The organism is Falsiroseomonas stagni DSM 19981, from assembly GCF_900114315.1.
Taxonomy (GTDB): Bacteria; Pseudomonadota; Alphaproteobacteria; order Acetobacterales; family Acetobacteraceae; genus Falsiroseomonas; species Falsiroseomonas stagni.
In genome coordinates this window covers 111839-225554 of record NZ_FOSQ01000009.1, presented here as the reverse complement: position 1 = coordinate 225554, position 113716 = coordinate 111839, and the positions used below count along the sequence as shown (strand labels likewise).

At 70.9% G+C, this 113716-nt stretch carries 99 protein-coding genes (1 of these 99 only partly in view); 47 read left to right on the top strand and 52 right to left on the bottom strand.

Annotation, left to right across the window (positions count from 1 at the left end):
* The first annotated feature begins 148 nt into the window (after positions 1-148).
* Genes BM041_RS21150 through BM041_RS21140 form a run of 3 tightly spaced genes read left to right on the top strand, consistent with a single transcriptional unit; the run spans position 149 to position 3246 of the window.
* Positions 149-1504 carry a glycosyltransferase family protein gene (locus tag BM041_RS21150; RefSeq protein ID WP_139226127.1) on the top strand — a complete coding sequence of 452 codons (1356 nt, stop codon included), beginning with the start codon at positions 149-151 and terminating at the stop codon, positions 1502-1504.
* A complete protein-coding gene (locus BM041_RS21145) occupies positions 1497-2600 on the top strand; it encodes a GDP-mannose 4,6-dehydratase (RefSeq protein ID WP_092961879.1) in 1104 nt (367 codons plus the stop codon). Before BM041_RS21150 ends, BM041_RS21145 begins: the two co-directional genes overlap by 8 nt.
* 7 nt (positions 2601-2607) lie before the next feature.
* Positions 2608-3246 (top strand): class I SAM-dependent methyltransferase, encoded by a 639-nt coding sequence (locus tag BM041_RS21140; protein WP_092961878.1) that lies wholly within the window; start codon positions 2608-2610, stop codon positions 3244-3246.
* 9 nt (positions 3247-3255) lie between these two features.
* Here BM041_RS21140 and BM041_RS21135 read toward each other — a convergent pair whose 3' ends face one another.
* From BM041_RS21135 to BM041_RS21090, 11 genes are all read right to left on the bottom strand, one after another.
* The gene (locus BM041_RS21135) at positions 3256-3936 is read right to left on the bottom strand and encodes an ABC transporter ATP-binding protein (RefSeq protein ID WP_092961877.1); all 681 of its coding nucleotides are present in this window, start codon (positions 3934-3936) and stop codon (positions 3256-3258) included.
* Positions 3933-5879 carry a tetratricopeptide repeat protein gene (locus tag BM041_RS21130; RefSeq protein WP_175534068.1) on the bottom strand — a complete coding sequence of 649 codons (1947 nt, stop codon included), beginning with the start codon at positions 5877-5879 and terminating at the stop codon, positions 3933-3935. Before BM041_RS21130 ends, BM041_RS21135 begins: the two co-directional genes overlap by 4 nt.
* Positions 5869-7110: a hypothetical protein gene (locus BM041_RS30725; protein WP_175534067.1), complete on the bottom strand. Its 1242-nt coding sequence runs from the start codon at positions 7108-7110 to the stop codon at positions 5869-5871. Before BM041_RS30725 ends, BM041_RS21130 begins: the two co-directional genes overlap by 11 nt.
* A gap of 90 nt (positions 7111-7200) precedes the next feature.
* Positions 7201-8187, bottom strand: coding sequence for a tripartite tricarboxylate transporter substrate-binding protein (locus tag BM041_RS21125; RefSeq protein WP_092961875.1), 987 nt, complete (start codon positions 8185-8187; stop codon positions 7201-7203).
* Between the two features lie 70 nt (positions 8188-8257).
* Positions 8258-8854 (bottom strand): protocatechuate 3,4-dioxygenase subunit alpha, encoded by a 597-nt coding sequence (pcaG, locus tag BM041_RS21120; protein WP_092961874.1) that lies wholly within the window; start codon positions 8852-8854, stop codon positions 8258-8260.
* Positions 8855-8865: 11 nt separating this feature from the next.
* Positions 8866-9582, bottom strand: coding sequence for a dioxygenase family protein (locus tag BM041_RS21115; protein ID WP_092961873.1), 717 nt, complete (start codon positions 9580-9582; stop codon positions 8866-8868).
* Positions 9583-9670: 88 nt separating this feature from the next.
* Positions 9671-10459 carry an aspartate/glutamate racemase family protein gene (locus BM041_RS21110; protein WP_092961872.1) on the bottom strand — a complete coding sequence of 263 codons (789 nt, stop codon included), beginning with the start codon at positions 10457-10459 and terminating at the stop codon, positions 9671-9673.
* Between the two features lie 12 nt (positions 10460-10471).
* Positions 10472-11440, bottom strand: a complete 969-nt coding sequence (locus BM041_RS21105) for a Bug family tripartite tricarboxylate transporter substrate binding protein (protein ID WP_092961871.1) — start codon at positions 11438-11440, stop codon at positions 10472-10474.
* A gap of 11 nt (positions 11441-11451) precedes the next feature.
* The gene (locus BM041_RS21100) at positions 11452-12264 is read right to left on the bottom strand and encodes an aspartate/glutamate racemase family protein (protein ID WP_092961870.1); all 813 of its coding nucleotides are present in this window, start codon (positions 12262-12264) and stop codon (positions 11452-11454) included.
* Positions 12265-12412: 148 nt separating this feature from the next.
* Positions 12413-13825, bottom strand: a complete 1413-nt coding sequence (locus BM041_RS21095; RefSeq protein WP_245762204.1) for an FAD-binding oxidoreductase — start codon at positions 13823-13825, stop codon at positions 12413-12415.
* Positions 13822-14607, bottom strand: a complete 786-nt coding sequence (locus tag BM041_RS21090; RefSeq protein WP_092961907.1) for a creatininase family protein — start codon at positions 14605-14607, stop codon at positions 13822-13824. The genes BM041_RS21095 and BM041_RS21090 overlap by 4 nt, the downstream gene beginning before the upstream one ends.
* Before the next feature lie 100 nt (positions 14608-14707).
* On the opposite strand from BM041_RS21090, the gene BM041_RS21085 reads away from it, so the two are divergent.
* Positions 14708-15706, top strand: coding sequence for a Bug family tripartite tricarboxylate transporter substrate binding protein (locus BM041_RS21085; protein WP_175534066.1), 999 nt, complete (start codon positions 14708-14710; stop codon positions 15704-15706).
* A gap of 3 nt (positions 15707-15709) precedes the next feature.
* On the opposite strand, the gene BM041_RS21080 is transcribed toward BM041_RS21085, so the two are convergent.
* The 4 genes from BM041_RS21080 to BM041_RS21065 are packed head-to-tail and all read right to left on the bottom strand — an operon-like array spanning position 15710 to position 20872.
* Positions 15710-16684, bottom strand: coding sequence for a tripartite tricarboxylate transporter substrate binding protein (locus BM041_RS21080; protein WP_092961868.1), 975 nt, complete (start codon positions 16682-16684; stop codon positions 15710-15712).
* Complete coding sequence (locus BM041_RS21075; RefSeq protein WP_092961867.1) at positions 16681-18261, bottom strand: hydantoinase B/oxoprolinase family protein; 1581 nt, start codon at positions 18259-18261, stop codon at positions 16681-16683. Before BM041_RS21075 ends, BM041_RS21080 begins: the two co-directional genes overlap by 4 nt.
* A complete protein-coding gene (locus BM041_RS21070) occupies positions 18258-19628 on the bottom strand; it encodes a hydantoinase/oxoprolinase family protein (RefSeq protein ID WP_092961866.1) in 1371 nt (456 codons plus the stop codon). The genes BM041_RS21075 and BM041_RS21070 overlap by 4 nt, the downstream gene beginning before the upstream one ends.
* Positions 19625-20872 (bottom strand): NAD(P)/FAD-dependent oxidoreductase, encoded by a 1248-nt coding sequence (locus BM041_RS21065; RefSeq protein WP_092961865.1) that lies wholly within the window; start codon positions 20870-20872, stop codon positions 19625-19627. The genes BM041_RS21070 and BM041_RS21065 overlap by 4 nt, the downstream gene beginning before the upstream one ends.
* Before the next feature lie 100 nt (positions 20873-20972).
* Here BM041_RS21065 and BM041_RS21060 point away from each other — a divergent pair, with 100 nt between their 5' ends.
* The 7 genes from BM041_RS21060 to BM041_RS21030 all read left to right on the top strand — a co-directional run bounded on the left by BM041_RS21060 (position 20973) and on the right by BM041_RS21030 (position 29508).
* Complete coding sequence (locus BM041_RS21060; RefSeq protein WP_092961864.1) at positions 20973-21947, top strand: Bug family tripartite tricarboxylate transporter substrate binding protein; 975 nt, start codon at positions 20973-20975, stop codon at positions 21945-21947.
* A gap of 61 nt (positions 21948-22008) precedes the next feature.
* Positions 22009-22977, top strand: coding sequence for a Bug family tripartite tricarboxylate transporter substrate binding protein (locus BM041_RS21055; RefSeq protein WP_217648791.1), 969 nt, complete (start codon positions 22009-22011; stop codon positions 22975-22977).
* 172 nt (positions 22978-23149) lie between these two features.
* Positions 23150-24181, top strand: coding sequence for an ABC transporter substrate-binding protein (locus BM041_RS21050; RefSeq protein WP_092961863.1), 1032 nt, complete (start codon positions 23150-23152; stop codon positions 24179-24181).
* Between the two features lie 32 nt (positions 24182-24213).
* A complete protein-coding gene (locus BM041_RS21045; protein WP_092961862.1) occupies positions 24214-25233 on the top strand; it encodes an ABC transporter substrate-binding protein in 1020 nt (339 codons plus the stop codon).
* Positions 25230-26249, top strand: a complete 1020-nt coding sequence (locus BM041_RS21040) for an ABC transporter substrate-binding protein (RefSeq protein WP_092961861.1) — start codon at positions 25230-25232, stop codon at positions 26247-26249. Before BM041_RS21045 ends, BM041_RS21040 begins: the two co-directional genes overlap by 4 nt.
* Entirely contained in the window at positions 26246-28447 is a 2202-nt protein-coding gene (locus BM041_RS21035; protein WP_092961860.1) for an ABC transporter permease, read from the top strand. Before BM041_RS21040 ends, BM041_RS21035 begins: the two co-directional genes overlap by 4 nt.
* A complete protein-coding gene (locus BM041_RS21030) occupies positions 28444-29508 on the top strand; it encodes an ABC transporter ATP-binding protein (protein ID WP_092961859.1) in 1065 nt (354 codons plus the stop codon). The genes BM041_RS21035 and BM041_RS21030 overlap by 4 nt, the downstream gene beginning before the upstream one ends.
* Here the strand turns inward: BM041_RS21030 and BM041_RS21025 are convergent.
* The 4 genes from BM041_RS21025 to BM041_RS21010 are packed head-to-tail and all read right to left on the bottom strand — an operon-like array spanning position 29499 to position 34375.
* Entirely contained in the window at positions 29499-31076 is a 1578-nt protein-coding gene (locus BM041_RS21025; RefSeq protein WP_092961858.1) for an ABC transporter ATP-binding protein, read from the bottom strand. The two genes, BM041_RS21030 and BM041_RS21025, sit on opposite strands and share 10 nt — an antisense overlap.
* Complete coding sequence (locus BM041_RS21020; protein ID WP_342713811.1) at positions 31073-31885, bottom strand: ABC transporter permease; 813 nt, start codon at positions 31883-31885, stop codon at positions 31073-31075. The genes BM041_RS21025 and BM041_RS21020 overlap by 4 nt, the downstream gene beginning before the upstream one ends.
* Positions 31882-32826 (bottom strand): ABC transporter permease, encoded by a 945-nt coding sequence (locus BM041_RS21015; protein ID WP_217648790.1) that lies wholly within the window; start codon positions 32824-32826, stop codon positions 31882-31884. Before BM041_RS21015 ends, BM041_RS21020 begins: the two co-directional genes overlap by 4 nt.
* 1 nt (position 32827) lies before the next feature.
* On the bottom strand, positions 32828-34375 hold the full coding sequence (locus tag BM041_RS21010; RefSeq protein WP_092961856.1) for an ABC transporter substrate-binding protein: 1548 nt from the start codon (positions 34373-34375) through the stop codon (positions 32828-32830).
* A 77-nt stretch (positions 34376-34452) separates the two neighbouring features.
* Here BM041_RS21010 and BM041_RS21005 point away from each other — a divergent pair, with 77 nt between their 5' ends.
* The 3 genes from BM041_RS21005 to BM041_RS20995 are packed head-to-tail and all read left to right on the top strand — an operon-like array spanning position 34453 to position 37891.
* Complete coding sequence (locus BM041_RS21005) at positions 34453-35307, top strand: GntR family transcriptional regulator (RefSeq protein ID WP_092961855.1); 855 nt, start codon at positions 34453-34455, stop codon at positions 35305-35307.
* On the top strand, positions 35304-36575 hold the full coding sequence (locus BM041_RS21000; protein WP_092961854.1) for an NAD(P)/FAD-dependent oxidoreductase: 1272 nt from the start codon (positions 35304-35306) through the stop codon (positions 36573-36575). The genes BM041_RS21005 and BM041_RS21000 overlap by 4 nt, the downstream gene beginning before the upstream one ends.
* The gene (locus BM041_RS20995) at positions 36572-37891 is read left to right on the top strand and encodes an aminotransferase class III-fold pyridoxal phosphate-dependent enzyme (RefSeq protein WP_092961853.1); all 1320 of its coding nucleotides are present in this window, start codon (positions 36572-36574) and stop codon (positions 37889-37891) included. The genes BM041_RS21000 and BM041_RS20995 overlap by 4 nt, the downstream gene beginning before the upstream one ends.
* A gap of 6 nt (positions 37892-37897) precedes the next feature.
* Here the strand turns inward: BM041_RS20995 and BM041_RS20990 are convergent, their stop codons facing one another.
* Positions 37898-39022 carry a C45 family autoproteolytic acyltransferase/hydolase gene (locus tag BM041_RS20990; protein WP_092961852.1) on the bottom strand — a complete coding sequence of 375 codons (1125 nt, stop codon included), beginning with the start codon at positions 39020-39022 and terminating at the stop codon, positions 37898-37900.
* A gap of 228 nt (positions 39023-39250) precedes the next feature.
* Here BM041_RS20990 and BM041_RS20985 point away from each other — a divergent pair, with 228 nt between their 5' ends.
* The 5 genes from BM041_RS20985 (at position 39251) to BM041_RS20965 (ending at position 44458) form a co-directional block, all read left to right on the top strand.
* Positions 39251-40246: a Bug family tripartite tricarboxylate transporter substrate binding protein gene (locus tag BM041_RS20985; RefSeq protein ID WP_092961851.1), complete on the top strand. Its 996-nt coding sequence runs from the start codon at positions 39251-39253 to the stop codon at positions 40244-40246.
* Between the two features lie 17 nt (positions 40247-40263).
* The gene (locus BM041_RS20980; protein WP_092961850.1) at positions 40264-41226 is read left to right on the top strand and encodes a tripartite tricarboxylate transporter substrate binding protein; all 963 of its coding nucleotides are present in this window, start codon (positions 40264-40266) and stop codon (positions 41224-41226) included.
* A 53-nt stretch (positions 41227-41279) separates the two neighbouring features.
* The gene (locus BM041_RS20975; RefSeq protein WP_092961849.1) at positions 41280-42437 is read left to right on the top strand and encodes a 2-methylaconitate cis-trans isomerase PrpF family protein; all 1158 of its coding nucleotides are present in this window, start codon (positions 41280-41282) and stop codon (positions 42435-42437) included.
* Between the two features lie 169 nt (positions 42438-42606).
* A complete protein-coding gene (locus tag BM041_RS20970; RefSeq protein ID WP_092961848.1) occupies positions 42607-43806 on the top strand; it encodes an MFS transporter in 1200 nt (399 codons plus the stop codon).
* Positions 43807-43906: 100 nt separating this feature from the next.
* The gene (locus tag BM041_RS20965) at positions 43907-44458 is read left to right on the top strand and encodes a biotin transporter BioY (protein ID WP_092961847.1); all 552 of its coding nucleotides are present in this window, start codon (positions 43907-43909) and stop codon (positions 44456-44458) included.
* Between the two features lie 22 nt (positions 44459-44480).
* Here the strand turns inward: BM041_RS20965 and hisC are convergent, their stop codons facing one another.
* Together hisC and BM041_RS20955 are read right to left on the bottom strand one after the other, a co-directional pair.
* On the bottom strand, positions 44481-45593 hold the full coding sequence (hisC, locus tag BM041_RS20960) for a histidinol-phosphate transaminase (protein ID WP_092961846.1): 1113 nt from the start codon (positions 45591-45593) through the stop codon (positions 44481-44483).
* A complete protein-coding gene (locus tag BM041_RS20955; RefSeq protein WP_092961845.1) occupies positions 45590-46846 on the bottom strand; it encodes a hypothetical protein in 1257 nt (418 codons plus the stop codon). The genes hisC and BM041_RS20955 overlap by 4 nt, the downstream gene beginning before the upstream one ends.
* A 232-nt stretch (positions 46847-47078) precedes the next feature.
* On the opposite strand from BM041_RS20955, the gene BM041_RS20950 reads away from it, so the two are divergent.
* Positions 47079-47321: a hypothetical protein gene (locus BM041_RS20950; RefSeq protein WP_092961844.1), complete on the top strand. Its 243-nt coding sequence runs from the start codon at positions 47079-47081 to the stop codon at positions 47319-47321.
* Positions 47322-47401: 80 nt separating this feature from the next.
* On the top strand, positions 47402-49222 hold the full coding sequence (locus BM041_RS20945) for a hydantoinase B/oxoprolinase family protein (RefSeq protein ID WP_092961843.1): 1821 nt from the start codon (positions 47402-47404) through the stop codon (positions 49220-49222).
* A 2-nt stretch (positions 49223-49224) separates the two neighbouring features.
* On the opposite strand, the gene BM041_RS20940 is transcribed toward BM041_RS20945, so the two are convergent.
* Positions 49225-51291 (bottom strand): hydantoinase/oxoprolinase family protein, encoded by a 2067-nt coding sequence (locus tag BM041_RS20940; RefSeq protein ID WP_217648788.1) that lies wholly within the window; start codon positions 51289-51291, stop codon positions 49225-49227.
* A gap of 103 nt (positions 51292-51394) precedes the next feature.
* Between BM041_RS20940 and BM041_RS20935 the strand changes: the two genes are divergently transcribed.
* Positions 51395-52849: an N-acyl-D-amino-acid deacylase family protein gene (locus tag BM041_RS20935; RefSeq protein WP_092961842.1), complete on the top strand. Its 1455-nt coding sequence runs from the start codon at positions 51395-51397 to the stop codon at positions 52847-52849.
* Here BM041_RS20935 and BM041_RS20930 read toward each other — a convergent pair.
* Positions 52843-53226, bottom strand: coding sequence for a RidA family protein (locus BM041_RS20930; protein WP_092961841.1), 384 nt, complete (start codon positions 53224-53226; stop codon positions 52843-52845). The genes BM041_RS20935 and BM041_RS20930 overlap by 7 nt on opposite strands.
* Before the next feature lie 80 nt (positions 53227-53306).
* Here BM041_RS20930 and BM041_RS20925 point away from each other — a divergent pair, with 80 nt between their 5' ends.
* The 3 genes from BM041_RS20925 to BM041_RS20915 are packed head-to-tail and all read left to right on the top strand — an operon-like array spanning position 53307 to position 55988.
* Positions 53307-54506 carry a Zn-dependent hydrolase gene (locus tag BM041_RS20925; RefSeq protein ID WP_092961840.1) on the top strand — a complete coding sequence of 400 codons (1200 nt, stop codon included), beginning with the start codon at positions 53307-53309 and terminating at the stop codon, positions 54504-54506.
* A 37-nt stretch (positions 54507-54543) separates the two neighbouring features.
* Positions 54544-54879, top strand: coding sequence for a hypothetical protein (locus BM041_RS20920; RefSeq protein ID WP_092961839.1), 336 nt, complete (start codon positions 54544-54546; stop codon positions 54877-54879).
* Between the two features lie 47 nt (positions 54880-54926).
* The gene (locus BM041_RS20915; protein WP_092961838.1) at positions 54927-55988 is read left to right on the top strand and encodes an alpha/beta fold hydrolase; all 1062 of its coding nucleotides are present in this window, start codon (positions 54927-54929) and stop codon (positions 55986-55988) included.
* A gap of 4 nt (positions 55989-55992) precedes the next feature.
* On the opposite strand, the gene BM041_RS20910 is transcribed toward BM041_RS20915, so the two are convergent.
* The 6 genes from BM041_RS20910 to BM041_RS20885 form a co-directional block, all read right to left on the bottom strand.
* Positions 55993-56823 carry an alpha/beta hydrolase gene (locus tag BM041_RS20910; protein ID WP_092961837.1) on the bottom strand — a complete coding sequence of 277 codons (831 nt, stop codon included), beginning with the start codon at positions 56821-56823 and terminating at the stop codon, positions 55993-55995.
* On the bottom strand, positions 56820-57782 hold the full coding sequence (locus tag BM041_RS20905; RefSeq protein ID WP_092961836.1) for a D-2-hydroxyacid dehydrogenase family protein: 963 nt from the start codon (positions 57780-57782) through the stop codon (positions 56820-56822). The genes BM041_RS20910 and BM041_RS20905 overlap by 4 nt, the downstream gene beginning before the upstream one ends.
* Entirely contained in the window at positions 57779-59605 is a 1827-nt protein-coding gene (locus BM041_RS20900) for a heavy metal translocating P-type ATPase (protein ID WP_092961835.1), read from the bottom strand. Before BM041_RS20900 ends, BM041_RS20905 begins: the two co-directional genes overlap by 4 nt.
* 54 nt (positions 59606-59659) lie before the next feature.
* A complete protein-coding gene (locus tag BM041_RS20895; RefSeq protein WP_092961834.1) occupies positions 59660-60475 on the bottom strand; it encodes a hypothetical protein in 816 nt (271 codons plus the stop codon).
* A 72-nt stretch (positions 60476-60547) separates the two neighbouring features.
* Positions 60548-61006, bottom strand: a complete 459-nt coding sequence (locus BM041_RS20890; RefSeq protein WP_245762203.1) for an acyl-CoA thioesterase — start codon at positions 61004-61006, stop codon at positions 60548-60550.
* Positions 61003-61905 (bottom strand): ABC transporter substrate-binding protein, encoded by a 903-nt coding sequence (locus tag BM041_RS20885; RefSeq protein WP_092961833.1) that lies wholly within the window; start codon positions 61903-61905, stop codon positions 61003-61005. Before BM041_RS20885 ends, BM041_RS20890 begins: the two co-directional genes overlap by 4 nt.
* Before the next feature lie 75 nt (positions 61906-61980).
* On the opposite strand from BM041_RS20885, the gene BM041_RS20880 reads away from it, so the two are divergent.
* The 4 genes from BM041_RS20880 (at position 61981) to minE (ending at position 65066) form a co-directional block, all read left to right on the top strand.
* Entirely contained in the window at positions 61981-62946 is a 966-nt protein-coding gene (locus BM041_RS20880; RefSeq protein ID WP_092961832.1) for a Bug family tripartite tricarboxylate transporter substrate binding protein, read from the top strand.
* 172 nt (positions 62947-63118) lie between these two features.
* Positions 63119-63892, top strand: a complete 774-nt coding sequence (gene minC, locus BM041_RS20875) for a septum site-determining protein MinC (protein WP_092961831.1) — start codon at positions 63119-63121, stop codon at positions 63890-63892.
* Between the two features lie 68 nt (positions 63893-63960).
* On the top strand, positions 63961-64779 hold the full coding sequence (minD, locus tag BM041_RS20870) for a septum site-determining protein MinD (protein WP_092961830.1): 819 nt from the start codon (positions 63961-63963) through the stop codon (positions 64777-64779).
* The gene (gene minE, locus BM041_RS20865; protein WP_092961829.1) at positions 64776-65066 is read left to right on the top strand and encodes a cell division topological specificity factor MinE; all 291 of its coding nucleotides are present in this window, start codon (positions 64776-64778) and stop codon (positions 65064-65066) included. The genes minD and minE overlap by 4 nt, the downstream gene beginning before the upstream one ends.
* A 67-nt stretch (positions 65067-65133) precedes the next feature.
* Here the strand turns inward: minE and BM041_RS20860 are convergent, their stop codons facing one another.
* From BM041_RS20860 to BM041_RS20845, 4 genes are all read right to left on the bottom strand, one after another.
* Complete coding sequence (locus BM041_RS20860) at positions 65134-67839, bottom strand: calcium-binding protein (protein WP_092961828.1); 2706 nt, start codon at positions 67837-67839, stop codon at positions 65134-65136.
* Positions 67840-67928: 89 nt separating this feature from the next.
* On the bottom strand, positions 67929-68303 hold the full coding sequence (locus BM041_RS20855) for a hypothetical protein (protein ID WP_092961827.1): 375 nt from the start codon (positions 68301-68303) through the stop codon (positions 67929-67931).
* Between the two features lie 65 nt (positions 68304-68368).
* On the bottom strand, positions 68369-68836 hold the full coding sequence (locus BM041_RS31480) for a TNT domain-containing protein (RefSeq protein ID WP_245762202.1): 468 nt from the start codon (positions 68834-68836) through the stop codon (positions 68369-68371).
* Entirely contained in the window at positions 68824-69573 is a 750-nt protein-coding gene (locus BM041_RS20845; protein ID WP_092961901.1) for an SDR family NAD(P)-dependent oxidoreductase, read from the bottom strand. The genes BM041_RS31480 and BM041_RS20845 overlap by 13 nt, the downstream gene beginning before the upstream one ends.
* A 141-nt stretch (positions 69574-69714) precedes the next feature.
* Between BM041_RS20845 and BM041_RS20840 the strand changes: the two genes are divergently transcribed.
* Positions 69715-70893, top strand: coding sequence for a 4-hydroxybenzoate 3-monooxygenase (locus tag BM041_RS20840; protein ID WP_092961826.1), 1179 nt, complete (start codon positions 69715-69717; stop codon positions 70891-70893).
* A gap of 7 nt (positions 70894-70900) precedes the next feature.
* On the opposite strand, the gene BM041_RS20835 is transcribed toward BM041_RS20840, so the two are convergent.
* From BM041_RS20835 to BM041_RS20820, 4 genes are read right to left on the bottom strand one after another with little or no spacing between them, the layout of a single operon-like run.
* A complete protein-coding gene (locus tag BM041_RS20835; RefSeq protein ID WP_092961825.1) occupies positions 70901-71539 on the bottom strand; it encodes a histidine phosphatase family protein in 639 nt (212 codons plus the stop codon).
* Entirely contained in the window at positions 71529-72488 is a 960-nt protein-coding gene (locus tag BM041_RS20830) for a Gfo/Idh/MocA family protein (RefSeq protein WP_092961824.1), read from the bottom strand. Before BM041_RS20830 ends, BM041_RS20835 begins: the two co-directional genes overlap by 11 nt.
* Positions 72489-72519: 31 nt before the next feature.
* The gene (locus tag BM041_RS20825) at positions 72520-73728 is read right to left on the bottom strand and encodes an MFS transporter (protein ID WP_092961823.1); all 1209 of its coding nucleotides are present in this window, start codon (positions 73726-73728) and stop codon (positions 72520-72522) included.
* Between the two features lie 13 nt (positions 73729-73741).
* A complete protein-coding gene (locus BM041_RS20820; RefSeq protein WP_092961822.1) occupies positions 73742-74461 on the bottom strand; it encodes a DUF1028 domain-containing protein in 720 nt (239 codons plus the stop codon).
* A gap of 112 nt (positions 74462-74573) precedes the next feature.
* Here BM041_RS20820 and BM041_RS20815 point away from each other — a divergent pair, with 112 nt between their 5' ends.
* The 3 genes from BM041_RS20815 to BM041_RS20805 all read left to right on the top strand — a co-directional run bounded on the left by BM041_RS20815 (position 74574) and on the right by BM041_RS20805 (position 76991).
* A complete protein-coding gene (locus BM041_RS20815; RefSeq protein WP_092961821.1) occupies positions 74574-75569 on the top strand; it encodes a Bug family tripartite tricarboxylate transporter substrate binding protein in 996 nt (331 codons plus the stop codon).
* On the top strand, positions 75566-75940 hold the full coding sequence (locus BM041_RS20810) for a glyoxalase superfamily protein (RefSeq protein ID WP_092961820.1): 375 nt from the start codon (positions 75566-75568) through the stop codon (positions 75938-75940). Before BM041_RS20815 ends, BM041_RS20810 begins: the two co-directional genes overlap by 4 nt.
* A 298-nt stretch (positions 75941-76238) precedes the next feature.
* Positions 76239-76991: a GIDE domain-containing protein gene (locus tag BM041_RS20805; protein ID WP_092961819.1), complete on the top strand. Its 753-nt coding sequence runs from the start codon at positions 76239-76241 to the stop codon at positions 76989-76991.
* Between the two features lie 19 nt (positions 76992-77010).
* Here BM041_RS20805 and BM041_RS20800 read toward each other — a convergent pair whose 3' ends face one another.
* From BM041_RS20800 to BM041_RS20780, 5 genes are all read right to left on the bottom strand, one after another.
* A complete protein-coding gene (locus BM041_RS20800; RefSeq protein ID WP_175534064.1) occupies positions 77011-78192 on the bottom strand; it encodes a class I SAM-dependent methyltransferase in 1182 nt (393 codons plus the stop codon).
* Positions 78193-78468: 276 nt separating this feature from the next.
* Positions 78469-79758, bottom strand: a complete 1290-nt coding sequence (locus BM041_RS30080; RefSeq protein WP_139226122.1) for a hypothetical protein — start codon at positions 79756-79758, stop codon at positions 78469-78471.
* A 131-nt stretch (positions 79759-79889) separates the two neighbouring features.
* Entirely contained in the window at positions 79890-80603 is a 714-nt protein-coding gene (locus BM041_RS20790) for a haloacid dehalogenase type II (RefSeq protein ID WP_245762201.1), read from the bottom strand.
* Positions 80604-80611: 8 nt separating this feature from the next.
* A complete protein-coding gene (locus BM041_RS20785) occupies positions 80612-81511 on the bottom strand; it encodes an isocitrate lyase/PEP mutase family protein (RefSeq protein ID WP_092961815.1) in 900 nt (299 codons plus the stop codon).
* Between the two features lie 14 nt (positions 81512-81525).
* Complete coding sequence (locus BM041_RS20780) at positions 81526-82614, bottom strand: Ldh family oxidoreductase (RefSeq protein WP_092961814.1); 1089 nt, start codon at positions 82612-82614, stop codon at positions 81526-81528.
* A 172-nt stretch (positions 82615-82786) separates the two neighbouring features.
* Here BM041_RS20780 and BM041_RS20775 point away from each other — a divergent pair, with 172 nt between their 5' ends.
* The 4 genes from BM041_RS20775 (at position 82787) to BM041_RS20760 (ending at position 85514) form a co-directional block, all read left to right on the top strand.
* The gene (locus BM041_RS20775; protein ID WP_092961813.1) at positions 82787-83026 is read left to right on the top strand and encodes a hypothetical protein; all 240 of its coding nucleotides are present in this window, start codon (positions 82787-82789) and stop codon (positions 83024-83026) included.
* Positions 83027-83124: 98 nt separating this feature from the next.
* Entirely contained in the window at positions 83125-83376 is a 252-nt protein-coding gene (locus BM041_RS20770) for a hypothetical protein (RefSeq protein WP_092961812.1), read from the top strand.
* Between the two features lie 54 nt (positions 83377-83430).
* Positions 83431-84942: a L,D-transpeptidase family protein gene (locus BM041_RS20765; protein WP_092961900.1), complete on the top strand. Its 1512-nt coding sequence runs from the start codon at positions 83431-83433 to the stop codon at positions 84940-84942.
* A 50-nt stretch (positions 84943-84992) separates the two neighbouring features.
* Positions 84993-85514 (top strand): DUF882 domain-containing protein, encoded by a 522-nt coding sequence (locus BM041_RS20760; protein ID WP_245762200.1) that lies wholly within the window; start codon positions 84993-84995, stop codon positions 85512-85514.
* A gap of 17 nt (positions 85515-85531) precedes the next feature.
* Here the strand turns inward: BM041_RS20760 and BM041_RS20755 are convergent, their stop codons facing one another.
* The 7 genes from BM041_RS20755 to BM041_RS31475 all read right to left on the bottom strand — a co-directional run bounded on the left by BM041_RS20755 (position 85532) and on the right by BM041_RS31475 (position 94283).
* Positions 85532-86671, bottom strand: coding sequence for an MFS transporter (locus BM041_RS20755; RefSeq protein ID WP_175534063.1), 1140 nt, complete (start codon positions 86669-86671; stop codon positions 85532-85534).
* A gap of 8 nt (positions 86672-86679) precedes the next feature.
* On the bottom strand, positions 86680-87090 hold the full coding sequence (locus tag BM041_RS30720) for a MarR family winged helix-turn-helix transcriptional regulator (RefSeq protein ID WP_175534062.1): 411 nt from the start codon (positions 87088-87090) through the stop codon (positions 86680-86682).
* A 379-nt stretch (positions 87091-87469) separates the two neighbouring features.
* The gene (locus BM041_RS20750) at positions 87470-87931 is read right to left on the bottom strand and encodes a hypothetical protein (RefSeq protein WP_092961809.1); all 462 of its coding nucleotides are present in this window, start codon (positions 87929-87931) and stop codon (positions 87470-87472) included.
* Positions 87932-88013: 82 nt separating this feature from the next.
* Entirely contained in the window at positions 88014-88442 is a 429-nt protein-coding gene (locus BM041_RS20745; RefSeq protein WP_092961808.1) for a DUF1810 domain-containing protein, read from the bottom strand.
* 87 nt (positions 88443-88529) lie between these two features.
* Positions 88530-89435 carry a manganese catalase family protein gene (locus BM041_RS20740; RefSeq protein WP_092961807.1) on the bottom strand — a complete coding sequence of 302 codons (906 nt, stop codon included), beginning with the start codon at positions 89433-89435 and terminating at the stop codon, positions 88530-88532.
* Positions 89436-89549: 114 nt separating this feature from the next.
* Positions 89550-92753 (bottom strand): error-prone DNA polymerase, encoded by a 3204-nt coding sequence (locus BM041_RS20735; protein ID WP_245762199.1) that lies wholly within the window; start codon positions 92751-92753, stop codon positions 89550-89552.
* A gap of 3 nt (positions 92754-92756) precedes the next feature.
* Positions 92757-94283, bottom strand: a complete 1527-nt coding sequence (locus tag BM041_RS31475) for a Y-family DNA polymerase (protein ID WP_245762198.1) — start codon at positions 94281-94283, stop codon at positions 92757-92759.
* Positions 94284-94498: 215 nt separating this feature from the next.
* Between BM041_RS31475 and BM041_RS20730 the strand changes: the two genes are divergently transcribed.
* From BM041_RS20730 to BM041_RS31470, 3 genes are all read left to right on the top strand, one after another.
* A complete protein-coding gene (locus BM041_RS20730; protein WP_092961806.1) occupies positions 94499-95863 on the top strand; it encodes a nucleotide sugar dehydrogenase in 1365 nt (454 codons plus the stop codon).
* Positions 95860-96936, top strand: coding sequence for a UDP-N-acetyl glucosamine 2-epimerase (locus tag BM041_RS20725; protein WP_245762197.1), 1077 nt, complete (start codon positions 95860-95862; stop codon positions 96934-96936). Before BM041_RS20730 ends, BM041_RS20725 begins: the two co-directional genes overlap by 4 nt.
* A gap of 74 nt (positions 96937-97010) precedes the next feature.
* On the top strand, positions 97011-97796 hold the full coding sequence (locus tag BM041_RS31470) for an acyltransferase (RefSeq protein ID WP_175534061.1): 786 nt from the start codon (positions 97011-97013) through the stop codon (positions 97794-97796).
* A 3-nt stretch (positions 97797-97799) separates the two neighbouring features.
* Here BM041_RS31470 and BM041_RS20715 read toward each other — a convergent pair whose 3' ends face one another.
* Together BM041_RS20715 and BM041_RS20710 are read right to left on the bottom strand one after the other, a co-directional pair.
* Complete coding sequence (locus BM041_RS20715; protein ID WP_092961804.1) at positions 97800-99152, bottom strand: UDP-glucose dehydrogenase family protein; 1353 nt, start codon at positions 99150-99152, stop codon at positions 97800-97802.
* A 116-nt stretch (positions 99153-99268) separates the two neighbouring features.
* Positions 99269-105058, bottom strand: a complete 5790-nt coding sequence (locus BM041_RS20710; protein ID WP_092961803.1) for a glycosyltransferase — start codon at positions 105056-105058, stop codon at positions 99269-99271.
* A gap of 667 nt (positions 105059-105725) precedes the next feature.
* On the opposite strand from BM041_RS20710, the gene BM041_RS20705 reads away from it, so the two are divergent.
* From BM041_RS20705 to BM041_RS20675, 7 genes are all read left to right on the top strand, one after another.
* The gene (locus tag BM041_RS20705; RefSeq protein WP_092961802.1) at positions 105726-106706 is read left to right on the top strand and encodes an NAD-dependent epimerase/dehydratase family protein; all 981 of its coding nucleotides are present in this window, start codon (positions 105726-105728) and stop codon (positions 106704-106706) included.
* Between the two features lie 31 nt (positions 106707-106737).
* Positions 106738-107847, top strand: a complete 1110-nt coding sequence (locus BM041_RS20700) for a hypothetical protein (protein WP_139226121.1) — start codon at positions 106738-106740, stop codon at positions 107845-107847.
* Between the two features lie 45 nt (positions 107848-107892).
* Positions 107893-109650, top strand: a complete 1758-nt coding sequence (locus BM041_RS20695) for a glycosyltransferase family 2 protein (RefSeq protein WP_092961800.1) — start codon at positions 107893-107895, stop codon at positions 109648-109650.
* Positions 109651-110006: 356 nt separating this feature from the next.
* Complete coding sequence (locus tag BM041_RS20690) at positions 110007-111092, top strand: class I SAM-dependent methyltransferase (protein ID WP_092961799.1); 1086 nt, start codon at positions 110007-110009, stop codon at positions 111090-111092.
* Positions 111093-111119: 27 nt separating this feature from the next.
* Positions 111120-111788 carry a hypothetical protein gene (locus BM041_RS20685; RefSeq protein ID WP_092961798.1) on the top strand — a complete coding sequence of 223 codons (669 nt, stop codon included), beginning with the start codon at positions 111120-111122 and terminating at the stop codon, positions 111786-111788.
* Positions 111785-112861 (top strand): hypothetical protein, encoded by a 1077-nt coding sequence (locus tag BM041_RS20680; RefSeq protein ID WP_092961797.1) that lies wholly within the window; start codon positions 111785-111787, stop codon positions 112859-112861. The genes BM041_RS20685 and BM041_RS20680 overlap by 4 nt, the downstream gene beginning before the upstream one ends.
* Positions 112858-113716: the 5' portion of a glycosyltransferase family 4 protein gene (locus BM041_RS20675; RefSeq protein WP_092961796.1), read on the top strand. 233 nt of this gene lie beyond the right edge of the window; only the first 859 of its 1092 coding nucleotides appear in the window; its start codon is at positions 112858-112860; its stop codon lies beyond the right edge, outside the window. Before BM041_RS20680 ends, BM041_RS20675 begins: the two co-directional genes overlap by 4 nt.

Below are 113716 nucleotides of genomic sequence, written 5' to 3'. Positions count from 1 at the left end.
GGATGGTTCTACCCCTGGTGCGATGTTGCGCCGTTCTGGTAGCGTGGGTTGAAGACCTTTGCGGGCCCCTGGTGCCGCATCGGCCCGAACCGGCTGGCGGTTTACCGGCCCGGGGCCGCGATTGGCCCGAGACGGGGGACTGATCCTGATGGGAAAAAGACTGGCGATCGTTTCAAGCTATAACGAGGAGTGCGGGGCAGCCTTCTACAGTTCCCGCCTGAAAGTCCATCTCGAAGCCGCGGGCCACCAGGTGGAGGTGAAGCGGCTGCCGGTCTCGCTGCTCCGGGTGCAGACGCCGCGCGTCATCCGCAACAAGGGTGACCAGGCGGTGGCTCAGATCGCCAGTGAACTCCGCGGCTATGATGCGGTGCTGCTGCAATTCGAACCCGGGCTGTATGGCAGCAGCCGGCGCACCTCCTATCGCCGCGTCGCGCAGCTCCTCAAGGCATCGCGCAACGTCGTCATGACCGTGCACGGCTTCGATCGTGCCTCCTCCGGCGCCGGCGTGCTCTCCGCGCTGGATGCGCTGATCGACCGCGACCTGCGGCGCGCCTACGCGCACCTGACCGTCGGCGGCCTGGTCGATGACATCGGCCGCTTCTGGAAGATGGTTGCCAATGCGCGGCATGTGAAGGTGATGACCTTCTGCCGTGGCGACGAGACGCTGCTGAAGCGCTTCTACGGGCTGGAACGGATCACCAACTACCCCATCACCTACTTCTCCCGCGAACAGGCGGAAGCCGTCCGTGCCTCCGTGGATCGCGACGCCTTCCTGGCCAGGGTGGGGCTCGATCCCCGGCACAAGCATTTCGCGGTGTACGGATTCCTGAATGCCTACAAGGGCCACATGACGGCCATGAAGGCGCTGGAATACCTGCCGGATGACTGGCACCTGTCCATCATCGGGGGGGAGCACCCGCAAGGCCTGTCGCCGGATCGCGACATCGGCCCCTATTTGCGCCAGCTGCTGGCCTTCGGGCTGACGCAGAACGGACCGGGCGCGGCCGACCAGGCGGTGATGGCGATGCCGGGGGAGGGGCAGGCCATGAAGCCTGTGTCCTATGAGAAGCAGCAGATCCGGACGGAGCTGTTCCGCTACTCCGAATTCCGCAACTTCCTGCCCAGCCGGGACCTGCGCGACCGCATCCATTTCCTCGGCCAGGTGAGCGACGAGGAGATGCCGCGCTTCTACCACGCGATGGACTACGCCGTTCATCCCTACATCAAGACCATGTCGGGGCAATCCGGATCCGGCCCCGCGACCATGGCGGTGGAATTCGGATCCGACGCGCTGTTCAGCAACGCGCCGGTGTTCCGGGAGATGGGGCAGTATTTCCCGGGTGCCATGAACTTCTTCAACATCGGCAATTTCGTCGAGCTGGCGGAGGCGCTGCAACGCTTCCCCAACTTCCGGGACGAACTGGCCGGGAATCGCGAAAAGGCCCTGCAGACCTACAATCCCCGCGGCATGGTTCAAACCTACATGGATCTGATCGATGCCTGACCGCGCGCAGTGGAACGTGCTGATCACCGGTGCCTGCGGCATGGTGGGTTCGCACATGTACGAGCGGCTGCAGGCCGAATGCGCATCGGTGACGGGCACCTACACCAAGCCCACCACGGACCTGCGGGAATTGCCGTCCGCGGAACGGCTGGTGGAGATGGATGTCCGCTACGGCCAGCATGTGGCGGAGGTGATCGAGCGGCTTCGCCCGAACGTCATCTTCCACCTGGCGGCGCAGAGCTATCCGACCGTGTCCTGGGAACGCCCGCAGGAGACGCTGGAGACCAATGTCGTCGGCACCGCCAATGTGTTCGAGGCGGTGCGCGCGCTGCGCCGCCGCAGCCCGGGCTACGATCCCGTCGTGGTGGTGGCGTCCTCCTCCGCCTCCTATGGCGCGAGCCTGCTGAACTCCAACGGGCCGATCACGGAGGATGCGGCGCTGCTGCCGCTGCATCCCTACGGCGTCAGCAAGGCGGCGACGGACCTGCTGGCCTTCCAGTACTGGAAATCCGACGGCATCCGCAGCATCCGCGCGCGCATCTTCAATTGCAGCGGCCCGCGCAAGAAGGGCGATGTGGTGTCCGACTTCGCGCGGCGCATCGCGGCGCTGCCGCCGGAAGGGGGCACGCTGCGCGTCGGCAACCTGCGCACGCGCCGCGCCTTCCTGCATGTGGCCGACCTGATCGAGGCGTTGATCGGCCTTGCCCAGAAGGGCGCGCCGGGGGAGGCCTACAACATCAGCGGGGAGGAGGTGGTCGAGGTCGGCGCGCTGCTGCCGATGTTCGAGGCCATCTCCGGCAAGCGCGCCACGCCCGACGTCGACACAAGCCTGCTGCGCCCGACGGATGAGCCGGTGATCGCCGGCGACAATACGCGGCTGCGCAACCGTACCGGCTGGACGCCGCTGCGGCGGGTGCGGGACATCGTGGACGATGTCTATGCCGATGCCGCCTGGCGCGTGGCCAGCGCCACCGCCGCCGCCGCCACACCCCTGCCGCCCGCCATCCGTCGTGCGGCCACACTGGGAGAACCCCGCCTTGGACTCGCAATCCGTTCCCTCGCCGGCCAGCACGCCGACAGACCTTCGGCCGGCTAGCACCGCCATGGACCCGTCATCCGACGCGCCGCCGCCCGCCACGCTGAAGAGCCTGCTGCCTGCGAGCATCTACAATCTCCGCACGGAAGCGAATCTCGGCGTGATCGAGCCCTGGTTCTTCAAGTCGCTCTCCGTCCCCGGCGACATCGTCGAGTTCGGCTGCTTTCGCGGTACCATGTCGCTGAAATTCGCCTGGGCGCTGCGGGAACTCGGCCTGGCGGACCGCAAGACGGTCCATGCCTTCGATACCTTCGAGGGCTTCCAGATCAACGATCCCGGTGGCGGAGCGCTGGGCATCGGCGCCTATTCGGACAACGAGAACGCCTTCGAACACCTGACGGCGTGGTCCCATGTGCTGCCGATCCGGCCCATCAAGGGCGATGCCACGCAGACCTGGCGGCAGCTCACGAAGCCGCTGTCCTTCGTGTGGCTCGACCTCGACATGGAGGTGCTGATGGCGCCGGTGTTCGAGGGGATCATGCCGCTGATCCAGCCCGACACGATCGTCGGCATCGACGATGTCGGCCGGCCGGAGACGCCGACGGTGAAGCCCTGGGTGGAGCCGCTGATCGAACAGGGGCGGCTGGTTCAGTTGGCGGAAGACCCCGGCGCCTTCATCCGCTTCTTCCGCGTCAACAAGGGATAGGGGCGCGGCCTACGGGTCCGGATGCGGGCCCGCTTCCAACAGCAGCGTCGCCTCGTAATGGTCGAAGGCATCGTCCAGCCGGTCGAAGACATCGAGGCGACCGCCATGCATCACCGCCGCGCAATCGCAATGCCGGCGGATGGTGTCCATGTTCTGCGACACCAGGATGAGCGAGGCGTCGTGCAGCCGCGCATCGAAGGCGGCGGCGCATTTGGCGCGGAAGGCGGCGTCGCCGACCTCGAAGGCCTCATCCACCAAATAGATGTCGAATTCGAAGGCGAAGCTGGACGCCATCGCCATGCGGGCGAACATGCCGGAGGAATAGGTGGCGACCGGCATGTCGAAATAGGGGCCGAGCTCGGTGAAATCCTCCACCCAGCCCGCGGTCTCGGCATGGTCCATGCCGTAGACGGTGCAGAGGAAATGCAGGTTCTGCCGGGCCGACAGCAGGGGATGGAAGGTGCCGGTGAAGCCGATGGGGAAGGAGACGGCGCCATCCATCACGATGCGGCCTGAATCCACCGGCTCGCTGCCCGCCAGCAGCTTCAGCATCGTGCTCTTGCCGGCGCCGTTGCGGCCGAGGATGCCAAGCCGCATGCGGCCTGGCAGGTCGAGCGAGACATCATCCAGGATCACCTGCCGCCCGCCGCGGCGGCGATAGGATTTGGTGACGCGGTCGAAGCGCATCATGGCCGCACATGGCGACGCAGCGCCACTTCCAGCATCAGGCCCAGCACGATGAGGCAGACCGCCCATTGCAGGACATAGAGGGGGGAGAGCCAGGGCGGTTCGTATTGCGGGAAGACACCGTGGCGGAACCATTCGATGAGGTGGAGGACGGGGTTGAGCGTCATCCAGTCCCGCACGCCTTCGGGCATATGCATCGGCAAATAGAAGACGCCGGAGATCATGTAGAGCAGGCGCTGGGCGCTGACCCAGAATTTCTGCACGCCGCGATTGATGCTGTTCAGCGCGGCGCCGAGCAGCGCCAGCCCCGTGCCGAGCGCGATGCCGCCGAGGAAGGCGGCCGCGACCGTCCACCAGTCATCCACCATCGCGTGGTCGCGCAGCAGCACCATGCCGCCCAGCACCACGAAGCAGGCCATGCCATCCACCAGGAGATGTGCCACCGCCACGCTGAGCACCAGGTCCACGCGGCGGATCTGCGGCACCTGCAACAGGCTCGCTTCCTCCCGGTAGGCGGTGAAGGCGTGCTGCGTGACATGGGCGAAGGCGAGGAAGACCAGCACGCCGGTGGCGTAGAAGAAGAACAGGTCCTTCCCGAGCGGCGGGCGCCCGTGATTGAAGTAGTACATGCCCGCCGCCAGCACGGCCATGTGCAGCATCGGCTCCAGCACGGCGGAAAGCAGGCCGAAGCGCGAGAACTGCGTCATGTGGTGGATGCGGTAGCCCACCAGCGCCTGCAAGGCCCGCATCTGGCCCGCCAGGCCGCGGCGCAGGATTTCGGCCTCCGACCGCGGCGGGCCCGCGCGGCCGGGGCGGCGCGGCAGGGGGCGGTCCGGCAGCGCGGCGCGCCGGGTGGTGACCTCGGGCTCCGCCTGCAGCAGCAGGGTGGCCCGGCGCTGGCGCAGCCTTTCGTCGCCCGGCAGGGTTTCGCGCGCCCGGTCGGCGAGGTCGAGCGCCAGTTGCCGCTGCCCGGAAGCGGCTTCCAGTTCCACCCGCAGCAGCCAGGCCTCGGCATGGGTGGGTGCGGCCTCCAGCAGGCGGTCGAGCAAAGCGCGCGCCTCCGCCACATCATGCAGGCGCATGGCGATGCCGGCGGCGTGGTAGAGATGGGCGGGATCGCCGCCGCTGAGGTCGATGGCCTTCTGCGCCGTTGCCAGGGCTTCGCGCAGGCGGCCGAGATGCAGCAGCACGGCGCTGCGGAGGTAGTGGAAATCCGCATCGTCCACGCCCGCCGCCGCGGCACGGTCGAGGACGGGGAGGGCCGCGGCCCAATCCTGCTCCGCTGCCAGGCCCCGGGCCAGGATCACGAGCAGCAAACTGTCGCCCGGCGCATGGGCCAGGCCTTCCAGCGCGGCTTCCGCCATCTCCCGCGCCTGGCCGAGGGACGAGGCAATCTGGGCGCGCAGGCGGCAGGCATCCGCATAGGCGGCGGGATCGTCCCGCGGCACGGCTTCGAGCACCGCCCGGGCCTCGAGCGGCTTGCGCAAATGCAGGAGGATGCGGGCGCGGGCCAGGCCGAGGGCGGCATCCCGGTGGCCGGCGGCCGGCAACTGGGCCAGCGCCGCCAGCGCGCCGGCGGGATCGCCGCGGCGGGCCAGCATTTCCGCCAGGCGCGTCCAGCCCTGCCAGTCCTGCGGCATGCGGCGCAGATGGCTGTGCATGGCCTCCGTCGCCGCTGCGTCGTCGCCGGCGTGGAGAAGGACGCCGACGAGCCGCCAGCGCTGCGCCGGCGTATCGCGATCGGGGAAGCCGTCGATCAGGGCCTGGAGCCAGGTGGCGGCAAGGGCATAGGCCTCGGCGCCGTGGGCGACCTCGATCGCGACCTCCAGGGCATGGGCGTCGAAATCGTCGCGGTGGTCGAGCCAGCGCCGGGCGATCGCGTCGAGCGGCGTGTCGAGCGTCGGCGGCCAGTCGGGCGCCGCCGCCGGGGGCGGGCTAGCTGGCATGCTCGCGGATGGAGCGCAGCGCGAAGGCCACCAGCAGCCACAGCACCACGCCGCCCGCGGCCACCTGCAGCAGGATGACCCAGCGGCGCGGCCATTCCGACGTCTCGGCCAGGCCGGGGGCCACGAAGGTGGTGAGGTAGACGAGCTGCCGGGCCGCTTCCGCCTGGGTGATGGAAAGCTGGGTCTGGGCGCGTTCCACGCGCTGGATCGCCAGGCGTTCCTCGACCTCCAGCGCGGTATAGCCGCTGAGGCGCGTGGCGATGGAGCGGTCCTGCGCGCCGCCATCCTCCCCGGGTCCCGTCAGCTCCCCGCGCACGCGGCGGACTTCCTGCTCCAGCCCCGCGACGCGGCGGCGCAGATTGTCCACATGGACGGCATTAGGATTGCCGCCGCTGGCGAGCTGCACCGCGAGCTGGCTGCGCAGATCGGCCAGCGATTCCCGCAGCCGGGTCTCCACCTGGCTGACCATCTGGGCGTTCAGGTTGGGGAACAGCATCTCATTCGCATTGCGGAATTCGGCCATCTGCAACCGCACGCGATTCAGGTCGGCCTCGGCCTCCGACACGTCGCGCTGGGCCTGGCGCAGCCAATCCTCCTGCGACCGCCGGCCGAGGCTGTTGACCAGCGCTTCCGCCTGGTCCCGCAGCGCGGTGGCGAGGCGCGCCGCATCCTCCGGCGTGAAGGCCCAGACGCGGACGGTGGTGACGCCCGTGGTGTTGTCGAGATAGGGCTGCACCATGCCGCGCCAGTAGCGCAGCCGCTGCTCGATCGGCAGGGCGGGATCGAGGCGGAACAGCCAGTCCTGCGCCGGCCGGCTCCACATCCCGACCACGTCCACGTCACCGCGGAGGTCGTCCAGCGCCTGCCGGCTGCGGAGATACTGGTTGATGATCTCGCTGTCCTGGAGCAGGGCGGCGAGCGGGTTCACGCCGGAGAGCGCCCCCATGACGGAGGGCTGTTCGGCGCGCGTCACCGCCTGGCGGCGCACCGTGAAGCGGAATTCGGAGACATACTGGTCGGCCGCGAGGACGTGCAGATAGCCCGCCGTCAGGCCCAGCGGCAGCAGGACGAACAGAATGAGGCCGATGATGAAGCCCTTGCGGGAACGCTGCCGCGGCGTCCAGCTGGGACGAAGGGCGGCGACGTCCTCGCGCAGCGCCAGCCCACCCTCGCCCCTGGTCGCCAGTGACCCATCGCCCGGTCGGCGCTCGTCACTGGCCGGTCGGATCAAGGGCGCCGATGACGATGTCATGCGCCCTAATTCTACCGGGGCGCGAGGCCCCGGGCAACAAGGAAGCGGCCCGGCGGGCGCCCTTCGCGGTCAGTCCGCGAACTGGCCGGCCGCCACGATCAGCGGACGAAGGCGCGCGATCTCGCTGGCCAGGAAGCGGGTGTGGTGGGCGGGGGTGGCTTCCTCATCCGTCGCGACGGTGGTCAGCGTCTCCGCGAAGCGCTGCCGCAGGCGTTCGTCGCGCAGGGCGGCGCGGGCGGCCTGGGCCAGGCGCTGCTGGATCTCCGGCGGCGTGCCCGCAACGGCGTAGAGGCCGTGCCAGGCGGACATGATGAGGTCCACGCCCTGTTCGCGCGCGGTCGGCACATCGAAGCCCGGGATGCGTTCGGGCAGCGTCACGGCATAGGCCTTGATCCGGCCGTCCCGCGCGAAGGGCGCCACGACGGTGGCCTGTTCGCAGGAGATGTCGAGCCGCCCGGCCATCATCTCCGTCATCGCCGGCGCGCTGCCGCGGAAGACGATGGTGGTCGCGCTGCGCCCCGCCGCGTGCTGCAGCAGCATGCCGCAGAGCTGGTTCGACCCGCCGAGGCCGGCATGGCCGAGGTTCAGCCTGTCCCCCTGTTCGCGCAGGACGGCCATGTAGCCGGGCAGGTCGCGCGCCGGGAAATCCGGGCGGGCGACGATGGCCATGCCGGTGTGGGACACCACGCCGAGGGGGGCGAAGCCGCGCTCGATGTTGAAGGGGAGTTGCCGGTACAGCGTCGCCGCGGCGGCCAGGCCGATATGGTGGATCATCAGCGTGTGGCCGTCCGGGCGGGACTGCGCCACGCGGGCGGCGGCGATGGTGCCGCCGGCGCCGGTCAGGTTCTCCGCCGCCACGGGCTGGCCGAGTTCGCGGGACATGCCCTCCGCCAGCAGGCGGCCGATCATGTCGGTCGGCCCGCCGGCGGCGAAGGGGATGGCAATGGTCAGCGGACGGTTCGGGAAGGATTGCCCCGTGGATTGGGCCAAGGCCTGGCTGCCGATGACGGGCACGGCGAGCACGCCGCCCAGCAGCGTGCGACGATTGATGCGCATGGTTTCCTCCCCGAGGCCGTGGCGCGGCCTTCTGTGATGGGGGAGTGTCTCCTGCGGGGCGGCGGCGGCGTCAATCCTCGAAAAACGGCGTTTCCTCATCCGGGCCGCCGCGCAGGCGGATGTCGAAGCGGAAGACGCGGATGCCGTCCTGCGTGCCGCCGGGCACCGCGACCAGCCTGGGGCGGAGCGGGGGCGGGACGAGGGCCATGACGGGATCGACGGCGTGCGCGGATTCGTGATCGGGGAAGAAGACCGTGGTCTGGGCGCGGCGCATCAGGCCGGCGCCCATGACGGCGATGTTGATGTGGGGCGCGCGGGGGCCGGCGGGGTCGGCATAGCCGCCGGGCATGACGGTGCGGAATTCGTAGCGGCCTTCCCCATCCGTCCAGGCGCGGCCCCAGCCGAGGAAATCCGGATCCGCCCTGTCCCGCCCCGGGTCCAGCGGATGGTCGAAATGGCCGGCGGCATCGGCCTGCCAGGCTTCCAGGATCATGTTCAGGCACGGCACCGCATCCTCCCGCCGCACCTGGCCGCGCAGGATGATGACCTCCCCCTTCGTGGTGGGCGCGGCGCCTTCCGCGGCGATGGTCAGGTCATTGTCGCCATCCCGGAACAGGGTGCGGGGGAAGAAGGGGCCGATGGTGTGTTCGGAGGAGGGGAGGGACATGGCGGGGTCGCTCACGGTGCGCTCGGCGTGGCGTGGCGGCCGCGCAGCACGATGTCGAAGGTGAAGCCGAGCCACTGGTCCCCGACCTCCGCCGGCGGCAGGTCCCTGGCGATGAGGCGCTGGCGCGCGGCCTCATCCGGCACGGATTGCAGGATGCGGTCCAGCGCGTTCAGCGGGTCGCCCGCGAAATACATCTGGGTGACGAGGCGGGAGAGGGAGGAGGGGCCGATGACGGAGAAATGCACATGCGGCGGCCGCCACCAGGTCTCCTTCACCGGCACCGGGTAGGCGCCCGGCTTGATGGTGAAGAAGGCGTAGCGGCCTTCTTCATCGGTGCGGACGCGGCCATTCCCGACGAAATTGGGATCGAGCGGCGCGGCGCGCTGGTCGATCGGGTTGAAGTAGCGGCCGGAGGCATTGGCCTGCCAGAGTTCGACCACGGCGCCACGGACGGGGCGCCCATCCTCATCCAGCACCCGGCCGGCGAGGTGCATGAGCTGGCCGATGGCGGGGCGGCCGGGGATGGGTTCCGCCAGGTTCGCCTCCCCGCAGGGCAGCTTGCGGTGCAGGCGCAGCGGGAAGGTCGCTTCCGTCCGCGTCGCGGGGCGCCGGATCAGGGGCTGGGACGGCGTGTGCGTCCAGGTGTTCGGGTAGCCCGCGATGGGGACATCGGGCTGGATGCCGGGGGGCCAGGGATCGAAGCGATCCGGGACGGTCTCGTGGTTCATGCTCTCGTTTCCCCGCGCCCCGGTCAGGGGGCGCGGGGACAGCGTGGCCCGGCGCGGGGCTACCCGTCAACGTTATGTTTCATAATAATCAGGGCGTTCGGAACATCGGCAGCCCCCGGACATCGGCCACGCGGTTCATCATGGCGGTCGGCGGGCCCTGGTAGTAGTTGCGGCGGCTGACGGCATGGCCGGTGATGCGGTGCATGGCGATGGCGGATTCCGCCGCCTTCACCAGCAGCCCGTAGCTGTGCAGCAGCGGCACGCCGGCGATGGTGTAGACGCCGCGCGCGGCCAGCAGCGCGGCGGTGGAGCCCGTCAGGAACAGCACCTCCGCCCCCGCTTCCACCGCGCGTTCGCCGGCCGCTTCCACGGCGGCGACATAGGCCAGCGCCTCATCCTCCTTCGTGAACATCGCGTTGTTGCCGGGGGAATGGCCGGTGTTCTCGATGGAGGCGAGGCGGCTGGCCAGGCCGTAGCCCGTCACGATCTCCCGGTACCGCGACACCATCTTGGGATGCTGCACCAGCATCCCGAAGCGCTCCCCCATGGTGCAGGCGGTGAAGCACAGCACTTCCATGAAGGAGATGACGGGGATGTCGAGAAGCTCCCGCAACTCCACCAGGCCGGTGTCCAGCGAATTGGCGATGACGAAGGCGTCGTAGCCGCCCTCCCGTCGCAGCTTGAGGGCCGTCTCCACGAATTCGCGCACGTCATAGTGCCAGATGGAGCGGTACTGGTCGCCGAGCGCGCCATGCGGCGTGCCATGCACCTCCACCGTCGTGCCCGGCGCCGCCACGGCATCGCAGAGCGTTTTCGTCGTCGAGAGAAAATTCGACATCGCCGTCTCGGAGGAGATCAGCTGGTACCAGATCTTCATGCTGCAGGCGCCTCAGTTGAAGGAAAGGCCGGTGGCTTCGACGAGCTTCGTGACATCGGCGATGCGTTCGCCGATGAAGCCGCGGAAGGCATCGGGGGTGGTGGGGGTGGGCGTGGCGCCGAGGCCACGAAGGCGGGCGGCGAGGTCGGCATCCTGGACCACGGCGGCACAGGCCTCCGCCAGGCGGCGCACGATCTCCGGCGGTGTGCGGGCGGGGGCCAGCAGGCCCATGTAGCTGGAGGAGACGTAGCCGGGGACGCCGGCCTCCGCGATGGTCGGCAGCTGCGGCAGCAGGTCGGATCGCTGTGGCGTGCCGACGGCGATCGCCTTCACATGGCCGAGCGCGATCGCCTCCATCACCGGGGGCAAATTCTCGAACAGCAACTGGATGCGGCCGGCGCGGAGGTCGAGCAGGGATTGCGAGGTGCCGCGATAGGGGACATGGGTGATCTGCACGCCGGCCAGGGCGCAGAACATCTCACCCGACAGATGCGCGACGGAGCCGGGGCCGGCGGAGCCGAAATTGATGACACCCGGCTGCGCCTTCGCCAGGGCGATCAGCGCGGCCACGCTGTCCACCGGGAAATCCTTGTTGGCGACAAGGACGATGGGGCTGTCCGTCAGCTGCGCCACCGGCGCCAGGTCCCGCAGCGGGTGGTAGCGGATGCCCGCCTGCATCACGGGGTTCACGGCGATGGAGCCCGGCGTGCCGCAGAGCAGCGTATGGCCATCGGGCTGCGCGTTCACCACCTGCATGGCGCCGATGGTGCCGCCGGCGCCCGCGACATTGTCCACCACCACCTGCTGGCCGAAGCGGTTCGACAGGCCCTGCGCCACCAGGCGCATCATCACATCCGTGCCGCCGCCGGGCGTGAAGGGGACGATCACGCGGATGGGGCGCGTCGGCCAGGCATCCTGCGCCAGGGCAGGGCTGGCGAGGGTGGCGAGCAGGGTGGCGAGGGCGGTGCGGCGGGTGGCCATGGGGCGGGTTCTCACGTCAGGCCGGGCACGGTCGGGTAGACCGGGCCGTAATGCTTGCGGATCTCGGCGATCTGGTCCTCGCCGGGGGGCGCATAGGCCAGGCGCTTGGCGGTGAAGCGCCCGCCCATCAGGCGGTTCATGCGCACCGCCATCTCCCCCATCTTGATGAGGCTGGTGATGCCGTTGAGGATCGGCGCGCCGCGCCCCGCATCATGGATGCCCGCATCGGCGAGCAGCGCCATGGCGACGCCGCCGGCGGGGATCACGACCTCCGCGCCCCGATCCACCGTCTCCGCCGCCGCGGCCTGGAATTGGGCCAGGATGCGGGTGCGGGCATCGGGATCCGTGAATCCTTCCTTCAGGTCGAGGATGCGGTCCATCTGCATCCGCGCCGTGCCGGACAGGCGGCCGCGCAGGCCGGCGCGATCGACGTTTTCCAGGATGCGGGCGGTGAACTTCTCGTTCAGCGTGACGAGGGAGAAGCTGGCACCCATGATGCTGGCGAGGTGCAGCGCCGTCTCGCAGAGGCCGAGGACGGGGATATTCGCGATCTCCCGGCATTCGCGCAGGCCGGGGTCGGCGATGTTGCCGATCAGGAAGGCGTCGTAGCCCTGGTCCATGGCGGTGACGACATTCCGCATGACCTCCCCGCTCTCGAGGTATTCGAGGTAGCGGTACTGGTCGGCGACGCCGCCGATCTGGGTGATGCCATGCACCACCACCTCGGTCCCCGCGTCCTTCACGCCATCGATGATCCGGCGCAGTACCGGATGGTAGTGCCCCCAGGCCGCGCTGCGCGACATGGATTGGTACCAGAGCTTCATGGGCGCGAAGCCCCGCGCGTGACCTGGCCCATCGGCCGCTTCCTTCCCCTGCCGGGGCTCAGGCGGCCACGGCTTCGGGACATTCAACAGGAAGCGGCGGGCGGGCGGTAGTCCATAGGTTCCGGAATGCGGGATTTCGTGATCGGAATCAGTCCAGCAGTTCCGGCGGCGCTTCCCGGTCAGTCTCGTAGAGTTCGAGGGGCGGCACTGCGCCCGGCTTCCAGTCCGGATCGTCCCAGGCGGCCATCTTGCCGGGGTTGAGCAGGCCCTTGGGGTCCGACCGCCGCTTGAAGTCGAGCTGCGCCTGGTCCACCAGCTTCATGCCGCCTTCCTCCAGCAGGAAGGTGTGCGGGTTGAAGATGGGGCTGCCGGCTTCCTCATGGATGCGCATGATCTCATCAAGGCGCTCCTCCGTCGTGAAGCGCACGATCTGCAGGCCGATGGCGCAGATTTGGCCGGCGAAGCGCACGGCTTCCACATGGAACAGGACCTCATCCCCGAAGCGCCTTTCGAGTTTCTCGATGAGCGAGAGGTGGTCGGGCGCGGGAAACAGGGATTGCAGGTAGGTGATCGTCTTGTCGGTCTTGAGGACCTGCAAGGTCGTGTGGTTCCAGGAATGCTCGTAGCAGGGCACGGCGGCGTCCTCCGTGCGTTCGCGGTGGATCTCCTGCCCGGTGTGGTCGGACACCAGCGCATCCAGCCGCGCGAGGTCCGGCGCCGCGACCATGAGGCAGGCGACGGCCATCCCGGCCGGCACCTTCGCGCCCCAGTGCCGAAAATGGTTCTGCGGCAGGGGCGCGGGGACGACGCAGGCGAGCTTCTTGGTGATGTCGTCGCGCCGCGCCAGCGCATCGGCGAAGCGGCAGGCGGCGGAGAGCGTCGCGAAGGCCACGACGACATCGATCCATTCATGCGCGGGGGCGAGCGGCATCTCCAGCGCCGTGATGATGCCGTTGGTGCCATAGGCGTGGTTCGCCTGCTGGATGTCGGCGCCACGCAGTTCCAGCACGCGCGGCTCGGCCTCCATCGTCATCACCCGCAGGCCGAGGATATTGCCCGGCGCGCGCAGCCCGCCCCAGGTGATGCTGCCGACGCCGCCCGATCCGCCAGCGATGAAGCCGCCCAAGGTCGCGGTGCGCAAGGTGGAGGGATGGATGCGAAGTTCGCCGCCGACATCCCGCCGGCATTGCGCATCCAGGTCGATCATGCGGATGCCGGCCTCCGCGCGCACCAGGGCGGCTTCGGCGTGCAGGATGCGGTTCATGCGCAGCATGTCGAGCACGATGCCGCCGCGCAGCGGCATCGCCTGGCCGTAATTGCCGGTGCCGCCGCCGCGGGGCGTGACGGGCACGTCATGGGCATGGGCGGCGGCGAGGATCGCGCGCAGCTCATCCTCGTCCCGCGGGGCGACCACCGCCTCCCCGGTCACGCGGTTGAGCTGGCGCTTGAGAACGGGCGAGTACCAGAAGAAGTCGCGCGACTTCTGGCGGACCAGAGCGGGGTCGGTGGTCCAGTCGAGGGACGGCAGCGCCTCCATCACCGCCGCGACGCCGGTGGTCATGCTTCGTCTTCCCTCAGCCAGGCCGCGACATCGAAGGCGGCGAGTTGCGTGAACAGTTCAGCGAGCCGCGTAGCCGCGTGATCCAGCAGCGCCTGGCCCATCGCGGGCGTGGCGGCGGCGGCGTTGCCGACGGCGCCGGCGGGATGCAGGTCCTGCGCCTGCCACCCCGGCGGCATGGCGCGGAGCGCGGGCGGCAGGGCCATGAGCCGGCTGGTGAAGTCGCGGGCGCTTTCCATCCGCACGCTGGCAGGGGAGAGGGCGAGCATGAGCGCCGTCTCGTCCCTGCCGGCATGGATGCCGAAGGCTGCCTCCACCGGATCATGCAGCGCGGCGGGGCGGCCATGGCGGGGCCAGGCGGTGTTGAGCACCAGGATGCGGTGCGCCAGGCGGATGCGGAAGGCCGCCGTCTCCAGCACCGGGATGTTGCCGCCATGGCTGTTGATGATGACCAGGCGATCGATCCCCGCACGGGCCACGCTGGCGCCGATGTCGTTGACCAGCGCCAGCAGCGTTTCGGCCGACAGGGTCAGCGATCCCGGGTAGCGGAGATGCTCGGCGGCCAGCGCGACCTTCACCGTGGGCAGCACCAGCAGTGGAAGATCGGCGGGCAGGCGCGTCAGCGTGGCCTGCACCACGCCCTCCCCGATGACGGTATCCACCGACTGCGGCAGATGCGGCCCGTGCTGCTCGGTGCTGGCCACGGGCAGCAGCGCGATCGTGTTGCGCGGCAACGCACGGAAGGCCGGCCAGGGCAGATCCTGCCAGAGGCGGGAGGAGATCATGCGGCCGGGTTATCGAAGGCGGCAGGGCGGCGCAAGCGTGTTGGACAATCCGCGCCGGCTTGTGGGACCGTGCCGGCGCCGCCCCGATTCAGGATGCCCGATGCCGCACGAGACCGCTCCGCTTCACGCCACCCGCCGCGCGCTGCTGGGCGCTGGCATCGGCCTGGTGGCCGCCGGCCGCGCCATCGCGCAACCCGCCTGGCCGAGCCGCCCGATCCGCTTCGTGGTGATGACACCGCCGGGGCCGGGCAGCGACCAGATGGCCCGCGCGCTGGCGGGGCACTACCAGACCATCCTCGGCCAGCCCGTGGTGGTGGAGAACCGGCCGGGCGCGGGGGGCGCCATCACGGCGCAGGCGGTCGCGACCGCCACGGATGGGCACACGATCGGGCTGGTCTTCGGCGGGCCGACCACGACGGCGCGGCTGCTGAACCCCGGGCTGCCCTATGACCCCGCCACGGCCTTCTCCTCCGTCACCCTGCTGACGCGGTCGCCCTTCGTGCTGGCGGTGCATCCGGGCTTCCCGGCGAAGACATGGGCGGAGTTCCTCGCCGTGATCCGCGCCAATCCGGGGAAGTACCGCTACGCCTCGATCGGGCCGGGCACGACGACGCATCTGGCGATGGAGGAGACGAAGCAGCGCCTCGGCCTCGATATCGAGCATGTGCCCTATCGCGGCTTCGCGCCCGCGACGCTGGATTTGCTGGCGGGGCGGGTGGAGGTGATGTTCCATTCCCCCTTCAGCGCGTTGCAGCACATCCGCGCCGGCGCGCTGGTGGCGCTGGTGCAGACCGGTGACCGCCGCGTGGCCCAGATGCCGGATGTGCCCACGCTGGCGGAGGCCGGGCTGCCGGACAGCGCCTTCTTCGGCTGGACCGGCATCATCGCCCCCGCCAGCTTCCCGCCCGCCATCGCCGAACGGCTGGCGGTGCTGACGCGGGAGGCGATGGCCAGGGATCCCGCGGCGCGGGGCGGGATGGAGGAGACGGGAGCCGAGATCGTCGGATCCTCCCCCGCCGAACTGGCGGCGCTGCAGGCGCGGGAGACGGCGCGCTGGGGCGCCGTCATCACCCGGCTGGGGCTGACGGTGACGGACTGACCCTCAGTTCAGCGTCACATTGCCGGCGCGCACCACCTCCCGCCACTTCGCCACTTCCTCCCGCACCAGGGTCGCGAATTCGGCGGGGGTGGAGGCGGCGACGATGAAGCCCTGGGCGGCGAAGGGGTCGCGGATCTCGGGCAGGGCCAGGGCCGCCGCGACCTCGGCATGCAGGCGGGCCATGACCGGGGCGGGGGTATTGGCGGGGGCGAAGAGGCCCTGCCAGGACGTCGCCTCGAAGCCCGGCAGCCCGGCCTCCGCCATGGTCGGCACGCTGGGCAGCAGCGGGTGGCGCGCGGCGGAGGTGACGGCCAGCGCGCGCACGGCGCCGGACTGGATATGCGGCAGCGTCACCAGCACATCGGCGAAGGAGGAATACACCAGCCCGGCGATCAGGTCCGTCGTCGCCTGGGCGGAGCCGCGATAGGGCACATGCGTCAGCGGTACGCCGGCACGCTGGGAGAACATCTCCCCGGTCAGGTGCATCGAGGTGCCATTGCCTGGCGTGGCGTAGGTCAGCGGCGCGGCCGCCGCGCCGCGGGCGGCGGCGATGTAGCCCGCGACATCGCGGGCGGGGCTGGCGGGGTTCACGACGAGCACGAGCGGCGCGGACACCAGGCGGGAGACCGGCGCGAAATCGCGCACGGGGTCATAGGGCAGGTTGGGAAACAGGCTGGCGGCGATGGCGTTGCTGCCGGTGACGCCCATCAGCAGCGTGTGGCCATCCGGCGCCGATTTCGCGACCATGTCGGCGCCCGTGGTGCCGCCGGCGCCGGGGCGGTTCTCCACCAGCACCGTCTGGCCGAGGCTCGCCGTCATCCGCTCCGCCAGGCGCCGGGCGAGGAGATCCGTGCTGCCGCCGGGCGGGAAGGGGACGACGATGCGGATGGGGCGCGTCGGCCAGGCTTGCCCGAGTGCGGGGGCGCAGATCATCGCCAGGGTGAAGCCGCCCAGCGCGCGGCGCGTCAGCATCGTCATGTCGCGGAATCCCCTTGTGATGGCGGGCCCCAGCCCCCGCCGCCGGCTGTCTCGATGATGAGCAATTCGCCTGCCATCCAACCGAACCGCGCCTTGGAGGGGAAGGGGCGTTCGGTGCCATCGGTGGCGATGATCCGCAGCCGCGCCACGCCGCCGGCACCGCCGCCCAGCGCGCCCGGCGCGCCGGCCAGGTGGCGTTCGCCGCGGTAGGAGATCTCTGCCGTCCCCGACAGCAACCGATAGGCACGACGCACGCCATCGCCCCCGGGCTGCGCGCCCGCGCCGCCGGAGCCTGCGTGGCGGGCGAAGGCCTCGACCCGGATGGGCGCGATCTCCTCCAGCACCTCGGCCGGCAGGTTGCGGGCGTTGGAGACATCGGCGGACAGCGCGTGCAGGCCGGGGCGGTCGGGGCCGCCACCCTCGCCGCCGGCCAGGATCTCGGTGAACATCCAGCGGCGCCCGTCGCCATCGGTGCCGGCGGCGGAGAGCACCACGGCGACCCCGGCATTGGAGGCGCGGGCGCGGCGGGGCGCGAGCTGCGCATGGGCGGCGAGGAGCGCGTTGGTGGCGAGTTTCACCGTGGCGGTGCGGGCATTCACCGCGGCGGGGAAGCGCGGGTTCACCACGCTGCCTTCGGGCAGTTCGAGGTCCAGCAACTCCAGCAGGCCGTGATTGGCGGCGGCATCGGGGGCGATGCGGCGCAGCAGGGCGAAGCAGGCGGCGAGCAGGCCGGAGGGCGCGGCATTCACCGGCCCCGCGGTCTGCGGCGCCGATCCCGCGAAATCCACCGCGAGCCGCGGGCCGGGCAGGCGCCGGATCGTGGCGCAGATGGGCACGGGGTCGGGCGTGATGCCATCGCCTTCCAGCGCGACCTCGGCGCTGGCCTCGGCTTCGGGGATCGCGGCCAGGGCGGTGGCCAGGGCATCGCGCGCCTCGGCCAGCAGGGATTCCGCGCGGCGGGTGAAGGCATCGGCGCCGATGCGCGTCGTCAGCGCCGAAACCTCCGTCGCCGCCTGCGTCACCGCCGCCCATTGGGCATCGAGGTCGGCGCGCAGCATGGCGGGGGTGCGGGTGTTGGCGAGCAGGATGGTGGCGACGCCCGCATCCTCCGCGCCGCCGCGGCGCCACTGCAAGGGCGGCAGGCGAAGCCCTTCCTGGAAGATGTCGCGGGCATCGGGCGGGATGGAGCCGGGGGCCAGGCCGCCGACATCCTGGTGGTGCAGGATGGTGCCGGCCAGCGCGACCGTGCGGCCCTCCGCGATGATGGGGCGGATCAGGATGATGTCGGGCAGGTGGGTGCCGCCGGACCAGGGATCATTGGTCAGGAAGCCATCGCCTTCCGCCATCGCCGCGGCAGGAAAACGGGCGAGGATGCCGGAAACGGCGGGGATCATGCCGCCCAGCAGCAGGGGCAGGGACCGCGCCTGCGCCAGCACGCGGCCATCCGGCAGGAAGAGCGCGGCGGCGCAATCCATGCCTTCCCGCGCCACGGGCGACTTCGCCGCGGCCAGCAGCATGTCCTGCATCCGGTCGGCCAGGCCTTCGAGGGCTATGCGCAGGATCGCGTTGTCGCTCATGCCGCCGCGTCCAGCAGCAGCGCGCCATCATCGCGCGGGGTGACGCGCCAGCCCGGCGGCACGCGGGCGGTGGCGGTGCCGTCATCCAGCAACAGCGCGCCATCCGCGCCCTGGCGGTGGTTCCAGGTGGTGGGTAAGCGGGGCGGCGTGTCGAGCAACCCGCTGGCGGCCATCAGGCCGGGCGCGGGCGGGATCAGCACGCGGGGGCAGCCGATGATGCCCGCGATGCCGGCGGCCAGCAGCGGACCGAAGCCGCCGCCCGCCACCAGCAATGCGAGGTCCGGGTGGATGTTGCGGCGAAGCGCGATGCGGCGGAGGGATTCCGCCAGCATCGCCTCCGCGACCGCCAGGCTTTCGGCATCGGCGGTCCCGGCGCCGGGCAGCCAACCGGCGGCGCGGGCCGCCTGCGTCAGCGCATCGCCGCCGATCGCGATGCTTTCCACATCCAGCGCACGGCAGCGGAATTCCATGGGGCCGAGGCGGATCGTGCGCGTCTCCAGTGGCGCGCCGTCGCGCACCAGGCTGACCTCCGCCGTGGTGCCGCCCATGTCGAGGCCGATGGCGAAGGGCACAGCGCCGGCCCAGCGCGCCACGGCGCGGGCGCCGGCGGCGGGGCCGGAGAGCACCAGGGGCAGCGGCGCGGCCAGCGCTTCCCCTGGCGTCGCGGCGCGCCCATCCGCCAGGGCGAAGCGCGGTTCGGGGAGGCCCGCCGCGACCAACGCCTGCGCCACGGGCGCCAGCGTCGTCGCCACCAGCGGCTTCAGTGACGCATCGAGCATCGTCGCCAGCATGCGCTCGAACTCCCGCGTTTCCGGATCGACGCGGTGGGAGAGGGAGAGCGGCGTGCCGGGCGGCAGCCGCGCGGCGATGCGGTTCTCATGGACGGGGTTGCGATGGGCGAAGAGCAGGCAGAGCGCGACGGGAAGCCCTGCCGGCAGGCTGGGCAGGGTGCTCAGGTCGAGCGGCACCACTTCCTCCCCCCGCGCATCGATGCGGCCCGGAATGCCGAAGCGAAGCGCGGGCGGGGAGAGCCAGGCGGGGGTGGGCGGCGGCGGGTCCAGCGCATCGGGGTCGCGGCGGGACTGGCGGCCGAGATCGGGCAAATCCTCGAACCCCGCCGTCGTCAGCAGCGCGACGGGCGATGCGGTGCCGGTCAGCAGGGCGTTGGCGGGCAGCGTCGTCGCGATGGTGATGCTGGCGGGAATGATGCCCTCCGCCTGGCAGAAATCGATGATGGCGGCGGCGATGTCGGTGGCCTCGGCACGCGGTCGCTTGGCGATGCGCGCGGGGCCGCCATCCGGCGGTGCGGCGATGACATCGAGAAAACTGCCGCCCTGGTCCAGCACCAGGGCGTGGCGCATCGTCATGCCGCGCGCCGGAAGCGGGTGGGGGAGAAGGGCGCCAGGTCCACTTCCGTGTCGCGCCCGGCGACGAGATGCGCGACTTCCCGCCCCGTGGTCGCGGCGCCGCACATGCCGACATGGCCATGGCCGAAGGCGAACCAGGCATTGTCCACGCGCGGCGCCGGGCCGATCGCCGGCATGGAATCCGGCAGGCAGGGGCGGTGGCCCATCCATTCGCTGGTGCGCGACGTGTCGAGATGCGGAAACATCTGCCGCCCCCTCTCCAGCAGCGCGGCCGCGCGGCGCATGTCGGGCGGTGCCTTGAGCCCGGCGAATTCGACGGAGCCGGCCAGGCGCAGGCCCATGCGCATCGGGTTCACCATCATGTTGTGCTCCACGGCCATGACGGTGTGGCGCAGCGCGAGGTTGTTGCTCTCCACCGTGACGTGATAGCCGCGCTGCGTCTCCAGCGGGATGGCGGGGCCGAGCTGCGCGGCGAGCTTCGCGGACCAGGCGCCGCCGGCCAGCACCACCCCCTCGGTCTCGATCGTCTCGCCATTGTCGAGCGTGATGCCGGTGACGGAGCCGCCCTTGATGCGAAGATCCGTGACGCGGGCGCGCATAACCTTCGCGCCATCGGCGACGCATTGGTCGAACAGCGCGCGCGTCATCGCGGCGGGGTCGAGGGTCGATCCATTCTCCGGTGCCAGGATGCCGAAGCGGAAGCGGCCCTTCAGGTCGGGCTCCAGCGTGACCAGTTCATCTTCCTGCACGTCGCGCATCTCGACGCCCAGGCTGCGGCGCAACCGCATGCCCCAGGCCCATTGCCGCGCGACGGCCTCCCCCGAATAGACGTAGAGGCAGCCGGAGCGGCGCATCAGGCCGGTGGCATTGGCGCGTTGCAGGAGCGGTTCGTAACAATCGAAGATCGGCGCCAGCAGGCCGCGCATGGCGGTGGCGATGCGCGTCACCTCCGCCGGTGTGGACGCCTGGAGGAAGCGCGCGATCCAGGGTGCCACGATGGGCGCATACCACCAGCGCACCGTCAGCGGGCCGAGCGGGTCCAGCAGCCAGCGCGGCACCTTCTTCCACATCCCCGGCATGCCGACGGGCAGGCAGGCGGAGGGAGACAGGGAGCCCGCATTGCCGAAGGATGTCGCCTCCGCCGGGCCGAGCGGATCGATGAACGTCACCTGGTGCCCATCGCGCTGCAGCCAGGCGGCGCAGCAGGTGCCGACGATGCCGTTGCCGATCACCGCGATGTGCATGGGGCATCCTTCCGGAGTGACAGCGCGGGAGCGTAACCGCCGGCTTTGCAGGCGTGAACCCCGCTGCCATGCTGCGCCCAACGACCACGGAGGAAACACCATGACCAGCCGCCGCACCCTGCTGGCCGCCGCCGCCGCGACGCTGGCCGCGAGGCCCGCCTTCGCCGCCTTCCCGGACCGGCCCATCCGCGTGATCGTGCCCTTCGCGCCGGGCGGCAATGCCGATGTGGTGGCGCGCCTGCTGCAACCGCGCCTGCAGGAACGGCTCGGCCAGCCCGTGGTGGTGGAGAACCGGCCGGGTGCCGGCGGCAGTGTCGGCGCGCAGGCCGTGGCGCGGGCGACACCCGATGGCTACACGCTGCTGATCGGATCGAACGGGCCGCTCAGCGTGAACCCGGTGGTGCAGGCGCGGCTGCCCTATGACGCGGTGCGCGATTTCGCGCCGATCGGCATGGCGATGCAGGTGCCGCATTGCCTGGTGGTGCAGGCCAGCGCGCGGCAGCGCCGGCTGGCGGAGCTGGTGGCGGCATCCCGCGCACAGGCCGATGGGCTCGGCATCGGCACGGCCGGTGTCGCGAGCGCCACGCATCTGTCGATGGAAGCCTTCGCCGCGGCGAGTGGCGCGCGGCTTCTGCACGTGCCCTATCGCGGCGGCGGCGCTGCGGTGCCGGACTTCATCGCAGGCAACATTCCCTTGCTGTTCACGGAATTCTCGACCGCGCTGCCGCTGCACCGCGCGGGGCAGGGGCGCATCCTGGCCATCGCCTCCGCCACGCGGCTGCCCGCGCTGCCCGATGTGCCGACCATGATCGAGGAGGGGACGGCGGGCTTCCTCGCGGGGTCCTATGTCGGGCTGCTGGCGCCGGCAGGAATCCCGGCGGAGGCAATGGCGGCGCTTGGCGCGGCGATGGCGGCGATCGTACGGGAGGAGGATTTCCGGGGCCGCATGGTGGCGATGGGCGGGGAGGTCGCCTCCGCCACGCTCGCCACCCCCGCCGGCTTCGCGGCGCTGATCGCGGAGGATCTGGAACGGTCCCGGGTGGCGGCGCAGAAGGCGGGCATCCGGCCGGAATAGCAGCGCCTGGACAGGTGCGCGGCACGGCGCGACAACCGGGCCAATAAACAGGAGGAAACCGATGAGCCGACGCACATGGCTGGCCGCGATGCTGGGCGCCGCCCTGGCCCTGCCGGCCGCCGCCCAGGAAAGTTACCCCACCCGCGCCATCCGCTACATCGTGCCCTTCGCGGCTGGCGGGCCTTCCGACATCGTCGCGCGCATCATGGCGCCGCGCATGGCGGCGACGCTCGGCCAGCCCGTGGTGGTGGAGAACCGCGTGGGCGCGGGCGGCGTCACGGGCGTGGATGTGGCGGCCAAGGCGGCGCCGGATGGCTACACCTTCGCCATCGGCAGCGCCGGCGCGCTTGCGATCTCCCCCAATCTCGGGCGGGGCACGCCCTATGACCCGATGCGGGACCTGGTGCCGATCACGCTTGGCGTGCTGGTGCCGGAACCCGTGGTGGTGCCGGCGGTCTCGCCGTTCCGGACCATCCAGGAACTGGTGGCGGGTGCGAAGGCCAGGCCGGGGTCGCTGAACTTCGGCTCCACCGGCAATGGCAGCATGCCGCACCTGGCGGCGGAACAGCTGCGCGCGGCGGCGGGGATCGAGATCGTCCACATCAGCTACAACAGCGGCGGCCAGCTGGCGACGGCGATCCTGCGGAACGAGGTGCAGCTGGGCTTCGCGGACCTGCCCGTGCTGCTGGCGCAGATCCAGGCGGGCGCGCTGCGGGCGCTGGCCGTCGGCACGCCGCAGCGCCTGTCCTGGCTGCCCGATGTACCGACGATGACGGAGGTCGGGCTGCCGGCGGTGGATGCCAGCAACTGGCACGGCCTGGTCGCTTCCGCCCGCACCCCCGCGGGGCCGTTGGCCGCGCTGCGCCGGGCCGCCATCGGCGCATTGCAGGACCCGGAGGTGATCCGCCTGCTGGACGCCCAGGGCGCGATCCCCGGCGGCAACAGCCCGAATGAGTTCGGCGCCTTCATCCGGCGCGAGAACGAGAAATGGGGCGAGGTGATCCGCCGGAACAACATCCAGGCGGATTGACGCGTTAGGCAGTTACACAACCCGCCGTCCCGCAAGGGGCGGCGGGTTTTTCATGCGCGCAGCAAACTTGCGCGTATGACAGTTTTGTTGCAATGGGATGGCAGGAGCGCGGGGCGACGGGGGGCAGGTTTGCCACGCCCGCGGTATCACACGGGGACAAGGAACAAGAACCATGCAACGCCGCCTGCTGATCCCGGCCCTGGCGATCGCCTCGCCGCTGGCCTTCGCCGCGCCCGCCGCCGCGCAGGGCACGCTGAACCTCTACTGCTCCGTCCAGATCGAGTGGTGCCAGGCCATCGCGACCAACTTCACCCGCGACACCGGCATCCGCGTGAACATGACGCAGCGCGGGTCGGGCGAGAGCCTGGCCGCGATCCGCGCGGAATCGCAGAACCCCCGCGGCGATGTCTGGTTCGGCGGCACGGGCGACCCGCATCTGGCGGCGGCGGAGGAGAATCTCAGCCAGGCCTATGAGAGCGCGAACAATGCCGCGCTGCATCCCTGGGCGCTGACGCAGTGGAACCAGTCCGGCCGCCGCGCCATCGGCGTCTATGCCGGCGCGGTGGGATTCGGCTACAACAGCGAACTCCTCGCGCGCAAGAACATCGCGCCGCCGACCTGCTGGGCGGACCTCGTCGATCCGCGCTTCCGCGGCGAGATCCAGGTGGCGAACCCCAACTCCTCCGGCACCGCCTACGTCATCATCGCGACGCTGGTGCAGTTGATGGGGGAGGAGCAGGCCTTCGACTACATGCGCCGCCTGCATCCCAACGTGAACAGCTACGCCCGCAGCGGCACCGGCCCGATCAAGGCCGTGGCGCGCGGCGAGACGGGCGTGTCGCTGTCCTTCGTGCATGATGCGGTGACGGAGCGGAATGCGGGCTTCCCCGTGGCCTACAGCACCCCCTGCGAGGGTACGGGCTACGAGATCGGCTCGATGTCCATCATCCGCGGCGCGCGCAACCTGGCGCAGGCGCGGCGCTTCTACGACTGGGCGCTGACGGAACCCGCGCAGCGCCTGGGCTTCGAGGCCGGCGGCCAGTTGCAGCAGCCCTCCAACCGCGCGGCGCCCCTGCCGCCCAATGCGCCGGACCTCGGCCAGATCCGCCTCATCGAATATGATTTCGCGAAGTATGGCCGCGCCGCGGAGCGCCGGCGCCTGATCGAGCGCTGGGACCGCGAGGTCGGCTCCCTGCCGCGCTGAAGCCTGAACTCCTGCCCCACGGAACCCTGCCCATGACCTTCCGCCTGCTTGCCGTCACCGGCGCGGTGTTCGCGCTGTCCTCGCCCGCCATGGCGCAGGGCAGCCTGAACATGCTCTGCGCCCCCGCCGCCGATTGGTGCGAGGCGATCGCGGCGGGGTTCCAGCGGGATACCGGCATCCGCGTCGCGATGGCGCGGAAATCGGCCGGGGAGATCCTGGCGCAGATCCGGGCGGAGGCCGCGAACCCGCGCACCGACATCTGGTTCGGCGCCTCGGCGGAGACGCATATCTCCGCCGCCGAGGGCAACCTGTTGCAGCCCTACACCTCGCCCAACATGGCGGGGCTGCATCCCTGGGCGCAGCGCGTCCATGCGATGTCCGGCGAGCGCTGCGTCGGCGTTTCCTCCGGCGCGATCGGTATCGCGTGGAACCGGGAGCTGATGGCGCGGAAGAACCTGCCGCTGCCCGCGAGCTGGGCGGATCTGCTGAACCCCGCCTATCGCGGTGAGGTCCAGCTGCCCAACCCCAACTCCTCCGGCACCGCCTACACCATCATCGCGGGGCTGGTGCAGCTGTGGGATGAGGACCGCGCCTTCGACTACCTGCGGCGCCTCCATGCCAATGTGAACGCCTACACCCGCTCCGGCGCCGCGCCGATGCAGGCGGTGTCGCGGGGCGAGACGGCGCTCGCCGTCAGCTTCAACATGGAAGTCACCTCCATGCAGCAGGCGGGCTTCCCGATCGAGCTGGTCTTCCCGACGGAGGGCACGAGCTACGAGGTGGCCTGCATGTCCATCATCCGGGGCAGCCGCAACCTGGCGCAGGCGCGGCGCTTCTACGATTGGTACCTGACGCCGGCCGCGCAGAACATCGCGACGACGGTGAACCAGTTCCACACGCCGGCGCACCGCGATGCGGCGCCGGATGCCCGCATCGCCGACCTCTCCCGCGTCAACCTCATCAACTATGATTTCGCCGCCTTCGGCCAGGGTGACATGCGCCGCCGCATCCTGGCGCGCTGGGACCGCGAGATCGGGTCCCTGCCGCGATGAGGCGCGTTCTGGGCCTTTCCGCCATCGCGCTGCTGCCCGCATTGCCTGCGGCCGCGCAGGGGCAGCTCAACCTCTACTGCGCGGCCACCATCGAATGGTGCACGCCCATCGCACGCGGGTTCGAGCGTGAGACGGGCATCCGCGTCACGCTCAACCAGAAATCGACCGGGGAGATGCTGGCGCAGCTGCGCGCGGAAGCGCGCAACCCCCGCGGCGATGTCTGGTGGGGCGGCACGGGCGATCCGCATGTGGCGGCGGGCGAGGAAGGCCTGACGCTGCCCTATGAAAGCCCGCGCATCGCGGAACTGCATGACTGGGCGCAGGCGCAGTGGCGGCAGACGGAAGGCCGCACCGTCGGCGTCTATGCCAGCGTGCTCGGCTTCGGCTTCAACACGGAACTCATCGCGCGCCGCAACCTGCCGGCGCCGCGCTGCTGGGCGGACCTCGTCAACCCGATCTACCGGGGCGAGATCCAGATGGCGAACCCCAATTCCTCCGGCACCGCCTACATCGTCATCGCGACGCTGGTGCAGATGATGGGGGAGGAGCCGGCCTTCGATTACCTCAAGCGCCTGCATGGCAGCATCAACGCCTATCCCCGCAGCGGCACCGCGCCGATCACGGCGGTGGCGCGGGGGGAGACGGCGCTGTCCATCTCCTTCGTCCACAATGCGGCGGAGGAAGCGGCGGCGGGGTTCCCGGTGGGCCATGCCGTACCCTGCGAGGGCACGGGCTATGAGATCGGGTCCATGTCCATCATCCGCGGCGCCCGCAACCTGGCGAATGCGCAGCGCTTCTACCACTGGGCGCTGAGCGCCGAGGCGCAGATCACGGCGAGCAGCGAGGCGAAGAAGCTGCAGACCATGGCCAACCGTCGCGTGCCGCTGACCGATGGCGCGCCCAACATGGCGACGGCGCGTATCATCGACTACGACAATGCCCGCTTCGGGGCGAGCGCGGAGCGCCGCCGCCTGCTGGCGCGCTGGGACCGTGAAGTGGGCGCGCTGCCGCGATGAGGTTCACGGGATCGTCGCTGTTCTTCTGGCTGGTCGCCGCGATCGGCACGGCCATCGTGCCCTGGCACATGCAGCAGGACGGGCTGACCATCCCGGGGCTGATGGGCTTCGGGCAGGGGGATGCGGAAGCGTCCTCCGCCCTCTGGCAGGCCATGGCGCATGGGCGCTGGTGGTTCTGGCCGGTGGTGGCGCTGCTGGCGGTGGCGCTGCCGGGCGCGCTGCCGGCGGGCAGCAACCGCGCGCGATCCACCTTCCTGCTGTGGGGTGGCGGGCTCGGGCTCGCGGCGATCGTCGCGCAGGGGCTCGCGGTCGGTGTGCAGGGATGGTCCTTCCCCTGGCTTGAGGCGAGTTTCGGCGAACTCGGGGACCGGCAGTTCGGCTTCGGCCTCGGCGCCTCCATGGCCTTCGTGGGCTGCCTGGTGATGCTGACGGACGGGCTCGCGCTGCGCGGACTGTTCAAGGGGGATCGCTTCGTCGCGGGCTCCGTCGGCGTGCTGGTGTCCTCCATCATCATCTTCACCGCCTGGCCGGTGCTCACGATGATGAGCGAGATGTTCGCGCCCCGGCCCGACATGACGCTCGGTGCCTCGATGGCGGAGCGCCTGTTCGACAACAAGATCTGGGGCCTCGGCTGCGTTACCGGTCGCGTCAATTGCGGCGTCTTCTGGAACACACTGGTGCTGGCGACCAGCACGGCGACGGCGGCGACGATCCTCGGCCTTTGCTTCGCGCTGATCGTCACGCGCACGGCCTTCCCGGCCAAGCGGGCGATGCGGCTGCTGACGGTGCTGCCCATCATCACGCCGCCCTTCGTCATCGGCCTCGGCCTGATCCTGATCTTCGGGCGGTCGGGCGTGGTGAACCAGATCGTGCTGGCGGTCTTCGGCGTCGAACTCGGCCGCTGGATCTACGGCTTCGACGGCGTCTTCCTGGCGCAGGTCTTCTCCTTCACCCCCACCGCCTTCCTGGTGCTGATCGGCGTGGTGGAGGGCATCTCCCCCACCATGGAGGAAGCGTCGCAGACTTTGCGCGCTTCGAAGATGCGCACCTTCCGCGCGGTGACGCTGCCGCTGATGGTGCCGGGCCTCGCCAATGCCTGGCTGGTCGTCTTCGTCGAAAGCCTGGCGGATTTCGGCAATCCCATCGTGCTGGGCGGTTCCTATGGCGTGCTGTCCACGGAGATCTTCTTCGCCGTCGTCGGCGCGCAGCAGGATTTCGGCCGCGCGGCGGTGCTGGCGGCGATCATGCTGGTGGTGGGGCTGCTGGCCTTCATGCTGCAGCGCGCGGTGGTGGGGAAGCGGTCCTATGTCTCCGTGACCGGCAAGGGCGATGGCGGCTTGCAGCAGGTGCTGCCGCGGCCCGTGAAGATCGTGGCCTTCGCCATCGCCATTCCCTGGGCGCTGCTGACCATCACGGTCTACACCATGGCGATGGCCGGTGCCTTCGTCCGCGTCTGGGGGCGGGACTGGACCTTCACGCTCAGCCACTTCCAGCGTGCCTTCGCCATCGAATGGGCCGCCGATGGGCGGATGCTGTTCAGCGGCGGCGCCTGGCATTCGCTGGTGACGACGATCCAGCTGGCGGCCGTCGCGGCGCCCATCACGGCGGCCATCGGGTTGCTGGCGGCCTGGGTGCTGACGCGCCAGCGCTTCGCGGGCCGCACGGCGCTGGAATTCGCGCTGATGCTGACCTTCGCCGTGCCCGGCACGGTGATCGGCGTCGCCTATATCCTGACCTACAACATCCCGCCGCTGGAGATCACGGGCACCGCCTTCATCCTGGTGGCCTGCTTCGTGTTCCGGAACCTGCCCGTTGGCGTCCGGTCCGGCGTCGCGGCGATGAGCCAGTTGGACAAGTCGCTGGATGAGGCCGCGATCACCTTGCGCGCCTCCACCTTCCGGGCGCTCACCACCGTGGTGCTGCCGCTGCTGAAGCCGGCCATCGTCACCGCGCTGGTCTATTCCTTCGTCCGCGCGATGACGACCGTCTCCGCCGTCATCTTCCTCGTCTCCGCGGAATACGAGATGGCGACGGTCTTCATCATCAACCGCGTCATCAATGGCGATTACGGCCTGGCCATCGCGTACTGCGCCGTGCTGATCGTCCTGATGATGACGGTGATCGGCCTCATCAACCTCGTCGTCGGCCGCCGTCGCCTCGGCCGCCGTAGCGCCCAGCCTGCCGGAGCCGCCGCATGACCCTGCCCCTGAAGCTCAGCGGCGCGGAGGTGCGCCTCAACGGCATCGGCAAGCGCTACGGGCAGGTGACGGCGGTGAAGCCGCTCGACCTGGTGATCGAGGGGGGCACGCTGGTCACGCTGCTCGGCCCCTCGGGCTGCGGGAAGACCACGCTGCTGCGGATGATCGCGGGGCTGGAACAGGCGACCGACGGGCGGCTGTTCATCGGGGGCAAGGACGTGACCCTGCTGCCGGCGGGCGAACGCAACGTCTCCATGGTCTTCCAGTCCTATGCGCTGTTCCCGCACATGTCGGTGCTGGACAATGTCGCCTACGGCCTCGTCTCCTCCGGCTTCAAGAAGCGGGATGCGCATGCGAAGGCGGAATCGGCGCTGGAGACGGTGGGGCTGAAGGGCTTCGGCACCCGCCTGCCGTCGGAGATGTCGGGCGGCCAGCAGCAGCGCGTCGCGGTGGCGCGCGCCCTGGTGCTGGAGCCGGAGGTGCTGCTGTTCGACGAGCCCCTGTCCAACCTCGATGCCCGTCTTCGGCGTTCGATGCGGGAGGAGATCCGCGCGCTGCAGCAGCGCCTCGGCCTCACGGTCGTCTATGTGACGCATGACCAGGCGGAGGCGCTGGCCGTCTCCGACAAGATCGTCGTGATGCGGAACGCCGAGATCGCGCAGGCCGGCACGCCGGAGGAACTCTACACCCAGCCCGCCAGCGTCTTCGTCGCGACCTTCATGGGGGAGGCGAACCATGTGCGCGCGGCGGTGGAGAGCATCGATGGCCCGACCGCGACCGTGGTGCTGGGCGGCGAAAGGTTGGCGCTGCCGCATCGCGGGACGAAGCCCGGGCCGGTGGATCTGGTGATCCGGCCGGAAGCGATCCGCATCAGCGATTCAGGCCAGCTTTCGGCCAGGGTGTCGCGCGCGACCTATATGGGTTCGCACACCGAATACTACTTCTCCATCGCGGCCGGTGAGTTGTTCGCGGTGGGCGCGGATCGCCTCAAGCGCCGAGCGCCGGGCGAGCAGGTCATGCTGGCGCTGGACCCCGAGGGGGTGGTGCTGGTTCAGCCCTGAAGGCGGACTGACGCCGCCAGCAGCGCCCGCGTGTAGTCATGCGCGGGCGCGTCCAGCACCTGGTCGCGGGGGCCTTCCTCCACGATGCGGCCATGCTGCATGACCACGACGCGATCCGCGATCTCCTCCACCACGCCCAGATCATGCGTGACGAAGAGGCAGGCGAAGCCGCGCTTGCGCTGCTGGTCGCGCAGCAGCGCGATCACCTGCTGGCGGACGGTGGCGTCCAGCGCGCTCACGGCCTCATCCGCCACGACGAAGGCGGGGTTGCGGACCAGGGCGCGGGCGATGGCGACGCGCTGGCGCTGGCCGCCGGACAGCGCGTGCGGGAAGCGGTCGCCGAGGCCGGCCAGGCCCACTTCCGCCAGCATGGCCTCGGCGCGCGCCAGGCGGTCCGCGGGGGCCATGCCGGCGGGCAGGCGCAGCGGTTCGGCCACGATGTCCCGCACCCGCATCCGGGGGTCCAGCGATGAATAGGGGTCCTGGAAGACGATCTGGCAGGCCAGGCGGAAATCCAGCAGCGCCGGGCCTGACCGTGCTGTCACGTCCTGGCCGCCGAACAGCAGCGACCCGCCGCTGGCGGGCAGCAGGCGCAGCATGGCACGACCCAGCGTGGTCTTGCCGGAACCCGAACCGCCGACCAGGGCCACGACCTCTCCGGGATGGATCGAGAGCGACACGCTTTGCACGGCCGGCATCGGCGCCGCGCGGCGGAACCAGCCGCCGCGTCCGGGATAGGCCACCGACAGGCTGCGCGCCTCGATCAACGGCGGTGCCGGTGGGATGACGCGGGCGGGGCCGCGGCGGGGCAGGGCGGCGACCAGCGCCCGGGTGTAGGCGTGGCGGGGCGCGGCGAGCAGCGGCGCGGCGGGGCCTTCCTCCACCGCCTGGCCGGACTGCATGACCAGCGCGCGGTCCGCATGGCGCGAAACAAGGCCGAGGTCATGGGTGATGAGCAGGATCGAGCTGCCCTGTTCGCGCGCCAGTTCCTTCATTAGCGCCAGCACCTCCGCCTGGGTCAGCGTATCCAGGGCGGTGGTGGGTTCATCGGCGATCAGCAGCCGCGGCCGCAGCAGCATGACGGAGGCCAGCATGATGCGCTGGCGCATGCCGCCGGAGAATTCATGGGGATAGGCCAGCAGGCGGCGTTCCGGATCGGTGATGCCGACACGCTCCAGCATCGCGATGCAGGCGCGCTTGCGCGCGGCGGCGTCGAGCGTGGTGTGGAGTGCCAGGCCCTCAGCCATCTGCGCGCCGATGCGCTGGGCGGGGTTCAGCGACGTCATGGGTTCCTGGAACACCATGCCCATGCCGGGGCCGCGCAGCGCGCGCAGCGTCGCGGGCGGCAGCGCGGACAGGTCCTGGCCCGCCAAGGCGATGCGGCCGCCGGCATGGCGCAGGCCGGGTGGCAGCAGCCCGATCACGGCGCGGGCCGTGGCGCTCTTGCCCGATCCGCTTTCGCCGACCAGGGCCAGCGTCTCCCCTTCCGCGACGCTGAAGGACAGATCGCGCACGATGTCGCGCGCACCGGCGGCGATGCGAAGGCCCGCGACCTCCAGCAGGCTCATGCGCCGTCCCTCGGGTCCAGAAGGTCCCGCAGCGCATCGCCCAGCAGGTTCACGCCCAGCAGGCACATGGCGATCAGCGCGCCGGGGGCGATGGAGAGCAGCGGCGCCTCCGCCATGAAGGGGCGGGCGGAGGCCAGCATGTTGCCCCAGGTGGCGGCGGGTGGCGGCACGCCGAGGCCGAGGAAGGACAGCGCGCTTTCCGACAGGATCACCCAGCCGAACAACGATGTCGCCAGCACGATGACCGGTGCGGCGGTATGCGGCAGCACGTGGCGCAGCAGCGTGTAGCCCTCGGAATTGCCGAGCGCGCGCGATGCCTCCACGAATTCGCGTTCGCGGATCGACAGCACGCTGCCGCGCACGACGCGCGCGACGGTGGGGGCGTAGGCGAGGCCGAGGGCCAGCACGATGCCGCTTCGCGACGGGCCGATCACCGCCAGCAGGCCGAGCGCCAGCAGGATGCCAGGAAAGGCCAGCAGCGTGTCGTTCACCGCGCCCAGCACGCGGTCCACCCAGCCCCGCAGGAACCCGCTGGCGAGCCCGATGGCGATGCCGATGGCGAGTGCCACCAGCACCGTCGCCGCCGCGACGCCAAGGCTGGTGACGGCGCCCGCCATCAGCCGCGATGCGACGTCGCGCCCGAATTCATCGGTACCGAGCCAGTACTCGGCTGAGGGCGGGCGCAGGCGGCGGCGGAGATTGGTGCGGACGGGGTCATAGGGCGTCCAGGCCAGCGCCAGGACGGCGAGCGCCAGCACCGCCCCCATCAGCGTGCCGCCGATCACCAGGTTCAGCCGCAGCCGCTTCACGAAGCGGCCACTCGCGGATCGAAGACGGGGTAGAGCAGGTCCACCACCAAATTCACGCCGACATAGACCAGCGCGATGAACAGCATGACGCCCTGGATGACGGGATAGTCCCGCGCGAAGATCGCCTCCACCAGCAGGCGACCGAGGCCGGGCAGGGTGAACACCGTCTCGATCACCGCGATGCCGCCGAGCAGGTTGCCGAGCACCAGGCCCAGCAGCGTCAGCGTCGGCGCGAAGGCGTTGGGGAAGGCGTGGCGCAGCAGCACGCGGTGTTCCGGCACGCCCTTGGCGCGGGCATGGGCGATGTAGTCGAGGCGCAGGACCTCGATCGTCGAGGCGCGGGCCATGCGGATCAGCACGCCGATCTCGACCAGCGCCAGCGTCGCCACCGGCAGCGCGATGTAGCCCAGCGCGGCCCAGGCATCCTCCGCGAAGGTGACGTAGCCGACGACCGGCACCCAGCCGAGCTTGAGGCCGAAGACCAGCAGCAGGATGAGGCCGAGCCAGAAGGAGGGGATGGAGAGCAGCAGCGTGGCCAGCGATACCGCCGCGATGTCCCCCCAGCTTCCCTGCCGCCACGCCGCCAGCATGCCCGCCGGCACCGCGACCAGCGCCGCGATGGCGACGGCGGCCAGCACGATGGCGGCGGTGACACCGAAGCGGTCCAGGATCAGCGGCCCCACGGCCTCCCCGGATGTGATGGACAGGCCGAGATCACCGGCGGCGACCTGGGAGAGCCAGAGGCCGAACTGCACGGGCAGGCTGCGATCGAGGCCCATGGCGGCGCGGAGGTCCGCGACCGATTCCGGCGTGGCCGCATCGCCCAGGATGAGCAGCGCGGGGTCGCCGGGGATCAGGCGCATCAGGAAGAAGACGCTGGCGGCCACCAGCAGCAGCGTGGGGATGGCCGCCAGCAGGCGCTTCAGGACATACAGCGCCACGTCAGCGGGAAATCCGCACGCCCCAGGCACGCGGTGCGTCCACGGCCCATGAACGATAGCCCTGGACATGGCGCGGCGTAACGCCGTTGGTGGTGGAGGAATAGAGCGCGATGATCGGCACCTCCTCCAGCAGCCGCGCATGCATCGCCTCAAACGTCGCGCGGCGGCGGTTGGCGTCGGTCTCCGCCATGGTCTGGTCCAGCAGCGCCTGCACGGCGGGATTGTCCCAGGCCTTGCGGGGCTGCGTCGCCTTGGGGCCGGTGAACATCTCATAGGACAGGGACGGATCGAGCCGCGCGGAGAAGCCGAAGGCCATCATCTGGTAGTCGCCGCGGCTGTAGCGATCGAGTTGGGTTGCCCATTCCAGCACTTCCAGCTCGCTCTCGATGCCCGCCTCCTTCAGCATGTCCTGCACCACGACGGCGATCTCGTAGAAAGCCTCCCACCGGCGGGTGGTGATGATGCGGAGCTTCTGGCCGCGATAGCCGGCTTCCTGCGCCAGCCGCCGCGCCTGCGCCAGATCCCGCGCCGGCACGTCCAGCATCGCCGGCGTGTTGAAGCCGGAAGCCGGCGGGATGGGAGATCGGCTGGGGCGTGACCCGCCCTCGCTGACCGCGCGCACCAGTTCGGGCACGTCCAGCGCCAGCGCGATGGCGCGGCGCATCCGCACATCCTGCAGCAGCGGATCGCGCGTCTGCATCAGCACGGCCTGCAGATCCATCGACGGCGAGGAATGCACGGTGAAGCCGGGGCGCGCGCGCAGCTCCGGCAGGTCCCGCGACCGGGCGTCGGGCAGGATGTCGATATTGCCGGCCAGCAGCGCGGCGCGGGCGGCGGCCTCATCCGGGATGATGGTGAAGCGCACGCGCTCCACCAGCGGCGCCTTGTTGCCGACGAGGCCCGTGGGCTCCCCGGGCAGGGCCGCATAATCGGCGAAGCGCGTCAGCTCCACGAACTGCCCGCGGCGCCATTCGCCCAGGCGGAAGGGCCCGGTGCCGATGGGCGCGCGCCAGCTGCCATCGGCATTCAGACTGTCCCGGTGCCAGATGCCGGCCTGGCCGCAATCCGGGCGCGCGAGGATGGTCAGGAACAGCGCCGAGGGTTTCTCCAGCCGCATCGCCACGGTGCGGTCATCCGGCGTCTCCACCGCGACCAGTCGCGTCACCGCCGAATCGAGGTCCGCCCGGCAGCGCCAGTTCACCTCCCGCCGCATGTAGCGCTGCATGGCGAAGGCGACGTCGCCGGCGGTCAGGGGCTGGCCGTTGTGGAAGCGGATGCCGGCGCGCAGCGGGAAGGTGTAGGTAAGGCCGTCAGGCGAGACATCGACCCGCTCCGCCAGCATGGGCGCGACCGTGGCATCGTCCCTGAGTGCGACCAGGCCTTCCACGATGTGCCAGTGGATGCCGTCCGTATTGCCATCGCGGTTCACGCCGGGGTCGGTGGAGCGGATGTCGGCGTTCAGCCGGATGCGCAGCAGGTCCTGCGCGGCAACCGGGGAAGCCAGGGCGCAGGCAGTGGCCAGCGCTGCCAGGGCGGTGCGAAACTTCATCGATCAACCCTCTCCCAGCCGGTTTCGGTTCTTCATTTGCACGAAATACCAAAACGGCGTTAGGTTCAAGCGTGACGATGACAGCCCCGATCTCTCCCCTCCATCACGACCTGGCCCGCGCGGCCCGGCAGCTCTGGCTGGCGGAAGGCACACCGCCCGGCAGCCCGGTGGCGGAGGCGGTGCTCGCCAGCCGCCTGGCCGTATCCCGCACCCCGGTCCGGGCCGCGCTGCGGCTGCTGGAACAGGCCGGCATCACGCAGCGGCGCGGCCGGCTGATGGTGCTGGCCGATCCCGCGCGCGACCTGCCGGCGATGGAGGCGCGCGATCCGATCGATGCGCTGGTCAGCGCCATTGCCCGGGCGCGGGCGGAGGGCAGGCTGGCGGAGGTGGTGCGGGAAGCGGATTTGATGCGGGAATTCGCGCAGCCCCGCGGCCTTGTCTCCCGCGCTTTGGCGCGGCTGGCGACGCTGGGCGTGGTGGCGCGCAATCCGGCGCAGGGCTGGCATTTCGCGGCGACGCTGGCGGGGGAGGAGGAGCGCCGGCAGGCCATGCGCTTCCGCCTGGTGGTGGAGCCGGCGGCGCTGCGCCAGCCCGGCTATGCGCTGGACCCGGCCTTCGCCCGGGCGATGCGGGAGGCGCATGAGGCGGTGCTGGCGCGTCCCTGGCGGGATGTGGAGGCGGTGCGGCTGTTCGAGATGAATGCCGCCTTCCACCTCGGCCTGGCGCAGGGCAGCGGCAACCGCTTCTTCATCGATGCGGTGGAAGCGCAGAACCGGCTGCGCGCGCTGGTGAATGCGGATTGGCGCTTTGGCGACAACCGCGCGCATGACAGCTGCCGTGAGCACCTTGCGGTACTGGATGCGCTGGAAGCTGGCGACTACGAGCGCGCCGCGCTTCTGCTGGAAGACCATCTGCGCTGCGCGGGGCCATGAGGCAACGCTCCCTCTGGCAGGAGACCGCGACGCCGGCCGTGTCCCTGCGGCCGCTGGAGGGCGCGGCTGAGGCGGAGGTCGCGATCATCGGCGCCGGCTATACGGGGCTGTCCACCGCGCTGGCCCTGGCCGAGCGTGGCGTGGCGGTGACGGTGCTGGAGGCGGAGGCACCCGGCGCCGGCGCATCGGGCGCCAATGGCGGCCAGGTGATCCCGGGCCTGAAGCACTTCGTGCCGGACCTCGTGAAGGATTTCGGTGATGCGCTCGGCCGGCGGCTGCATCAGGCGGGCGCCCTGGACACGGATGCCTTGTTCGCGCTGATCGACCGGCTCGGCATCGACTGCGACGCGACGCGCGCGGGCTGGCTGCAGGTGGCGGACAACCCCGTGGCGCTGGAGGAATGCCGGCAGCGATGCCGCGCCTGGGCCGAATGGGGCGCGCCGGTGCGGATGCTGGGGCCAGCGGAGGTGCGCGCCATCACCGGCGCGGCCGGCTACCTCGGCGGCTGGATCGACGAACGGGGCGGCAGCGTGCAGCCGCTGTCCCTGGCGCGGGGCCTGGCGCGGGCGGCGATGGCGGCGGGGGCGCGGGTGCATGCGCCATCGCGCGTCACCGCCATCCGCCCCGATGGCGCGGGGTGGCGGCTGGAGACGGCGACGGGCGCGCTGCGGGCGCGGCGCGTGCTGCTGGCGACGAATGCGGCGCCGGGCAGGCTGTGGCCGGGGCTTTCGCATACCATCATGGCCGTCTGGTCCTTCCAGACCGCGACGCAGCCCGGCGCCGGCGTGCTGCCGGGCGGGCAGGTGGTCTCCGATACGCGCCGCGTGCTGCGCTACTGGCGGCGGGATGCGGCGGGGCGGCTGGTGGTCGGCGGCAAGGGCAGGCTGCGCGCGCCGCGCGGCCCCGGCGACTTCACCGTGCCGGAACGCATGCGGGCGCGCCTCTATCCCGCGCTGCCCGACCAGCCGCCGGCCTTCTGGTGGGGCGGGCGCGTGGGCATCACGCCGGATCGCCTGCCGCGGCTGTTCCGCCTGGCGGAGGGCGTCTTCGCCGTCATGCAGGACAACGGCAAGGGGGTCGCCTGGTGCACCGCCGCCGGCCCCGCCCTGGCCGATCTGATGGCGGGTGCGGCCCCCGAAGACCTGGCGCTGCCGCCCGTCACGCCGCTCCGCCCCATTCCGCTGCATCCCTTCCGCAGCGTCTATGCCGCCGCCGGATCGCTGTATTTCCGGGCGCGGGATGCGCTGGATCGCGCGAGGCCCGCATGAACCACCTGCCGAACACGCCACCCCTGGAGGACGGCGTCTGGCTGCCCTTCACCGCCATGCGCGGGTTTCTCGAAGCGCCGATGATCTTCGAGCGCGCGGAGGGCATGCACTACATCACCCCCGATGGCCGACGCGTGCTGGACATGATGGCGGGGCTCTGGTGCGTGAATGCGGGGCACGCCCATCCTCGCATCACGGCGGCGATCCGGGAGGCCGCGGGGAGGCTCGACTTCGTCTCCTCCTTCCGCATGTCGCATCCCGGCGCCTTCGCCTTCGCGCGGCGCCTGCTGGATGCGGTGCCCGGCATGGCGCGGGCTTTCTTCAGCAATTCGGGGTCGGAGGCCGTGGACACCGCGCTGAAGATCGCGCGCGGCTACCACCGCGCCCGCGGCGATGCGGCGCGGACGAAATTCATCGGGCGGGCGAAATCCTATCACGGCGTCGGCTTCGGCGGCCTCAGCGTCGGCGGCATCGCGCGGCACAAGCGGGATTTCGGTCCGCTGCTGGCGGATGTCTTCCACATGCCGCTCCCGCATGACCCCGCGCAGCGATTCCTGCGGGACCGCCCTGCGGCGGGCGACCACTGGCTGGCGGGGCTGGACGACATCCTGGCCGTCCAGGATCCCTCGACGGTCGCCGCCATCATCGTGGAGCCGGTGACGGGATCGGGCGGCGTCTACCCGCCGCCGATTGGCTATCTGGAGGCGCTGCGCGCGCGCTGCGACAAGCACGGCATCCTGCTGATCTTCGATGAGGTCATCACGGGGTTCGGGCGGCTCGGCGCCTGCACGGCGGCGGAGGCGCTGGGCGTCTGGCCGGATATCATGACCCTGGCGAAGGGGCTGACCAATGGCGCGGTGCCGATGGGTGCCACGCTGGTGAACAGCCGGGTCTTCGACGCCTATATGCAAGGCCCAGCCGGCGCGCCGGAACTCATGCATGGCTACACCTATTCCGCCCATCCGCTCGCCTGCGCGGCGGGGATGGCGGCGCTGGATGCCTACCAGCTTGAGGGGATGTTCGAGGCCTCCGCCGCCATCGCGAAGCCCTTCGCGGCGGCGCTGCTGGGCTTGCAGGGCGCCCCGCATGTGATCGATGTGCGCCATTGCGGCCTGCTGGCGGCGGTGGAGCTGGAACCGCGCCCCGCTGCGCCTGGCGTGCGGGGGGCGGCGGTGGCGGATGCCTGCTTCGCCGATGGCGTGCTGGTCCGCGCAGCCGGCGACACGATGGTGCTGTCCCCGCCGCTGGTGGTGACGGCGGCGCAGGTGGCGCAGACCGTGGACGCGATGGCGCGGGCGCTGCGCGCCATCGCGTAGCGCGGGCTACTCCGCCGCCTTCGCCAGCCCCTGCGGCTTCAGCGTGTAGGTCGTGAAGCGGCGGTTCAGCGCGGGCAGCGGCGCGATCTCCATATGCCCCTCCGCCGGCTTCATCAGGATCATCGCGACGGTGGCGGAGAGGTTGCCGCCGAGGCTCATCCGCGGCGGGCGGCAGACGGCCCAGGGCGATTGCCAATCGTCGAAGAAGGCGGCGCGCAGATCCTCCAGCGTGATCGCGCCTACCTTCGCGCGCAGCGCCGCCAGCACGCGCTGGTCGCGATAGACGCTGTCCGGCGTGGTCTGGATGCCGGTGTCCTTCAGCTTGGACAGCGCGATGGGCGACTGCCAGTGATTCGCATGCACCAGCATTCCGTCGACGGGGTGCAGCAGGAAACTCTCATCCGGCGCGCATTCGATATCCAGCGCCCAGCCGGAGGCGTGGGAGAGCATCACGTTGTTGGAGGCCGATTTCGGCGTGGCGTAGATCGCGCGCACCGCCAGCGCCACCTGCTCCTGCTCCAGCACCTTCCGCCGCAGCAGGGAAAGCGGGACGCCTTCCGTCCGGTAGTCGCGATCGGATTCCAGGTAGTTGGCGGTGATGGCAATGCCGGCGGCATTCAGCCCGGCGCGGGACAGGCCGCCCGCTTCCACGAAGGTCAGGATGTCCGGCCCGTCATCCCGCCGGATGCGCAGCACCACGCCGGTTTCCGCGCATTCGCTCTTCCAGTCCCAGTTCTGGCCATGCAGCAGCGTGCCATCGGCCGTCGCCTGCGGCGTCACGATCGCGCCGGTGCAGCCATCCGGCTCCGCCTCCGGCAGTCCGCGCTTCGCGAGTTGCAGGATCTCCGTCCGGCAGTTCAGCAGCATCACATCCTCGAACGCCACATCGGCGCCGCGGGCGATGCCGCGCATCTCCGCGACATAGGCGGGGTCGAAGGCCTCCACCCGGCTGACGAAGGCGCGGGCCAGGCGGTGGATGCGCGCGGCATCCAGCCCGCCGCCGCTGAGCTGCGCATGATAATGGCCGATGCTGCGCCGGATGCGGACAGCCGCCTGGCGGCCATAGGAATCGCCCCGCGCCTCCGGCCCGCCAGATAACTCGTAGAGGGGAAAGGGGGCGGTCGCGTCCATGGGTTCTTCCTGCGCACGAAGTACCGGGCATCTTGCGCGTCCTGGTCCCCACGGCAAGCGGGGAAGGCCCTGGCTGTCGGAAGGCGCTGGCTGAGCATCGCGCCATCGCGGCGATGGGCAAGCGTGGAATCTCCTTTTTTCCTACGTGTTCGATATTGATTCATCGTGTTGAATAGTGAATTTCCTCATGCGGCGGCATGGCCGCGTGGTTCATGAGGGAGATTTCCGATGCATCGACAGGCCCTGACCCGACGCGCCGCGATGCTCGCCTGCTGCGCGCCGCTGCTGGCGCGGCCAGCGCTGGCCACGCCTGGCTGGCGGCCGACGCAGGCGGTGAAGCTCATCGTCTCCGCCGCGCCCGGCGGCACGCAGGACATCCACGCCCGCGCCGCGGCGCCGGTGCTGTCGGAACGCATCGGCCAGGCGGTGGTGGTGGAGAACAACGGCACGGCCAGTGGCCGCGGCGCCGGCGCCATCGTCGCCCGGGCGGCACCGGATGGGCACACGCTGCTGGTGGCCTCCGGCGACGGCCTCGTGCTGAGTGACATCCTGTTCGGGCGCCAGCAGGGGCTGCTGCGACCACGCCTCGCGCCCGTCACGCTCACCATTGGCGCGTCGCAGCTGCTGGTGACGCATCCCGGCAGCGGTATCCGCGGCGTGGCGGACTACGTCGCGGAGGCGCGGCGCCGGCGCGGCGCGCTGACGCTCGGCGTGCCCGGCCATGGCGGCATCGCCCATGTGATCAGCGAGATGCTGAACCGCCAGCTTGGCGGGGTGGAGGTGGTGCACGTGCCCTATCGCGGCGGCGGCCCGGCCACGCTGGACCTGATGGCCGGGCAGCTCGATGCGATGATCATCACCCTGCCGGCGGTGACGGCGCATGTGCGGGCGGGGCGGCTGGTGCCGCTCGCCGTCTCCACCGCCGCGCGCGACCCGGCGATGCCGGAGGTGCCGACGCTGGCGGAGACGGTGGCCCCCGGCTTCGACGTTCCGAGCACCCAGGGCATCCTGCTGCCCGCGGCCACGCCCGCGCCGATCATCGAGGCCTGGCACGAGGCCTGGCGCGCCGCGCTGTTCGACCCGGCGGTGAACCGGCGGCTGAGCGAGCTCGGCTTCATCGTCACCGCCTCCACCCCCGCCGAATTCCTCGCCTCCATCACCGACAGCGAACGCCGCTTCGCCGCGGCGATCGAGGCTGCCGGCATCCGCGCCGAAACCGTCTGAGCACAGGACAGAACGCCATGACCACCCGTCGCACCCTGCTGGCCGCCGCCGCGTCCCTGCTGCCGCTGCCCGCCCTCGCCCAGGGCTCCACCCGCCCGATCCGCGCCATCGTGCCCTTCCCGCCCGGGGGCGGGGTGGATGCCTTCGCGCGCGCCTTCGTGCCGGCCTTCGCGGCGCAGATCGGGCAGGGCGTCGTCATCGAGAATATCGGCGGCGCCTCGTCGCGCCTCGGCACCCAGGCGGTGCTGCGCGCGGCCCCGGATGGGCACACCCTGCTCATCACCAATGACACGCTGGCGGCGATCGAGGCGCTGCCCGTGGCAGGCAGCGGGCCATTCATCCCGGGGCTCGCGCCCGTGCTGCTGGGGGCTTCGGCGCCGCAGGCGCTGGTGACGCATCCGCGGTCCGGCATTCCCGATGCGGCGGCCTATGCGGCGCGGCTGCGGGCGGGGCGGCCGACCAATATCGGCGTGCCGGGGCTCGGCTCCTCCCAGCATTTCGCCAGCGAATTGCTGGCGCAGGCGCTGGGCGGGCGGCCGGAGCACATCTCCTACCGCGGCGGTGGGCCGCTGCTGATCGACCTGCTGGGCGGCACCATCGATGGCGGGGTGGTCACGCTGGGCGCGGCCATCGACCAGATCCGCGACGGGCGCCTGGTGGCGCTGGGCGTATCCGGCCTTCATCGCAGCCCGGCGCTGCCCGATGTGCCGACCTTCGCCGAAAGCGTGGCGCCGGGCTTCGAGGCCGAGACCTGGATGGGCGTGCTGGCGCCGCGCGCCACGCCGGCCCCGGTGCTGGCCGCGCTCCACGCCGCGTCGCTGGCCGCGCTGCGCGATGCCAGCGTGGCGCAACGGCTTGGCGCCCTGGGCTTCGACACGCCTGGCCATGGGCCGGACCGCTTCGGCCCGATCCTGCGCGACACCGCCGCGCGCTTCGCCGCCGTGGCCGGCGCGGTGGGCCTGCGCGCGTGCGAGGCGTGACGCGCACCGCCGCGCCGCCCTAGAACCACTCCTCCATCGGGGGGAGGGGCGGCATGCCACAGCGGCGGTTCAGGGCGGTGTTCATGCGCGGCGGCACCTCCCGCGCCATCATGTTCCGCCGGCAGGATCTGCCGGCGGATCGCGCGGCATGGGACCCGATCTTCCTCGCCGCCATCGGGTCGCCGGACCCGGAGGCGCGGCAGCTGGATGGCATGGGCGGCGGAGTTTCCTCGCTCAGCAAGGTCTGCATCGTCGGCCCGCCGACGCGCCCCGATGCGGATGTGGACTACACCTTCGGCCAGGTGGCGGTGAAGGACGCGCTGGTCGATTACGGCGGCAGCTGCGGCAACATGTCCTCCGCCATCGGCCCCTTCGCGCTGGACGAGGGCATGCTGCCGCACGCGCCCAAGGACGGCCCCGTCGAGGTCCGCATCCACGACACCAATGCCGGCCGCATCATCCGCGCGCGGTTCGAGGCGCGGGACGGCGAGGCGATGGTGGATGGCGATTTCGTGCTGGATGGCGTCGCCGGCAGCGGCGCGCCCGTGCGGCTCGATTTCCTCGACCCCGGCGGCGCCCGCACCGGCGCGCTGCTGCCGAGCGGCCGCGTGCTGGACCGGCTGGACGTGCCGGGCGTCGGGGCGGTGGAGGCCACGATGGTCGATGCCGCCAGCCCCTGCGTCTTCGTCGCGGCGGCGGCGATGGGGCGGCAAGGCGTGGACACGGCGCAGGCGCTGGATGGGGAGGGGGCGCTGCTGGAGAAGCTGGACGCCATCCGCCGCCACGCCGCCGTGGCGATGGGCGTCGCGACGGACGCCGAGGCCGCCCGCGCCCGGCCGAGCCTGCCGCGGATCGCGATGCTGTGGGCGCCGGTGGAGGCCAGGCTGGCCAGTGGCCGCGTTCTCTCCGCGTCGGAGGTCGATCTGCACATCCGCATCATCTCCATGGGCCAGCCGCACCGGGCGGTGACGGCGACCGGCGCGCTGTGCCTGGCGGTGGCGTGCCGCATCCCGGGCAGCCTGCCGGTGCGGCTGCTGGGGCCGGCCGATCCCGGCGCGCCGATCCGCATCGGCCATGCCTCCGGCATCGCGGTGGTGGATGCCGCGGTGCAGGGCGATGCGGGCGCGAAGGGCGGCTTCCATTGCGAGCACGCGACCCTGTTCCGTACCCAGCGCCGGCTGTTCGAGGGTTCGGTGCTGGTCCGGGGCTAGCAGGCTTCGGAAGAACGGGACGGGTCGGCTGGACGGCGCCTTTCCGCGCAGGGTGCGTCGGCCGCTCGCCCCTCCTCAGCCGCCCGTTCTTCCGCAGCCAGCCAGGCGTCTGTCGCGCCGTGGTTGTTGCTGGTAGCGTCGCTTCGCCTGTAGGGGGAGGGGCGGCGGCATGGAAGGCAGCACCACGACGCGGCCCGCGGCCGATCCGCCGCCGCGGCTCTGGCGGGGCGATATCGCGGGGGTGCTGGCGCTGGCCCTGCTGGGCTTCGCCAATCTGGCGGCCTTCTACGGGCTGGAGCCCTGGCTGCGCGGCAAGGGGCTGGATGCGGCGCAGGCCGGGGGCACCATCGCGGCCTTCACGCTGGTGGCGCTGGTGCTGATGCCCTCCGTCGCGGCGCGGGTTTCCGTGGCCAGCGCGGGATGGTGCACGGTGGCGGGCTTCGCCGTCACGCTGCTGGTCCTGCCGCTCTATCTGGTGGCGGATGGCCTCCTCGCCTTCGTGGGCCTGCGGCTGCTGCATGGCTTCGGCTTCGTCCTGACGCTGGTCGGCATCACCACGCGCTTCGTGGCCCTGGTGCCGCCGCAGCGGGCCGGGGAGGCCTACAGCCTCTTCTCGGTGGCGGATCTGCTGCCCTTCGCCCTGCTGCCGCCGCTGCTGGAACTGACCCTGCCATCCTTCGGCGGCGATGCGGGCAACCAGTATGCGGCCATGGCGCTGCTGCAGGCGCCCGCGCTGCTGCTGGCCGTGGTGCTGGCACGCCGTGTGGCGCCGCCGTCTTCCGATGTCGCGGGCGCGCCGGGCGGGAAGGCGGGCTGGCGCGGCGGGCCGGTGCTGGCGCTGCTGCTCATCAACACCGCCGCCTTCATCGCCCATGCCGTGCTGTTCAGCATGGCCAAGGGGCGTGCCCTGGAACTGGGCGGGGAAGCGCTGGTCGGCCTGTTCTTCGCGCTCCAGACCGGCACCATCATGGTGCTGCGCCTGTCGGCCGGGAAGCTGTTCGACCGGCTGGACCAGCGGCGCGCCTCCGCCTTCGGCGCCGCGGTGGTGACGCTGGCGCTGGTGCTGCTGGCGCTGCCGATCGGGGGCACGGCGATGGGCGCCTGGGTGCTGGTGCCGGTGGCGCTGCTGCTGGGCATCGGGTTCGGCGCCTGCCTGCCGCTGCTGAACGCGCTGATGCACCGCCATTCGCCGCCGGCGCAGCGTGGGGCCAACATCAATTTGATGATGCTGACCCTGCAGGTGGGCTACCTGTTCGGCCCGCTGCTGGCCGGGTTGGTGGTGAACTGGGCCGGCTACCCCGCCGCCTTCGTGCTGGCGGCAGTGCTGCTGGCGCCGGCCGTGCCGATGCTGCTGCGGCTGCCGCGCTGAACGGGCGCTTGCACAGTGGGGTTCAGCCCGCTTGCGCGGGGCGGCCCGGATCGGCCAATCAGGCGTGGCGTGCCTGCTTTCGACAAAACGGGAAATCACCATGTCCATCCTCCACCCCGCCCAGACCGTGCCGGCGCCGCAGCGGCTTCTGCACCAGGGCATCGTGCTGCTGGTCGGCGTCGCCCTCATGACGCTGGCCGCCAAGACGCAGATCCCCTTCTGGCCCGTGCCGATGACGTTGCAGACCATGGCGGTGCTGGGCTTCGCCATCCTCGCCGGGCCGCGCCTGGCCACCGCCATCATGGCGGCCTATCTGATGGCCGGCGCCACCGGGCTGCCGGTCTTCGCGGGATCGCCGGAACGGGGCGTCGGCCTGCTCTACATGGCGGGGCCGACGGGCGGTTACCTCGCGGGCTTCCTGGTGGCCTCCTGGCTCACCGGCACGCTGGCGGAAGGGCGCGGGCTGGCGGGCCGCTGCCTGGCGCTGCTGGCAGGCGTGGTCGCGATCTACGGCCTCGGCGTCGCCTGGCTGGCCTTCTTCGTGCCGGCGGACAAGCTGCTGGCCATCGGCGTCCTGCCCTTCCTGCTGGGCGAGGCGACGAAGGTCGGCATCGTCATCGCCGCTTCCGCGCTGTTCCAGCGGCGCGGCTGATCCAGGTCTGGCGGGGGGCGCCTCAGCCCTCCGCCAGCACCTCCTCCAGCGCCGTCGCGAAGGCCGCCATGGCGGCGGCGGGGCCGAGGCTGACGCGCAGCCAGCCGGGATAGCGGAAGCTGGTCATCGCCCGCGCCATGACGCCGCGCCCCATCAGCCGCCGATGCGCCACCGTGTCGCTGACCGGCAGGCGCAGCATGCAGAAATTCCCCACATCGCCGATCATGGTCAGGCCAAGCCGCGCGGCCAGTTCCGCGACGCCGGCGCGGGCTTCGCGCATATGGGCGCGCGTCGCCGCCACATGCGCCTCGTCCCACACCGCCGCGCGCGCGGCCTCCATCGCCAGCAGGTTCACGCTGTAGCTGATGGAGGTCTTCTTCACCGTCGCGGCGACATCGGGGCTCGCCGCCATCCAGCCGATGCGCAAGCCCGCCAGGCCCCACATCTTGGAAAAGGTGCGGAAGACGATGAGGTTGGGGTGGCGCTGCATCAGCGCGAAGCTGTCGGGGAAGGCGGGGTCTTCGGCGAATTCGGCATAGGCTTCGTCCGCCACCACGATGGCGCGGCCATCCACCGCGTCCATGAAGGCGTCCAGTTCGTCATGCGTCCACCAGGTGCCGGTGGGGTTGTTGGGATTGCAGACGAAGACCACGCGCGTGCGGTCGTCGATCGCCTCCAGCATCGCCGCCGCGTCGAAGGCGTAGTCGCGCAGCGGCACCAGCTTCGGCTCGACGCCGGAAAAGCTCGCCAGCCATTCATAGACGGCGAAGGTGCGGTCGGCCGTGACGATGTTGTCGCCGGGCTCGCAGAAGGCCTTGATGACGAAGGCGATGACCTCGTTCGCGCCATTGCCCAGGATCAGCTGCTCCGGGTCGATGTCGAACTGCCGGCCGAGCGCGCGGCGGAGGTGCCAGCCATCCCCCTGCGGATAGAGCGCGGCGTGTTCGGGCTTCCAGGCCGCCATCATCGCGCGCGCGGCTTCGGGCGGGCCGAGCGGGTTCTCGTTGTTGTTCAGCCGGTGCAGCTGCGGCACGCCGAAGCGCCGGCAGAGCACGTCATCCGGCGGGCTCGGCACATAGGCCTCGAAGGCCCGGACATGCGCCGGGACCAGACGATCCAGCGCGAAGTCCTTCATTCCGCGGCGGCCAGCAGCAGAAGGTCGCCGGCGGCATCGGGGATCAGCGCGGCGGGCGCCAGCCCCGCCTGCACCAGCCCCTCCGCGAAGGCGGCCTGGTCCGGCTTGCCGAGGTCGAGCAGCGCGCGGATCTCGGAGAAGCCCTGGTCGCGGAACAGCGCGACGTTGCCGGCCGCGACCTCCGCCGCATCGCCGGCCGCGATCAGGGACCGCAGCGTGACACGGCCGCGGGCGCGATCCGTCTCGGCGGCCATGGCGGCGCCGGTGGCGCGCTTGGGGCGGGCCGGCTCCTCGATGTCCCGGCCGAGGGCCAGGCGGCGGGTGGTGGCCGTCACCCAATCCTTCAGCACGGCGGGCACCCAGGAAATGCCGCCCGGATCTTCCTCCAGCGCCCGGAACAGGACGGGCCAGGTGGCGCCATCCGCACTTGGCAGGTGGCCCACCGTCTCGAACCCCGCGCGGGGCATGTCGGGGGAGGGTTCCAGCACCACCAGGCCCTGGATCTTCTTCCGCACCAGCCCGGCCAGCGCCGCATCCAGCAACGCCCCCGCCACCGCCGCGCGAGCCTCGCCTTCCGGCAGCAGCAGGGCAGGGCCGGCCAGTTCCATCAGCCGGCGGCCGAAGGGGTGCCAGAACAGCCCGCCCACGGGCCGCCGCCTTGCATCCAGCGCGACGCGGGCGAAAAGGTCCCCCTGCGCCCGCTGGTCCAGCACGCGGGGTGCGGTGCGGAAGGCCGGGCCGCCGAGCTCCGCGGCCTCCGCCCATTGCACCAGCAGCGCCAGCGTCGCGTCATCCGGGTCCGCGGCCGGGCCGCTGATCGGGCCGAGCCCCGCCGGCGCCGCATCCGGCGTCATCGCGGGATAGGCGCGGCCGACATCGAAGGACAGGCGGAGCCCGCCACGGTCCAGCGGTTCCGTCGTCAGCCGGTCCGCGAGTCGCGCGGCCAGATAGAGGCCGATTTCCTCCCCCTCCTCGATATCGCCGCGGCGTGACTGGTCGAGCCCCGCGAGGTCGAGGTCGGAGGCGGTGAAATCGACGGAGAGCCGCATGCTGTGCCGGCGGTCCGCCAGCGCCAGGCCGACCAGACCGGCATTGGCGGGCGCGGCGCCCAGCACCTCCTCCGCGATCAGGGCCAGGCGGTTGGCCAGCCGTTCCTCCGCCCCGCCCGCGATGGCGCAGTCCCGGACGAAACCGGCGCCGATGCCGGCATGGCGCGGTCCTGGCGGCAGTTGCGCGCGCGGGTCGAGCGTCACGGCCGCATCCCGCGGGGCAGGAACAGGGGGCGCTGGTTCATGCGGGTATCCTCACGGGATGGCGGCGCGGGCGAGGCTACAACAAATCCCCGCGGGCGGCAGGCACCCCGGGGTTGTGACGCCACAGCGTGCGGTTGTGCCGCGCGGCCGCTGGTCAAGGGTGTTGCAATTCGTGTGTTGCGATGCAGCACGAATGGGTCATACCTCTGACCCAAGACCTTAGGTTGCCTCGATGCCCGAACTCCTCGTCGTCCAGACCCGCGAATACCGCCTGCACCGCATGGAGGTGTTCGACCGCGGCAAGGCGGGCTTCACCGTGCTGATCCATCCGCCGGCCAATCGCGGCCAGACGCGGGAGATGGTGCGCGAGCATCCCGGAGAGACGCTGGGCGAAATGCTGAACCGCGCCAAGGCGGAGATCGACGCGGTGATGGGTCCGAAGCGCCCGCCGCCGGCACGCGGCTATAGAAGCTGAAGATCGCTGTGATGCCGAGCGCCGCGTTGCGCCACCCCTGAGCGACCGCTAGCGTTCTCCGCGACGGCGCGGAGACGGTGATGGACGGTTCGGTGGCGCTGGCGGCGCCCGATGCGGTAACGGTCGAGATCATCAAGGGCGCGCTGCGATCCGCCCAGGCGGAATGCGAGGCGCTTCTCGAACGCACCGCCATGTCGCCCGTGATCCGGGAGAAGCAGGACTACTTCATCGGCTTCTACGGCGCCGATGGCAGCCTGGTGACGGGCACCAAGCTGCCGCTGTTCGGCGACGTGATGCGCCCGATCCTGGACCGCTTCCCGGCCGAGGATATCAGGCCCGGCGACATCTTCTGGTACAATGACTGCTACATCTCGAAGGGCGGCGTATCGCATACGTCGGACCAGGTCTTCGCCACGCCGGTCTTCGTCGGCGGCGAATTGGTGGCCTTCGCGCAATCCTGGGCGCATTTCCGGGATATCGGCGGCGCCTGGCCGGGGTCCAACACGCCCGGCACGGAAAGCGTCTTCCAGGAAGGCATCATGGTGCCGCCCGTCAGGCTGTACCGCGAAGGCGTGCTGAACACCGACCTGTTCGAGGTCTTCGTCCGCAATTCCCGCTTCCCGCAGCACGCCCGCGGCGATACACGCGCGCTGACGGCCGCCGTGCGGCTCGGCGAGAAGCGGCTGGCCGAACTGTTCTCGCGCTTCGGCACCGGCGTGCTGCTCGGCGCCATCGCGGCGATGCGGGAGCAATCCGCGCGGCTGTTCCGCCGCCGCCTCTCGGAGGTCTTTCCCGCCGGCGGCAACTGGAAATTCGCCGATCGCGTGGATGGCGACGGCAAGGGCGGCGGCCCCTTCACCGTCCGCTTCGGGCTGACGGCGCGGGAGGACGGCTTCACGCTGGATACGCGCGACTCCGACGCGCAGGCGAAGGGGCCCATCAACTTCCTGATGAACCCGACCGTGCCCAATACGGTGTTCGGTCTGTATCTCCTCGCCAACGAGCCCGACGTCATGATGAATGACGGGCTGCTGCGCACGATCGATGAGGTGCTAGTCAAATCCGGCACCATCGTGCAGCCGGCCTTCCCCGCGCCGCTCGGCCAGCGGTCCAACACGCTGGCGCGCGTGATATCGGGCTGCCTCGGCCTGCTGGCGCAGGCGACCGATGGCAACAGCCCCGCTGCGAGCTCGATCTACACCATCTACACGCTGACGGGGCGCCAGCCCTCCGACGGGTCGCTGTTCTACAAATCGGGCGGGCATGGCACGGGGCAGGGGGCGCGACCCTTCGCCGATGGGCTCGATGTCATCTACTACGTCGCGCAGCAGAACTACCCGATCGAATTCCTCGAGACCGATATGCCGGTGCGCATCCGCACCTACGCCATCCGCCCCGACAGTGGCGGGCCGGGGCGCTGGCGCGGGGGATGCGGGATGATCCGGGAGATGGAGATCCTGGTGGATGGCGCGACGCTCAACACCCGCATGGACAATGTGGAGAACCCGCCCTGGGGCGTGAAGGGCGGCCAGGCCGGGCGGCCCGGGCGCTTCATCATCAATCCCGGCCGCGCCGATGAACGCGAAGTCGCCAGGCTGGCACAGGGGATTCCGGTGCAGCGCGGCGAAGTGGTGCGCATGGAAAGCACCGGCGGCGGCGGCTGGGGCCACCCCTTCGACCGCGAAGCCTGGCGCGTGCGGCAGGATGTGCTGGGCGGCTTCGTGACGGCGGATGCCGCGCGCGCGGATTACGGCGTGGTGCTGCGCGACACGCCGGACCGGGAGGTGGATGAGGAGGCGACGGCCGCCCTCCGCGCCGATCGTCCGGCGGCGGAGGGGATGTTCCACCGCGGCGGCGTCTATCGTGACGCTGATGCCTGGTGGGACGCGATGGCGAGCTGACGCTACCCCGCGGGAACCTCGACCACGAGGTTCCCGAAGGCGTCCATCACCGCGCTGTCGCCGGGATGCAGGTAGGTCGTCGCATCCATCTGCACGATGATCGCCGGCCCCAGCACCGTGGCGCCCGCGCCCAGCGCATCGCGGCGCCACACCGGCACGCGGGCCAGGCCGGTTTCCAGATGCACGGGCAGGTGGGTGGAGGGCGCACCAGGTCCGGCCGCGGGCGCGGCTTCCGCCGCCGGGCCGGGCAGCGTGCCGAGTGCGGCGACCTCCAGCGTCACGATCTCCACCGGCGTGTCGCGCTGCGCGAAGGTGTAGAGGCGCTCATGCTCCGCATGGAAGCGGTTGATCGCCTCATCGAGCCCGGAATCATCCGCCGCGCGGCCGGGCCAGTCCACATAAAGCTCGAAGCCCTGGTGCATGTAGCGCATGCCCGCGCGCCAGCGGATTTCCCGCGCCGAAGCCGGCACGGCTTCCGCTTCCAGCCAGGCGGCGGCCTCCGCATCCAGCGCGCCGAAGGCGGCGGCGAGCGGCGCCGGGTCCGCGATGGGCGCGCGCATCATCACGGTGCGCGAAAACTCGTTGCGGAGCGGCGCGGCGAGAAGCCCCTCGGCGGAGAGCACGCCGGGGCTGGCGGGCACCAGGATGCGCCGCATGCCAAGCAGCCGCGCGATGGCGCCGGCCTGCAGCGGACCCGCGCCGCCGAAGGGCAGCAGCGCGAAATCCACGGGATCATGGCCGCGCTGCACCGACACCACGCGGATCGCGCCCGCCATGGCGTTGTCCGCCACCGCGATGATGCCGCGCGCGGCGGCGTGGAGGTCCATGCCCAGCGGCTTCGCGATGCGCGTCTCGATCGCGCGCGCGGCGGCGTCCACATCCAGCGTGATGGCACCATCCAGTAGGGATGGCGGCAGGCGGCCGAGCACCAGGTTGGCATCGGTCAGCGTCGGTTCCACGCCGCCGCGGCCATAGGCGACGGGGCCGGGCATCGCGCCGGCACTCGCCGGGCCTACCAGCAGCGCGCCCTCCGGCGAGACACGGGCGATCGATCCTCCGCCAGCACCGATCGTGTGGATGTCGATCATCGGCAGGCTCAGCGGCCAGTCGCCGACCTTGCCCTCGCTGGTCAGGCGCGGTTCGCCATCGATGAGGCTGATATCGGCGGAGGTCCCGCCGACATCCAGCGTGATCAGCTTCGGATGCCCGGCGCGCAGCCCGAGCGCGCGGGCGCCGACGACGCCGGCCGCGGGGCCGGAGAGCGCGGTCTGCACCGGCTGCCTCGCGGCACCCTCGCCCCGGATCACGCCGCCCGAGGATTTCATCAGCAGCAGCGGCGCGGCAATGCCGCCTGCCTTCAGGCGATCCTCGATCCGGCGGACATAGGTGGCGACGGCGGGCATCACATAAGCGTTGAGCGCGGTCGCCATGCTGCGTTCGTACTCCCGGAACACCGGCAGCACTTCGGAGGACAGCGTGATGGGGATGCCGGGGAGTTCCTCAGCCAGGATCGCACCCGCGCGGCGTTCATGCGTGGGGTCGGCGTAGGAATGCAGGAAGCAGACGGCGACGACCTCCACGCCCAGGCGCCGGAACTCCGCGGCGGCGTCGCGCACATCCTGTTCCACCAGCGCTTCCACCACGGCACCGCCGGCGGCCAGGCGTTCGCGGGCCTCCCGCACATGTTCCGGCGGGATGGGGCGGCGCGGCTTCTGCCAGGCATAGAGGTTCGCGTGGCGCGGGATGTCGTGGCGGCCGATCTCCAGCACATGGCGCAGCCCCGCCGTGGTCAGCAGCCCGGCCTTCGCGCCCTTCTGTTCCAGGATCACGTTGGTCGCGACCGTCGTGCCGTGCAGCACGTGGCTGACCTCCGCCGGGCTGCGGCCCGCGATGGAGAGCACCTGCGCGATGCCCTCCGCGAAGGCGCGGGACCGGTCATCGGGGGTGGAGGAGACCTTGGCCTGCCAGCGCTGCCCGCTGGCGCGATCCACCAGCACGATGTCGGTGAAGGTGCCGCCCGCATCGACCGCGACCGAGAGCGTGCCGCGATCGTCCGTCCCATCCATCATCCGCATTCCATCCATGCCAGCACGGCAAAGCGTGCGTGTGCTCAAGGGATGCTAGGCATCGGCACGAAGGCGCGTCAAACCTGCGGGCAGGGAGAACGACGCCATGACGCTGCGCTGCGACCTGATCATCCGCGATGCCACGCTGGTCGATGGCACGGGCGGCCCGCGCCGGCGCGGCGATGTCGGCGTGAAGGGCGACCGGATCGTGGCGGTGGGCGACCTGTCGGGGATGGGCGCGGATCGTGACGTGATGGCGGAAGGCCGCATCCTCGCCCCCGGTTTCATCGATGCCCATACGCATGACGACCAGGCGGTGCTCTGCGGGCCCGCCTGCATGCTCTGCCGCGTGTCGCAGGGCGTCACCACGGTGGTGGTGGGCAATTGCGGGATCAGCCTGGCGCCGGAACCGATGGCCGAGCGCCCACCCGCACCGCTGGACGGCGTCTGCGCGCCGGAATGGTGGATCTTCGACAGTTTCGGCGCCTATGCGGAGCATCTGCGCCGGCAGCCATCATCGGTGAACACCCTGGCGCTGATCGGGCACATGTCGCTGCGCGTGGCGGCCATGGGCGGTGACACCGGCCGCGCCGCGACGGACAGGGAAGCCGAGCGGATGCGCCGCAAGCTGGCGCAATCGCTGGCGGAAGGCGCGGCCGGCTTCTCCACCGGGCTGTTCTATCCGCCGAGCAGGCACGCGCCGGAGCAGGAGGTGATCGCGGTGGCGGAGGCGCTTCGCGAGCAGCGCGGCCTCTATGTCACGCATATGCGGGACGAGGGCGATGGCGTGCTGGACAGCATCGAGGAGACGCTGCGGATCGGGAAGGCCGTCGGCGCGCCGGTCATCATCAGCCACCACAAATGCGCGCAGCCGGAGAACCATGGCAGATCGGCCGAGACGCTGCCGCTGATCGAACACCACGCGGCTGACTACCCCGTGGCCTTCGACGTCTATCCCTACACCGCCTCCTCCACCTCCCTCAGCGCGCGAAAGCCGCGCGCCGACGTGCCGGTGCAGGTCACGACGTCCTTGCCCCATCCGGAGATGGCGGGCCGCGCGCTGGACGACATCGCGCGGGAATGGGGCGTGACGCTGGAGGAAGCGGCGCTTCGCCTCGCGCCTGGCGGCGGCGTCTTCCACAACATGGCGGAGGCGGATGTGCGCCGGATCATGGCGCATCGCCTGTCCATGATCGGCAGCGATGGCGGGCCGCTGGCGGAACATCCGCATCCCCGCCTCTGGGGCACCTTCCCCCGGGTGCTGGGGCGCTATTGCCGGGAACTCGGCCTGTTCAGCCTCGAAACCGCGGTCCACAAGATGACGGGCCGCACCGCCACCATCTTCGGCATCCCGGATCGCGGCACGATCCGGGAGGGCGCTTTCGCCGACCTGGTGCTGTTCGATGCCGACACGGTGCTGGACCGCGCGAGTTTCGTGGCCCCGCGCCAGGTCGCCGACGGCATCATCGAGACCTGGGTGAACGGCCAATCCGTCTATACCCACGCCGCCGGCGCGAGTGACACGCCGGCGGGGCGGCTATTGCATCGGCAGGTTCAGTAGACCGCGGCGATGCACTCGATCTCCAGCAGGAATTCCGGCACCGGCAGCGCGGCGACCACACAGGTAGTGCGGGCGGGCAGATGGTCGGCTGGGAAGGCCTCGGCATAGAGGCGGTTCATCAGGGCCACATCTTCCACCCGCGTGAGCAGGACATTGGCCTTCAGGATGTTCTGCATGTCGCTGCCGCCTTCCTTCAGCGCGCGATGCAGGTGCTGCATCACCAGGGCGAACTGCGCCTCGAACCCCTCCGGCACCCCATCCGGGCCCATGGGGCCGATGCCGGAGACGTAGAGCGTTGGCCCATGGCGGACGGATTGGGCGAAGGGCGGGTACGCCCTGCCACCCTTGGGCGGCATGAAGCGCGTGATTTCCGGCATCGGAGGTTTCCCCTGATCTTGCGGGGGCATGGATGACGGTTCCACCATGCGGGCGCAACAGCCACGGGTTCCCGCACGCCATGCCGAAGGTCGATACCGCCCGCTTCCTCGCCGACCTGAACGAGTTGCGGCAGATCGGCGCCTACAAGACCGGCGTGCACCGGCCGACCTTCTCGCCGGAGGACATGGAAAGCCGCCGCTGGCTGATGGAGCGGATGCGCGAATGCGGGCTGGAACCCACCATGGACGGCATCGGCAATGTGATCGGCCGCCACCAGAGCGCCGGGCCGCATCTGCTGGTCGGCAGCCATATCGAGAGCCAGAACTACGCGGGCTGGCTGGATGGCGCGTTGGGCGTCATGGCGGGCGTGGCGCTGGCCCGTGCCGGGCTGCCGGTGGATGTGGCGGCCTGGGCGGATGAGGAAGGGCATTATGGCGGCTTCATCGGCAGCCGGTCCTTCATCGGCGAACTTTCCGACGCGGAAATCGACCGCCTGACCAACCGCTACCACGGCAAGCCCTTGCGCCAGGCCTTGCAGGAAGCGGGGCTGGCGGGCCTGCCGCGCATCGCCATGGAGCCGGGGCGGCACAAGGGGTTTCTCGAACTCCATATCGAGCAGGGGACGCAGCTTGAGGGCTCCGGCCAGCGCGTCGGCGTGGTGACGGGCATCGTCGCCATCTGGCAGTACCGCATCACCATCACCGGCATGCAGGACCATGCCGGCGGCACCACCATGGCGGAACGGCGCGACGCCGGCCTGACCGCCGTGCGCCTGCTGGCCATGCTGGATGAGCGCATGCCCATGGTGTGCGGCCCGCGCAGCACCTGGACCTGCGGCCGCATCGCGCTCGATCCCGGTGCTTCCTCCATCATCCCCGGCAAGGCGGAAGTGCTGTTCCAGTTCCGTGACGTGGAGGAGACGGTGCTGGCCCGCATGGCCCATTGCCTCGAAGCCTGCGTGCAGGAAAGCAACCGCCGCGAACGCTGTACCACGGTGCTGGAGGCGATGAGCCTGTCGAAGCCCGCGCTTTGCGATCCCGCGATGCAGGCGGCGCTGGCGGGTGCGGCCGAACAATTCGCCCCGGGTGCCTGGCGGCACATGCCATCCGGCGCCGGGCATGATGCACAGTATCTGGCGAAGCGCATGCCGGCGGCGATGCTGTTCAGCCCCTCCATCGGCGGCATCAGCCACCACTGGAGCGAGGATACCAAGGAGGAAGACCTGGCGCTGTGCGTCGAGGTCCTGGCCGAAGGCGCGGCGCGCTACCTGGCAGGCTGATGGCGCGGGCCTATCTGCGCAGCGGAGGGATGGGTCCATGAACACACTTGGCATCGTCGCGCTGCTGGCCACGCTGGCCCTGGGGGCGCTGGCAGGCTTCCACTACCTGACGCGCACGCGGAAGCGCTGGGTGGTGACGGCGCATCTGGTGGCGGCGATCGTGGCGCTGGCGGTTGTGGCGACGCGCGTCGTGGCGGGGCCACCGGGGCCGATGCCGGCGCTGGTGCCGCCGCTGCTCGTCGTGCTGGCGCTGGCGGGGGGCTATGGCGCCTTCCGCTGGCTGCGGCGGGGTGGCGGCGCGGTGCTCGCCCTGCATGTGGCCTTGGGCGCGGCGAGTTTCCTTGTGTTCCTCGCCTATATCCGCGCGCCGTGAAACTCCGTTAGGCTTCGCTCACAAGAAGCCTTCCGGAGGAACGACCCATGGACAGCCTGCGTTTCGCGCGGCGCGCCGCGCTCATGATCGGATTGGCAATGGCGGCGACCCCGACCCTGGCTGCGGACTACCCCGCGCCGCGCGACGGCAACTGGGTGGCACGCGATTTCCGCTTCCACACCGGCGATGTGATGCCGGAGCTTCGCATCGGCTACACCACGGTCGGCGATCCCTCCGGCATCCCCGTGCTCGTGCTGCACGGCACGGCGGGGTCCGCGCGCAGCATGCTGACGCCGGCCTTCGCGGGGGCCTTGTTCGGGGAAGGCCAGCCGCTCGATGCCCGGCGCCACTTCATCATCATCCCCGACGCCATCGGCACCGGCCGCACCACCAAGCCGAGTGACGGGTTGCGCGGCAATTTCCCGCGCTACAACTATGACGACATGGTGCTGGCCCAGCACCGGCTGGTGACGGAGGGCTTGGGCATAAGCCGCCTTCGGCTCGTGATCGGCAATTCCATGGGTGGCATGCATGCCTGGGTCTGGGGCACGAATTTCCCGGATGCGATGGACGCGATCGTGCCCATGGCGTCGCAGCCCACGCAGATGTCCGCGCGCAACTGGATGATGCGGCGCCTGCTGGTGGAAACGGTCCGCCGCGACCCTGCCTATGCCAACGGCTTCTACACGCAGCAGCCCGCCAGCCTCGGCCTCGCCAATGTCGTCTACGCCACCGGCACCAATGGCGGCACGCTGAACCTTGCTTCCATCGCGCCGACGCGGGAAGCAGCGGACCGGATCATCGACCAGCGCCTGGCCGCGCCGCCGCCCGCCGACGCCAATGACTTCATCTGGCAGTGGGATTCGTCGCGCGACTACAACCCGGAGCCGCGGCTCGACCGCATCAAGGCGCGGGTGCTCGCCATCAATGCCGCCGATGACGAACGCAACCCGCCGGAGACCGGCCTCATGCAGGCCGCCATGCGCCGCGTGGCCAACGGGCAGTTGCTGCTGATCCCGGCGAGTGCCGAGACGCTGGGCCACGGCACCACCGGCAATGCGCGCTTCTGGGCGGAGGATCTGCGCCGCTTCATGGCGACGCTGCCATAGGCGGTCAGTCGAGCAAGGCGGCGGCAATCCTCACCAGGCTGCCGCCGGGCACGCGCAGCGCCTCCAGCACCCGGAAGTGATCGGCCCCGGGGATCGGCACCAGCGGCCCCGGCGCCTGCGCCGCGCTGCGCAGCTCATGAAAATCGCGGCTGTGGCGGACCAGTTCCGGCAGCTCCGCCGCGCCATAGGCGATGGCCAGCGGCTTCATCACCACCGGGCGGCGGGCGGGGGACAGGTTCTGGACCTCGTCGCCCGTCAGCTTCAGCGCGGCATCCAGGTAGGTCTCCCGGATCGCCTCCAGGTCGAAGACGCCGGAGATGGCGAGCCCGGCCGTCACCGCCGGATGTTCCAGCGCCATCGCCGTCAGATGCCCGCCGGCGGACCAGCCGGAGGCGACGATGGGCCCCGCGATGCCGTGTTCCGCGCCATGCGCCGACAGCCAGTCCAGCGCCGCGTTCACCTGCCAGCAGATGGTGGTCAGGCTGGCTTCCGGTGCCAGGGTGTAGCCGCAGAAGGCCGCGGACCAGCCCATGGCCAGCACGCCTTCCGCCAGGTGGCAGAAATCCTGCCGCCGGTTGCGCTGCCAGTAGCCGCCATGGATGAAGACCAGGCAGGGCGCGTTCGCGTCGCGGCCGGGGTACAGGTCCCAGGCCTCCCGCTCATGCGGCCCGAAGGCCAGGTCCAGGTGGCCGGGATGCGCGGCGCGGAAGGCGGCGGCGGCGGCATCGCGCTCCGCGATCAGGGCCGGGCTGTCCGCCACCGCTTCCGCGTTGTTGTAGGCGCGGTCGCGATCCGCCTGGCTGGCGGTCGCCCAGAAATCCGGCAGCGCCTTCATGGCGCCAGCACGCGGATCGGGTTGCCGGCGATGAAGGCCTCGATCACCTCCACCGCGCCCTTGAAGTAGGCGCCGTAATTCTGCTTCGAGACATAGCCGAGATGCGGCAGCAGCAGCGCGTTCGGCGCTGACATCAGCGGATGAGTCGCGGGGATCGGTTCCTCGTCGTACACGTCGAGCCCGGCGCCCGCGATGCGCCCTTCCTTCAGCGCCGCGATCAGCGCGGCCTGGTCGATCAACGGGCCGCGGCTGGTGTTCACGATGAAGGCGCTGGGCTTCATGGCGGCGAGTTCCGCCGCGCCCACGATGCCGCGGCTGCGATCCGACAGGATCATGTGCAGGGACACCACGTCCGACTGCGCGAACAATTGCTGCTTCTCGACGCGCGCCACGCCGACGGCGGCGGCTGCCTCGGCCGTCAGGTTCGTGGACCAGGCGATGACCTTCATGCCGAAGGCCTGGCCGACCTTGGCCACCGCGGTGCCGAGCTTGCCGAGGCCGAGGATGCCGAGCGTCTGCCCGCCCACCGCGGTGCCGACGCTGGTCTGCCAGGTGCCGGCGCGCAGGCTCGCGGCCTGGGCCGGCAGGTCGCGCATCAGGTTCAGGATCAGGCCCCAGGTGATGTCCACCGTCGGCGCGCCGCTGGACGACGTACCGCACACCGTCACGCCCTGCGCATGGGCGGCGGCGATGTCGAGCGATCGGTTGCGCTCTCCGGTCGTCATGAGGAGCTTGAGGTTGGGCAGGCGCTTGATCAGCGCGCCGGGGAAGGGGGTGCGTTCGCGCATTGCCAGGATGGCATCGAAGGGCAGCAGCCGCGCCACCAGCGCATCCTGGTCCTTGATGGTGTCGCGGAAGACGGTCACCTCGACCCCCGCGGGCAGGCGGTCCCACGGGCCCATGGACAGGGCGACGCCCTGGTAGTCATCGAGGATCGCGATCTTCGTCAGTGCTGTCATGTCGTTTCATCCCTACCCGGACCGAGTGCGCGCAATGCGTTGAGCACGACCGCGACGTCAATGCCCTCCTGGATCAAAGCACCCTGCACGGGGCTGAGATACCCCAGCGCGGCCGCGACCATGCCGAGGATGGACAGCGTGATGCCGATGGCGACGGATTGCTTCGCGATGGCCTGCGCCCGGCGCGCGGCGAACAAGGCCGTGGCGACGCGGTCCAGGTGGTCCACCAGCACCACGGCATCCGCGGCCTCCCCGGGCGCCGCCGAGCCCCGGGCGGCCATGGCGATGCCGACATCGGCCATGGCGAGGGCGGGTGCGTCATTCACCCCATCCCCCACCATCAGCACGCGGCCCGACCGGCGCTCGGCCTCGATCACGGCGAGTTTGCGGGCGGGGTCGTGATCCGCGAAGACGGCATCGGCGCCGACCTGGCGCCCCACCGCCTGGGCCGGCGCTTCCGCATCGCCCGACAGCAACACAACCCGGGAAATGCCGGCGCGGCGCGCGGCGGCGACCATGGCGGGCGCATCGGCGCGCAGCGCATCCTGGAACAGCAGGCTGCCGGCGAAGCGGCCATCGATGGCGACGGTGACGATGGCGGTGCCGGGTTCATGCGCGCCGGCCTCCGGCAGGGGCGCGTGGAAGGCGACGAAGCCGCGCGTGCCGATGGCGATGGCCCGGCCTTCCACCCGGCCCGAGAGCCCCGCGCCGGCCTCCTCGCGCACCTCCTCCGGCAGGGGCAGCGCATGGCCGGCCTCCTGCGCCGCCGCCACCAGCGCCGCGGCCAGCACATGGCCGCTGGCCTGGTCCAGCGCGGCGGACAGGCGCAGAAGCTCGCCCTCCGCCATCCCTGGCGCGGGCCGGATGGCGACCAGGCGGGGCCGGCCCTCCGTCAGCGTGCCGGTCTTGTCCATCACCAGGATGGACACGCTGGCGAGCCGTTCCAGCGCGGCGCCCGACTTCACCAGCACGCCCGCCCGCGCGGCCCGGTTCATCCCCGCCACCAGCGCCACCGGCACGGCCAGCAGCAGCGGGCAGGGGGTGGCGATGACCAGGACGGCCAGCGCCCGGGCCGGATCGCCTGTCAGCAGCCAGGCGAGGCCGGACAGAGTCAGCGTCGCGACGAGGAAGGCGACCGACCAGCGCTCCGCCAGGCGGGCCATGGGCGGTTTGGCGGCGGCGGCACCCTCCACCAGGCGGACGATGGCGGCATAGGTGCTCTCCGACGCCGGGCGCAGCGCCAGCAGGACCAGGCTTTCCCCCGCATTGGTGGCGCCGCTGCGCGCGGCATCGCCGGCGGGGCGGGAGACGGGCAAGGGCTCGCCGGTCAGCGCGGCCTCATCCAGCAATGCGGGGGCTTCCAGCCGGCCATCCACCGGCAGGACCTCCCCCTTGCGGATCAGCAGGCGGTCGCCGGGGCGGATGGCCTCGATGGGAATTTCCGTCAGCCCTGAGGCGTCCTGGCGCAGCGCGGTGCGGGGCTGGCGGGCCAGCAGGGCCGTCATCTCCCGCCGTGCGCGGGCGCTGGCGCGGGCTTCCAGCATCTGGCCGCCGGCGAACATCAGCGCCACCACCGCGCCGGCCAGCCATTCGCCCAGCGCCAGCGCACCGGCCATGGCCAGCGCCGCGACGACATCCAGCGCGAAGTCCCGCCGGGCGATGCTGCGCGCGATCTGCACCAGCAGCGCCACCAGCACCACGGCGGTGCCCGCGCCGAGCGAGAGGGATGACAGCGTGGCAAGGCCGGCGAGCCGCAGCGCGAGGCCCAGCGCCAGCCCCGTGCCGGCGGCGATCAGGAGGCGCCGCTTCGCGATTTCATCCATTCCGCATGGGTCGCGCCGGATGGCGCCTGTGTCCAGCCCCCAGCGGGCCAGCGATCAGGCGGCGAGGAGATCCCAGCGGATGGTGCGGCCGGGGCGCAGCGGCAGGGCGCCCGGCGCTGCCGCCGGCACCGTGCCGTCCGGGGCGAGGGTGGCGACGCTGCGGCGGTCGAACAGGCTGTGCGGCCCGTCCGGGTCCTGCTGGTCGAGATCCGCGGGCAGGGCGCCGAGCGGATCCGCGGCCAGGGCGCCGGCCAGGCGCGCCGTGGGGGTGTGGACGACAAGGGTGCAGGTGGCGGGGGAGGCACCGGCCTCGCTGTCCGGCAGCAGCAGGGCGAAGCCGCCGGCCTCATCCGTCCAGGTGACGACGCGCATCAGCCCCGCATCGGTGCTGGCGGCCAGGCGGGCGAGCGCGATGCTGCGGCCGGCCGCATCGCGCAGCGTGCCGATGACGGCAGTCATGCCGGTCGGGATGGCGCGGCCGGGGGCCGGGCGAAGCAGCACGGTGCGGCGCACGGGGTGGGTCGGCACGGGGATGCCGGGACCGCCCGCGGTGGGGCGCAGGGGGTAGCGATCCGGCACATCCACCATCAGCGCGGCGGGCAGGTAGCGGCGCTCCGGGTCCGTCACCACGATCCGGCGGGGGCCGGGCGGCAGGTCCGTGAAGCGCGTCTGGCCCGATGCCGGATCCCATTCCGGACGGGCGCCGATGATGCCGACGGCCTTCACCACAAGCCCCGCCACCGGCGGCAGCATGCCCGGCTGGCCCTCGGCGCGGTAGGGCAGGGCACGGATGCCGAGGATGGGTTCCCCCGGCGGCATGGCGGTGCGAACGCCCAGGCGCCAGGGCGATTGCGTACCGATGATGCTCATGCCGGCGCGCGTGCCACGACGCATTCTCCCAGGTCCTGCCAAATCCTAGGCGAGGTGGCTGGATGGGTGCAACTATTGGTTGGTGTCGTCCGTCCCAGTAACGAGAATTCCCGACGCAGCCTGACGAAGCCGGTCAGGCAACGGCGTCGGCCGGCGCTGCGTCGCCCGGTCCACATAGACATGGACGAAATGGCCTTCCGCGCTGGCCACCACTTCCTCGCCCTTGAAGATGCCGATGCCGTAGCGGATGGAGGTATTGCCCAGGCGTTCCACGCGCAGCCCGGCGGTGATCTCCTCTGGGAAGGCGATGGGGGCGTGGAAGCGGCATTGCGTTTCCACCACCACGCCGATGACGGGGCTGTCCACCAGGTTGATGGCGCCTTCCCCCAGCAGGAAGCGCGCCACCACCGTGTCGAAATAGCTGTAGTAGGTCACGTTGTTGACGTGGCCGTAGATGTCGTTGTCCATCCAGCGCGTCGGGATCGCCAGGAAGTAGCGGTAGTCCGCGCGACTCGGCAGCGCCTTCGTCACCCCAGCGCCTCCTGCACCACGGCGTTGTCGATGCAGGCATCATAGCCTGGCGCGGCGGGAATGGCGCCCGCGCGCAGCATGGAGGCTTCCAGCGATTCATAGGCGTCGCGCGGGAAGAAGGGGGTGGGCGCCCAGAGGCCGAGCTTCCTGTAGCGCGCGATGCCGCCTTCCAGCGTCGCGCGGTCCATGCCGGCGAAGAAGGGGGCCACCGTCGCGGCGATGGTCGCGGCATCGCTGCCCTGCAGCCAGCGCTGCATGGAAGCCAGGCCGCGGATCATGCCGAGGATGGCCGGGCGGCGCTCCGCCAGGATGGCGCGGGTCGCGTAGAAGGCGGTGTAGGATGTCGGGCCCCGGTCCGCCTGCGCATGCCAGACCGCGCAGCCCTTCGCCTCCGCCATCGTCGCGAAAGGCTCGAACACCTGCGCCAGGCCGAGCGTGCCGGCCGCCACCGCATCGGCATTCTCCGCCATCGTCCGGCCCTGCACCGTCTCCAGCGCCGCCGGGTCGATGCCGGCTTCCAGCAGGTCCCGCTGCAGGCACCACCAGGGGGTCGGCACCTCGCTCACCACGCCCAGCGAATGGGTGCGGAGGTCGCGCAGCGTGAAGCCGGGCTTTGGTCCGCGGCCGACCAGCAGGAAGGGGTCCTTCATCACCACCGCGCCGAAGCTGACCAGCGGGCTGTCCGGATTCGCGGCATGGTCGCGGATCACGCGCATCGGCCCGGACCAGGCCATATGCGCCGCGCCCGACAGCAGGTTCGCCACGGCGCGGTCAGGCTCCCCCACCGTGATGAGGGTGACATCGACGCCGGCGGCCGCGAAATCGCCCCGCGCGATGGCGGCGTAGAAGGGCGTGTAGAACAGGGCGCGGAAGGGCTCCTGCAGCGTGATGGTGTTCATGGGCCCGGCGTCCTGCTGTAAGTTGTCGCGCGATGTGACATCATTGGCGCCTGCCGGAAAAGAGGGCCCACCCTGATGATGATGTCGCGCCGCCTGCTGTTGGGAACGCTCGCCACGCCGATGCTGGCGCAGGGGGCATCGGCGCAGGCGCCGCGGCCGCTGCGCGTGGTGGTGGCCTTCGCGGTCGGCGGGCTGACCGATGTGGTCGCGCGCATCCTGGCGGAGCACATGACCATCACGCTCGGCCGGCCGCTGGTGATCGACAACCAGGGCGGCGCGGGCAGCACCATCGGCGCGACCACCGTGGCGCGCGCGGCGCCGGACGGGAACACCATCCTGGTCGGCAGCGTCGGCCATGCCGCGATGGCCGCGCTCTACAGCAACTTCCCCTTCGACCCGATCACGAGCTTCGCGCCCGTCGCCCTGGTGACGCGCCAGCCCTTCGTGGTGGCGGTGCATCCCGGCGTGCCGGCGACGGATGTGCCCTCCTTCCTCGCCTGGCTGCGGTCCCGCAACGGAGAGGCCAATTTCGGCACGGCGGGCATCGGCGCCTCCTCCCACCTCGCGGCCGAGTTGCTGCGCAAGCTGACGGGCGCGAACTTCACCGTGGTGCCCTATCGCGGCACGCCGCAGGCGGTGGCGGACCTCACGGCCGGGCGCGTCGACTTCATGATCGACAGCCAGACGCTGCTCGGCCCGCTGATGGCCGATGGACGGGTGCGCGGCCTGGCCGTGACCAGCGCGCAGCGATCCACCATGCTGCCGCAGCTGCCGACGCTCGCGGAGGCTGGGGTGGCGGGCTACGATGCCTCCGCCTGGCAGGCGATGTATGCGCCGGCCAATATGCCGGACGCCGTGCTGCGCCCCATCGCCGATGCCGCCGCCCGGGCGCTGCGGGACCCCGGGGTGCAGGCGAAGCTGGCCGCGGCCGGCGTCGATGCCTTCGCCGATCCCTCGCCGGAGGCAGCGCGGGCCCATCTGGCGATCGAGGTCGCGAAATGGGGCGGGCTGGTGCGGGATCTCGGAATCCGGCCGGGCTGACCGCCCGATTCGCACCTCAGGGCGCGTGTGAACATCGCGCGCCTATCGTCTCTATTCCGTCATGGCGGCGCGAGAAGGCTTCGCTCCGCCCGGGGGCGCGGCTATAGGGTGGGGATGGCCGCGCGCTGCCCCCCGGCGCCAAGCCCCCTGTCCTGAGGAACCCCCCGCCGCGATGTCCTTCGCGCCCAGCCCTTCCGCGCCGCGCCTCGAGCCCTTCAGGCTGCGCGGGGCCAATTTCAATCTGCTGGTGATGCGGCTGCTGGATCATCGCGTGGAGGCCGTGGTGCCCGCGCTGGGCGACCAGTTCCGCCGCGCGCCCGGCTTCCTGCGCTTCGCCCCCATCGTGGTCGGGCTGGACGACATCCAGGCCCGCCCGCATGAGGTCGATTTCGTCGGCCTGGTCCAGCAGCTCCGCGCCATCGAGATCGTGCCCATCGGCACCGTCGGCGGCACGCCGGAGATGCGCGTCGCAGCCCAGGGCGCCGGCCTGCCGCCGCTGCGCATGGTCGGCGCGAAGGAGGAGGAGGTGCCGCTCCCCGCGCCCTCCGCCGCGCCGCCGCCGCCGCCGCCGGTCTACCAGGCGCCCCCGCCGGAGCCGCAGCCCCAGGGCATCGCCCAGGCGGCGATGGTGATCGACCAGCCCGTCCGCGCCGGCCAGCGGATCTGGGCGCAGGGCTCGGACCTCATCATCGTCGGCACGGTGAACCGCGGCGCGGAAGTGATCGCGGATGGCAACATCCACGTCTATGGCCGCCTGCTGGGCCGCGCCATCGCCGGCGGGCAGGACAACGCCGATGCGCGCGTCTTCGCGCAGCATTTCGACCCCGAACTCGTCTCCATCGCCGGCTACTACGCGGTGCGGGAAGGGCTCGGGGAGGCACCGATCGGCAAGGCCGTCATGGCGCGGCTGGTCGGTGAGCATATGCGGTTCGACCCGCTCGGCTGAGCGGGTTTTCGTCAATCGTGGCAGCGCCCGCGGGCGCGCCGGGCAGAGAAGAAGGGCAGGGGGTCAGCATGGCGGAAGTCATCGTCGTCACATCGGGCAAGGGAGGGGTGGGCAAGACCACGTCATCCGCCGCCTTCGCCACGGGCCTCGCGCAGCGGGGCAAGCGGACGGTCGTGATCGACTTCGATGTGGGGCTCCGCAACCTCGACCTCATCATGGGTGTCGAGCGCCGCGTGGTGTTCGACATCGTCAACGTCATCAGCGGGGAGGCGCGGCTGAACCAGGCGCTGATCCGCGACAAGCGCGTGGATTGCCTGCAGATCCTCCCGGCCTCCCAGACCCGGGACAAGGACGCGCTGACCAAGGAAGGCGTCGGCAAGATCATCGAGGAGCTGTCGAAGGACAACGACTACATCCTCTGCGACAGCCCCGCGGGCATCGAGAAGGGCGCGCTCATGGCGCTCTATTTCGCGGACCAGGCGATCGTGGTGACGAACCCCGAGGTTTCCTCCGTCCGCGACAGCGACCGCATCCTCGGCGTGCTGCAATCCAAGTCCCGCCGGGCGGAGGAGAAGCGCGACCCGGTGAAGGAGCACCTGCTGGTCACCCGCTACGACCCCGCCCGGGTCGAGAAGGGGGAGATGCTGAAGCTCGACGACATCCGGGAGATCCTGGCGATCCCGCTGCTCGGCGTGATCCCGGAAAGCGAGAGCGTGCTGAAGGCATCCAACACGGGCAACCCCGTGATCATGGACCAGGAAAGCGTCGCCGGTCAGGCCTACAAGGACGCTGTCTCCCGCTTCCTGGGCGAGAAGGTGGAGCACCGCTTCCTGGAACCCGCGAAGAAGGGCATCTTCTCCCGCCTGTTCGGGGGGAGGGCGGCATGAGCTGGCTCGCGGATATCTTCCGCAGCCGCAAGCCGGAGCCGGCGACGGCATCCCAGGCGAAGGAACGGCTGCAGATCGTGCTGGCGCATGAGCGCATCGGCCGGACGCGTGAGGATTTCCTGCCGAAGCTGCAGCAGGAGATCGTGGCCGTGGTGGCGCGCTACGTCTCGATCGATCCGGGGCGGGTGAACGTCTCGCTCGACCGTGGCGGGGACATGTCCACGCTCGCGATCGAGATCGACCTGCCCGGCCCCGGCGCCCAGGGCGGCAGGCGGGCGAGCGCCTGAGGGCACCCGGCGCGCAAGCGCCTGAGGGAAACGTCCCGGCCCCTGCGTCCAGGGGCCGGGTAGCGGATCACGCCAGCAGGTACCCCTCCGGCAGGGAGGGCGCGCCCAGAAGCTCGACCTCGAAATCGGCAAGGCCATCGCCCGTCCAGTCCAGCTGGAGCAGCCCGTTGGCGTAGCGCGCCTGGCCCGCGGCGCTGAAGGCGGCGTCGCCGATGAAGGCGAAGGGCTGGCGACCGTCGATATCGGGGTTCGCGTCGATCCGGCGCAGGTCGATGACGTCCCCGTCATCGGCATCGAAGTCGGTGATCACGTCACGCAGCGCGCCGGGGCGCGAATGCGGGGCGTTGAAGAAGAAGGTGTCGGGTCCCTCTCCCCCGGTCATCCGATCCGTGCCCGAACTGCCGAACAGCACGTCGTTGCCCGCGCCGCCAACCAGCGAATCATTGCCCGCGCCGCCATCCAGCGCATCGGCGCCATTGCCACCGAGCAGCGTATCCGCGCCGCCCTGGCCGCGAAGGGTATCGCCGGCGGTGCCGGCGGAGAGCGCGTTGCCCGCCCCATCGCCATCGACCAGCAGGTGCTCCGTGCCTGTCGCGACCAGGGACAGGGTGAAGGTCGAGGCGCCGGTCTGCGTCACCGTCGCGGTGAAGGCGCCGTTGAAGCCGGACAGGTCGATGATGTGGTCCGCCACCCGGTCGGAGGTGCTGTCGATGGCGAGCCCTTTCAGGATGTAGGTGCCATCGACCCACACATGGTCCAGCAGCACGACCTGCCAGCCCTCGAACCCCGTGAAGCCGTCCAGCCCGCGATAGACCGGCACGTTCGTTGACGTCAGGCCCTCCTGGCGCGTGAAGTCCAGCGCCACGGTCTCTCCCACCGCCAGGTCCAGGATGGTGGCGGTGACGGGGGTGGAGGAGACGCGCGTGATCGTCATGGCGAAGCGGTCGGTACCGAGGCCGCCTTGCAGCAGGTCGCCATCCCCTGCGGTCAGCGTGTCATTGCCGCCGAGCCCTCGCAGATGGTCGTAGCCGTCCGTGCCGGCCAGCAGATCGCCATTGGCCGACCCGTTGCGCAACGCCCGCGCGACCTGGAAGACGAGGCTTCCCGGCGCCGTCTCTGCCAGGGTGAAGTCGCCGTTGCCCACATTGATGAACGTCTCGCCGACCCCGTCGCCATCCCGGTCGATCTCCAGCCCGAACCGGTAGAGCCGGACCTCGCCGGCCATGCCGGAGAAGGCGGAGGTGCCGACAAAGGACAGGCTCGACAGGAAGGAGAGATCCAGCACGTCGCCCAGCGCGAAATCCGCGATGGTCGCGCTCGCGATCTCGCCGAGGACGAATCGATCCGCGCCGATACCGCCGCTGACCGTATCGCCGGCCCCGACGACGATCAGGTCGCGCCCCTCGCCGCCCATCAGCACATCCGCGCCGTCGCCGCCGACCAGCTTGTCGGAACCCGCGCCGCCGGACAGCGTATCGGCGCCAAACCCGCCCAGCAGCGTGTCATGCCCCGCCTGGCCGCTGATCGCATCCGCGCCATTGCTGCCGACGATCAGGTCATCGGCGGCCGATCCGGGCAGCGTGACGGGAAGGCTGTAGCCGAATACCAGGCTGCCTTGCGTCACCTCATCCAGGGACAGGATGCCGCGCGGCTGGGTGATGGTGATCTGGCGGTCGGCGATGGCGTCGCCATCCATGTCGATGGTGATGCCGGTGCCGGTCACCAGCACCTCCCCCGCCTGGCCGGTGAAGCCGCCGCGCACCAGGCGAAGGAAGCCCGCCATGGCGGAGAGGTCGATGAGGTCCCCGCCCTCGGCATCGGTGATCAGGTCGCCGCCGAAGGAATCGAGGCTGCCGAAGACGAAGCGGTCGTCATGGGACCCGCCGCTGAGCGTATCGGCGCCGGCGCCGGCTTCCAGCCGGTCCGCGCCGCGGCCGCCACTCAGCACGCTGCCCGCATCGCCCGCCACCAGCGTGTCGTCGCCCAGATCGCCCGTCAGCGTGTCGGCCCCGGTGCCGCCCACCAGCAGGTCGGCCTCCGTGCCGCCGGACAGGCGGTCATCGCCATCGCCGCCCATCACCGTGTCGGCGCCGGCATTGCCATTCATGCTGTCGGCGCCCGCGCCGCCGGAGAGGCTGTCCGCGCCGTCGGAGCCCAGCAGCGTGTCCGCGCCGTCCTGGCCGAAGGCGGCGCCGCCGGCCAGCCCCATGCGCACCACATCATCGCCACCCTGCGCTCGCAGCGTATCGGCGCCACCGGCGGCATCCAGCGTGTCCGCCCCGGCTGTACCGTTCATCACGCGGTTGGCGAGGATGGTGAAGACCCCGCCGCCTGCCGGCGCGACATAGACGCCACCGGCGAGGGTCAGCGTCGCATCCGCGGTCTGCAGGCTGAGCGCGGTGGAGCCATCCTCCAGCGTCACGCGGATTGCGCGGATCTCATTGCCGGCGCCGGAGAAATCGGCCGAGCCGATGAAGGTGAAGCCGGCGGCGAAGGACAGGTCGAGCCTGTCCCCGGGCCTGGCATCGCCGATGATGTCGCCCGCCATCTCCGCGGCGCTGGCGAAGCGGAAGGTGTCGTTGCCGGCGCCGCCGCTCAGCCGGTCCGCCTCCAGCCCGCCCAGGATAAGGTCATCGCCGTCGCCGCCGGCCAGCGTATCCCGCCCCGCGCCGCCGACCAGCGTATCCGCGCCGCCCTGGCCGAAGATGATGTCGTGGTCGGCACCGATGCCGGCGAGGGTGTCCGCCGCGTTGCCGCCGATCAGCGTGGCCATGATGTCAGATACCCCGAATGGTTAACGGCCTGAATGGTTAACGGAGGGTATCGACCGTGTGGGGGGGGGACAGGGTGGGACGCGAGCCCTCACGGGGTCGTGACAGGCCCGCCTGCCTGAAGGGGGGCCGGAACGAACAGCAGCCAGCCTGCCGCCAGCCCCGCCAGGCTGGCTGGCGGGACGGCGTAGATCGCCAGCAGGGGGGCGAGGAAGACGGCATGACCGGCCAGTTCCAGCGCGGCCTCCGGCCCATCCTCCCGCCAGCCCAGCGCGGCGGAGATGGCGATCGGACCCGCCAGGCTCAGCACCAGTCCGGCCATGGCGAAGCGCTTCAGGATGCCGATCCGCGTCACCACCGCGCTGCGCCGCGCATGCAACAGCGCGGCCGCGGCGCCGAGGGCGGCGCAGGTGCTGATGGCACCGGCCCAGAGTTCCCAATCCCCGATCACCAGCTGCGGCAGCACCAGCAGCGCCAGAACGAATGCGGGCGCCAGGAGCCAGGCGGGCTGGCGCCAGGCGACGGGTCCGCTCAGCGCGGGCAGGGCGCTTCCCCGCCGGGCACCGCCACCAGCGTGCCATCCGCCAGAAGCTGTTCGGCCGAGGCATCCGTCAGCAATTGCGTCGCGCCGCCGGGCTCCCCGAACCACGGCAGGGCGTAGCCGACGCGGGCCAGCAGCGGCGCCTGCACCCGATAGACGCGGTAGGGCAGGGTCGCGCAGTCGCTCGGCAGGGCGCGGGCGCCGAAGGCGGCGCCCCGCGGGCTGAAGAAGCGCCCATTATCCTGGCCGAAGCGGTCCAGCAGCATCCCCGGCGGCAGCACCAGGTAGGTGGCGCGTTCGCCGAAGCCGTTGTCGGGCGGCCAGCGATAGCCCTGCGGCGTCACCCATTCCCGCGCCAAATCGGGCCGCGCGCCCGGCGGCAGGGGTGGCGGTCCGGCGCAGGCGGAGGCCGCCAGCGCCAGCAGCAGCACGGCACGGCGCAGGGTCAGATCTCCCACTGGAACCCATCGATGACGATGTGCTGGCCGGTGATGAAGTTCGGCTGCTCCGCCGCCAGGAAGGCGACGACGCGCGCCACGTCCTGCGGCTTGCCGACGCGCCCCAGCGCGATCTTCTTGGCCAATTCCGCGCCGCGCGACCGGGTCAGGGTGTTGCCGATCTCCGTCTCGATCACGCCCGGGCATACGGCGTTCACGGCGATGTCGGGGCCGAGTTCCTTGGCCAGCGCGCGCGTCATGCCGAGGATGCCGGCCTTGGCGCTGGCATAGGCGAATTTGCTGACCGCGCTCGTGACGCCGCCGGTATGGGCATTGAGGCTGGACATGGACACGATGCGCCCGCCGCCCACCTTCTGCATCAGCGGCACGAAGGCCTGGATGTAGTTGAAGCAGGATTTCAGGTTGATCGCGATGGTGCGGTCGAACTCCTCCTCCGGGCATTCCATGATGGTGCGCGGGTTGGACTTGCCGGCGTTGTTCACCAGCACGTCGCAATGGCCCCATTCCGCTTCGACGGAAGCGGCGATTTCCTTGGCGCGGGCGTGGTCGGCGACATCGGCCTCGAAGGTCAGGCAGGCGCGGCCCATGGCTTCCAGCTCGGCCTTGGTGTTGGCCATCTCGGGCGCCAGCAGATCCACCAGCACCAGGTCGAAGCCGCGCTCCGCCAGCGCATGGGCGCAGCCGCGGCCGATGCCCCGCGCGCCGCCCGTCACCACCGCCACCTTGCGATCCGCCATGCCCGATTCCTCCGTGAAAGCCGCGCCAGCGGGCAGCTTCGGCCGGAACCGATCCCTGCGAAAGGGGGCCGTGACGGCGCCGGCGGAATGGGGCATGATACGCTCAATCGTTATGCTTCATAACAGTCAGGAGGTTTCCCCATGCGCACCCAGGTAGGCATCATCGGCGCGGGCCCCGCGGGGCTGCTGCTGTCGCATCTCCTCCACCTCCAGGGCATCGACAGCGTGGTGCTGGAAGCGCGCAGCCGCTCCTACGTCGAGGAACGGGTGCGGGCGGGTCTGCTGGAACAGGGCAGCGTTGACACGCTGACGGAAGCCGGCGTCGCGGATCGCCTGCACCGGGAGGGCCTGGTCCATCACGGGATCGAGCTGCGCTACGACGGCATCGGCCATCGCATCCCGGTCACGGACCTCACGGGCCGCGTGGTCACGATCTATGGGCAGCAGGAGGTGGTGAAGGACCTCATCGCCGCGCGTCTCGCCGCCGGCACGCATTCCGGCAATCCGGCGATCCTCTTCGATGTGGAGGATGCGGCGGTGCATGACGTCACCAGCGACAACCCGCGCATCACCTTCCGGCATGATGGCAAGGATCATGTGCTGGATTGCGCCTTCATCGGGGGCTGCGATGGCTTCCACGGCATCTGCCGCCCCGCCATCCCGGATCTGCAGATCTTCGAGCGCATCTATCCCTTCGCCTGGCTCGGCATCCTGTCGCGATCGAGGCCGGTGTCGGAGGAGCTGATCTATGCCCGCCACCGCGACGGCTTCGCGCTGGCCACCATGCGGTCCAACAGCGTCTCCCGCCTCTATCTGCAATGCACGCCGGAGGAAGACATCAAGGAATGGCCGGATGCGCGGATCTGGGAGGAGCTGCACCGGCGCCTCGGCGTCGGGTCCGAGCTGGAGGAAGGCGAGATCTTCCAGAAGGGCGTGACGCCCATGCGCAGCTTCGTGTGCGAGACGATGCGCCACGGCCGCCTGTTCCTGGCTGGTGACAGCGCCCACATCGTGCCGCCCACCGGCGCCAAGGGCATGAACCTGGCGATCGCCGATATCCGCGTGCTGGCGCGCGGGCTGGAGCGTTTCTTCGCGAAGGGGGAGACGGATCTCCTCGACCGCTACTCCGACATCTGCCTGCGCCGCATATGGAAGGGGCAGCGCTTCTCCTGGTGGATGACGTCGATGCTGCACCGCTTCGACGGCAACGACCCCTTCGAGCACCGCGTGCAGGTGGCGGAACTGCAATATGTCTCGACCAGCAAGGCGGCGATGACGACGCTGGCGGAGAACTACGTCGGCCTGCCCTACGAGGTGTGAGGGCGCATCAGCCGCACTGATGGAAACCGCCGCCGGGCAGCGGCGCGAGTTCCAGGATGCCGAGGATGGCGGGGCCGCGCGGGTCGATGACCAGCGCGGCGCCCTCCGGGAAGGCGCGGCCGGCGACGGGGTCGCCGAAGACCATGATGGCGGGGGTCCGGTGGCCGACCAGGACGCGGTTGGTGCCGGGGGGTGGCGCCTCCCCGAACAGGCGCCGATGTTCCGCCACCACCCAGGCCAGGCGGGCCCCGGCATAGTCATCGGCCAGCAGGCTGTCCGTGACCTCCACGGCGCCGAAGGCGTGCTCCGCCGTGTCCCGCGCGCGATAGACAGGGCCGGCCAGGATCGGCTGCGCGAGCGGGATGCCGAGGTCGCGCAGCCTCTGCCCGATCAGCGCGGATTGCGCGCGGCCACTGGCGGAGATGTTGCGCTGGCCGGGGCGGTCGCCGATGCGGAAGCTGATGTCGCAATTCTCGCCCCGCGTGTCGGCATGGCGGAAGAACAGCACCAGCCCGCCCTCGCGCAGCCGCGCGACCAGCGCGGCGCCCTCCGGCGTTTCCGCCGTGGTCGGCACCAGGCGTGGCTGCGCGGCGGCGGGGAAGGCGGCCAGCAGCAGGGCCAGGACGGCGCGGCGGTCAGCCCGCAAGGATCGCCTCGACGATCTCCTGCACTTCCAGCGCCTCCCGCAGCGTGGCGAGGTCGACGCGCCCGCCCTGCGTCAGCGCCGCGAGCTTGGAGAGCTGGCCGCGCAGCACCATCGGGCGCATCTCCGCATTGGGCAGCGCGTCCGGCGCGGGGCGGAAGCTGCCGTCGGCGTCGCGCTTCTCGGCGAAGGACCAGTCGCGCAGGCGGATGCTGCCGCCCTCGCAGGACAGGCGCCATTCATTCGCCTCATCCGCCGTGGTGGTGCCGACGCCGCCGCGCAGCGCCACGGGCGTGTCGCCGGCCATCAGCGTGGCGCGCACCGCCGTCTCCGCCCCATCGCCGTCCGGAAAGGTCGCGTCGCGGTCGAGCAGGGTCAGCGCGCCGAGCTGGCGGCGCGTGAGGAACAGGAAGTGGGACAGCACCTCCCGCGTGAAGCCGCCATCCGCGCGCTTCGCCAGCCAGGACGAAGCGCCCATCTGCCAGGCGCGCGGCCAATTGGCGAAATCGGCTGTGATGGACAGGGTCCGCGGGCTGCCGATCTCCCCGCGCCAGGCGGAAAGCTGCGCCACGGCCGGCGACGATGCCATCGGAAAGTTGACGGCGGCGCGGGCGCCGGAGGCCTCGGCCGCCGCGACGAAGCGGCGGGCATCGGGCAGGTCGCTCGCCAGGGGCTTTTCCAGGAAGACGGCGCGGCCGGCGGCGAAGGCGGCCTCGGCATGGGGGATGTGGGAGGAGGGGGGCGAGGCGATATAGAGCGCGTCGCAGGCCGCGATCACCGCCTCCGCACTGGGCAGCATCGGCAGCCCCGGCGCGATGGAGGCGAGGCGCGTGGCGGCGTCGGGGGATGGGTCCCAGACCGCGACGGGCGTGACCTCCGCATGCGTCCGCGCCGCGCCCAGCAGGCGTTCGCCCATGATGCCGAAGCCGACGATGCCGAGCCTGACCGCCATCTGCCCCATCCTTCCCAGTATGTGCAGGGCTTTAACGCGCCGTGGCGTCGCGTCCAGCCCGCATCACGAAGACGATGCAGGAAACCACCGCCAGCACGCCGCAGGCCGTCAGGAAGGGCAGGCGCCAGCTGCCGGTGGCGGTGACCGCCCAGGCGAAGGCGGTGGGGGCCGTCAGGTAGCCAAGGAAACACAGCAGGATGGCGCCCGACGATGCCTCCGCCACGCGATCGGGCGGCGAGACGCGGGCGACCTCCGCCAGGAAGATGCCGTTCCAGCTGGCCGCGGTGAAGCCAGAGAGGATCGCCAGCGGGAAGGCGACCAGCCAGTGGCTGCCCGCGCCGAAGGTGATCCACAGCGCCGAAAGCCCCGCCGCCAGCAGCCCGTGCAGCGCGAGGCTGCGCGTGGCATCGCCGAGGCGGTCCGCCGCCCAGCCCAGCACCAGGCGCCCGGTCACGCCCGCCAGCTGCATGGCGGCGAAGATGCTGCCGGCGGCGGGCAGGCCCATCCCATGCTCCTCCACCAGCCAGGTGACGGTGAAGCTGAACAGGCTGCCCTGGAGGCCGGCGAAGGCGAAGGCCTGGAGCGTGAGGGGCGGCAGCACTGGGTGCATCCGCAGCGCCACCAGCGGCACCAGCAGGCGGCGGATGGTCAGGCTCTCCCGCCAGCTCCGCGTCTCGTCACGCTCCGCGTCCAGGGCCGGGCGCAGCGGCTGGATGCAGGCGGCACAGCACAGCGCGATGCCGATCGCGACCCACATCGCCACCTGCCAGCCGAAGGCGGCGGCCAGCGGCGCGGCGAGGAAACCCGCCAGCGCGCCACCCGCCGGCGCACCCGCCTGCTTGATGGAGAAGATCAGCACGCGGTGCCGCTTCGGCGCGTGCTGCTGCAGGATGCGGCTGCCGGCCGGCCCCGTCGGGCCGTAGCCGAAGCCCAGCAGCAGCGCCGCCAGCGGCATCAGCCAGGCATGGCCGAGGGAGGCCACCACCAGCGCCACGCTGCCGATGACCGCACCCGCCTGGATCATCCGCAGCGGCCCGTGCCGCGCCACCAGCGGCGTGCCGAACAGAAGAAATGCTATGGCGCCAAGGGTGTTGAGCGAGGAGAAATTGCCCACGGTCTGCGGCGGCAGGCCGAGGTCGTTCATCATCAGCGGCGCCACCACGGGGATGACCTGGTTCAGGAAGCTGCCGACCGTCTGCATCAGCAGCGTGGCCGACAGCGCCGCGACCCAGGCCTTCATCCCGCTGTCGCCGTCAGCGCCTCAGCCGGATGTCGAGGCCCTGGCGGATCCAGCGGCCCTCGATGATGTCGAGGTCCGTGATGCCGGAGGGCCGCGACTTGGAGGGCTGTTCACGCAGATGCGGCGCGCGCTCCCGCTTCCAGATGTCGTAAAGCCGGCGGAGTTCCACCAGCGGCAGCGGGTGGTCATCGACGCGAATGGAGAGGTCCGGGAAATCCTCCGTCGTCGTCAGCACCAGCGCGGCGGATTGGCGGCCGCGGCGGTCTCCGCCCGCGGCTTCCCCGGCATCGAGGGCCGCCAGCAGGCGCTCCGCCAGCTTGAGGTCGTGGTTGGCCGCGAAGGCGGCGTAGGTATCGGCCAGCACGGCGGGGCCGGCCAGCATGTTGCCGGCGAAGGAGACATGGGCGGAGGTCACATCCCCGCACCATTCCACGCAGTTCTTCCCCGTATAGGCGGCGCTGCGGCCGTGGCGGTCCACGGCGTGGATCTGGCGCAGGCCCCGGCCCTCATCCGCCGCCAGGGCGCTTTCGATGGCGGCGGCGGGGGACAGGCCGCGCGCCATGCCGTCCAGCACGGCGGGGCCGAGGTAGCGGTTGGTCATGGACTGGGTGGAAACGGCGCCGACGCCCGATCGGACGAAGGGGCAGGAGGCACCGACAGCGAAGGCGCAGGTGGTGACGGCGACGGCGAAGGCGCCAGTCTCCGGATCATGGGCGACGACCGACCAGGTCATGGCGAGGTTCCGACTCTAGAATAGGGCGCAGACTACAGGCCGAAGTGCCGTTGCGCGCCAGGGGGTCTGCGGCCATTTTGCGGCGAAGTTCAACGCCGGGAGGATATCGACCATGCGCCAGCCGATTTCGCGCCGCAGCATTCTTGCGGCCCTGCCTGTCCTTGCCGCGCCGGCCCTGATGCCGCGCATGGCCTTCGGCCAGGGCGCCTGGCCGGAAAGGCCCATCCGCCTGATCGTCCCCTTCGGCGCCGGCGGCGCGATCGACACCTTGTCCCGCACCGTCGCCGCCAAATTCCCCGAGGTGACGGGCGGCCAGACGCTGGTGGTGGAGAACCGGCCCGGCGCCGGTGGCACCATCGCGGGCGCCGCGGTGGCGCGTGAACGGCCGGATGGGCTGACGCTGATGATGGCCGATATCGGCGCCAATGCCATCGGCAAGGAACTGATCCCGACGCTGAGCTACGACCCGCCGACGGCCTTCACCCCCATCATCCACCTCGTGAACCTGCCCGCGGTGCTGATGGCGCATCCGACGGTCACGGCGACCACCGTGCAGCAGGTGATCGACCAGGCGCGCGCCCGGCCGGATGGCTTCACCTATTCCTCCGCCGGCAACGGCAATGGCAGCCATCTCTTCATGGCGCTGTTCCTGAAGGAGGCGGGCATCAAGATGGTGCATGTCCCCTACCGGTCCGGGGCGGAGATGGTGACGGCCCTGATCCGCGGCGACGCGCAGTTCGGCTTCCCCACCGTCTCCTCCGGCATCGGGCAGATCCGGCAGGGCAATGCGCGGGCGATCGCGGTGGGCAATGCCTCCGGCACGCCGCTGCTGCCGGGCATTCCCGCCGTCTCCACCGTGCTCCCGGGCTTCGAATGCGCGGTGTGGCACGGCATCGTGGCGCCGGCCGGCATGGATGCGGGCCTCGCCGCCCGGATCAACGAGGTCTTCGGCCGGATCGCCGCGATGGAGGATGTGAAGCAGCGCATCTTCGACGGCCAGGCGGGTGCCGTGGTCGGCGGCACGCCGGAGGATTTCGCCAACCACATCCGGCGCGAGGTCGCGCGCTGGACGCCGGTGATCCGCGATGGCGGGATCCGCGTGGAATGAGCACGCCGCCCGCGCTTCGCACGCTGTCCGCCGTGCTGGTGGTGGGCGACGTCGCGCGGGCGATCGGCTTCTACGTGGAAATGCTTGGCTGCATCGAGTGTTTCCGCGTCGGCGATCCGCCGCACTACGCGGCGGTGGAGCGCGAGGCGCTGGTGCTGAGCCTGATGCCGGCATCCCGCGCGCCCGCCGCCCTCGGCCAGGCGCATCTGCATGTGATGGTGACGGGCCTCGATGACCTGCATGCCGAGATCGCGGGGCGGGGCGTGGCGATCGAGGTGAAGCCGACCGATTTCGACTATGGCCTGCGCGAATTCTCGCTGCGCGATCCCGATGGCAACCGGATCACCTTCGGGGAGGAGGTCCCGCTGTGACATTGAGGTCACTAAGGGCCTTGAGAGCGTTTTAGAATCGCTCAAAAATTTAGGGTTTCCGGCAAGTGCCTGATCCAGGCCGATAATCCGCCGGATTCTAAAGCCCGTTTAGCCGATTAGCCCAGTTTAGCACGTTTAGTTGGGGTCTTTGCGGCGCCGGGCGTGGCAGGGATGTTGGCAGGCCGGAACATAACAAGAATCCCCTGCCGTGTCGAAGGATTTCCGCGGGCGGGGCGAGGCTCGGCTGGACGGTCCTGTCGTGGCGGCGCAGCATCGATCCGGGTGCGGGGATCGGGCGATGCTGGACATGCTGGACGAGGCGCCCGCCTGGGCTGGCGCCGTGGTGGCCCTGATCGGGCTGGTCCTGGCCGCCTTCGGCGCCTGGTCCTGGCGGCTCTGCCAGCAGCTGCGGGGCGCGCGGCTGGTCCCGGTCGCCGGCCCCCATGCCGGGCAGGGCCCGCGCGCCGTGGCGCTGCAGGGGCGGTCCGAATCGCCGCCCGAGGGCGACCTGGCCGCGCCGCTGACCGGCCGGGCCTGCCACTGGTTCAGCTTCCGGGTGGAAGCCCTTCGCAAGCAGGCCGGGCAGGACCAGGAGCGCTGGGTGGAGATCGAGCGGGGCACCAGCCTCCGGCCCATCCTGCTGCGGGACGCGACCGGCCTGGCCAGCATCGACCCGGCGGGCGCCACCATGACGGGGACGGAGACGGAAAGCTGGACCAGCGATGGCCCGCCGCCCGCCGCCGGGATGGGGGAGGCGCTGGCGACCATCGCCTCCGTCGCCATCCAGGGGCGGCTGGAGACGCGGCGCTATACGGAGGAGGTGATCCCCGCCGGCGCGCCCCTGTTCGTGCTGGGCAGCCTGACGCCGGCCCCTGCCGGCCCTTCTGCCGTCCGGGCGCCGGAGAGCGGCTATTTCGCCATCTCCACCCTCTCCCCCGAGGCGACGGCGCGGCGGCACCTGCTGGCGGCGGCGGGGCAGGGGGCGGGCGCCGCGGTGCTGGTGGGCGCGGGCGTGTTCATGACGATGCGGCGCCGGGCGGCCGGCCCCTGATGTCGGCGGGGCGCTGGTCTCAGCCCTTCCGGGCCAGCAGGGCGAAGGCCAGGGCGTAGTCCGGCCCGGCGCGGCGGCCGAGGAGGCGGGCGGCCTCGATGAATTCGGGGTCTTCCTCCAGCGGTGCGAGGGCCGCGGCGGCGCCGGGCAGGGCCCAGCCGGGGGAGAGGAACAGCCCGTCGCTGCGGATCACCGTCAGCCCCACGGCGCGTAACATGCCGGTGAGTTCCTGCACGCTGAAGCCGCGGCCGGGGACGGGCAGGCCGAGCCGGCGGAGTGCGCGCAGCGGCAGGCTTTCGCGGTTCGGCGCCGTGACCATCAGCCGCCCGCCACGGGCCAGCACGCGCGCGGCCTCCGCCAGGGCGGCCGGCGGATCGGCCAGGGCATCGATGGTGTCGATCATCAGGGCGGCGTCGAAGCTGGACTCCGCGAAGCCGAGGCGCGCGGCATCCATCCGGGCGAAGGCGAAGGGGGATGGCGCGGCGTGGCGCGGCAGGGCGCGGGCCAGGGCGCTGTCCGCGACATCGATGCCCGCCACCAGCGCCGCACCCGGCAGCAGCGCGCCGAGCCGCCCGGCGCCGCAGCCGATATCGAGCACCGCCTGGCCGGTGGCGGGGGCCAGGTAGTCGGCGATCAGGCGATCCGTCTCCTCCTGGAAGGCGCGTTCCCGCGCCACGCCCGGCACGCCGCCGGGGGCGAGCCAGGGGCGGGGGGGCGTGTCGCGTGCCTCTGGCCGCGCGGGGCGACGCGCGGGGATGGCCGTGGCGAGGGCTGCGGCGAGGGCGGGCGGCGGCGCGATGTGGGCGGGTTTCGGGGCCTCCGCCGCGGGGCGGGGCGGTTCCGGCGGCAGGGCGTCCCGGTAGACGTGGAAGGCGCGGACATGGGGGCTTTCGTCCAGATCCTTGTCGCCGGGGAGGGGGCTGGTCGCGAAGACGACGAAGACCTCATTGGCGAAGATCGGGCGCGCGGCGGCGGAGAGGGCGAGGAGGAAGCGGCGGGGGATGTCCGCCAGCTGGCCCTTGTGGACGACGATCCAGGCGAAGGCGCGGGGCTCCGCGTTCTCGGCTGCTTGGTAGCGCTCGGCGCGGGGGATGACGAAGCGGAAGGGATCCGGCGCCAGGACACGATCGGGGGCGGCGAGGCGGGAGCGGAGGAACTCCGCGGTGGCCGCCCAGGGCTTGTCGTCATGGGGGAAGGACATGGGGATCCAGTGGGACGGCGTGTGGGGGAGAGTGTCGCGAAGGTGGGGGGGTGGGGCAAGCGAGGGGGGGGGGTGAGCGCGCGGAGGGCCTCGTTGGACGCGCACACGTCGACACATGTTTCGGGAAGCGTTTGGTGGCGTCGCAGGGACGCAGCTACCGGAAAATCCCCCGGCATTGCCCGCTGACATAAAGTCTATCTCTCCGCCTGCTTGTGAAGCGCGTTAATATACTCGGCGAGAGCGGCAAAGAGGCTCCCGTACTGCTCTAAAGGCGTTTCATTCCCTTTCGTGCGGCCGCTTCGCACGTTTGATCGCAGCGCGGTCCAATTCGATTTCGTGGTCGCCAGACTTAAGCTTCACTCTCGACGCATCCCCCAAAAGGGCGGACGCTAAATGGTCGGCCGGACTGTCGGCAGCCTCGTGGCGTGATTCGCCTGATATGAAGAGGTTCCGGGAGATAGCGTCAAGCAACTGAACTGGGATAGTGCTGTCTTGACTCGCTTTCCATTCGAACGTCGTCTCGACTACCCAACTTGCGCGGCTGATATCGAGTTCAAGCTGTCGAAGTTGGAATTCAGCGTCGGCGTGCCGGGCGGACCATTGTGTAAGCCACCTCAGAAACCAGACCGCTGTGCCCGTAGCGACGAAGGTCACCCCGAAGCTCTTCAGCCAGAAAAAGGCTTTGTCCCAAAAATCGGGACCTTGTGGCGGCAATAGGAAAATTATAGCGAGCAGCAGGATGCAAACGGACTCGATCGCAATAACTGTTCTGATGACGGGCTGCCGAAGCTTTCTCGTGTCCTCGGTGAGTTGAAATTTTGTTTTATAAGCAGCCAGATGCTCTTGGAGGTTTTTCTGAAGATCTCTTCGGGCGTGTGTGTTATTTCTGTCATCGAGCTGCTTTTCTCGCTCTTCGAGCTTGGCTTTCTCTGCTTTGATTGCGGACACGCGCGCTTCATATTCCGCGAAAAGCTTCGCTTTCTCCTCTTTCGCTGCTCGGTCAAGCTCTCCCTTGCGTTCCCTGAGTTCGCGTTCGCCTTCGATTCTTGCTTTGGTGAGTTCTTCGCCCACTGCCGACAATTGCCGGCGCATTCCATCCAAGAACTGTTGGTGATTTCGGGACAATTCCCCCAGTCTTGTGTCGTCAATCCCTGTAAAGCTTGAGGTAAGGCTAGCGCCTAATTCAGTTTCGATTATTTCATTTATTTTGATGGCGGTTTCGGGGTGTATTAAATGACCTTGATTAAAGGTTATGCTGTCCGTATGCAACGAAGACTGAAGTCCTCCCTGGACCCTTTGTCCTCTTTCGAATGTGAGTGAGAATAAATTTTGATTTTGTGCTGGCTCATCCGGTCTCCGGTTAGAGTCTCCATATCGAATGGAAAAGCCGCTTTTGTTGGCGATTTCGTCTCTAAGTTTTTTTCGGCTCGGGCCGTCAATTCTAATTTCTGATCCATAGAGATAGAAATTAAAATTAGAAAATTCAAGTTCGACGGCGAGGCGGTCAAATAATTTCAATATTTGATCGTCTGTGCAGCGCGGTACGAGCTTCACGTTGTTGGACATGCGCCCTGATCCTGGACCCGCGACTCACCCACTCGTCCAGAGCTTAGCGCAATGCGGTCGAATTCGAAACGGAATTGGAAGATCCGCTATTGGCCTTAGCCGGCCAATTTCGTCCGCTCAACCGCAGCCCCTCACCCCCCCCCACACCCCATCGCATCCGCCAGCGCCCCGAAATCCGGCGCCACCACGTCCCAATCCTGCGCCGGCGCCAGATCCTTCGTCTGCCCAGCCCCGTGCTCCATCGGCCGGGGAATGAACCCCGTGAGGAAGCCGGTGCTGCGGGCCGCTGCCAGGTCCCCGTTATGGGCGGCGCAGAGCATCACCTCCTCCGGCCGCAGCCCCAGGATTGCCGCGGTGTTGAGGTAGGCGGCGGGGCTCGGCTTGTAGGCTTGCGCCACTTCCGCGCCGAGGATCGCGTCCCAGGGCAGGCCGGCGCGCTTGGCCATGTTCAGCAGCAGCGCGACGTTGCCGTTGGACAGGGGCGCGATGATGTAGCGGGTCTTGAGGCGCGTCAGGCCCGCGACGCTATCTGGCCAAGGGTCCAGGCGGTGCCAGGCGCGATTCAGGTGGTCCAGTTCAGCCTCCGCCACCGTGGCGGGGTCCAGGCCGTGGTCGCGCAGCACGGCCTCCAGATTCTCGCTGTGCAGCACGTCGAGCCGCGTGAAGGGGCGGGCGCCGCTGCGCACCGCCTCCATCGCCGGCTGGTAGCGGCGCCGCCAGGCATCGGCGAAGGCGGCGGGGTCCACCGCGATGCCATGCTTCGCAAGGAAGGGCGCGGCTTCCCGCGCCACCCCGCTGCGCCAGTCCACGACGGTCCCGAAGACGTCGAAGACCAGCGCCTTCACGCCGGCCGTCATTCGGCGGCCTTCGCGGGCGGCAGGTTGCCGGCGGCCGCGGCCCACTTCCGGTCGAACTCCCAGACGTCGGGAAAACCCATCAGCTCGCACATCTTCGCGAAGCTGTAGTCGGCGTTGACCGACATGTTGTTGGAATGCCCATCGGCCTTGAGCTGGCCGTAGGCGCGTTCCAGGGCGCCGGCGATCGTCAGGAAACCGACCGCGGGGTAGATGGCGATGCGGTAGCCCATGGCGTGCAGCTTGTCCGCCGGCACGATGGGGGTGCGGCCGCCCTCGACCATATTGGCAAACAGGGGCTTCTTGATGTGGCGGCCGACCTCGGCCATCTCCGCCTCGCTCTCCGGGCTTTCGATGAAGATCACGTCGGCGCCGGCATCCGCATACATCAGGCCGCGGCGGATCGCCTCATCCAGCCCGTGGCCGGTGCGGGCATCGGTGCGGGCGATGATGAGGAAATCCTCGCTCTGGCGGGCCTCGGCGGCGACGCGGATCTTCAGCGCCATCTCCTCGGCCGGGATCACCTTGCGGCCCGGCGTGTGGCCGCACTTCTTGGGGACTTCCTGGTCCTCCAGCTGGATGGCGGTGACGCCGGCATCCTCATAGCCGCGGACGGTGTGGCGGACGTTGAGCAGCCCGCCATAGCCGGTGTCGGCGTCGGAGATCACCGGCGTCTTGCAGCCCTTGGCGATGGTGCCCATGCGGCTGACCATGTCGGTGTAGGTGGCGATGCCGACATCAGCGAGACCCAGATGCGACGCGGTCACGCCGAAGCCGGTGGCGTAGAGCGCCCGAAAGCCCATGCCGTCCGCGACCTTGGCGGAGATCATGTCGAAGACGCCGGGGGCGAGGATGAATTCGTCGTTCTTCAGTGCCTGGCGCAGGCTGGGATGCGGCATGGTCTGGGTTTCCTTCAGGCTTGTTCGAGCAGGTAGCCGACATTGGCGCGCAGCGCGATGTCGCGGATCTGGCGATCCAAAGCGGGGGGGATGGGGATGCCATCGGCCAGGCGGGCCTCGCGTTCCGCATTCTCGGGATCGCCAGGGATGAGGACGGGAAGGGCGGGGTCGGCGGGGGGTGTCGCGCGCAGCACCTCCACCATGTCATCGAGGTCGTGTTCGAAGGCGCCGGGCAGGCGGAAGGCCGTCGGGTCGATGGCCAGCATGAAGTGGCCGATATTGTCGGGGTCCTCCGGCCGCTGGGTGCGGTTGCGGATGGGGGAGAAGGAGGCGCCGGACAGCGTGGCGCCCAGAATGTGGGCCATCATGCCGAGGCCGTAGCCCTTGTGGCTCGCCATGTCGGGCGTGCCACCGACCGGGGAGAGGCCGCCTTCGGGCTTCTGGAACACCTGCGCGACGGCGGCGTCGCCATCGGTGACGGGGTTGCCCGCGCCATCCATCACCCAGCCCTCGGGGATCGGCTTGCCGCGGAGTGCCTTGGCGCGGACCTTGTTGGCGGCGGCCGTGGTGGTCGCCATGTCCAGCACCACCGGGGGCTGGCGGCGGCCGGGGGCGGCGAAGGCGATGGGGTTGGTGCCGAGCACCGGCATCGCGCCGCGCGTCGGCACCATCGCGAGGGTCTTGGTGCCGCTGGTGACCAGCGCCACGCAGCCCTCCGCCGCGGCCTGGCGGACATACCAGCCGGCGGCGCCGAAATGGTGGGAGTTGACGACGGCGACGGCGCCGACGCCGACCTCCTTCGCCTTCTTCACGGCGAGCCGCATTGCGAAGGCGGCGGCGGGGTGGCCGAGGCCGGCGCCGCCATCGACCAGCGCCACGGGCCCGCCTTCCCGCAGCACGGTGGGCCGGGCATCGAGCTTTACCTGGCCGGCGCGGCGCATGCCCTCATAGCTCGCCAGCATGCCGATGCCGTGGCTGTCCACGCCCATCAGGTCCGTGTCGAGCATGACGGTGGCGGTCTCCTCCGCCAGGTCCCGGGGCATGCCCCAGGCGGTGAGGATGGCGAGGATCTGTGCCCTCACGCTGTCTGCCGTCGCGCGCATGGCCTGCGTTTCTCCCCCGAGAGGCGGAAGGGGTGGACCGGCCCGGCCGATGCGTCAACGGGGCGGGGCGTGGAGGGGGCGGGATGGCGGCGGGTTATCTTGAAAACGATACGATTGCATCCTCGTGAGGCAAGGGATATGAATTGCGCGTTGATCTGGACAGGTCCCCCCCATGGCAGACCAGCGAACCGAAGCCCCTCCGACCACAGAGACGGCTGCTTCCCTGGCCACGCAGCGGCGCGGCCGGGCCGATCCCTTCGCGCATGGCGCCCTGCCGATGCGGCCGAACTACCTGCCGGAGGAGGATGAGGGCGGTGGCAACCGGTCCGAATTGTGGAGCGTGGCCAAGGCTCTGCTGATCGCGGCCGCCGTGATCCTGGTGATGGGATGGCTGCTGGCGCGTTCCGCCTAGGGTCGGGCTTCGTGCCGGGGTTTCTGCCTGTGCGCGGGGTGCGAAGGGCGTAGGCTGCCGCCGGAAGCGTCCCGCGTGCCGCCGCAGGAGATCACGCCATGCCGAGTGACAGCCCGCCACCCCATGCGCCCCGGCCCGGGCATGGGCCGGACCACCATGTGCTGCCCCATCGCGGAGAGGCGCGGCCCGATCCCTTCGCGGTGGAGGGGGACCACAAGACCATGCGGCCGAACTCCCACCCGGAGGAAAGCGGGACCGGCAGCGATGGCTGGACGGCGGCCAAGGGGGCGGTGCTGTTCGTCCTGGGCGCGGCGGTGGTGGCCTGGCTGCTCTACAGCCTGCTGGCCTGAGGGGGGCTGATCGCAGGGTTTGCAACGGGTTTGGCGCTTCGGTATTCCTGGCGCATGAACACGGCCCGTCGTCCCCTGCTTGCCGCCGCCCTGTCCCTGGCCGGGGCGCCGCTTGGCCTGGTGCCGCGCAGCGCCGGCGCCCAGGCCCTGTCCGCCGACAGCACCGGCGCCACGCTGCGCCTGGTGGAACGGCTGCTGCGGCTGGATGAGGACGGGCTCGACCCGCGCCACTACGCCATTCCCGATACCGCGCTGGCGGCGGCCGATGCGGCGTCCTACCGGCTGGCGCTGCACCGGGCGGCGTCGCTGGCGCTGATGGACCTGCTGGGCGGGCGGGTACGGGAATTGCCGGGCCGGCCCGATCTGCGGCGGGACGCGGCGGCGGTCGGCATGGATCGCTGGCTGGCGGAACTGGCGGCGACGCCCGACCCGGCCGGGGTGATCGAGCGTGCCGCGCTGCTGCCGCCGGGCGCCGCCGCGCTGAAGGCGGAATTGCTGGCGCAGAAGCAGATCGCGCGGCGCGGCCAGGGCGCCACCATCCCCGGCGACACGACGATCGACCCCGGCAGCGTGGACGCCACGCGCATCCCCGCGCTGCGGGCCAGGCTCTCCGTGGAGGACCCGGTGCTGGCGGCCGCGCCCGATGCCGGCGCGCGCTATGACAGCGTGCTGGAAGCGGCGGTGCGGCGGTGGCAGGCGCTTCAGGGGCTGGAGGTGGATGGGCGCGTCGGGCGCATCTCCATCGGGCTGCTGAACCGGCCCCTCGCCGCGCGGGTGGACCAGGTGCGGGTCGCGATGGACATGGCCCGGGCGCGGATGGCGGAGCCGTCGGAGCGTCGCATCGATGTGAACGTGCCCGACTACACGCTGCGCGTGGTGGAGGAAGGGCGGGACCTGCTGACGATGGCCGTCATCGTCGGGCGGCGGGACCGCGCCACGCCGATGCTGCGCGTGCGGATGACGGCGCTGCAGTTCAACCCGCCCTGGGGCGTGCCCGAACGCAATGCGCGGGAGGATCTGCTGCCGCGCTTCCGCCGCGACCCGCAGGCGATGATCGACAAGGGTTTCCGGGTGTTCGGCATGGTGGATGGGCAGCGGCAGGAGATCGATCCCCGCACCATCGACTGGGCCAGCATCAACCCGCAGCGCATCCCCTTCTTCATCCGGCAGGATGCGGGGGATTTCTCGGCGCTCGGCCGCATCAAGTTCATCATGCCGAACAACGACGACATCTACCTGCACGATACGCCCGACCGGCACCTGTTCCGGCGGCCGGACCGGGCCTTCTCCTCCGGCTGCATCCGGCTGGAGCGGCCGAACGACCTGATGGCGCTGCTGCTGGACGGGATGCCGGGCTGGGACCTGGCCCGCGCGCTGCGGGCGATCGAGGCGCGAACCACCAGCGCCGTGTCGCTGCGCCGGCAACTTCCGGTGCTGCTGCGCTATGACACCGTGACGGTGGAAGCGGGGGGGCGCGTGCGGATCAGGCCGGACATCTATGAGCTGGACGCGGCCTATGCCCGCGCCATGGCCGCCGCGCGGCCCATGCAGGTCGCGGCGCGGTGATGCGGCCGTTCGGGGGCGGGTGCCCGTGCTGCGAGGGCGCCGCCCATGGCGTGCCGCGCCGCGGCTTCATGGCGGCGGCGGTCGGCCTCGCCTTGGGGGTGGCATCGCCGGCGATTGCCCAGGGGGGCGCGCCGCGGGTGCTGCGCGTCAGGCGCCAGGTGGTGGGGGACAGCTTCTCCGGCGTCTATTGGCGCGACGGGCGGTATGACCGGGATGCGCTGCGGCAGCTCGACACCGTGTTCCGCGACCTCTCCGCCGCCGAACTCACGCCGATGGATCCCCGGCTGTTCGACGTGATGTCCATCCTGGCGTGGACGCTGGACAGCGACGAGACCTATGAGGTCGTCAGCGGCTACCGCACGCCGGAGACGAATGCGCGGAATGCGGGGCGGAGCCGCCGCGTCTCCACCGTGTCGCTGCACATGTCGGGCATGGCGGCGGATTGCCGGCTGCCGGGGCGGCAGGGGCTGGGGCTGGCGAGGGTCGCGTCCGAATTGCAACTCGGCGGCGTCGGGCTCTATTCCCGCGACGGCTTCGTGCACCTGGATTGCGGGCCGGTTCGCCGCTGGTAGGCGGGGGCTGGTAGCGTCTACTTCCTGAAGGCCCGCAGGCCGAGCAGCGCGCCAGCGGCGGCCAGCATGGCGCCGGCCAGGCCGGTCCAGGCCAGGCCTGCGGCGCCGATGACGATGCCGCCATAGGCCGCGCCGGCGCCCTGGCCGGCGAAGGTGGTGGCGCCGTTCAGCGCGATGGCCACGGCGCGGTCCTGCGGCGCCAGGTGCATCAGCCGCGTCTGCACCAGGGGCGCCAGGGCGAACAAGGCGACCGATCCCGCGAAGACGCAGAGCGCCAGCGGGGCGGCGTGCCAGAAGGCCTGCGGCGTCAGCAGCAGCAGCGTGTAGCCCACCAGCGCCACGGCCAGCAGGACGAACAGCATCACCGGGATGCGCGCGCCCTGGCTGCCCGCCACGCGGCTGCCGATGGCGATGCCGGCCAGGCTGCCCAGGCCGATGAAGACCTGGATGGCGCCGATGCCGCTGCCCTCGATCCCGGTGGCGGCCGTCACGATGGGGCCGAGATAGGCGGCGATGCAGAACAGCCCCGCAAAGGCCAGCAGCGTGGTGCCCAGCAGCGTCGCGATGGCGGGCCGGAGGATGATGCCGAGGGAGGCCGCACCGCCGCGATCGGTGCTGGGCAGCCGCGGCAGGCCGAATTGCACGCCGAGCGCGGCGAGGCCCGCCAGCGCGCCCGAGAAGATGAAGCAGCCCCGCCACCCCGCCACGCCGCCGATGGCGGTGCCCAGCGGAATGCCGAGGGAGAAGGCCAGAGTCAGCCCGGACAGCACGATGGCGATGGCACGGCCCCGCTGTTCCGGCGGCACGAGCATGGAGGCCGCGACCCCCGGCATCACCAGCGTCACCGCCAGCCCCGCCGCGACGCGCAGCATCAGCGCCGTGGAGAAATCGGTGGCGAAGGCGGTGGCGATGTTCAGCGCCGCCACCAGGCCAAGGCCCCAGACCAGCATGGCGCGGCGATCCAGCCGGGCCGTCAGCGCGGCCACCGGCGCGCCGGCGATGGCATAGGTCAGCGCATAGGCGGCGGCCAATTGCCCGGCGGTGGCCAGCGACACGCCGAGATCCGCGGCCAGGTTGGCGAGCAGCCCGGTGAAGGCATAGGCCCCGGTGGCGGAGGCGAATTGCGCCGCGGTGAGCAGCCAGATGCGGCGATCCATGGGAAGCCTTATGCCCGGGCGGGACGGCCGAGCCGTTCGCCGAGCTGTTCGAGGATGGTGATGGCGCTGTCCTGGTCGCCGAGTTCGGCCGCGACGCCGTCCTGCGCCGCCTGCCACAGCGGCAGGGCAGCGGCGAAGCGGGCCTGGCCGGCTGCCGTCAGCGCGTGGCCCGGGGTCAGGAAGCCGCTGGCGCCGAGGGTCGCCAGCGCGCGGAGCAGGCTGGTGCGTTCCAGGCCCAGCATCTCCGCCAGATGCGTCAGGTCCCGGTGCCTCCCCATCCTGAGCGCGGCGAGCACGCTGAACTGCGTGGGCTTGAGGCCCACGGGTGCCAGGTGCCGTTCGTAATGCCGCGTGAGCGCGCGCGTGGCGCGGCGGGTGCGGAAGCCGAAGCAGGCGCGGAGATCGGGCTCGGGCGTCACCCTGGTGCATATGCACCAGGGGCCGGGCCCGGTCACATTATCCTTTGGTCACGGTGTCTCATGCCAACGGCCGCTTGCAGCGGCTCGTTGGCATTTTCCGCCGCCCTCAAGCGCGTCGTGCCGCAGGCACGCCTTCGGCGTGACGCGCGGCCTCCCGCCGCTTGGCGTCACGGCAGCGCCGTGACCGTGCCGCAGGCACGCCTTCGGCGTGACGCGCGGCCTCCGGCCGCTTGGCGCCACGGCAGCGCCGTGACCGTGCCGCAGGCACGCCTTCGGCGTGACGCACTGGCGGCGGGCCGCATTCCGGGACCCCATGCGCGTTGCAAAGCGACGCGCATGGGCGCCCGTCGCGGCCTCGGCCGGCTTCGCCGGCCGCAGTTCATTGCATCGTGCCGTTGGTATCATTCCACGGGTCCGCGAAGCGCAGCCCCGCGCGGCGGAAGGCGCAGCCGAGTTCGATGGCGGCGGCGGTCGCGGCATAGGCGTCCCAGGGGGTCATGCGGCGCAGCAGGCAGGCCAGGGCCTCGCGCCTCGGCCCGCGCTGGGCACAGGCCAGCGCCAGGAGCAGGGCCGGTTCCTCCCCCACCAGGCGGGGGCATAGGGGGCAGCCGACCGTCAGGGGCGACTGGGCGAGGGCGCGGAGAAGGCGGTCCAGCGGCTCCGCCGCGTCGCCCGCATCCTCGGTCGCGAGCAGGTGGCGGATGGCGGGCAGGGCCGGGGTGCCGGTGCGGGCGGCGCGGGCCCAGGCGCGGGCGGCGTCGATGGCCAGGCGCTCGGCCGCGGGCAGCGCCTCGGCCTCGGCATTGGTCCAGGGCCAGCGGGGGAGGCCGGTTGTCGCCATCTGGGAATCGCTCCTGTGCCTGTCGGAGCCCAGGTCTATCGCAATTGAGAAGCGTTCGCAATTAGAGCCTGGCCGGGCCGGGTCACAGCAGGGCGAGGGTCTGGGGGTCCGGCTGGCCGTCGCCATGCAGTGCCAGGGCTTCCGCGAACAGAGGGTCGGCGGGGGCGGCGGCGGCGAAGAGGGTCATGCAGGAGCGGAACTTCAGCGCATCGATCCCGCCGAGGATGTCCGCCAGGGGCCGCGGCGCGGCGGCATTCACCAGGGCGGTGCAGTCGCGCAGCCGCGGGCCGAGGATGGGGTGGGCGAGCCAGTCCTTCGCGTCCTGGAGCGTGTGGAGCGCGTAGAAGCGCGCGGTGTCGCTGCGGGCCAGGCCGGCGAGTTGGGGGAAGACGAACCACATCCAATGCGTCCGCTTGCGGCCGGCGGCGAGTTCGGCGCGGACCTGGTGGATGAGCGGGTCCTGGGCGGCGAGGAAGCGGGTGGGGTCGAAGGGGAGTGGTGAGGGGGGCATGGGTTGCTCTTTACCCGCACCCCGCCAGCCTACGGCGTTGCGGCAGCGCCGCAACCCCCGCGCAATCGCGGGGGAGGGAGGGTCTGGCTACGACGCCTTCCAAAGCTTCTGCGCGATCTCGAAGATCTCCTCCGGCGCGTAGTCCGGGGTGAAGGCGGAGGAGGCGCCGGCGAGGTCGGGGATCTTGCCGGATTCCGGCGGGCCGTTCATCACGACCAGCGGGCCGGTGCCGTCATAGGTGGTCTCGTCCTCGGACCAGATGCCGGCGATCGCCTTGTAGTCCTCCGGGCTGTTCGTATAGAGGCGGCGATGGATGCCCTCCGCCTCGTATTTCGCGGATTCCTTGATGTTGGACAGCGGGATGTTCGGTACGGGCAGCATCTTCTCGATCGACACGCCGGTGATCTTCTTCAGGGCCAGCGCATAGGCCTGGGCGTGCACGCTGCCGCGCACCAGCAGGTAGCCGCAGACCTCCCGCGCGGTGGGGTCCGACACGCTCTCATAGACCCGCAGCTTGTGCATGCGCGCGCCGCATTCGAGGAAGAAGTTGTGCAGCAGGTCCAGCACCAGGTTGCCGGTGTGGAAGACGAAGGTGCCGTTCCAGGGGCGGCCCATGCTGTCGAAGGGCAGGCCGGCGCCGCCGCCGGTGAAGAAGGCGGAGGGATCGCGCACATCCTTCATCATGTCGAAGGGCGTGTCGCCAGGCTCGCCCTTCGGCGCCTTTTCCGGCGGGCCGTTGGCCAGCAGCGCGCAGCCATTCGTCACCAGTTCGACATGGCCCAGTTCCTCCGCCGTGATGGAGGCGACGAGGTCGTAGAAGGGACGCAGCTTCGACTTCGATCGGAAGTTGAAGGACTGGAACATGTAGTTGTTGAGGGTCGACATCTCCCCGAACTTGCCGCCGAGCAGTTCCTGCAGGGCGCTGGCGGCGTTGGGATCGGCGGAGGTGGGCTCCGGCAGGTCGATCAGCAGCTTGTCCATGCGCATGAACATCGGTGGCGTCTCCGTTATGGGGTTCGGAGGGGCAACGCCGGTGCTGCGCGATGGTGCGCGGATGTTCCGCGTGGCGGGTGCAGATGGCACTCGGTCGCGTGAGTGCTTGTTGCGTTAACGAAAATCACGCGATGGCGGCATGGCGGTGGCGTTCCGTTTCGCGTCGCGGATGGCGGGGTCGCGGGGGTCGTGCAGGTTCGGGCGCTCCACCTCATCCGCACGGGCGAGGCTGCGCTTCCAGCTGGGGTCGTCGGCATCGAGGCGGTGCAGGCCGTCCAGCATCCCGGACCAGTCATGCAGCCGCTTCACCAGCAGGTGGATGATGGGCACGGCGGATTGTTCGTGCCGCTCCACCCGGCCTTCCGCCATGACCAGGCGGGCGGCGACGACGGCGGCGCGGTCGCGCGTCACGACATCGGGGTAGAGAACAAGGTTCGCGGTGCCGAACTCATCCTCCACCGTGAAGAACACCACGCCCTTGGCGCTGCCGGGGCGCTGGCGGACCAGGACCAGGCCGGCGAGCTTCAGCCAGCGGCCCTGGCGTGATGCGGTGAGGGCGCGCGTGTCGACGGCGCCGCGGTCCCGGATGGCGGCGCGAAGCAGCGCCATGGGGTGACGGCGGAGCGAGAGGCCGGTGGCGGCGTAGTCCAGCACCGTCTCCTCCCCGGCGGTTTCCGGCGGCAGCAGCGGCAGTTGTGCGTCGCGGGCCTGGGAGAGGGGGAGGGGGGCCTCGATGCCGGCGGCTTCCCAGAGGGCACCGCGTCGGCCCTGGGCGAGGGGGCCGAAGGCATCGGCGCGGGCCAGCGCCTGCATGGCGCCGCGGTCCAGCCGCGCGCGGCGGGCGAGGTCGGGGATGTCGGCGAAGGGGGATTCGGCGCGCGCGGCCATGAGGGATTCCGCGTGGTGCTGGTGCAGCCCGGCGATGAGGCGGAGGCCGAGGCGGAGGGATACTGAGGGGGCTTCCAGCGTGCAGTCCCAGTCGGAGCGCGTGATATCCGCAGGCCGGACCTCGACGTGGTGTTCCCGCGCGTCCCGCACGATCTGCGCCGGCGCGTAGAAGCCCATGGGCTGGCTGTTCAGCAGCGCGGCGGCGAAGGCGGCGGGGTGGTGGCGCTTGATCCAGGCGGAGATGTAGACGAGCTGCGCGAAGCTGGCCGCGTGGCTTTCGGGAAAGCCGTAGGTGCCGAAGCCCTCGATCTGCTTGAAGCAGCGTTCCGCGAATTCCTGTTCGTATCCCCGCGCGACCATGCCGCCGCAGAAATCCTGGCGGAATTTCCAGATCTCGCCGGTGTTGCGGAAGGTCGCCATGGCGCGGCGAAGCTGGTCGGCGCGGGAGGGGGAGAAGCCCGCGCCGACGATGGCGATCTGCATCGCCTGTTCCTGGAACAGCGGCACGCCGAGCGTCTTTTCCAGCACGCCGCGCAATTCCGGCGAGGGGTAGGTGGGCTCTTCCTCCCCGTTGCGGCGGCGGAGATAGGGGTGGACCATGTCGCCCTGGATCGGGCCGGGGCGCACGATCGCGACCTGCACGACCAGGTCGTAGAATTTCGCGGGGCGCAGCCGCGGCAGCATGTTCATCTGCGCGCGGCTTTCCACCTGGAAGACGCCGACGGAATCCGCGCGCTTCAGCATGGCATAGGTGGCGGGATCGTCCTGGGGCACGGAGGCGAGCGTCCAGCGTTTGCCTGTCGCACCCTCGATCAGGTCGAAGGCGCGGCGGATGCAGGTGAGCATGCCGAGGCCCAGCACATCGACCTTCAGGATGCGCAGGGCCTCGATATCGTCCTTGTCCCATTCGATGGTGGTGCGGCCTTCCATCGCGGCCTTCACGACGACGGTGTGTTCGATCAGCGGGCCCTTGGTGATGACGAAGCCGCCGACATGGGTGGCCAGGTGGCGGGGGAAATCCTGCACCTCCTCCGCGATCTCCATCGCCATGCGGAGCTTCGGATCGCCCTCCGGCGCGTAGCCGCTATCCTCCGCGAGTTCATTGAGCGACTTGTCGCCGGAACCCCAGACGGATTTGGCGAGGCGCGCGGTCACATCCTCCGTCAGCCCCATCGCCTTGCCGACTTCGCGGATGGCGCTGCGTTCGCGGTAGCGGATGAGTGTCGCGGTCAGGGCGGCCCGTTCGCGGCCGTATCTTGAGAAAATGTGCTGGATGACTTCCTCGCGCCGTTCGTGTTCGAAATCGACGTCGATATCGGGCGGTTCGTCGCGGGCGGCGCTGATGAAGCGTTCGAACAGCATGTCGTGCTTGTCGGGCGGCACGGCGGTGATGCCGAGCACGTAGCAGATGGCGGAATTGGCCGCCGATCCGCGGCCCTGGCAGAGGATGCCCTTCGATCGGGCGAAGCGCACGATCTCATGCACCGTCAGGAAATAGGCGGCGTAGTCCAACTGCGAGATCAGCGCGAGTTCGTGGGCGATCTGCCGCGCCACCTTGGGCGGCGTGCCGAGCGGGTAGTGTTCCAGGCAGGCGGCCTCGACCCGCGCGGCCAGGGTTTCCTGCGCGCTGCGGCCGGGGTCCAGGATCTCCTCCGGGTATTCGTAGGAGAGGTCGCGGAGCGAGAAGCTGCAGGCGCGGGTGACGCGGAGCGTGGCGGCGAGCGCCTCCGGATGGCGGGGCAGGCGGCGGGCGACTTCCGCGGGCGGGAGGAGTTGGGCCTCCGCGTTGGGTTCGGCGGCGAAGCCCAACTCCTCCACCGTGACGCCGAGGCGGATGGCGGCCAGCACATCGGCGACGCGCCGGCGTTCGGGCGCGTGGTAGCGGACACCGCCGGCGGCGATGAGGCCGAGCCCCGCGCTGCCCGCCAGCGCCGAGAGGCGATCGAGCCGCGCCTGGTCATCGCCCCGGCAGCGATGATCGACGGCGAGCATGAGGGGCAGCGCCAGGCGGCCCCGCAGCGCGGCGGCATCGGCGCGGAGGCTGGCGCCCATGTCCGGGGTGGGGATGCGGGCCAGGACCTGGCCCTCCGCCGCGGCGATGAGGGCATCGCGGGTCAGGCGGGTCTCGCCCTTCTCGCCTTCCATGCGCGCTTCGGAGAGCATCCGGCAGAGGCGGCCCCAGGCGGGGCGGTCGCTGGGCCAGGCCAGGTATTCGGACGCATCGTCCAGCGCCAGGCGGATGCCGGGCACGTAGCGGATGCCCACCTGCTCCGCCGCCACCATGCCGCGCACCAGCCCGGCGACGGAGTTGCGGTCCGCGATGCCGATGGCGGGCATGCCGAGTGCCTTGGCGGCGGCGATCAGTTCGCGGGGGTGGGAAGCGCCTTCGAGGAAGGTGAAGTTCGAGAGCGCGGCGAGTTCGGCGAACACGCCCTACAGATGCCCATGGATGAACCACCGCGCCTCCGCCCCGAAGCCGAGGCGGCAGACCCAGAGGCGGGCGCCGGTGGCGAGTTCCAGGCGGTAATAGTCCCGCGCCTGGCGGCCGGGCGGGTCGCGCCACCATTCCGGCTCCAGCCGTTCCGGCCCCTCCGCCGCGCGCACCCGCAGCGCCTGGGTGCCGATGCGCAGCAGCTGGGGGGGCGCATCGGGCAGCAGGGCCATGGCGGTGACCTCCCGCGGGCGGCGCAGCAGGCGGACGGGGCGCATGGCGCGGGGCCAGCCTTCCGGCACGGTGACGGCGGCGGTGGCGGGGACGCGCATCACCTCCCGCTCCGGCCAGTGGGAGGGGCGGGGCGCCAGGCGCCAGAGCTGGGTGCGCTGGGCGAGGCGGTCGAAGAGGCGGGCCAGTTCCTCCTCCCGCGCCGCGGCGCCGGCGCCGGCGAAGCCGGACTGGATGCCGGTGAGGGGTTCGGTGACCACGGCCGCCAGGGCCATGCGTTCGAAGCCATGGCCGGGCGCCAGCGCATCCAGCCGGTCGCGGAACAGGCGGGACAGGTGGCCAGCGTCGCGGCTGGCCAGGCTGGTGCCGATCGCGATCTCCTGCACCCCGCCATCGACGCGATGCGCCCGCAGCACCAGGCGGCGGGCGCCCTGGGACTGGGCTGTCAGGCGGGCGCAGAGGGCGTCCAGCAGCAGGGGCATCACCGCATCGATGCCGGTGCGGGTCGCGACGGGTTCTAGGAATTCCCGCGCAACCTCGAACACCGGGGGCGGGCGGAGCGGCGTGATGGGGGTGTGGAGCAGGCCCGATGCCTCATCCAGGGCGCGCAGCAGCCCCGCGCCGAAGCGGCGGGAGAGCGGGCCGCGGGGCTGGCGGTGCAGATCCGCGACCTGGCGCAGGCCAAGGCGCGACAGCGCCGCGATGGTATCGGCCTCGATGGGCAGGGCGGCCAGGGACAGGGGGGCGACCGCATCGCGGTCCCCGCCCGGGGGCACCACCAGCCCGCCCCGCCCGCCCCGCGCCAGGGCCAGGGCGGCCGCGGCGCTGTCCGCCACCACGCCCAGCGCCTGGACGCCCAGCCGCGCGAGGCCCGCGACGGCGCGGCCCAGCAGCGATTCCTCCCCCCCGGCCAGGTGGGCGGCGCCGGCGATGTCCAGCAGCAGGGCATCCGTGCCGCGGATGGCGACCAGCGGCGTGAAGCGCAGGCACCAGAGGCCGAGGTCGCGCAGGAACAGCGCATCGGCGGCGGGATCGGCTTCCAGCGCCTGGGCTTCGGGCGCCACGGCGCGGGCATCGCCCAGCGCCTGGCCAGGGCGGATGCCGGGGACGCCATCGCAGGCCACGACCGCGCGGCGGGGGCCGATGCCCTGCCAGAGCAGGACGGGGCCCTGCAGCCCCAGGCGGCGGAGGCGATCCACGGGCAGATGCGGCAGCAGCAGGGCCAGGTGGCGGCGCGTCGAGTCGCCCAGTGCTTCGGAGGGCGATTCGGGGCCCGCGATGCCGCTGCCGGTACTCATGGTGGCTGTCATCCCGGTTGCCGCGACGGCCTGGTGATCAAAGTTCACGTTTTGTACCAGTCAATAGGGGGCGGATCAAGCGGTAGCCCATCCCCTTTTGGGGGGAATGGTGGTGAGATAATCACCCCAGAGTTGCATCCGCTGGCGGGATGGGGTTTGATCACGGAACCGTGATGGGACCGGGTCGCCACCACGCCCGGCGAAGCAGAGGCAGGATGCCCGACACCAATGCGGCGCCAGCGACGATCCCGCTTGCCGCCGCCGAACTGATGCGACGGATCGAGGCGCGGGACGCCATCGTGGGCGTGATCGGCCTTGGTTATGTGGGCCTGCCACTGGCGCTGGCCGTGGCGGGTGCCGGCCACCGGGTGCTGGGCTTCGACATCGACGCACCCAAGGTCGCGGGCCTGAACCAGGGGCGATCGCCGCTGCGCCACATCGGCGATGCCGCGGTGGCGGAGGCGGTCGCGGCCGGCGGGTTCGCGGCGACGGCGGATTTCGACCGGCTGGAGGAGGCGGACCTCCTCATCATCTGCGTGCCCACGCCGCTCGACCGGCACCGGGAGCCCGACCTCTCCTTCGTCGAGGGCACGGCGCGGGCGATCGCGCGGCGGCTGCGGCGGGGGCAGCTGGTGGTGCTGGAATCCACGACCTGGCCGGGCACCACGCTGGAACTGGTGAAGCCGATCCTGGAGGCGACGGGCCTCCTCAGCGGCCATGATTTCTTCCTGGCCTATTCGCCGGAACGGGAGGACCCGGGCAACCCGGTCTTCACCACGGCGGCGATCCCGAAGGTGGTGGGGGGGGATGGGCGGGCGGCGCTCGACCTGGCGTCGGCCTTCTATGCCGGCGTCGTGGCGCGGGTGGTGCCGGTGTCCTCCGCCGCGACGGCGGAGGCGGTGAAGCTGACGGAGAACGTCTTCCGCGCGGTCAACATCGCGCTCGTGAACGAGCTCAAGACCATCTACGACGCGATGGGCATCGATGTGTGGGAGGTGATCGAGGCGGCCTCCACCAAGCCCTTCGGCTTCATGCCCTTCCAGCCCGGCCCGGGGCTGGGCGGCCACTGCATCCCGATCGACCCCTTCTACCTGACCTGGAAGGCGCGGGAATACGGCATCAACACCCGCTTCATCGAACTGGCGGGAGAGGTGAACACGCTGATGCCGCGCCTGGTGGTGGAGAAGCTGGCCCAGGCGCTGGACCGCCAGGCGCGCCGCGGGCTGAACGGGGCGCGCATCCTGCTGCTGGGCATGGCCTACAAGCGCAACGTGGACGACCTGCGGGAAAGCCCGTCGCTGGTGCTGACGCGGCTGCTGGAGGCGCGCGGCGCCATCGTGGACTACCACGACCCGCATGTGCCGGAAGTGCCGCGGACGCGGGAGCATCCTGAACTCGCGGGGCGGCGATCGGTCCCGGCCGATGCCGGCAGCGTCGCGGGCTATGACGCCGTGCTGGTGGCGACGGACCATGATGCGGTGGACCACGCCGCCATCGCGCGGGCCGCGCGGCTGGTGGTGGATACGCGCAACGCCTGCGCCCGGGCCGGGGTGCGCGGCCCGCATATCGTGAAGGCGTGACCATCCTGCACCTGGTCGCCGCCGCGCGGCCGAACCTGCCGAAGATCGCGGCGCTGTGGCGCGCGTTGCGGGGGGATGGCGCCTTCTGCACGCCGCGCATCCTGCATACCGGCCAGCACCATGACGATGCGCTGTTCGGCCAGCACCTGGATGACCTCGGCCTGCCGCCGCCGCATATCGCGCTGGGGGTTTCGGGCGGCAGCCATGCGGAGCTGACGGGCCGCACCATGATGGCCTGCGAGGCCGCCTGGCGGGTGGAGCGCCCGGCCCTGGTCGTCGTCGTCGGCGATGTGGACGGCACGCTGGCGGCGGCGCTGGCGGCGCGGAAGATGGGCATCCCCGTGGCGCATCTGGAAGCCGGGCTGCGCGGCGGCGACTGGGCGATGGCGGAGGAGATCAACCGCCGCGCCGTCGATGCCATCAGCGACATCCTCTGGACGACGAATGAGGCCGACGCGGCCATGCTGGTGGCGACCGGCCACCACCCCCTGCGCGTGCGGGCCGTGGGCAACACCATGGCGGACACGCTGCTGCACAGCCTGGACCGCGCCCGCGCCCGCGCCTTGCCCGCCGGGCTGCTGCGCGGGGGCTATGGGGTGGTCACGCTGCACCGGGCGGAGAATGTGGACCACGCGCCGCGCTTCGGCGACTGGCTGGACGTGATCGGGGAGGTGGCGCGCCACCTGCCGCTGGCCTGGCCGATGCACCCCCGGGCGCGGCTGCGGATGCAATCCTTCGGCCTGAAGCCGCCGCCCGGGGTGCGGGTGCTGCCACCGCTCGGCTACCTGGACTTCGTGGCGCTGCTGGATGGCGCCGCCTTCGCCGCCAGCGACAGCGGGGGGGTGCAGGAGGAGGCGATGCTGCTGGACACCCCCTGCCTGACGCTGCGCGACAGCACGGAACGGCCGATGACGCTGTCGAGCGGCCGGCTGGTCTGCCCCGGCACGCTGGTGCCTTCGGTGGCGGAGGTGCTGGCCGGCGCCTGGCCGCGCGCCCTGCCGGTGCCGCTGTGGGACCGGGAGGTGGGGGGGCGCGTCCGCGCGCATCTGGCGGAACTGCTGGCGGGCGGCTGAAGGGCCCCACCCACCGAAACGTGCGCACCCGGCCCGGCCCGCGCCCCACCTGCTAGGGTCGCGCCATGCACGACATGGCAGGGTGTCCGGAGGCGCTGCAGGCGGAGGGCGTGATCGGGGAGGATCGCGCCGGGCTGCCATCCACCGCGGGGATGGAGGTGTTCGACCTCTCCGCCGCCGGCATCGCGGCGCTCGGCCGGCGCGGCGTGACCGTGGCGGGGAGGCCCGGGGAGGGCAACCGCGTCTGGCTGCCGCGGGAGGGGAGCGTCGGCACGCTGGCGCTGACCGTCGCGCGCGGCGGTGGGCACAACACCATCCTCCTCGGCCCGCGGGACCCGCGCAGCCGCGCCCGCATCAGCACCAGCGCGCAGCACGGCATCGTCGTGCTGGGCGGCACCAGCGGCGCCGTCACGCTGACCCTGTCCATGGGCGGGGAGCGGACGCTGTTCGTCCAGGGGGCGGAGGGTTCCGCCAATGCGCTGAGCTGCAAGCTGGAGGGGGATGGCAGGCGGCTGCTGATCGGCGCGGGCTGCATGATCTCCACCGGCGTGGAGCTGCGCACCTCCGACAGCCACGCCATCCTCGACATCGCGGGCGGGTGCCAGGTGAACCTGCCTGAAGACCTGGTGGTGGGCCCGCATGTCTGGCTGGGGCGGGAGGTGCTGGTGATGAAGGGCGTCACCATCGGGCGCGGATCGGTGATCGGCGCGCGCAGCGTGGTGACGGCGGATGTGCCGGACTACGCGCTGGCGGCCGGCGTGCCGGCGCGCCTGCTGCGGCAGGGCGTGACCTGGAGCCGCCCGGCGCTGCCCGATGCGGCGCGGATCGCCGCCCGCATCGAGGAGGTGGCGGGGCGCTGAGCGTCAGGCCGCCGGTTCGTTGGCCTTCGGTTCGTTGGCCTTGCCGAGCTTCGGCATGGCGCCGACGCGGATGTATTCGAAGCCGGCGCGGGCCACCTCCTCCTCCCGGTACACGTTGCGGAGGTCGACGATGACGGCGCCCTTCATCACCTGGTGCAGGCGCTTGAGGTCGAGCGCGCGGTAGGCGTCCCATTCCGTGACGAGCACGAGGACATCGGCGCCCGCGGCGCAGTCATAGGCGCTGTCGGTGTAGGTGACGTTGTGCAGCACCGCCTTGGCCTGGTCCATGCCGACCGGGTCATGCGCGCGGATCTTCGCCCCCGCGCGCTGCAGCGCATCGATGATGTTGATGGCCGGCGCGTCGCGCATGTCGTCGGTGTTGGGCTTGAAGGTCAGGCCCAGCACGGCGACGGTCTTGCCCTGGACCGATCCGCCGCAGGCCCGCACCACCTTGCGCGCCATCGCCGTCTTGCGCGCGTCGTTGACGGCCACGACGCTTTCGACGACGCGGAGCGAGACGCCGTAATCCTGCGCGCTGCGGATCAGCGCCAGCGTATCCTTCGGGAAGCAGGAACCGCCATAGCCCGGGCCGGCATTCAGGAACTTGGACCCGATCCGCTTGTCCATGCCGATGCCGCGCGCCACCAGCTGGACGTCGGCGCCGACTTCCTCGCAGAGGTCGGCGATCTCGTTGATGAAGGTGATCTTGGTGGCGAGGAAGGCGTTGGCGGCGTATTTCGTCAGCTCCGCCGTGCGGCGATCCGTGAACAGGATCGGCGCCGCGTTGAGCGACAGCGGGCGGTAGAGTTCCGCCATCACCGTCTTGGCGCGTTCGTCATTGGCGCCGATGACCACGCGGTCGGGGCGCTTGAAATCCTCGATCGCCGCGCCTTCGCGCAGGAATTCGGGGTTGGAGACGACGGAGAATTCGGCGTCCGGCCGGGTTTCCCGGATGATGTGCTCCACCACGTCGCCGGTGCCGACGGGGACGGTGGATTTGGTCACCACCACGGTATAGCGGCCGATCGCCTGCGCGATCTCCTTCGCCGCGGCGCGGACATAGCTGAGATCGGCATGGCCGTCGCCGCGGCGGGACGGCGTGCCGACGGCGATGAAGACCGCATCCGCATCCGCGACCGCGCTGGCGAGGTCGGTGGTGAAGGAGATGCGGCCGGCGGCGGCGTTGCTGGCCACCAGGGCATCGAGGCCCGGTTCGTAGATCGGGATGCGGCCCTGCTTCAGGTCATCGACCTTCTGCTGGTTCACGTCGACGCAGATCACCTCATGCCCGAAATCCGCGAAGCAGGCCCCGGAGACCAGGCCGACATAGCCGGAACCAATCATCGTCACGCGCATCGGACTACTCCATCTTTCCAGGCGGGCGGGGCCCCGGGCGAGCGGGGTGAGGGGGGAGCACCACGCGTGTGCCCCCCGTTATCATGACAGGGCGGGGTTAACGCCCAGGCGGGTGCCTATTGCCACACCACGCCAAGGGTGTGCACCAGCACGCCCAGCTTGCGTTCGTCGCCGCCTTCCCCGGCCTCGGCCGGGGATACGGCGCCGGCGCGGCGCAGGCTGACCGGCACCTCCGCGCCGCCGCGGCTGAGCCGGCTGCAATCGATCTCCACCTTCTGCCGGGTGAAGTCGTCATTCTCGAACCGCAGGCTGGTGGCGGCGACGCCATCGATGCGGACCTCCACCATGGCGGGGCCGCTGACCTGGGTGCCGTAGACGCGGCCGAACAGTTCAAGGCTGAGGGTCTGCCCCGCTTCCGGCGGGCGCGGCAGGCGGATTTCCGCGCTGTCGGCATGCGACCAGCGGCCATCGGGCTCCGGATCGAACCAGCCGGAGAGGGCGACACCGTCCATCACGCCATCGACCGAGAAGTCGAGCATGCTGCTGAGCTTCGGCACCTCCGGGGGTGGCGGGGCCTCGACGGCCGCCGCGGCGGCCTGTTCGGCGACCGAGGGCACGGCCTCCGGCACAGGCTCCGCCACCGGCGCGGGCTCCGGCTCCGGCGGGGTGGGGGGCGGCGGCGGGGGCGGGGGCTCCGGCTCCGGCGGGCGCTCGACCTCCTGCAGCAGGCGGTGGCGGCCGAGGCCGGCGGAGGCGAGGCGGTCCCGCACCTTGCGTTCATGGATGCCGGGGCCGACGAGCAGCGCCGCCGTCAACTGCATGCCGAGCAGGCGGCCATCGGTGTTGATGCCGGCATCCTTCGGGGAGATGGCGCCGAGGCGGCGGAAGAACAGGGTGGCGACCGGGGTGTCCCCCAGCCGTTCCGCCAGGCCGCGCACCTCCGCCAGCACCGTGCGGTCGCCGGTGAATTCCCAGCGGTCGAGCAGCGTGCCGTTCAACTCCACCTCCACCACCGCGGGGGAGGCGGGGGTGCCGGCGATGGTGCGGCAGAGGAAGAACAGGCGCCAAGCCTGGTCATCGCCCACCACCGGGGCGATCGCCAGGCCGCCGCCATCGCCGCGGCTCCAGCAGCCCGAGGCTTCCGCCGGGTACCAGTCGCCGCGCATGGTGATGGCGGCTTCCTCCTCCTGCGCCTTGGTCGCGGGGTCGGCGCCGAACTTCAGGATGCGGTTGCTGCGCAGGATGGGCAGCGCGCGGCGCGTGACGCGGGCGAGGCGGAGGCCGAGCGGGCGTTCATCGGTGGAGCCCTTGGCGACGAAGGGCGACAGCGCGGCATCGACGGACAGCACGAGGTCCACCGCGCCCTCGGTATCCAGGGCATGCGGCGGCACGGGTACGTCGATCGTCCCCATCTTGCCGGCATCCATGGCGTAGCGGCCGAGGACGCGCCCGCCGGCGGAGGCCACGACATTAACCGCCGTCGCCCCCGGGGCGGGGCGGAAGCCCTCGACCTCCAGCGTCAGCAGGGCGCCGTCGCTGGCCGCGTCCGGTCCCATCAGCAGGGGCAGGGTGGCGGTGGGGCCGAAGCTCCAGGTCGCGACCCGTTCGGGGGCGTGCCAGTCGAGGCCGAGCGCCGCGCGCAGCGCCGCCATGTCCGTCGCCTGCTGGCCGGAGGTGATGGCGATCGTGCCGCCGGGCGGCAGGGCCAGGTGGCCGCGGCGCGGGGCGGTGCCGGCCAGGCGGGGCGCGAAGCCGATCACGCCGAAGCCGTAGGTTTCCTCCGCCGCGCCCAGTTCCAGCGCCTTGGGCGCGCGGGCATCCGCCGCCACCAGGTCGATGGTCAGGGGTTCAGACCGCGCGCGGAGCGCGGCGGGCAGGCGGAGCGTGACGGTGACGGGGGTGTCGGTGGTGAAGGTCCAGGCGCCCACCTCCTCCCCATTCGCCAGCGCCAGCATCAGCAGGGGCGCGGCGGCGGTCGCCACCGGGCGGAGCCGCAGGTCGATATCGACGTCGCGGCCCGGCATCTCGGTGATGGAAAGTTCGAGCCGGGGGCGGAGGTCCGTGCTGACCATGCCCCAGCCCGAACGAGCGCCCCAGGCGCCGGCGAGGAAGGGCTGGATCGGCGTCTCCCCCCCCACGGCATAGGTGGCGCCGAGGCTGGCGCGGTGCGCGGGCCGCGTGGTGGCGCCGAAATAGAGGCCGGCATCCTTCACGCCGGACAGCTGCGCCAGCGCCACCTTGGCGATGCCGAGGCCGACCAGGCGCGAGTCATCGGATTTGCTGACCTGGCGCACCGGGGTCAGGCTGCTGCTCTCGAACTCGATCCTGATCTGCCGGCCGCGGGCGGCCAGCGCCGCGGGCACGATGGCGTAGAGCGTCTGCAGGTCCCCGCCGCGCAGCTTCCAGCGCGCCACCGGCGCGCCATTGGCCAGGACCCGGACCTCGAACGGCGTGTTGGGGAAGGAGAGTGCGCGCGCCTCCGCCATCAGCACTAGGGGTTCGCTGGGTGCCACGCCGGGTTCGAAGATGAGTTCGCTGCGGACGTGGTTGGCCCAGCAGCCCCAGCGTTCCAGCGGGTGCCAGCCGCCGCCGCGGATGCGCGATGCGGCGACGCGGTCGGCGAAGTTGACGATGGCGCCGAGTGTGTAGGGCCGCGGCGGGCGGCTGCGGTCCTGGCTGGCGGCCAGGATGTCCAGCAGGTGTTCGGCGGATTCGTTCCAGCCGAAGGGGCGGTAGCCTTCGCGGATGCGCGCTTCCGCCGCCGCGCGGGCGGTGCGGCTGCCGGCGTAGAATTGCAGCTTGGTTGCCCAGGCCGCGACATCGAGCGGGTCCAGCAGCTCCACCAGCCCTGGCGCGATCTCCGGCACCGAGGAGGTGTCGGCGGCGATGCAGAGCTTGCCGTGGCGCAGGCTTTCGCCGACCGGCAGGCCCCAGCCCTCATACAGTGAGGGATAGACCGTCATCAGGCAGTTCTCGTAGAGCCAGTCGAGCACCAGGTCATCGACGCCATCGAGGATGGTGACGTGGTCCTTGAGCCGGGCATCGCCGCGCAGCGCGCGCGCCACGTCATGGCCGTTCCAGGCGACGCCGCCGACGATGACGAGGTGCGGGCAGCGCGATCCCATGCGTTCCGCCAGCTTCAGCCACACGTCGTAGAGCAGCTTGTGGTTCTTGCGCTGGTGGATGGCGCCGACGGTCAGCACGAAGGGCCGCTTGCCGAACTGCTTCTCCATCGCCGCGGTGGCCTTGGGGTCCTCCGCGTGCAGGATCTGCTGGATCTCGTCGCCCTCGCGCAGGACCGCGACCTCGGGGATGAAGAGGCCCTGGATGCGCGCGCCATACTCCTCCACGTCGCGCCGCGTGGCCTGGGAGATGGCGACGACCTGGTCGGCGCCGTCCAGCAGCATGGTCAGGTTCTGTTCGAAGACGGGGGCGTAGCCTTCGTTGAACCAGAAGGGGAACTTGGTCGGGATGATGTCGTGGATGATGGGCGTCAGGCGCAGCCTGTGCAGGCGGGCCAGCGCCACGACGTTCTCGGCATAGAGCGCGTTCTGCATCCAGCCGCTGCCGGGGACGATGTAGTGCGCGCCGGCGGGCAGGGAGAGCAGCGGCGGCGGGTTGTCGTCGTAATGGGCGAGGAGGCGGGAGAGCTTGCCGGCGCGGATGCCCTCGAACGGCATCTCGACGAACTGCTTTGCCTTGTTGTTCCAGGCGATGAAGCGGATGTCGGCGCGCGGATCGGCGCGCAGCGCCAGCGCCAGGGCGGCTTCCACGCGCGCGATGCCGGTCCAGCGGCCGCTGTGGTTGGCGCTGGTGGTGACGTCGTAGATGATGGTGACGGGCTTGTAGTCGCCGGCCGAGGCGACGTCCTGGCTGCCGGAGGCGGCAAGCGCCCGCGGCAGGATCGGCGCGCGCTCCGGCGTGGCGCGGGGCTTCGCGGCGGCGATCGCCTTCGCATAGACCGCCTCCGTGCCGTCGCGGTGGCGTTCCCAGCTGTAGGTGGTGGCGATGAAGTCCTTCTGCGCCTGGATCGCCGCCGCGTCGCGCGGGGTCGAATAGGCGTCCATCACGGCCTGGCGGATGGAGGCGGGGTCGCCCGGATCGCAGTAGCGGGCGCGGTCGCCGAAATACTCGCTCTCCCCGGACTCGTCGCTCAGTACCAAATTGGCGCCGGAGGCCGCGGCTTCGAGGGCGGCGAGCGGCGCGCCTTCCGCCCAGCTGGCCAGCACCGCGACGCGCGCGGCGGCGAAGGCGGAGGCGAGGAGGGGCGAATTGGGCGGCAGGCGGTCGATCACCGTCACGTTGGGCGTGCGGTGCTTTTCCAGGATGTCGCGGTAGGGCTGGTTGGCGGTGTGGCCGATCAGCACGATGGGCAGGCCGGAGTCCCGCAGCGCATGGACCAGCATGACCTGGTTCTTCCGCGCCTCGATCCGCGCGACGCAGAGCACGAAGTCCTTGATGCCGTATTCCTGCTCGAACAGCGTGGGATCGGCATCGGCGAAGAGCTTCGCATCGACGGGGTTGTGCACCACCGTGCCGTGTTCGACCGGCGCGCCGATGCGGGCGAGGCGCGCGCGCTCCCGCTCGCTCAGGAACACCATGTGGTCGGCGAGCGTCGCCATTTCCCGCACCGCGGCGTGGAAGCCGGGCACGGCTTCCGCGCCCACCTCGTCGCTGGTGCGGCGGGCGCGAAGCTCGGCCAGGAAGGGGGCGAGGGCGGCGTCGGTGGCGGCGCCGGGCTCGGAATCCGCCAGCAGCTTCGGCAGCTTCTCCTGCCACAGGTCGCGGCGCGTGAGGTCGAGGAAGATGGGGGAGAAGACCAGCGGCCGGCCGGCCCGGCGCGCGCGGCGCAGCAGGTCGAGCGACGACCAGGGCGACCAGGTGTTGAAGGCATGCACCAGGTCGACGTCGCCGAAGCCGCGGGCGGCGGGGTGGATGCGGAGCTCGGTCTCGATCCCCGACAGCGTCAGTTCGCGCGCCAGGCGCGGCACGCGGACGGTGGGGCCGCCTTGCGACTTGTTCTCATTCCCGTGCAGGAAAAGGCCGACCTTGCGCGGCCGGTCGGTGCGCCGCGCCTTGGTTTCCGGCGCGCGCAGCGTGATGCCATGCTGGCGTGCCAGGTCCTGGAAGACGCGGTCATGCCCCTCCGCCCAGGCATCCCAGGTGCGGTCCATGACGGAGGCGCGGAGCGCGCGCTTCTTCTCCAGCAGTTCCAGCAGCACGCGGCGGAGGTCGGCGGCATCGCCGACCTGGTATTCGACATGCGGGAATTCCGGCACCCAGCCGATGGCCGGCGCGATCACCTCCGTGCCCGAGGCCAGGGCTTCCACCACGCACATCGGGCCGCCTTCGTAGAGGGCGGGGACCAGCACGTAATCCAGGCTGCGGTAGTAGTCCGGCAGCTCCGCGCCCGGCAGTTCCAGCGCGGGGCCGGGCCAGCCGGTGCCGGTGAAGGACCACTCGATCTCCGGGATGTCCTGCACCGCGGCGACCAGGTGTTCGCCCTTGCGGCCGGTATGGTAGGTCCGGCCGACGACGCCGATGCGCAGCTTCGGCTTGAAGGTCTCCGTATCCACGCCGGGGGAGATGGTGGTGACGTGCTCGATGCCCGCGTCGCGCAGCACGCCTTCGTAGAGCCGGGCGTGGCAGACGCAGTGCTCCACCTCCCTCGCCACGGTGAAGAACTGGTCGTAGGCCGGGCCCGTGGGCTCCAGATGCGCGAAATAGGCCACTTCGATGGGGGACAGCCGCTGGCCGCGGCAGGAATAGGTCACGTAGTACTGGATCGCTGCCTTGGGGTCGCGCCCGTCGCCGAAGGTGACATAGGGCAGGCGGTCGGCAACCTCCGACGCCAGCTTCTCAAGGATCCAGCCGCGGTCAGACGTGACGATATTGACCGTTGTCATGCGTCGGTTCGTCCCAAGGTGTGCTGCAAGTGGTATCCCGTCTTCGGGGGCACGGCCTGCCGGGGCGCGGTGAAGTGACGCGCTGCCCGTTGCCGGGTCGTGGCGCCCGCCTCGCCGATCGCGAACCGGATGCCATGCGGCGATGCCGTCCTGGAACCGCCTGTTTCACAATCCGTAAACACGACTACCCTCAAACGTCGGGGTTGTGTAGCCCGGACTGGCCGCCGCCTTCCAGCCCCGGGGCGACGTCTTAATCAACTTGCCATGCTGTCGTGCGGTTGTGGATGGCTGTTTTGGGTGCAACCCTGCCTTGGTATTTTGCAGCCCCGTCTCGCGCCCTGGGGCGTGGCAGGCGCGCCCGGTGGCATCGCGCAGCCGTTGTGCGTGGCCGCCGGACCCGGTCCAGGGCGGGGCCGGTACGGGGCTCCTGCCATTGGGCCCTTGTCCTTGGCCGGGGTCCCGGATGGGGAAACAGGCGAAACGCGCGGGGGGGCGCTGCATCTGGCGGGCGGGCGCCCTGGCCGGTATAGGTCGCGGGCACCGATCGCGTTGACCAGGGCAGCCCGACGCCGTCCTCAATCCGGTTGATCGCGGAATGGAAGGAAGCCGACCGATGCGCCACGCACCCCTCCCTGCCGCCATCGCCATCGCCGCCGGGGGCTGAGGCATGGGCAAGGTCGTCGTCACCGGCGCCGCCGGCTTCATCGGCGCGCATGTCTGCCAGTCGCTGCTGGCGCGGGGCGAGGAGGTGGTCGGCCTCGACAACCTCAATCCCTATTACGACCCCGCCCTGAAGCGGGCACGGCTGGCGGCGCTGACCGGGGATGCGAAGCCCGGCGCCTTCGCCTTCCATCACCTGGACCTGGCGGACCAGGATGCCGTCCTGGCGATGTTCAAGGCCGATCCGGCGATTGACCGCGTCGTCCACCTGGGCGCGCAGGCCGGCGTCCGCTGGTCGCTGGAGGCGCCCTTCGCCTACACGGCGGCCAATGTCACCGGCCACCTGTCGATCCTGGAGGCGGTGCGGCGGAGCGAGGGGCGGATCGGCCACACGGTCTATGCCTCCACCAGTTCGGTCTACGGGTCCCGCACCGACGGCGCCTTCCGGGAGGGGGACCGGGTGGACAGCCCGGCCAGCCTCTACGCCGCGACCAAGGCGGCGGGGGAGCTGATGTCGAAGGTCTATGTGGACCTCTACAAGCTGAAGCTGACGGGGCTGCGCTTCTTCACGGTCTATGGCCCCTGGGGCCGGCCCGACATGGCCTATTGGCTGTTCACCGACGCGATGCTGAAGGGCCGCCCCATCCGGCTGTTCAACGAAGGGAAGATGCGCCGCGACTTCACCTTCGTGGACGACATCGTCGCCGGCATCATCGCGGCGCTGGACCATGCGCCGGCGGCGCCGGCGCATCGCCTCTACAACATCGGCAACAGCAACCCCGAGGAACTGCTCGACATGGTCGCCATGCTCGAGGAGCTGCTGGGCGTGAAGGCGGTGACGGAACTGCTGCCGATGCAGCCGGGCGACGTGCCCGCGACCTTCGCCGACGTCTCCGCCATGAAGCGGGATTTCGGCTGGCAGCCGACCACCGACCTCCGCACCGGGTTGACGCGCTTCGTCGGCTGGTGGCGGGGATATTTCGGCTGAACGGGCACGGCTGCGATCGATGTCCGGCGACATGCCCGTTGTGCGGGCCCCCATCATCATCTTCGCCTTCGCCCGGCCCGACTACCTCCGCCGGCTGTGCCGGTCGCTGAAGGCCCAGCAGGGCGTCCTGCTGGACGAGGCATCGATCCATCTGATGCAGGATGGCGCGAAATCCCGCCGTTCGGCCGTGACCTATGCCGAGCCCGCGATGATCGAGGCCAGCATCGCCGCCTTCCGGGAGGTATTCCCGCGCGGCCAGGTGCATGCGGCGCCGGAGAACCTGGGCGTCGCGATGAACATCCTGCGCGGCGAACGCCATGCCTTCCAGACGCTGCGCGCCGACATCGCCTATTTCTTCGAGGAGGACCTGGAACTCGGCCCTGCCTACATCGCGATGATGGAGGTGCTGGCGGCGCGGTTCGGGGGGCTGTCGCAGCTCGGCTATTTCGCGGCCTATGGCGACCACCGGCGGCAGGCCAACCCCGCCGCGCCGCAGATCGTGCCGCTGGAACACCATTGGGGCTTCGGGCTGACGCGCCATTGCTGGCAGGCGATGCAGCCCTGGCTGAAGCCGTTCCACCAGGTCTACCAGCAGGTGGACTACCAGGCGCGGCCGCATCTGCGGATCGTCGAGCTGTTCGAGAATTGCCGCGTCTCCTCCATGGCGTCGTCGCAGGACGTGGCGAAGACGATGGCCTGCGCCGACCTCGGCTTCGCGCGCATCAACACCGATGTCGGCTTCGCCCGCTACATCGGCGCGGTGGGCGAAAGCTTCCGGGAGGAACGCTTCGCCACCCAGGGCTTCGCCGAGGCGCCGGTGATGGAGGCGCTGCCGGAGGCGCTGCCGGCGGGTTCGGCCGAGGTCCTGTCGCGCATCGCGGCCGAGAAGTTCGAGGCTTGCAGCGCGCATCGGCGCGATGCCTATGAGCGCGAACTCGCCACCATGCGGCGCAGCTTCTTCAACCCGGACCGCCTGGTGACGCGGGAGGAGCTGGAGGCGCTGTGGCGGCTGTTGATGGACCGGCTGCCGACGGACGAGGAATACTACGCCAGGAATGTCGGCGTGCGGACCCTGCGGCAGGTGCGGCGATCCCTGCTACGCAGCCGCGAGGCACAGGCCAAGGGCTTCTACCTCGGCTGATCGAAGGCTGCGGCCGGTGCCGCTCAGGATGGGAACAAGAGATCGATGCGCCACCCCCCCATCGCCGTGATGTCGTTCGACCGGCCCGACTACCTGCGGCAGGTGCTGTCCAGCCTGGCGGCGCAGGAGGGCGCGGCGATCGAGGAGCGGGAGATCATCCTGTTCCAGGACAATTGGCGCAACGCGCATAGCGGGCGCGTCTGCGCCGAGGCCGCGGACGTCGAGGCCTGCATCGCCGTGTTCCGGCAGATCTTCCCCTCCGGGCGCGTGATGGCGGCGGCGGACAATATCGGCGTGGCGGAGAACTTCTTCCGGGCCGAGACGCACATGTTCCGGGAACTCGGCGCCGACTGCGCCTACTTCTTCGAGGACGACCTGGTGCTGGAGCCGAACTACCTGGCGACGCTCGACCGGCTGCGCGACGCCTGCGCGGCATCGGGGCCAGCCGGGGGCGGCGGCGTGGGGCAGGTGGGCTACTTCGCCTGCTACGGCGACCTCAAGGCCAGCGAGGCGGAGCAGCGCAGGAATGCCCGCGCGCTGCGACGGCTCGGCCATCTCTGGGGCTTCGGCCTGTTCCGGCAGCACTGGGAGGAGATGCAGCCGGTGATGGCGGAGTACTACGCCATGACGCTGGGGCGGGACTACCGCGACCGGCAGCGCGACGAGATCCTGCGGCACTACCGGGCGCGGGGGATCGATGTCGGCGTCTCCTCCCAGGACGATGTGAAGAAGGCGGTGACCTACTTCCTCGGCCGCGTCGCGCTGAACACCGCCCTGGTCCATGCGCGCTACATCGGCGCGGTCGGCCTGCACATGAACCAGGCGAAGTTCGAGGCCGCGGGCTTCGCGAATACCGTCGTCCTCGGCCTGCAGGACGCCACCTTCGACTTCCCCGATGCCGCGAGGATCGAGGCGCTGCGGCAGGAGGAGGCGGAGGCAAGGGCGAAGGCGCTGGTGCGGGAAGAGGAGGCCGCCAGGGCGAAGGCCGAGGCGCTGGCCACCAAGGAAGCCGCCAAGGAGGCAGCGCGGGTTGCCCGCCAGGCGAAGCCCGGCGGCGACACGCCCCCGGCGGCGCCGGCAACCAAGCCTGCGGCGCCCGCCATCACGCCTGCGGCGCCCGCCATCACGCCTGCGGCGCCCGGGCCTGCCGAGGGAGAGGAGGGCGCCGCCTCGCAGGGGGGCGCCATCAAGGTCGGCCCGCCGCGGATGGCGCCGGAGGAAGTGGCGCTGTTCCAGCGCGTGCTGGGCAGCGGGCGGCGGCGCTACGCGGAATTCGGCACCGGCGGGTCCACCCTGCTGGCGGTGCGGCAGGGGTTCGAGGCGGTGGTGGGCGTCGAGTCGGACCCGGCCTGGCTCGCCAGCGTGCTGCGGAACGAGGAGGTGGCGGCGGAGGTCGCGGCCGGGCGGTGCAGCCTGGTGCACGGGAATATCGGCAAGGTCGGCAATTGGGGCTCACCGGTGGACCGGGAGCAGGTGAGGCGCTGGCCGCGCTACATCGCCGCGATGTGGGAAGCGTGGGACCGGCGTGGCAGTTTCCCGGACATCGTCCTGGTCGATGGCCGCTTCCGCGTGGCCTGCTGTCTCTCCGTCGCGCTGATGGCGGCGGCGCGCGCGGGGCGGGGGCCGGCGCCGCTGGTGATGATCCATGACGTCACCGACCGGCGGCCCAACTACCAGCGGATCTTCGACTTCTTCCACCTCGAGGAGCAGGCGGACAGCCTCTGCGTGCTGTCCCCTCGACAGCGTGTGTCGCCCGAGCGGATGCTGGCCGGCCTGCTCGACCACCTGTTCGAGCTAACCTGAGGAGTGCTGAACTATTATCTTGTATTCAGCCGTGCTGGCACGCAGTCACGATGGTTGTACCATTCCCGCATTGGTGGAAAAAACGCCACCAGTTATCGCATGGCTACGCATGCCGTGCGCCAGGGGGGTTGAACAACAGCCATATCGTGGCGGCGCTGCACCACTGACCGGCCCGGCCGGCCAGCGGCGCTCGATGACTCACGGTGTGTCTGGTGGCTGAGGGGGTTCAGCGCGCGGAATCCGCGGCCCGGCGTCGTGCCGGGGGGCGGCAGGCCGGCGGCGACATTCCCGAGGCGGCTTCCGGCGAGGCGACTCCTGGCGAGGCGGCAAGGCAGCAGACGGGGAAGAGATCGGTCGTGAGTTCAGCGCAGACGAGTCCAGCCGCCACCCAACCCGCGCCCAAGCCGCCAGCCGGCGCGACTGCGGCCGCGAAGTCCGCGGCCGCGAAGAAGCCGGCGCCGAAGCCGATCGATCGCACCGCGACGGTCGAGGATGTGGTCGCGGCCTATCGCCTGCTGCTGGGACGCGCGCCCGAATCGGATGCGGTGGTGGCGGGACACCTGGCGGCGGCGCCGGATATCGGCGCGCTGCGGGACCGGATCATGGGATCGGCGGAATTCCAGCGCGTGGCCTATGGCCCGGTCGCAACCCCGACCATCCGCCGCGCCGCCGGCTACGACCCCGTGCCGATGGAGATCGAGGTCTCCGCCAAGGATGCGGAACGGATGCTCGCGCAGGTCCGGCGCGTCTGGACCGCGCTGGGGCAGGAGAAGCCCTATTTCTCGGTGCTCGGCGAGAAGCGCTTCAGCCCGGGGCTGGTGGAGGCCAATCTCGAGGCCTTCGGCAAGACCGGGCGCGACGAGATCGACGTGCTGAAGCGCCGGCTGACGGCGCTGGAAATCGATCCGGCGGACCACCCGGATGCGGTGGAGTATGGCTGCGGCGTGGGGCGGGTGACGGTGCCGCTTTCCGGCCTGTTCCGGAAGGTGACGGGGTTCGACATCTCCGAGCCGCATCTGGAACTGGCGCAGCAGGCGGCGCGCATCGCGGGGCGGCGGAACATCGCGCTGGCGCCGGTGAAGGACATCCGCGCGCTGGACGTGCCGCAGCACGATTTCTTCTATTCGCGCATGGTGCTGCACCGGAACCCGCCGCCGCTGCAGGCGCAGATCCTGCGCCGCTGCCTCGGCCGGATGCGGGTGGGCGGCATCGCGGTGTTCCAGCTGCTGACGCACCTCGAGGGCTATCGCTACGACACCGCGGCCTGGCTGACGGCGAAGCCGGTGGAGGAGCCGGAAGTGCATGTGCTGCGCCAGGACATCGTCTTCGGCATCCTCAAGGAACTCGGCTTCCAGCCGCTGCATGTCGCGCGCGACCACAGCCTGCCGGGCTTCGATCGCATCTCCACCCAGTTCATCGCCAGGCGCGTGCGCCTTGACTGATGCCTGTGCCTTGACTGACCGGGCGGCATGAAGCTGGCGCATCTGGATGCGGTGACGCAGCACGGCGTCATCGAGGGCTGGGCCTGCGACCCGGACCAGCCCACCGAAAGCCTGGCGCTGGCCGTGCTGCTGGAGGATGGGACGGAAGTGGCCGCCGGACGGGCGGAGCTGTTCCGCGAGGACCTGATGGAGGCGCAGCTTCGCTACGGCTGGTGCGCCTTCCGCCTGCGCGCGGCGCTGGCGCCGGCGGAACTGGTGGCGCAGACGCTGCGGCTGGTGGAACCCGCCACCGGCGCGGTGCTGCATGTCCAGCCCAGCCTGCCGATCCGCCATGCCAGCGACCGGGACTGCGAGACGGTGGAGGAAGTGGTGGCGGAAGACCCGACCATGCTGCGCTCCATCGACCAGCTGGCGGGGTGCGGGGATCTGTTCACCCGCTTCATCGCGCGGGAAGGGCTCTCCGCCTTCATCCGGGCGGCCTATGGCTACGTGCTGGGCCGGCCGGCCGATCCGGTGGGCTTCGCGAGCTATGAGAAGCTGATGCGCCGCGGCGCGCTGACGCCCTTCGGCCTGCTGTCCATCCTGGCCGATAGCGGGGAGTTCCGGTCGCGCCCCCGGCTGCTGCCATCCCCCGTCCAGCCCGCCTTCGTCTTCGCCCTGCCGGCGACCACGCCCGAGGCGGCGGAGGCCGGATGAGCGCGAGGCCCGTCCTGCTGGTCTCCGTGCCCGCTGTCCACCTCTCGACCATCGAGCTTCCGGGCTCGATCTACCCCTGGCGTTGCCTGCGCGACGCCGTGCTGCCGCCGGACCTGCGGCTGGCGCTGCTGCTGGTGATGCAGGCGGCGGAGGCGCAGCAGACCGAGGTCCGCTTCGTGGCGCGGCCGGAGATCTTCACGCATGGCGCGGCGCGCGAATGGCTGGATGCGCAGGCCGGCGGGGCGGAGGACCACCTGGCGCTGACGGATGGCAATACGCTGCGGCTGCTGCCCGGGCTGCGCAACCACATGTTCTTCTTCCCCCGCGGCATGACATCCCGCGAAGCGGCGCTGCAGCGCCTGGTGCGGCTGGTGCCGGAAGCCTTCGCGGGCCTCGCTTCCCAGGTGAATGGCACGCTGTCCTTCCGGCTGGGGGCGCGCTGGGTGCGGCCGCCGCTGCTGCCGCTGGGCTTCGCGGTGACGCCGGCGGGGGAGCCCGCCCAATACATCCCCTTCGTCTGGCTGCCCGGCAACCATGGCCACGCCGGCGTGCTGAGCGAGAAGGAGGCGATGGCCGGCCTGCCGCTGCTGAAGCCGCCGCATTTCGTGCCGCTCACGCTCGGCGCGCTGAGCGACCACCCCTTCGTCGTGGAGCTGGCGAAGCAGGTGCGGGACGTGGTGCTGGACCCCGCGAAGGGCCCGCTGCTGATCGGGCTGCCGGCGCTGGACCGCGACGACGCCGCCACCAAGGACCAGGTGGAGGCGGTGCTGGAAGCCTTCAGCCGGACCGGCGTCGCGCTGCCGCGCCGGTCCAGCTGGTCCGTGCGCTTCGTGGCGGGCATGCCCGACCCCGCGGCGCTGGCGGGCGGTAGGCTCACGCTCCATGCCCGCGTGCCCTTCTGGCATTTCGGGCGGGACGTGCTGGATGCGGCGGCGGAGCTGGTGCTGACCGGAAGCGGCACGCTCTCCGCCGCCCGGTCGCTGTTCACGACCTGGCTGGGGCGGGAGGTGGCGGTGCAGCGCATCCGCCCGCAGATGGGCCTGATGCCGGTGACGGTGGGGCAGGTGCCATGAAGCCCGCGCTGACGCTCGACATCACGCCGCTGCTGGAAAGCCAGTGGACGGGCATCCCGGTCTTCACGCGCCGCCTGGTGCAGGCGCTGGACCCGCATCTGGACCTGCATTTCTGCATGGGGCCGAACGGGGTGCCGGGCGATGCGGTGCGCCAGGCCATCCGGATCAGCACCGGCACCTACCTGCGCGACGCCATCGATGCGGCGGTGGAGACGGTGGTGAAGGAGGCCGCGCGACCCACCATCGACCCCGCCATCCCGCTGCTCTACCCCTCCGTGAAGCCCAGCCCCGGCGCGGCGATGCGGGAAGCCAGCACGATCCACGACATCAGCACACTGGTGATGCCGGACACCCACATGCCGGAGAACGTGGCCTTCCACCTGGACCCGCTGCGCGACCAGATGGCCTCCGACGAGGCGGTGTTCTGCTGTTCGGAAGCGACGCGGGAGGCGCTGTGCACCTACCTGCCCTGGGTGCGGCCCAGGACGCGGGTGATGTACCAGTATGTGGACTGGCCCGAGGGGTTCGAGGCCATGGACCGCAACCAGCCCGCCATCCGGCTTGGCCGCTACGCCGTGGTGATCGGCACGGTGGAGCCCCGCAAGAATTTGCGCCTGCTGCTGCGGGCCCTGGAAGAACCCTCCGTCGCGGCGGATGACCTGCATTTCGTGGTCATCGGCGCGCGAGGATGGATGGCGGACCAGGCACTGGCGCAGCTGTCGCCCGAAGCCCAGGCGCGCATCAGCTTCACCGGCTTCATCTCCGAATTCGCGAAGTACCGGCTGCTGCGGCACGCGGAATTCCTGGTCTATCCCTCGGTCTATGAGGGGTTCGGGATTCCGGCGGTGGAGGCGA

Excerpts from the sequence above, each read along its gene's own strand:
- BM041_RS21150 (WP_139226127.1), top strand. The coding sequence starts at position 149 with ATGGGAAAAAGACTGGCGATCGTTTCAAGCTATAACGAGGAGTGCGGG.
- BM041_RS21145 (WP_092961879.1), top strand. The coding sequence starts at position 1,497 with ATGCCTGACCGCGCGCAGTGGAACGTGCTGATCACCGGTGCCTGCGGC.
- BM041_RS21140 (WP_092961878.1), top strand. The coding sequence starts at position 2,608 with ATGGACCCGTCATCCGACGCGCCGCCGCCCGCCACGCTGAAGAGCCTG.
- BM041_RS21135 (WP_092961877.1), bottom strand. The coding sequence starts at position 3,936 with ATGATGCGCTTCGACCGCGTCACCAAATCCTATCGCCGCCGCGGCGGG.
- BM041_RS21130 (WP_175534068.1), bottom strand. The coding sequence starts at position 5,879 with ATGCCAGCTAGCCCGCCCCCGGCGGCGGCGCCCGACTGGCCGCCGACG.
- BM041_RS21125 (WP_092961875.1), bottom strand. The coding sequence starts at position 8,187 with ATGCGCATCAATCGTCGCACGCTGCTGGGCGGCGTGCTCGCCGTGCCC.
- pcaG (WP_092961874.1), bottom strand. The coding sequence starts at position 8,854 with ATGTCCCTCCCCTCCTCCGAACACACCATCGGCCCCTTCTTCCCCCGC.
- BM041_RS21115 (WP_092961873.1), bottom strand. The coding sequence starts at position 9,582 with ATGAACCACGAGACCGTCCCGGATCGCTTCGATCCCTGGCCCCCCGGC.
- BM041_RS21110 (WP_092961872.1), bottom strand. The coding sequence starts at position 10,459 with ATGAAGATCTGGTACCAGCTGATCTCCTCCGAGACGGCGATGTCGAAT.
- BM041_RS21105 (WP_092961871.1), bottom strand. The coding sequence starts at position 11,440 with ATGGCCACCCGCCGCACCGCCCTCGCCACCCTGCTCGCCACCCTCGCC.
- BM041_RS21100 (WP_092961870.1), bottom strand. The coding sequence starts at position 12,264 with ATGAAGCTCTGGTACCAATCCATGTCGCGCAGCGCGGCCTGGGGGCAC.
- BM041_RS21095 (WP_245762204.1), bottom strand. The coding sequence starts at position 13,825 with ATGACCACCGGCGTCGCGGCGGTGATGGAGGCGCTGCCGTCCCTCGAC.
- BM041_RS21090 (WP_092961907.1), bottom strand. The coding sequence starts at position 14,607 with ATGATCTCCTCCCGCCTCTGGCAGGATCTGCCCTGGCCGGCCTTCCGT.
- BM041_RS21085 (WP_175534066.1), top strand. The coding sequence starts at position 14,708 with ATGCCGCACGAGACCGCTCCGCTTCACGCCACCCGCCGCGCGCTGCTG.
- BM041_RS21080 (WP_092961868.1), bottom strand. The coding sequence starts at position 16,684 with ATGACGATGCTGACGCGCCGCGCGCTGGGCGGCTTCACCCTGGCGATG.
- BM041_RS21075 (WP_092961867.1), bottom strand. The coding sequence starts at position 18,261 with ATGAGCGACAACGCGATCCTGCGCATAGCCCTCGAAGGCCTGGCCGAC.
- BM041_RS21070 (WP_092961866.1), bottom strand. The coding sequence starts at position 19,628 with ATGACGATGCGCCACGCCCTGGTGCTGGACCAGGGCGGCAGTTTTCTC.
- BM041_RS21065 (WP_092961865.1), bottom strand. The coding sequence starts at position 20,872 with ATGCACATCGCGGTGATCGGCAACGGCATCGTCGGCACCTGCTGCGCC.
- BM041_RS21060 (WP_092961864.1), top strand. The coding sequence starts at position 20,973 with ATGACCAGCCGCCGCACCCTGCTGGCCGCCGCCGCCGCGACGCTGGCC.
- BM041_RS21055 (WP_217648791.1), top strand. The coding sequence starts at position 22,009 with ATGAGCCGACGCACATGGCTGGCCGCGATGCTGGGCGCCGCCCTGGCC.
- BM041_RS21050 (WP_092961863.1), top strand. The coding sequence starts at position 23,150 with ATGCAACGCCGCCTGCTGATCCCGGCCCTGGCGATCGCCTCGCCGCTG.
- BM041_RS21045 (WP_092961862.1), top strand. The coding sequence starts at position 24,214 with ATGACCTTCCGCCTGCTTGCCGTCACCGGCGCGGTGTTCGCGCTGTCC.
- BM041_RS21040 (WP_092961861.1), top strand. The coding sequence starts at position 25,230 with ATGAGGCGCGTTCTGGGCCTTTCCGCCATCGCGCTGCTGCCCGCATTG.
- BM041_RS21035 (WP_092961860.1), top strand. The coding sequence starts at position 26,246 with ATGAGGTTCACGGGATCGTCGCTGTTCTTCTGGCTGGTCGCCGCGATC.
- BM041_RS21030 (WP_092961859.1), top strand. The coding sequence starts at position 28,444 with ATGACCCTGCCCCTGAAGCTCAGCGGCGCGGAGGTGCGCCTCAACGGC.
- BM041_RS21025 (WP_092961858.1), bottom strand. The coding sequence starts at position 31,076 with ATGAGCCTGCTGGAGGTCGCGGGCCTTCGCATCGCCGCCGGTGCGCGC.
- BM041_RS21010 (WP_092961856.1), bottom strand. The coding sequence starts at position 34,375 with ATGAAGTTTCGCACCGCCCTGGCAGCGCTGGCCACTGCCTGCGCCCTG.
- BM041_RS21005 (WP_092961855.1), top strand. The coding sequence starts at position 34,453 with ATGACAGCCCCGATCTCTCCCCTCCATCACGACCTGGCCCGCGCGGCC.
- BM041_RS21000 (WP_092961854.1), top strand. The coding sequence starts at position 35,304 with ATGAGGCAACGCTCCCTCTGGCAGGAGACCGCGACGCCGGCCGTGTCC.
- BM041_RS20995 (WP_092961853.1), top strand. The coding sequence starts at position 36,572 with ATGAACCACCTGCCGAACACGCCACCCCTGGAGGACGGCGTCTGGCTG.
- BM041_RS20990 (WP_092961852.1), bottom strand. The coding sequence starts at position 39,022 with ATGGACGCGACCGCCCCCTTTCCCCTCTACGAGTTATCTGGCGGGCCG.
- BM041_RS20985 (WP_092961851.1), top strand. The coding sequence starts at position 39,251 with ATGCATCGACAGGCCCTGACCCGACGCGCCGCGATGCTCGCCTGCTGC.
- BM041_RS20980 (WP_092961850.1), top strand. The coding sequence starts at position 40,264 with ATGACCACCCGTCGCACCCTGCTGGCCGCCGCCGCGTCCCTGCTGCCG.
- BM041_RS20975 (WP_092961849.1), top strand. The coding sequence starts at position 41,280 with ATGCCACAGCGGCGGTTCAGGGCGGTGTTCATGCGCGGCGGCACCTCC.
- BM041_RS20970 (WP_092961848.1), top strand. The coding sequence starts at position 42,607 with ATGGAAGGCAGCACCACGACGCGGCCCGCGGCCGATCCGCCGCCGCGG.
- BM041_RS20965 (WP_092961847.1), top strand. The coding sequence starts at position 43,907 with ATGTCCATCCTCCACCCCGCCCAGACCGTGCCGGCGCCGCAGCGGCTT.
- hisC (WP_092961846.1), bottom strand. The coding sequence starts at position 45,593 with ATGAAGGACTTCGCGCTGGATCGTCTGGTCCCGGCGCATGTCCGGGCC.
- BM041_RS20950 (WP_092961844.1), top strand. The coding sequence starts at position 47,079 with ATGCCCGAACTCCTCGTCGTCCAGACCCGCGAATACCGCCTGCACCGC.
- BM041_RS20945 (WP_092961843.1), top strand. The coding sequence starts at position 47,402 with ATGGACGGTTCGGTGGCGCTGGCGGCGCCCGATGCGGTAACGGTCGAG.
- BM041_RS20940 (WP_217648788.1), bottom strand. The coding sequence starts at position 51,291 with ATGATGGATGGGACGGACGATCGCGGCACGCTCTCGGTCGCGGTCGAT.
- BM041_RS20935 (WP_092961842.1), top strand. The coding sequence starts at position 51,395 with ATGACGCTGCGCTGCGACCTGATCATCCGCGATGCCACGCTGGTCGAT.
- BM041_RS20930 (WP_092961841.1), bottom strand. The coding sequence starts at position 53,226 with ATGCCGGAAATCACGCGCTTCATGCCGCCCAAGGGTGGCAGGGCGTAC.
- BM041_RS20925 (WP_092961840.1), top strand. The coding sequence starts at position 53,307 with ATGCCGAAGGTCGATACCGCCCGCTTCCTCGCCGACCTGAACGAGTTG.
- BM041_RS20920 (WP_092961839.1), top strand. The coding sequence starts at position 54,544 with ATGAACACACTTGGCATCGTCGCGCTGCTGGCCACGCTGGCCCTGGGG.
- BM041_RS20915 (WP_092961838.1), top strand. The coding sequence starts at position 54,927 with ATGGACAGCCTGCGTTTCGCGCGGCGCGCCGCGCTCATGATCGGATTG.
- BM041_RS20910 (WP_092961837.1), bottom strand. The coding sequence starts at position 56,823 with ATGAAGGCGCTGCCGGATTTCTGGGCGACCGCCAGCCAGGCGGATCGC.
- BM041_RS20905 (WP_092961836.1), bottom strand. The coding sequence starts at position 57,782 with ATGACAGCACTGACGAAGATCGCGATCCTCGATGACTACCAGGGCGTC.
- BM041_RS20900 (WP_092961835.1), bottom strand. The coding sequence starts at position 59,605 with ATGGATGAAATCGCGAAGCGGCGCCTCCTGATCGCCGCCGGCACGGGG.
- BM041_RS20895 (WP_092961834.1), bottom strand. The coding sequence starts at position 60,475 with ATGAGCATCATCGGTACGCAATCGCCCTGGCGCCTGGGCGTTCGCACC.
- BM041_RS20885 (WP_092961833.1), bottom strand. The coding sequence starts at position 61,905 with ATGAACACCATCACGCTGCAGGAGCCCTTCCGCGCCCTGTTCTACACG.
- BM041_RS20880 (WP_092961832.1), top strand. The coding sequence starts at position 61,981 with ATGATGATGTCGCGCCGCCTGCTGTTGGGAACGCTCGCCACGCCGATG.
- minC (WP_092961831.1), top strand. The coding sequence starts at position 63,119 with ATGTCCTTCGCGCCCAGCCCTTCCGCGCCGCGCCTCGAGCCCTTCAGG.
- minD (WP_092961830.1), top strand. The coding sequence starts at position 63,961 with ATGGCGGAAGTCATCGTCGTCACATCGGGCAAGGGAGGGGTGGGCAAG.
- minE (WP_092961829.1), top strand. The coding sequence starts at position 64,776 with ATGAGCTGGCTCGCGGATATCTTCCGCAGCCGCAAGCCGGAGCCGGCG.
- BM041_RS20860 (WP_092961828.1), bottom strand. The coding sequence starts at position 67,839 with ATGGCCACGCTGATCGGCGGCAACGCGGCGGACACCCTCGCCGGCATC.
- BM041_RS20845 (WP_092961901.1), bottom strand. The coding sequence starts at position 69,573 with ATGGCGGATCGCAAGGTGGCGGTGGTGACGGGCGGCGCGCGGGGCATC.
- BM041_RS20840 (WP_092961826.1), top strand. The coding sequence starts at position 69,715 with ATGCGCACCCAGGTAGGCATCATCGGCGCGGGCCCCGCGGGGCTGCTG.
- BM041_RS20830 (WP_092961824.1), bottom strand. The coding sequence starts at position 72,488 with ATGGCGGTCAGGCTCGGCATCGTCGGCTTCGGCATCATGGGCGAACGC.
- BM041_RS20825 (WP_092961823.1), bottom strand. The coding sequence starts at position 73,728 with ATGAAGGCCTGGGTCGCGGCGCTGTCGGCCACGCTGCTGATGCAGACG.
- BM041_RS20820 (WP_092961822.1), bottom strand. The coding sequence starts at position 74,461 with ATGACCTGGTCGGTCGTCGCCCATGATCCGGAGACTGGCGCCTTCGCC.
- BM041_RS20815 (WP_092961821.1), top strand. The coding sequence starts at position 74,574 with ATGCGCCAGCCGATTTCGCGCCGCAGCATTCTTGCGGCCCTGCCTGTC.
- BM041_RS20810 (WP_092961820.1), top strand. The coding sequence starts at position 75,566 with ATGAGCACGCCGCCCGCGCTTCGCACGCTGTCCGCCGTGCTGGTGGTG.
- BM041_RS20805 (WP_092961819.1), top strand. The coding sequence starts at position 76,239 with ATGCTGGACATGCTGGACGAGGCGCCCGCCTGGGCTGGCGCCGTGGTG.
- BM041_RS20800 (WP_175534064.1), bottom strand. The coding sequence starts at position 78,192 with ATGTCCTTCCCCCATGACGACAAGCCCTGGGCGGCCACCGCGGAGTTC.
- BM041_RS30080 (WP_139226122.1), bottom strand. The coding sequence starts at position 79,758 with ATGTCCAACAACGTGAAGCTCGTACCGCGCTGCACAGACGATCAAATA.
- BM041_RS20785 (WP_092961815.1), bottom strand. The coding sequence starts at position 81,511 with ATGCCGCATCCCAGCCTGCGCCAGGCACTGAAGAACGACGAATTCATC.
- BM041_RS20780 (WP_092961814.1), bottom strand. The coding sequence starts at position 82,614 with ATGCGCGCGACGGCAGACAGCGTGAGGGCACAGATCCTCGCCATCCTC.
- BM041_RS20775 (WP_092961813.1), top strand. The coding sequence starts at position 82,787 with ATGGCAGACCAGCGAACCGAAGCCCCTCCGACCACAGAGACGGCTGCT.
- BM041_RS20770 (WP_092961812.1), top strand. The coding sequence starts at position 83,125 with ATGCCGAGTGACAGCCCGCCACCCCATGCGCCCCGGCCCGGGCATGGG.
- BM041_RS20765 (WP_092961900.1), top strand. The coding sequence starts at position 83,431 with ATGAACACGGCCCGTCGTCCCCTGCTTGCCGCCGCCCTGTCCCTGGCC.
- BM041_RS20755 (WP_175534063.1), bottom strand. The coding sequence starts at position 86,671 with ATGGATCGCCGCATCTGGCTGCTCACCGCGGCGCAATTCGCCTCCGCC.
- BM041_RS20750 (WP_092961809.1), bottom strand. The coding sequence starts at position 87,931 with ATGGCGACAACCGGCCTCCCCCGCTGGCCCTGGACCAATGCCGAGGCC.
- BM041_RS20745 (WP_092961808.1), bottom strand. The coding sequence starts at position 88,442 with ATGCCCCCCTCACCACTCCCCTTCGACCCCACCCGCTTCCTCGCCGCC.
- BM041_RS20740 (WP_092961807.1), bottom strand. The coding sequence starts at position 89,435 with ATGTTCATGCGCATGGACAAGCTGCTGATCGACCTGCCGGAGCCCACC.
- BM041_RS31475 (WP_245762198.1), bottom strand. The coding sequence starts at position 94,283 with ATGAGTACCGGCAGCGGCATCGCGGGCCCCGAATCGCCCTCCGAAGCA.
- BM041_RS20730 (WP_092961806.1), top strand. The coding sequence starts at position 94,499 with ATGCCCGACACCAATGCGGCGCCAGCGACGATCCCGCTTGCCGCCGCC.
- BM041_RS31470 (WP_175534061.1), top strand. The coding sequence starts at position 97,011 with ATGGCAGGGTGTCCGGAGGCGCTGCAGGCGGAGGGCGTGATCGGGGAG.
- BM041_RS20715 (WP_092961804.1), bottom strand. The coding sequence starts at position 99,152 with ATGCGCGTGACGATGATTGGTTCCGGCTATGTCGGCCTGGTCTCCGGG.
- BM041_RS20710 (WP_092961803.1), bottom strand. The coding sequence starts at position 105,058 with ATGACAACGGTCAATATCGTCACGTCTGACCGCGGCTGGATCCTTGAG.
- BM041_RS20705 (WP_092961802.1), top strand. The coding sequence starts at position 105,726 with ATGGGCAAGGTCGTCGTCACCGGCGCCGCCGGCTTCATCGGCGCGCAT.
- BM041_RS20700 (WP_139226121.1), top strand. The coding sequence starts at position 106,738 with ATGCCCGTTGTGCGGGCCCCCATCATCATCTTCGCCTTCGCCCGGCCC.
- BM041_RS20695 (WP_092961800.1), top strand. The coding sequence starts at position 107,893 with ATGCGCCACCCCCCCATCGCCGTGATGTCGTTCGACCGGCCCGACTAC.
- BM041_RS20685 (WP_092961798.1), top strand. The coding sequence starts at position 111,120 with ATGAAGCTGGCGCATCTGGATGCGGTGACGCAGCACGGCGTCATCGAG.
- BM041_RS20680 (WP_092961797.1), top strand. The coding sequence starts at position 111,785 with ATGAGCGCGAGGCCCGTCCTGCTGGTCTCCGTGCCCGCTGTCCACCTC.